Source organism: Myxococcus sp. AB056 (assembly GCF_006547365.1).
In the GTDB taxonomy this organism is placed as follows: Bacteria; Myxococcota; Myxococcia; order Myxococcales; family Myxococcaceae; genus Myxococcus; species Myxococcus virescens.
The window spans coordinates 1-114,675 of sequence record NZ_VHLB01000009.1; the positions used below are offsets into that span (position 1 = coordinate 1).

The window sequence follows — 114,675 nt, forward strand, 5'->3', positions numbered from 1 at the left end:
AAGCTGGACAACCCGCCCGCCGCCGCCAGCGGCCCCACGGGGACGCCGCCGCCCAAGCCGCCCTCCGGCCCGCCGCCCAAGCCGGCGCCGAAGAACCCGGGGTTCATCACCGCCACCATCGACGGCAAGGAAGTCGTGGTGAAGCCGGGGACGAACATGATCGAGGCGGCCAAGGCGGTCGGCTCGGACATCCCCTACTACTGCTACCACCCGCGCCTCTCCATCGCGGCCAACTGCCGCATCTGCCTCATCGAGGCGTCCAACGCGCCCAAGATGGTGCCCGCGTGCCAGACGCCCATGGCCGAAGGCCAGGTCGTCAAGACGACCACGCCCAAGGTGAAGGAGCAGCAGCGCGCGGTGATGGAGTTCCTGCTGCTGAACCACCCGGTCGACTGCTCCATCTGCGACCAGGCCGGTGAGTGCAAGCTGCAGGACTACTACATGAAGTACGACTACCGGCCCTCGCGCCTGGAGGGCACCAAGGCCCTCAAGAACAAGCGCAAGGTGCTGGGGCCCCGCGTCGTCATCGACCAGGAGCGCTGCATCATGTGCACCCGCTGCGTGCGCGTGATGAACGAAGTGGCCAAGGAGCCGCAGCTGGGCGTGTTCGGCCGCGGCAGCCACGAGCGCATCGACGTGTTCCCGGGCAGCGAGCTGAACAGCAACTACTCGCTCAACACCGTGGACGTGTGCCCGGTGGGCGCGCTGCTCAGCCGCGACTTCCGCTTCAAGGCGCGCGCGTGGTTCCTGTCCGCCACCCCGTCGGTGTGCACCGGCTGCTCGCGCGGCTGCACCACCTACGTGGACTGGATGTCGCAGGACTCGTACCGCTACCGCCCGCGGGAGAACGAGGCCATCAACAAGAGCTGGATGTGCGACGAGGGCCGGCTCACCTACAAGTACCTGAACTTGGGCCGCGTGCTCCAGGCGCAGGTGGGCCGCCGCGCCAACCGCGCCGGCGAGGCGGTGCCCGTCACCACGCGCAAGGAAGCGGTCCAGGCCGCGGCCAAGGCGCTGCGCTCGGTGCAGGGCAGCAAGCAGCTGGCGGTGCTGGCCTCGCCCCTGGCCTCCAACGAGGACCTGCTGGCCGGGCTGAACTTCGCCAAGAGCACGCTGGGCGTGTCCACCGTGTACGTGGGCGGCCGTCCTTCGGGCTCCGCCGACCACTTCCTGATGACGGCCGACAAGAACCCCAACCGCAAGGGCCTGGAGCTCATCGCGAAGGGGCTGGGCCTCAAGCTGGAGACCTTCGACGCGCTCACCACCGCGCTGACGGCGGGAACGGTGAAGGCGCTCTACGCCATCGGCACCGAGGTGCCGGGCAACGTGGACGCCTTCGCGGAGGCCGCGGGTCAGCTGGACGTGTTCGTGGCGCAGGCCTTCACCGAGTCCGCCATCACCGCGCAGGCCACGGTGCTGCTGCCGGCCTCCGTCCCCGTCGAGGACGAGGGCTCGTTCGTGCAGCAGGACGGCATCATCCAGCGCTTCCGCAAGGCGTACCCGCCCAAGGGCGACGTCGTCCCGGGCTGGGAGTGGGTCAGGGAGCTGACGCGCGAGCTGGGTGGCGAGTCCACCTGGAAGCGCGCCGTCGACGTGTGGCGCGAGCTGGCTGGCAAGGTGGCCGAGTTCGCGGAGTTCAACTGGGAGAAGGCGTCTCCGGCGGACCGGGAGAAGCCGGGCATCAATCCGCTGCCGGCAGGTGCCGACGGTCGCCCCGCGGGGTACCGTGAGTTCGGCACGCCTCGGGTGAGGGGTATCTAGTCATGAGCCGCGTACTGACGATTCTCGTCGCCATGTTCACCATCGTCTTCCTGATGGCGGGTGGCATGGCGTCGGCCTACCTCGTGGGTGGCCTGGTGGAGGAGCACTGGTTCACTGGCGCGAGCCGGCTGACCAACGTGCTGTTCCTCGTCCTCATCTTCGTGATGGTCATCGCCACGCTGCTGACCATGGCGGAGCGCAAGTGGAGCGCGTTCATCCAGGACCGCATGGGTCCCAACCGCGCTCGCATCGCCCTGCCCGGCCTGAAGAACCGCTCGCTGGGCGGCCTTCCGCACATCCTCACGGACGTGCTGAAGATGCTGACCAAGGAAGACCTGATTCCGGCCGCCGCGAACCGGTTCATGTTCAACCTGGGCCCCATCCTGGCCTTCGCGCCCACCTTCGCCCTGTTCGCCGTGGTGCCCGCCGGTCCGTCCGTGCAGGTGTTCGGCCACAACGTGGACATGGTGGTGGCCACGCCGGACTTCGGCGCCCTCTACGTGCTCGCCATCGCCTCGCTGGCCGTCTACGGCACCGCGCTGGCCGGCTGGGCCTCCAACAACAAGTTCGGATTGCTGGGCGGCGTGCGCGCCACCTCGCAGATGATCGCCTACGAGGTCGCGCTCGGCCTGTCCCTGGTCGGCATCTTCCTCACGTTCTCCTCGGTGCAGTTCCCGGCCATCATCGGTGACATCGGCAACGCGCTCACCGGCGGCACCGGCCAGGGCCGCTACCTGTGGCGCACGGACGGCGCCTTCGACCTGGGGCTGCCCGCGTGGGGCATCTTCATCCAGCCGCTGGGCTTCCTGCTCTTCTTCGCCGCGTCCTTCGCGGAGACCAAGCGCGCCCCGTTCGACCTGCCGGAAGGCGAGTCGGAGATCATCGGCTACTTCGTTGAGTACTCCGGCATGAAGTTCGGCCTCTTCATGATCTCCGAGTTCGTGGAGGTCGTGGTGCTGGCCGGCGTGACGACGGCGTTCTTCTTCGGCGGCTACCACCTGCCCTTCGGCAATGAGTGGCTGGCCAACCTGCCCATCATGCAGGAGCACGGCTGGCTGCTGGGCACCATCCTGGGCACGGTGTTCTGGCTGAAGGTGCTGTTCCTCATCTGGGTGCAGCTGCTCATCCGCTGGACGTTCCCCCGCTTCCGCTACGACCAGATTCAGTCGCTGGGCTGGAAGATCCTCCTCCCCCTCGGCCTGGTGAACGTGTTCGTGACCGGTGCGCTGGTCCTCTGGGATCCGTCCCTGCGGGCGCTCGCGGTCCTCGGCATCGCGGAGATTGGTATCCTGGTGGTGTTGACCACGACGACGAAGGTCCCCGCGGGCGGTGCGCACGGGGCGCACGCCGGCCATGGTCACGACCACGGACATGGCCACGCCCACGGTGGGCACGGTGCCCATGACCTGCCGGCGCACGCCCACGGCGCGGCCCCGGTCTCCACCCACTAGGCCGCCCCTTTCGGCCCCAGCATCCGGGAATCGAGAACCATCATGGCCTACAAGGTAAGCAAGGACCCTCGCACGGATATCCGCGAGCGGACCTATGTGCCCAACCTGCTCCGCGGCCTGGGCATCACCGCGAAGCACTTCTTCCGCAACCTCTTCGGGACGCGCGACACCAACACGCAGGTGGTGGACCGCACCGGCGCCAGCCTGATGACGACGGTGGCGTACCCCGAGGAGAAGCCCATCTACCCCGAGGGCTACCGCGGCCTGCACCGGCTGGTTCCGCGCGAGGACGGCAAGCCGCGCTGCGTGGCTTGCTACATGTGCGCAACCATCTGCCCGGCGCAGTGCATCTACATCGAGGCGGGCGAGTACGAGGACGAAGCCTCGGACTCCGAGGACCGCGTCATCGAGAAGTACCCCACCCAGTTCGTCATCGACGAGCTGCGGTGCATCGTGTGCGGCCTCTGCGTGGATGCGTGCCCCAAGGACGCCATCCGCATGGACACCTACATGCACACCCCGCCCGAGTACACGCGGCAGAACTTCGTCTACGACATCCCGAAGCTGCTCAAGGGCGCGCCCGTGTCCCACCCGTCGGACCCGTGGAACAAGCGCGAGGGCTCCGAGGAGCCGCACCACGTCCACAAGGAAGCGCACACGCGCATCGGTGAGGGCCTGGTGGAGCTGAAGCTGCCGCACGGAGAGCACGGCGGCCACGGCAAGGCGCTGCCCGCGGGGGCCCAGGCGGGCCACCAGGCCGTCGTCACGCAGCAGGGCCCCATCCAGGTGACGAAGTTCATCAAGTGAATCCAGATTCCCAGTGAGGCCGTAAGCGGCCTCACCAGGACTCCCGGCCCGCCCTCCCGCGTTGAAGCGGAAGGCGGGCCGGCGCTTTTTCAGGGGGCTGGTGGTGAAGCTGAACCTCTTCAATACGCTTGATGGCGGCCTCCAGGAGACGCCGCCGTGAAGCGCTACCGCTTGTCGGTGTGCAAGGGCTCCAGCTGCAAGGCGGGCGGCGCGGACGCCGTCTACGCCGAGGCCCGGGACGCCCTCTCCGGCCAGGGGCTGGTGCCGCGCTGTGAGCTGTACCGCGGCGGCTGCTACGGCTTCTGCCACATGGGGCCCAACGTCGTCGTCCGTGAGGACACCGGCCGCAAGAGAGACCCGCTCTCTCCCGAGGACTACCAGCTCATGGGCTGGCCGGGAGAGGTGTACTACTCGGCGATGACGGCGGAGAAGATGCGCCGCGTGGTGACGGAGCACATCGCGAAGGACGCCCCGGTGAAGGAGCTCTTCGGCCAGCCGGACTCGGACGACGGCGAGGAATGACTCACGCCGCCGCGGCGGTGGGCTCGCCCTCCTCCATGCCGTGCACGCCGTCCCAGTCCGCGGGCGGCGGCGTGACGAGGAAGCGGGCGCAGCGGCCGGCGTAGAGCGCGGCGACGGTGTCCTGGTACGCGTGTGACGCGCGCTCGAAGAGGGCATGCGCCTCCGCGAAGCGGCGCTGGTGGTAGGCGGTGAGGGCCTGCTCGTGGAGCGCGAGCTGCTCCTGCATGCGGGGCGTGATTTCTCCGCGGCGCGCCACCAGCTCATGCACGCGCACCGGCTGCGGCCGGCCCTTGAAGCGCACCAGGTCCACCACGCGGAAGACGTAGCTGCCGCTGGCGAGCTGCGCGGTGGTGTCTCCGGCCAGCACGTAGGTGCCGTACACCTTGTTGATGGCCTCTAGCCGCGAGGCCAGCCCCACCGCGTCTCCGAGCACGGTGTAGTTGGACTTCATCTCGCTGCCCAGGTCGCCCACCACCAGCTCCCCGGTGTCCACGGCCGCGCGGAAGCTGAGGCGGTGGCCGTACTTCTTCTCCCAGACGGACTGACGCTCGGTCAGCACCTCCCGCATCTTCAGCGCCGCCTCGCAGGCCAGGTGCGCGTGGCGGTCCGTGCGCACCGGCGCGCCCCAGAAGGCCAGCACCGAGTCGCCGATGTACTTGTCCACCTGCCCCGCCGTGGACCGCACCACCGCGGAAATCTCCGTGAGGTACGCGTTGAAGAGGCCCACCAGTTGCTCGGGCGGCATGCTCTCCGACAGCCGCGTGAAGCCTTCGATGTCACAGACGTACACGGACATCTTCCGGCGCTCGGGGCGCATCAGGCTCAAGTCCCGCGCCACCAGGCGGGCCACGTCCGGGCTGACGTAGCGGCCGAGCGCGTTGTGCACGAAGTCGCGAATCTGCCGCTCCGTCCCGTAGGCATAGCGGAGGGTGGCGACGAAGGCGCCCACCATGGCCAGCAGCGGCCCGGCCATGGCCACCCACAGCCGCTGTTCGACGAAGACGTACGCGGCTCCGAAGGCGTAGCCCGCGCCCGCCGCCACCAGGAAGCCCACGTAGAGCACGGCGCCGCGCACCGAGCGCAGCAGGAAGCTGAGCGACAGCGCCAGGAAGGCGCCGAGGAAGGCCAGCCCCACCGTGAGGAGCAGGTCCAAATCCGGCGCCGCGCGGGTGATGCCCTCCGAACGGAGGATGTTGGCCAGCGCCTGCCCCAGAATCGCGCCCCCCGGCGTCTCCGGCCCCAGGGGCGTGGAACGCAGGTGCGCGGACTCGCCGGCGGTCCGCGTGAGGACGACGGTGCGGCCTTCCAGGTCATTCTCGAAGCGCGCGGGGCGCTCGTCCGCCACGTCGAAGACGTTGAGGAGCACGTTCCACGCGCGGATGGAGCGCGCCAGCGAGCCGCGTGAGCCCCGGCCCGCGTTGGGCGCATCCCAGCGCAGCAGGCTCAGGCCCGAGGTGCTCATCGGGAACGCGTACTGGTCCCCCACGTGCAGCTTGCCGTCCGCGTAGCGGAGCGAGCGCGTACCGGCGAGCCGCATGGCCGCGGCCAGGGGCAGCGACGGCAGGATATGGCGCTTGCCGCGCACGGTGTAGCTCATGAGGTGTGCCACGGCGCGCACGCGCCCGTCCCGGCCCGCCACGAGCGTGGACGCACCGAACCCCACGCTGCCGCTCAGCAGCGGCACCACGGGGTGCTGAACCTGGCGCAGCTCGATGAGGTTCGCCGCGTCCAGTCCCTCCACCTGCACCTCCGCCAGCGCGACGAAGAGCTCCGTGGGGCCCACGCGGTAGCTGTCATCCGCGGCGCGGCGCTCCTCGAGGACATGCGCGGTGGCGCCCAGGCGCGAGCCCAGCGCCCTGCCGTCCGCTGCGTCCATGGCGCCGCCCCAGACCTCCACCTGGCTGCCCGCGGGGATGATGAAGGCGGGACGCTGCGCCGCGAGCACGGCCTGCGCGCGCAGGGAGGCCGCCTCGGACGCGTCATAGACGCCCAGCTTCACGCGGTACGGCCACAGGCGGTTGGCGGGGGGCAGCACCCGGGGCCCCTGCGCTTCCCAGGTGAACGACAGCAGCGCCCGGCCCGGGTCTTTCGCCAACTGCGCGGCGAAGGCCGCGTCGTCGCAGGAGAGCGACGAGGCCGACGCGGATGAGGCCTCGGCACAGGCGTTGGGGCTCAGGTCCGTGAAGGGCAGGTCCACGAGCACCAGCAGCGCTCCCTCCTGGACCAGCCGGCGCACCATGCGGCCCACGAGCTGGCGCGGCCAGGGCTGCGTGGCGACGCCAGGGCGCACATCCTGGCGGGCCTCGGCCAGCGTCTCGTCGTCGATGGCGATGACGACGGCCTCGTCGGGACGCTCGGAGCGTTCGCCCAGCTCCCGCACGCGCCAGTCGTAGGTGACACGCTCCCAGCCTTCCAGCCAGGCCTGCGCGGCATCCACCGCCGCGGAGGGAACCCAGGCCGACGGCGGGTCCTTGGGCGGCACGAAGCCTGTGGGGCGCAGGTACACGAGCAGCCCCAGCACGCCTCCGAAGAGGAGGGCCATCAACAGGGAGACGCCAAGCCGCTTCAGGAAGCGCCGGCCTGCGGAGTGAACGCGGTGACCTTGCACGGGTGGTCCGGAGGATACTCCGAGATGGGCCCGCGCGAGGGCGTCGTTGCGGGGGTGCCTGCTATGCTCGTGCTCCCATGAAACGCACCCTGGTGTCCGCGGCGCTCGCCGCCTCCTCCCTCGCCTTCCTGGCTTGCGACCTGGATCAGCTCACCGCCGACCACGTCATGGTCGGCACGCTGCTCTCCACCCCGGAGGTGGAGGTCTCCGCTTCCGCCTTGGCCGGCTATGACGCGGGCACCTTCAGCCCGGACGGTGGCGACGTGCTCGCCCTGCCCGCGCAGACGGCCGCCATCGTCTTCTTTGGCAGCAAGACGGGTGAGAACTCGCAGCCCTCCGGCCTGGCGGGGGCCGACATCACGGTGCAGCCGGTGGGTGGCGAGGCCACGGCGCTCGCGGACGAGGGCTCCGGCAACTACCGCCGCACCAGCGTGGGCGCCTCCGACTTCACCTACCAGCCCGGCGCCACCTACCAGTTCATCGCGAACCGGGGTGGCACGCGCTACGTGGGCCAGGTGGACGACGCGCCGATGAAGGAGACCATCGCCGCGCTGCACCCGCCCGAAGGCTTCCTGCGCATCGACGCGAGCACGCCCCTGTCCTTCGACCGGCCGGCGCCCCCGGCGAATACGGACCGCACGCTCGGCTTCGTCACCGTGGTGCCCCTGAGCGCCGAGGGCGCGCAGGGCGAGCCGACGTACACCAACCTGCCCTCCACGCCGGTCCAGTTCCTCCAACTGGTGGGCCTGCCGGGCCCGTACCGCGAGGCCCGCGTGACGATTCCGGGCACCGCCTTCCCCCAGCGCGAGCAGACCTACCTGGTCATCTTCCACGCCGTGCGAATGGGCGGCGCCGAATCCGGCAACCTGTTCCTCGGCAGCGCGCTGCTGGCGGGCACCGCCGAGGTGGGCGTGGTGCGCACGCGCTAGGACAGCCCCAACGGCGCGAAGTGCGTCAGCCCACTTCGATGTCCAGCCCGATGCGCCCTTCCAGCTTGAGGCGCAGCAGGTGCCCCGCGAAGCGCTCCGACTCCTCGCGGGAGAGGACGTTGCGGAAGGCCGTCCCGTCCGCGACCTCCACCTCCAGCACCACGCCCCGCTGAAGCAACCGGAAGAAGTCCTCGCCTCCCGAAGGGCGCGGAACGAACACGGGGAGGAAGCCCTTCAGCGGCACCACCTCCCCTGCCCCCCGCACGCGCGACTCCAACCCCACCGCGTCCGGACGCACTTCGTCCGCGGCCACGCCCGCGTCGGCATAGAGCGGCGCGGGCGGCAGCGACACGTCCTCGGTCGCGTCATCCAGCAGGAAGCCGTACCGGGACGGAATCCTGGCCGCGAACAGGAAGCACAGCAGCACGGGCGTGTCTCCGGACACGCGCTCCAGATGGAGAATCGCGCGCTCCGTCCCCACACGGCGCAGCAGCAACGTCAGGGATGGGCGGCTCGCGCTCAGGTAGCGCTGGACGCGGTCCTTGAGCGTGGCCCGAATCTCCGCGAAGGCCTCGGCATGCTTCGCCTCGCTCTCCGCCTCTCGCCGGGCAAGCGCGTCGCGGGCCTGCGTCAGCTTGTCCTCCGCGTCCCGCAGGAAGTCCCCTGAAGCGGCGGGCGGAGTCACCAGCGCGGGCTCGGCGCCCGACGCAGGTGTCAGCCCCGCGGCGCGCACCGCGCCCAGCAGGAACGAGCCCTGCTGCTCCAGCCGCTCGCGCTCCTCACGGAAGCGCAGGCGCGACGCCGCGTGCTCCACCTGGAGCTCCAGCCACGCCTCATACCCGGACTCCAGCGTCTCCAGCGCGCGCAGCCGCGCCAGCGCCGCGTCCGGGCTCACGCCCTCGCTGGCCCCGGCGTGCTTCACCATCCCACCCTGCGTCGTCTCGCTCACGGCCGTGGACTCTAACCGGCTCCAAACGGGAAGGCCCCCACCCGCGGCCGTTGCCGGCGCGAATGGAGGCCCCTGGCCCCGTCCGGGGCCGCGCGCGGCGGGTGCCGCGAATCAGGCGGTGCGAGACACGGTGCCCTGCGGGCCCGTCTGCGCCGCGCCCTCGGAGGAGCGGCCGACCGCGTTGGACAGGTACTCCTGGCCGCTGTGCAGGCGCTGACGGAGGTCATCGCGCAGCTGGTTGCCCGGCTTGGGCGCCAGCAGCAGGCCCAGGCCCGCGCCCACGAGGATGCCCGCGGCGAAGGCGCCCACGACGGGCAGGAGCGTGTCCACCGTGTCCCGACGCGTCTCCAGGCCCACCAGGTGCAGCAGGTCGTCCTTGTCCAGCTTCTTGAGGTTGTTGAAGTTCACCATTTGAGACTCCGGGGGTTGTGGGGTGGAGGAAAGCCCGGCCTCAGTACGTCGGCGGGCGAGGAGTGCCTGCGGAAGTGGCGTTCGCGGAGGCGGAGCCCTGCGGGCCCGGACCAGCCATACCACGTCCAGTCTGATAGCCCTGGAAGGCCGCTTCCGCCATGCCCAACAGCTCATCCTTGACCAGTGGCAGCGCCGCGAGGCGCACGCCGAGCCGGAGGATGCGCGCCGTCAGCGGCGTGAAGAGCCCGCCGCCCAGCAGATAGCCGACGCCCACGGCGGCCGCCATCATCCCGTACGGGTTGCGCTCCACGCGCCCCCGCAGGTCCAGCGTCTGCCCCAAGTCCGTCACCGCGCCGCGCGCGTCGGACCAGAGCTGCTGCGCGTCGCTGCCAATGTGGTCCACTCGCTGCCCGAAGCCGCCGCCCTGCGGGTCCTGCGGCATGCCATTGCCCGATGCACCTGGAAACGTCGTCATGCGTTCACCCTCTCGTGTGGTTCCAGCGCGCGTCTTCAGCGGCGCGAGGCAATGCGGCCGACGAGGAAACCCACGGCCACGGCGCCCAGCAGGCACGTGCCGGGATTGGCGCGGATGAAGCTCACCACGCGGTTGTTCAGGTCCACGATGTTCTGACGGGCCTCGTCAATCTGCGGCACCACGCGGTCCTGAAGCTCACGCGCCTTGTCGGCCATCTGCTGCGGATTCATCTCCATCGAAGCCATCTCCTCAATTGGGGGTACTACGGCAGTCGTCAGTCGCGCGAGCCCAACCAGAAGCCCACCACGAACGCCGCGCCTACACACGCGTAGGGATTGCGGCTCACCCACTGGCGCCAGTCGGCGGCCACGGCCACTTCTTCGCGAAGGGCACTCACGGACGTGGCCAGCTCGGCGCGCGTGCGCTCGATTTCGGCACGCAGGTCCGCGCTGCTGCGGGGGCTGTAGGCCTTGGGCTGTCCATTGCTACCGGCCATGCGGGGGCTCCTTGAAGATTTCACGGTTCGTGCCCTGGAGCGCATTCACGGAGGCGCTGGGGGCGGCGTTGGTGAGCGCGGCCATGCTGAGCGAGAGCTCCTGCGACGTATCGTCCATCATCCGGCGCGCCTTCAGGCGGTTCACCGCCCACATCGCGCCGCCCGCGCCTCCCACCAGATTCAGCAGGCCGATTCCAGCCAGCGCTCCAGCCCATCCCAACCACGTGGACAGCCACGCCGCCAGCGCCGCGCACACGAAGCCATAGCCCACGAGGATGAAGGGCACGAAGGCGACAATCATCGCCACGTCCAAGCCCGTGGCCTTGACGTCCTCGGCCAGCTCCATGCGCGCCAGCTGCAGGTGCTGCGTCACCAGCCGGCTGAAGCCGTCGGCCATGCGCCCGACGAGCGCGGAAATCCCGCGCTCTGCCTGTTCACTTCCCACGTGCATGCGCTCTCCGGCCGACGCATACGGCCTCTCAGGTGCGGGCCAACCTAGGCATGCACCTGTTCCGCGACAACCGCGTCACGGAGTTTTTGTCCGGCGCACGCAAGCGTCGGCCAGTGAACGCGCGCGCCGGCCCATCCGGCCACTCTACCCGATGAGCTGCACAGGAGGAGAGATGGAAGGCTCCACGGCGATGGGGGCCTCGAAGCGCAGCACGAGGGGCAGGTGATCAGACGCCACCCGGCTCAACGCCGTCCGATGAGGGTGAATGGACAGCGGGCGCACGCCCGCGTCCACGAAGATGCGGTCCAGCCGCAGCAGGGGCAGGCGCGTGGGATACGTGCGAGCGGGCGCGCCAAGCTCCAGCGCCGCGTCGTGGATGGCCTGGCGCACCAGCGAGGGCACCGGGCCATTGCCCCAGTAGTTGAAATCTCCACACACCACCAACGGGGCTTTCCGCGCGGCATCGCGGAGGATGTCCGAGGACAACAGCAGCGCCTCCTGCCTGCGCCGCTCGCCCAGGCGCAGGCCCAGGTGGAGGGAGAAGACGTGGAGCTGCAGCCCTCCCCCGATGTCCAGGTCGCAGCGCAGCGCGCCGCGAGGCTCGCGGCGGCCCACGCTCAAGTCGTAGTTCTTCGACTTGACGATGGGCAGCCGCGACAGGATGGCGTTGCCGTAGCGCCGGCCGTTGCGCACGACATTGGGACCAAAGGCCATGTGCAGCCCGAGCATGTCCGCCAGATGTTCGGGCTGGTCCTCCCGAGGCGTCACCGCGCGAAAGTCGCCGACCTCCTGGAGAGCGACGATGTCCGCGTCCACTTCGCGGAGCACCGCGCCCACGCGGCCCAGGTCGAAGCGGCCGTCCGTTCCGATACCACTGTGGATGTTGTACGAAACGAGCCTCAGCTCCACGCGCGTCGCTCATCCAATCAGGACAGAGGAAGGATGCGGCCCGCTGCCATGCGGACGACCGTGACGGGCAGCAGGATGAGCCGGGACACGGCCTTGACGGCGTCGCCCAGGCCGCCCCGCAGGGCCTGGAGCTGGTGCTCCGCCTCCTCGCGAATCTCCGGCAGCCGCCCGCGCGGCGGCTGCTCGCGCGTGGGTGGCAGCGCGCCAATCGGCGCCGTTCCTCCCACGACGGTCGCGGAGGTCGTGCGCGCCTTGCCCTTCGACGTGCCACGTGCCGCCTTGAATTCCGGGCCGTGGGAGAACTTGGCGTCGGGCTCGGGCCGCGCCAATTCCTCCAACTCCGCCTCCATCTGATGCGCGATGTAGAGTTCTTCCGTCTCCGCGAAGCGCTTGCCGTAGTGAACGCCCTCGTGGCTCTCCATGGCCTCGGGATGCGCCTTGGAATGAGCCAGCCGCGCCTTGTCCTGCCGACGCAGGCTTCGCTTCGGCGCCGGCAGCGTCTTCGGAACCTGGTAGTGGTCAAAGCTATAGGGACGAGGCATCCGCGAATCTCCCAATCAACGAGTCCGTTCAGAAGCTAGGAAGCCCCCAGTCCCCCGGGTACGCCTTGACGGAATGCGCCCTGGTGGCCCGCCTGCCCTGCAGCCAGGCAGGCGGTACGCGGACAAGATGCGTCGTCCAAGTACCGACAACCTCTGGCGTCGGCTCCGCGCAGAGGAGGCGTGCGGCCATCGTCCCACCCAGGCGACGAGCCGAGCGCTTTCGAGGGACGGAGCAGGCGTCCGGCGGCTCCACACCACACTCCGGGAAGAGTTGCGCGCGACGTGGTGTAAAAACGGCCCATGCCTTCGCATGCACCCGGCCGGAAGTATTCCAAGTCCCCGTTCCTGCTACTCGCCCTGCTCGCCCTTGGAGCGAAGGCCGGTGCGACCGAAACCGCGTCGGTCCCCGTGCGCACATCCAGCGAGGACGCTTCCCTGGAGGCCCCTCCCCAGCTGACGCTGCAGCCTGCCGCAGCCAAGCCGGGAGACCCGGTGTTGGTGGCGGTAAGCGGCATGACGGCGCCTCCCACCGGCACGCTCGCAGGACGCGCGCTGCGCTTCTTCCCCTGGGGTGATGGCTATCTGGCCGTCGCCGGCCTGCCAGTGGAGCTGACGCCCGGCGCGGCGCAGGTGAAGGCCACGGGCCCCGTCACGCCGGGCGCGCCGCAGGTGGAGCTGACAGGCACCCTGGACGTCGTGGAGCCCGGCTACCCGTCTCGCGAGCTGCGCGTGGCCGGCAAGTACGTGAAGCCGCCCGCGTCGGTGCGCAAGCGCATGGCCGCGGACCGCCGCGCCTTCGCTGAAGCCTTCGCCCAGGACTTCAGCGCGCCGCACTTCGCGCAGAACTTCGCGTGGCCGAGGGCGGACCGCATCACCGCGCCCTTCGGCGACCGCCGCACCTTCAACGGAAAGGTGTCCAGTCAGCATTTCGGCGTGGACATCGACGGGGACCCGGGCACGCCCGTGCAGGCCGCCAACGACGGCACGGTGGTGATGGCGCGCGACAACTACGCGGCGGGCAACACCGTGCTGGTGCACCACGGCGCGGGGCTCTACACGGCGTACTTCCACCTGTCCCGCATCGACGTGAAGCCGGGCACCCAGGTGAAGCAAGGCCAGCTGTTGGGCAAGGTGGGCAGCACCGGCCGCGTCACCGGCCCGCACCTGCACTGGGGCGTGAAGGTGGACGGGCTGTGGGTGGACGGAGAGCGCCTGCTGAAGCTGGACTTCTTCCCGCACCTGCCGCCCAGCGTCGCCCGGGGCGGCAACGCCGAGCTGGGCACGCCGTAACCGGCGTCAGCGATCGTTCCACTTCGGGGGACGCTTCTCCAGGAACGCGGAGATGCCCTCCCCCGCGTCGTCCGCCAGCACGTTCAGCGACAGCTGCGAGGCCAGGTACTCCAGCGCGGCGGGCAGCGGCAGGTCCTCGGCGGTGAAGAAGGCACGGCGCCCCAACGCCAGCACCGCCTGGCTCTTTCCCGCCAGCTTTCCCGCGAGCGTGCCCACCGCGGCGTCCAGCTCCGCGGCCGGCACCACGCGGTTGAGCAGCCCCAACGTCAGCGCCTCGCGCGCGGGCAGCCGGTCTCCGGTGAGCACCAGCTCCAGCGCACGCTTGCGGCCCAGGTGACGCTGGAGCAGCGCCATCATCATCATCGGGAAGAGGCCCACGTCGATTTCGGGCGTGCCCAGGTCCGCGCCCTCCACGGCGACGGCCAGGTCACACGCGAGCACCAGCCCCAGGCCACCCGCCAGCGCGTGCCCGTTGACGCGCGCCACGGTGGGCTTGCGCAGCTCCTGGAAGCGCGCCAGCAGCCGCCCATAGGAACGGCGGCCCTCGTGCGTGGACAGGAAGCCCTCGTCACCGGCCATGGTTCCCAGGTCCCCGCCCGCGCAGAAGACCTTCTCACCGGCGCCCGTCAGCACCACCACGCGCACCGAGGTGTCGGATTCGGCCCGCTCCAGCGCGGCCATCAGCTCGCGCACCACTTCGGGGGACAAGGCGTTGCGGGCCTTGGGCCGGTCAATGGTCAGGAGCGCTTGGGCGCCTTGGACTTCGTAGCGGACTTCTCCGGCTTCCATTCGGACACCTCCGCTGCCTGGGCACCCGTGAGGACGCCGTAAAGGAAGGAGTCGGCAATCTGCGACTTCGCCCGCTCCAACGCGTCGGGGTCGCGCGCGTCGGCCAGCCCCACGACGAAGGCGGTGAGCGCCATTTCGATGTTGCCGAAGAGGAGCGCGGAGGCCAGGTGCGGGTCCAGCCCCGGCCGCAGCTCACCCCGCTCCTCCGCGGCGTTGAAGAGCGCCGAACTGAGCCGGATGGCATCCACGAAGGCCGTCTGCCGGTTGATGCGCGAGCCCGCCGGGCTGCGCGCAATCTCCAGGATGAGCACCTTCACCGCGCGCGGGTCCACGCGGTAGGCCTCGAAGGCTACCTCGACGATGCCGCGGACCTTCTCCGCCAGCGGGCCTTCGCCCTCCACCACCGCGCGCACGCGCGTGACGAAGCCGCTCCAGCCGGTGTCGAACACCGTCTCGAGCAGCTCATCCTTGTTCTTGAAGTAGTGGTAGACGAGCCCGTACGCGACGCCGGCCTCCTTCGCCACGTCCGCGATGCGGCAGCCGTGGTAGCCCTTGCGCGCGAACACGTCGATGGCCGCGCGGAGGATGGTGCGGCGGCGCTCGCTTTCGCGCGTGCCACTCTCCGCCGCCGGCTTGCTCTGCTGACCCACGGTTGTCCTCCACCGGCGGGTGATTCGCCAGTCAACCAGCGGAGAACCTACGGAGGGCGGGCCCTGGGGTCAATGCCTTCGTGGGCCCGCCCGGCGAAACGACGGAGACTACTCCACGGTGCCCCGGACAACGGGTCCCTGGACGATGGCCTCGTGGCCCTCGAGCTGTGCCGCCGTGTACTTGCAGATGGGCGTCACCCTCCAATCAACCGGGGGGTTGAAGGGCGGCGGCGGCGGGCCCTCGGCGGGCGGCTCGTGCGCATCGCTGACCAGGTACGTCTCGAAGTTGAAGGACGGGTAGGTCAGCGCGATGCCCGTGTTGGCCGGGGACACCGTGACGGGGCCGGACGCGCCGCCACTGCAACCGTCATTGCCGCTGTTCTGGGCCATGCGGTTGTACCAGGGGTCGGAGACGATGAACGAAATCGAGATGCCACCGAAGTGGCTGATGAGCGGCGGCGGCGCGTTGGGCAGCGGGTCGAGCTGCCGCTGCGTCTGGTCCTTGTCCAGCGCGTGGGGCATGCCCGTCCAGAGGATGCGCTCCTGCACCCAGATGAGCGTGCTGGCGTCGTGCTGGCCATTCTTGCCCGTCCAGCGACCGTCGCCGTTGGTGTCCACGTAGCGCTCGCCCGGGTCCCACGTGCCGTTGTCGTTGTTGTCGACGAAGGGCTCGGTCAGGTCCTCGAACGGCTCGCCCGTGTCCCAGACGCCGTTGTTGTTGAGGTCGTCGAAGGCCTCCTCACCGCTGGTGATGGCGATCAGCGAGACCAGGTTGTCACGCGGGTTGAGGACGATGCCGGGGCGGATGGGGTCCGGACGGCGCGGCTCCGGACGGTCCTGCTGGGGCTGCGCGGCGTTGCCGTAGGCGGCAATGGGGTTCTCGTCCCAGAGGAAGGGGTGCATCCACAGCGGCGCCAGGTACTCGCCCGTGTGGGTCGCGTCCTTCAGCGGGTTCCACGTGAAGATGCCCGGCTCCACGTCCTGCGGCAGCGGCAGGGACGTCTTGTAGAGGACCTCCGCGTTGCCCACCACGTCGGTGACGGACACGGCGCTGGGACCGATGGTGCCCGCCTCCGTGAGGAAGGACACCTGGGCGCCCACCACGCCGTCACCGTTGCGATCGCCCACGTGGGCGATGCACCGGACCTTCACACCCGCGATGAGGGCGCGCGTCTCGTCCCAGGCGCCAACGGCGTGGTGCAGACCGGAGCCGTCACCCGAGAACGAACCGCACTGGAAGGTGAACTGACGCGAGTTCGAGTTGGTGCCCGCGAAGCTGACCACCGGCGAGACGGCCCGCTTCATCTCGGCACCCGTGCCGGCGGTGGCGATGACCACGGCGGAGGCCACCCGGCCGCCGCGCGCCGTCATCTGCACGGACACGATGCCGTCACCCGTGTTGGTGACACCCTCGGTGGGCGACAGCTCGACGCCCGGAACGGGGGACTCCAGCGTGAAGGACACCGGCGTACCCGCCTGCGGCTGGCCTCGGGAGTCCACCGCGCGGAAGCGCAGCGTGGTGATTTCTCCCAGTCGCGGCTGAGCCGGAGACTGGTCCACGAATTCAAGTGTGGCGGGGGCCGACGGCGAGCATGCAACAAACAGCAGGCTCGCGAAGGCCACCCACGGGGCCAGACCCGGACGCATCAGTGGAGACTCCTTGAAGGCGATGAAGGAAGCGGGCTGTACGCGAGCAGCGCACAGCGCATCTTCCGCATCTTCCCGGGCCACCTACCGTCCAGTCAAGGACAGGACAGGTGGACCGGCGCCCTCTTGCGTCCAGGGCCTGGAATCCCAGGGGGCAACGTCAGGCGGCGGTGCCGCTGAACATCACCCGGGCCACGCCCAGCAGACGGTCCACGTCCCGGGCGGTGAGGCCACGGGCGCGCGCGAAGTCAGACAGGGGCCGCAGGAGGTCCTCCGTCTGAGCAAGGGTCTGCTCCGTTCCCGTGAAGAGCTCGCCCAGGCTCACGCCCAGGGCGTTGGCCAGGGCCGCCAGCGTCTCCACATGGGGGACACGCTCGCCACGCTCGATCATGGAAAGGAACGACACGCTGATCTGCGCCCGCTCCGCGAGCTCTTCCTGCGTCCAGCGCTCCGGCCGCTGTGTCCGAAGCTCGCGGATGCGCTGCCCAATTCGTTTTCCGAGGTCCGACACGAAGTACTTCTCCTGGCTGTTTCGGGGTTAGAGGAACCACCACCCACCGCTGGTGATTCCTAGCCTCCGGAACCAAAGGATCCGAAATCCGCCACGATGAGGTTGATGCCGGAGAATTCCAGCCCCAGCTCTCGCCGCAGCGTCACCACCCCCTCTACCCGCCAGCAGTCGCATGCAGGCCCATACGAGAGGCCGAATGTCTGCTGAGCAAGAGGGCGATTTTCTTGAGTTACTAGATCCTGGTAAAGCGGTTGCACAATTGCTTCGTACCGCACTCCCAGCCCAAATCCGAGCTTCAAACGCGTACCCGCGATGAGGGCCTGAGCCCGTTCGGCCGGAGGGAAGCCGGGCTCTACTCGGGATAGTCCGCCTACCAAGGTATCCAACGAGCGGCGGAGCACATCGGGCCCCACGGAACGGGGATCCGCGCCGCGGTTGAGCGCATCTCCCCCGGTCCACAGCAGGTCATCGAAGCGCGCGTACACGGCGTGCCCCTTGCCGTTGTCGACATTCACCTCCGCGGAGAGCCCGGAGATGCGGCCCGCGTTGGGGTCGTAGCGAACGGTGCCCGCGGCCGTGAAGATTCCGGCGGTGGCGCTGAGGCGGGCGAAGGTGTCGCGCAGCACGGGCCCCGGGTCGTCCACCTTCCCCGCCGCGGGAACGTGTCGGGTGAGGTCGAAGCCCTGTCCGATGCGCAGGCGCAGCGGTTCGCGGATGTCGTTACCGCGCTTGAAGCGCAGTGTCTGGTCCACGGCGAGCACCGCGTGGAGGAAGCCCCGAGTGCGGCCGTCACTCTGGAATGGCACCGCGGCATCCACTTCGTCATAGGGGCGGGCCAGGTCCTCCCCGGAGGCCCCGGCCGAGGGAAGACGGCCCCACCCGCCCGGCACGTAGCGCAGCTCCAGCGAGGGGGTGATGGCATGGCGGAAGCTCGTCTCACGTCCCTCGAAGACGCGCGCCACCTGGCTTTCGAGCAGCAACCCGGCGATGGGGTAACCCCTCTGCCACGTCCGGCCCGACACCTCGCCCAGCCACACGTCCTGACGCATCCCCAGCGAGGGCGACACGCGCATCAGACTGCCCAGACCGAAGGACGTCGACAGGCGGGGGAAGAAGTCCACGCGGTCGCGGGCTTCGCGGTCGTTCGAATTGAAGATGCCGTCGGACTGCGTGGTGTCCGCGGGAAACGGCCACCCGGCAGAGCCGAACGGGACATGGAACCCGTCGGCCCGGAAGATGCCGTCGATGCCCTCGTCGCCGTACCCGCCTCGCAGGGGCGCGAGCCGCAGATACTGCACCGACAGGCCCCCCATGATTCCGCCCAGCACGGGCCGCTCCGGCAGGGCCAGGGTGATGGCCGGCAAGCGCTGGAACGTGGTGGGGCCCTTCAGGTCCGGACGCGAAGGGTCCGTGGCCGCCGGGATGCGGTTGTCCTGGAAGAAGCGGTACCCCCACCTGATGTCCTGGCGCAGCGCCACGTCGAGCCCCGCATAGAGGTCGTCCTGGCGCTGGAACACCGTGCCCGTGCTGCGCAGGTAGGTGAACTCGCGGGTGACGAGGTCCGCCGTGAGGTCGCGGGTGTAGTTGCCGTCCGAGACGAACGAAGCGTCGACGCGGTTGTGCCACCCTCCCCCCATGTCCTGGGTGTGTTGCCACGACGCCTCACCCCGGAGTCCTCGGCGCTCGTCGACGAACTCAGGCGAGGCGACTCCGCCCTCCGTTCGCCGGTAGAACACGAAGCTGCGCGGATCCCGGATGGGCCTGAGGTCGTAGAGGAACCCCAGCGTCGCCCGTCCCCGGGTCCGTTCGCTGGGCGCATAACGGAACTCGGTGAGCAGGCGCGGCCCCTTCACGCCCAGGTAGCGCGGCTCCCGGACCTGCTCGGTGGCGCCGGGAACGGTATGCAGTTCGTAGCCGCCGCTGAAGTACCCCGGCGTGAGCGTCACGTCGTAGCTCTGCCCCAACGTGATGAAGAGGGGCTGCTCCAGGGAGAAGCCATTGAGCGAGGAGAAGGTGGGCTTGGGCAGCAGCAGGCCGGTGCGCCGCTGAGACAGCGGCATGTAGAGCCACGGCAGCGCGAACACGGGCACGGACTTCACGTACACCACGGGCAGCGTCATCGTGGCGCGCTCGCCCAGGACGACGGTGGCCGACGAGGCCTCCATTCGCCAGCCGGGCTCGCCCGGGCTGCAATTGCACGGCGTGAAGGCCAGGTCCTCCACGAGGAAGGTGTTCTCCCCCGTCCGGCGGATGCGCGAGCCGCTCATGAGGAGGGGCGTCTCCCCCATGGCCCGCAGCTCCTGGGGCGTCTTCGCCGTGAACAGGGCCTCCTGGGTGACGCCCTGCTTCTGCATGAAGAGGCCGCCCTCGAGGTTCGCCTCGTAGGTGCGCACATCCATCTTCGCGGTGTCGGCGACCGCGGCCAGGCCACTGGGGCCCACGAACATCACGCTGCCCGAGGCGGTGACGAGCTGGTTCACCTCGTCGTACGTCACCTCGTCGGCGCGAAGCTGCATCGTCTCCGTGCGCAGCACGGCGTTGCCGCGCGCGGTGACGACCTTCGTGTCCGCTTCGTAGACGACCAGGTCCGCAGCCAGCTCCGCCGTCTCACCGTTGGGCAAAGCCAACGGGGTGGCGAGTGGCACCTGCGAGGTGGACACCAGCAGCGCAGCGGCGAGCGGAACGAGGAAGCTCATTCAGGGGTGCAGGGTATGCCGCGCCCAGGCCGAGCGGCCCGCCCTTTTCACCGGCCTGTGCGCTGGAAGTCCAATGAAATGACGTTGCCCTCCTGGCGGGCCTGGAACGGCGCGGACTGCCGGAGCTGGATGGTGATGAGCACATCCCGCCCGGACGCGCTCGGGTCCACCCGGAGCACCGGCGTCGCGAAGTAGGACGTGTCCAGTGGCAGCGTGTTGTTGCTGGCGTCCACGCGGGTGTTCTCCAGCTCCAGCACCACGGTGCGGCCCCGCTCCGACACGGAGTAGCTGACCGGCTCGTTGGTGCGGATGAACACGCGCGAGGCCCCCGACTGCTGCTGGAAACCCACCAGCGTCAGCGTCTTGCGACGCGAGGACACCGCGGCCACCGAGCCGGAGCTGCTCGGCCGGGAGGGCGCCACCGCCTGATTCTGGCGGCTCTCCCGAGACGCACGAGCCTCGGCCTGACGCTGACGGCGCTCCTCGGCGGCGGCCTCCTGCTGGGCCCGGCGCTCCTCCGCCGCGGCCTGCGCGGCGGCACGACGCTCCTCGGCGGCGGACTGCTGAGCGGCCTTCCGCTGCTCGGCCTCGGCCCGGGCCGCGGCCTTGCGCCGCTCCTGCTCCTCGGCGGCGGCCTGCTGCTGGGTCCGGCGCTCGTCGGCGGCGGCCTGCGCGGACGCGCGCGCGGCCTCCTCCTGGCGACGCCTCTCCTCCGCCGCGGCCTGCGCGGACGCCTTCGCCGACTCTTCCTGGCGCCGCTTCTCGTCGGCGGCGGCCTGCGCCGAGGCACGCGAAGCCTCCTCCTGGCGCTTGCGCTCCGCCTCGGCCCGAGCCTGCTCCTCCTGCTGGCGCTGAGCGGCGGCCCGAGCCTCGTCCTGACGCCTCGCCTCGGCCTCCGCGTCACGTTTCGCGGCGGCGGCGGCTTCTGCGGAAGCCCTCTCCTGGGCCTCACGCTCGGCGCGCGCCGCGGCGGCGGCATCCGCGGCGGCCTTCTCCTGGGCCTGACGCTCCGCCGCGGCGGCAGCGGCGGCCTCCGCGGCGCTGCTTCCCGCCTGGGGCTGCTCGGTGCCCGGCGCCTGCGCCACGGCTTGACCTCCGCCGCCCGCGACGCGAACGACGAGCTGGTTGCCCTGGGCCTGGATGTCCGCCTCCGCCTCGCGCTCATAGCCGATGAGCACTCGCGCGATGGATGACGCCTCGGAGCCATAGCTGGCGGTGCGGATGGCCGTCACCGTGCCATTGCCCACCTCGATCTCCTCGGGCACGTCGGAGAAGACGGCCTCGGAGATGTCGATGACAAGCCGCGGCGGGTCCGTCATGGTGAACGTGGTGAAGTTGGCCTTCTGCGAGCCGGAGATGGTCACCGTCCCACCGTTCACCTGCACCGCGGTGATGGTGTTCAGGTTCGTGGCCGGCGCCTGCGCGAGCGCCACGAAGGGCACGAGCACCACACCGAGCAGCCACGCGGCAAACGGCTTCATCGACCACACCCCTTCACGTTGACAGAAGAGCGTAGAGGCTATCACGCACCAGCGTGCCTCCAACTTTCCGTCCAGACGCGTCTAGCGGAGCCGCGGAAGGCTCGGCGAGCGATACCGGTGGGTCCGCGCGTACTCGATGAGGTTCTTGATGTCGTAGCAGATCTGCCGGATGTCATGCCCCATCGTCAGCTCGATGTGGCTATTGCCCTTCACCGGACGCCAGAGCAGATACTCACTCTTGGCGGCGCGATACACGCTGCGCGTCGACTCAAGCGAGGCCAGTGGGTCCAGGTCCCCGAAGATGATGGCCATGGGCACCTCGATGCGACCGAAGCCCCGCTTGAAGTCGAAGCCGGTGCGGTAGCAGACCATCTCTCCCCGGCGAATCCACCGCGCGAACTGCTCTAGCACCCGGCGCGGCTCCCGCTCTCCCCCTTCGCGAAGCAACCAGCGGATGTCATCCGCGCTCACCCGCTCCGGATTGATGAGACGGTTCAATCGCGTGGTGAGTTGTTGATACAGCGGCGAGTCCTCAGCCTTCGCGAGCTGGCGCTCCAGCGACTTGAGGATGATGTCCACCGGCACCGCGTCGAAGCGCAGCGTCCGCCGCGCGCGGGGTGACAGCCGGCGTCCCAGGCCCTTGTTCAACACGCCCACGCCCCGCGCGAGCAGCGAGCGCCCTGCCCCCTCCACCTTGCTGCCCACGTTGAGGCTGGCGAGCGTCAGGTCGATCATCCCGGCCAGCATGGGCGCGCCGTGCGCCAGCAGACGCAGCAGCATGAAGCCGCGTCCCAGGTCCGCCGGGGAGCCGATGGTGATGAGGCCTTCGAAGTCATTGTGGATGCCGGCGTAGCCGTAGCCCAGCATCCCGCCCATGGAGTGGCCGCAGTAGAAGATGCGCTCGCGCCGGGTGATGCGCTTCACGCCGGAGACGGCCGCTGGCAGGTCGTAGAGGAAGTAGCTGTCGATATCCCAGCCGTAGTCGAGGTCCGGCGGCAGGGGGCGCTTGAAGCGCTCGGCGCGCTCCCTCTGGAACGCGATGGAGCTCTTGCCGTGGCCACGCAGCTCCAGGATGTGGATGTCCACCCCGAAGAAGAGCAGGTTCTTGACGAACTGCCCGCTGGTCCAGGTGTGCCGGTTCTGTGAGAAACCGTGCACCAGCAGCAGGGGCTCACCAAACAACGGTTGCGGAAAAGGCTGCTTCACAGGACGGTAGCGGGTGATGACCAGCGACCAGCCGTCCGCCGTCTCCACGACGTACTTCGTCTTCGAGTAAAGCGCCCTGAAATCGACTTCGTCGATGGAGGGGATGGGTGGCCCCGATGTCGCGGCGGCTCTCCAGTCCGGCAGGCGCATGTCTTGAATCTACGGCGGCTGATGCATCGCGCCAAGGTTTCGATACATGCGAGCCTTCATCATCCCGACAAGGAACAGTGAACCTGTACAAAGGACGAGGTCGTTCGCGGCCGCCCGCTTGCGCGCCGCGGCAAGGGCCGCGTCCGCATCCGGCCAGGCAGTCACGTCCGCGCACAACGCGCGCGCCTCTGCCAGGTAGGCCTCGGGAGCCAGCGAGCGAGGCGTCTCCAAAGGCGTGAGCTGCACCGAGGCACACTCGGGCAAAAGCGCTCGCATCATCGGCCCCCGGTCCTTGTCCCCTACCACGCCGAAGACGAGGTGGAGGCGACGCCCCGGGTAGAGGTCCTTCAGCGACGCGAGCAGCACCTCCACGCCCGCCGGGTTGTGTGCGCCGTCCAGCAGGAGGATGGGCTGCTGCCCCACCTCCTCCAGGCGCCCTGGCCAGCACGCCGACGCCAGGCCCGCACGCGCGGCCTCGGGTGGCACGGTGACGCGGCGCTCCTGCAAGGCCTCCAGGCAGGCGAGCGCCACCGCCGCGTTCTGCCGCTGATGAGGCCCCCGCAGCGCGACGGACAGCCCATCCAGGGACCAGGTCGCCCCGCGGTACGACAGGCCGCCATCTGGCTGACGCTCGCCCGTGAAGTCACGCCCCTCCAGCCGCACCGGGGCCCCGACTTGCTCGGCCTTGCGGAGGATGGCTTCCAAGGCCTCCGGGGCCTGCCGCGCGACGACACACGGCACGCCCGGCTTGAGGATGCCCGCCTTCTCGCCCGCGATGGCCGCCAGCGTGTCGCCCAAGTACTCCATGTGGTCGAAGGACACGGGGGTAATCGCCGTCACCACCGGGCTGGCGGCGGTGGTGGCGTCCAGCCGGCCGCCCAGGCCCGTCTCCAGCACGGCCACATCCACGCGCACCTGGGCGAAGTGCCACAGGGCGACGATGGTGCCGAACTCGAAGTAGGTCATGGGAGAGGACACGGCGCTGGGGTAGCGCTCCAACACCTCCAGGATGCGCAGGCCGAAGTCCGCGTCGGAGATGTCCTCGCTGTCCACGCGGATGCGCTCGTTGACGCGCACCAGGTGCGGAGACGTGTAGAGCCCCACGCGGTGCCCGGCGGCGTGAAGCGACGCCGCCGTCATGGCACAGGTGCTGCCCTTCCCGTTCGTCCCGGCGACGTGGAGCGCCGGATACCGCCGCTCCGGGTGGCCCAACGCGGCCAGGGCCTCCTGCACGCGCTCCAACCCCAGCTTGATGCCAGAGGGGTTGAGCTTCGTGAAGAAGGCCAGCGCCTCCTCCGGTGTCCGAGGCGCGCTCAGCCCAGCAGCCCCAGGATCTGGCCCAGCTTCGCGCGCAGGTCCTTGCGGTGGACGATGGCGTCGATCATCCCATGGTCCAGCAGGAACTCGGAGCGCTGGAAGCCCTCCGGCAGCTTCTGGCGGATGGTCTGCTCGATGACGCGCGGACCGGCGAACCCGATGAGGGCCTTGGGCTCGGCGAGGATGACGTCGCCCAGCCACGAGAAGGACGCAGCGACGCCGCCAGTGGTGGGGTTGAGCAGCACGGAGATGTACGGCCGCGTGCCGGTGCGGAAGCGGGCGATGGCCGCCGACGTCTTGGCCATCTGCATGAGGGAGAAGATGCCCTCCTGCATGCGCGCGCCGCCCGACGCGGAGAAGACGATGGCGGAGCACTTCAGCTCGTGCGCGCGCTCGAAGACGCGGGCCACCTTCTCGCCCACGACAGAGCCCATGGAGCCGCCCATGAACTCGAAGACGAAGCAGCCCACCGACACCTGGTGGCCCTGGATGCGGCCCACGCCGGAGATGAAGGCATCCGGCTCGCCCAGGTTCTTCCGGGTGGACTTCAGGCGGTCCTTGTACTTCTTCGAGTCACTGAACCCGAGCGGGTCCTGCGGCTCCAGCTCCTTGTCGAACTCCTCGAAGCTGTCGGGGTCCAGCAGCGCCGCCAGCCGCGCGCGAGCCGCCCAGTAGTGGTGGTGCTCGCAGTGCGGACACACCATCCAGTTCTTCTCCAACTCCTGGCGGTAGATGATTTCGTCGCACGTCTCGCACTTCGCCCACAGACCCTCCATGCGGGACGGGCGGGGCTCGGCTTGCGGTTCGGTGTCGACGGCGATGCGCGGCTTCTTCGAGAACCAGGCCATGGGGTGGGCGGGGTTAATCCGGCCGCATTCGGCCGTCAACCCTTCCGTATGGCGCGACGCGTCTACAGCTCGAAGGTATCGCCCAGCTCCAGCACTTCCACCGGCAGCTCGGCCAGCTCCTTCTTGAGCTGCGACACGAAGGCGGGCTTGAGGTGATACAGCAGCACCGAGGCGCCGTTGCGCTCGAACTTCTGGAGTTCCAGGCTCAGCGTGTGCGGCGTGAGGTGGCCGGAGATGTCGGCCAGCGACTGGAGCTTGTTGGGAAAGGACGTCTCCAGCAGCAGCGCCTTGAGGTTCTTCGTCTCGTTCAGCGCCTTCCACAGCTTGTCCGTGGGGCCGGTGTCTCCGCTCATCGCCAGGGCGCTCTTGCCGTTGGAGATGATGAAGCCGCACGACTCCACGGGGTGGCTCACCGGCACGCTCCGCACGGTGTAGGGGCCCACCTGGAAGCTGCTGCCAGCCCGGAACGTCTTGATCTGCAGCACGGGCTTGCGCTTCGTCGGGATGCGGGTGAAGTCCGGCCAGAGCGCGTTGTTGAACATGTTGTCGCGCAGGGCCCGGGCGCACTCGCGCGAGGCGTAGATGGTGACCGGGGTGTCGCGCCGGCCGATGACCAGGTCCGCCATCAGCGGCAGGTCCTTCACATGGTCGAAGTGGCTGTGCCCCACCAGGACGTGGTCCACGCGGCACAGCTCATCCAGCGACAGCGTCCCCGTGAGCGCCCCCGCATCGAGCGCCAGCACGTCATCGACGAGGAAGCAGGTGCTCTTGCAGTTGGGTAGCTCGCCGCCGTGGCAGCCGAGGACTCGCAGCTTCACGCTAGAGGTCTCCGAACTTCCACTTCATCTCCAGGTATTGGAGGAAGTCGTGCAGCCTGGCCGTGTCCGGCACGGTCATCCGGTCCCCGTTCCGCTCGACCAGACCGGAACGCTCCAGCCGGTCCACCACGGCGCGGACCGCGGGCTCGCCCACACCAATCTGGCGCGGCAGTTCCCGCACTGAGAAGTCGATCTCCACACCCTCGTCCAGCGGACGGCCCCGGCTCTGGCAGGCCTGGATGATCTGGTGCACCACCCGGCTGGCCGGGTCGTTGTGCAGCAGGTTCTCGATCTGGGCGTCCGCCTCGGAGAGGCGTTCGGCCAGCTTCTTGATCATCCGGACGGCGATCTCCGCATTGCCGCGGATCATCCCCTCGAACGTCTTGGGGTCGATGACCAGCAGCCTCGCGTCCTCGTTGACCGTGGCCGAGGCATTGCGCGGCTTGTTGGAGATGATGGCCATCTCCCCGAAGAACTCACCGGGGCCCAGGACGGCGAGAACCTTCTCGACGTCACGGACCCGCTTGGAGATGGCCACCCGTCCTGCCTGGATGACGAACATCTCCTTGCCGGCTTCTCCCTCGCGGAAGAGCTCGGTGCCCTGGGGGAACTCCTTGCCGAAACGTTGAAAGAGGGTTTCCTCGGCGCCCATCCTGCAAAGGAGTCAATCAGCCCACACTCGCCCGGTCAAATTCCCTTTTCTGTGCGCGCCGGTGGGACAGCCGACACGCCACGCGAGACACCGGCGCGGGGGCCGGGTAGAAGGCCGCCCGTGGGAACGACCTACAAGCAGTCCGGAGTAGACATCGAGGCCGGCGACGCGTTCGTCGAGCGCATCAAGCCCCATGCCGCGCGCACCATGCGCCCTGAAGTCATGGGCGGAGTGGGCGGATTCGGCGGTCTGTTCGCCCTGCCACCAGGCAAGTACCAGCAGCCGGTGCTGGTGGCCGGCACGGACGGCGTGGGCACCAAGCTGAAGGTGGCCTTCGCCGCTGGACGCCATGGGACGGTGGGCATCGACCTGGTGGCCATGTCGGTGAACGACATCCTCACCTGCGGCGCCGAGCCCCTCTTCTTCCTCGACTATTTCGCCACCGGGCGCCTGGAGGTCGACGACGCCGCCGAGGTGGTGAAGGGCATCGCCCTGGGCTGCGAGCAGGCCGGGTGCGCGCTGCTGGGCGGCGAGACGGCGGAGATGCCGGGCTTCTACGCGCGCGGCGAATACGACCTCGCGGGCTTCTGCGTGGGCGTGGTGGAGCGCGCGGCCATCATCGACGGCAAGAGCGTGAAGCCGGGTGACGCGCTCATCGGACTCCCCTCCTCTGGCCTGCACAGCAACGGCTATTCGCTGGCGCGCAAGGTGCTGCTGGACGACGGAAAGCTGGCCCTGGACGCGACGCCCGAGGGCCTGGACCGGCCGCTCGTGGACGCGCTGCTGGAGCCCACGCGCATCTACGTGAAGGACGTGCTGGCGCTGCTCCAGGCGGTGAAGGTGAAGGGCCTGGCGCACATCACCGGCAGCGGCATTCCGGGCAACCTGCCCCGCTGCCTGCCGGACGGCACGCGCGCGGTGCTGAGTGAGAAGACCTGGCCCAAGCCGCCCATCTTCGACCTCATCGCGAAGCTGGGGAGCGTGGCCCGCGACGAGATGTTCAACACGTTCAACATGGGCCTGGGGCTCATCCTCGTCGTGGCGAAGGAAGACGTCGCCCAGGCGCTGAGCGTGCTGAGCGGCCGGGGCGTGCAGGCCTTCGAGGTCGGCCGCGTGGAAGCAGGCCAGGGTGAGGCCACGGCGGTCATCGACCCATGAGCGGCCAGCGGGTCCGCCTGGGCGTGCTCGTGTCCGGCAGCGGGAGCAATCTCCAGGCGCTGCTGGACGCCTGTGCGCGCGAGGACTTTCCCGCCGAGGTCGCCTGTGTGGTGTCCAACGTCTCCACCGCGTTCGCGCTGGAGCGGGCGCGCAAGGCGGGCGTGACGGCCAAGGTGGTGGACCACAAGGCCCACGCGACGAAGGCGGACTTCGAGAAGGCCCTGCTGGACACGCTGCGCGCGGCGAACGTGGAGTGGGTGTGCCTGGCGGGGTTCATGCGCCTGTTGAGCGCGGACTTCCTGGGCCACTACGCCGGGCGGGTGCTGAACATCCACCCGTCGCTGCTGCCCGCCTTCCCGGGCCTGCATGCGCAGCGACAGGCGCTGGAGCGAGGCGTGAAGGTGGCCGGGTGCACGGTGCACTTCGTGGACGCGGGCACCGACACGGGGCCCATCATCGCGCAGGTGGCCGTGCCGGTACTGCCGGATGACGACGAGAAGACCCTGAGCTCACGAATCCTCGCGGAGGAGCACCGGCTCTACCCGCTGGCAGTGCAGCTCGCCGTGACGGGCAAGGTGACGCTGGACGCTGCCCGCACGCGCGTGGAGGCGCGGGCCACGGTGGGCGAGCTGGCGCTTCGGAATCCTGGCGCGACGGTCGACCCGGCGTGAGCGGAACGAAGACGTTCGACCCGGAGCCGGAGTTCCCCAGCGCCGCATCAGGGGATGACGGCGACGTTCAGCCACTGGAGGCCGCTTTGGTGCCGACCAACGACGGGGTGATCGCCGGCGAGCAGCAGCCCACCGGGCTACTGGGCGGACTTGCGTCCCCACGAGACGAGCAAGGCTCAACCGCCCTGCCCTCGCAGGCCGAACGAATCACCGCGCTCCAGGAAGCTCGCGTGGTGCTGGTCAGTGCCTGCCTCCTGGGCGAGGCGTGTCGGTACGACGGCCGCTCCCAACGCTCCGAGCGCGTCCTCGCGGCGCTGGCGGACAAGGACGTCATCCCCGTGTGCCCGGAAGTGGCCTCGGGCTTGCCCGTGCCGCGCCCTCCCGTCGACCTGCGAGGAGGCACGGGTGTGGACGTCTGGGCTGGGCGCGCAGTCGCAGTGGAGCGCGCCGCGGGCACCGACCGGACGGAGTCCTTCCAACAGGGCGCCCGGCTCGCGCTCGAAGCGGCACAACGCTTCGGCGCGACGGTGGCGCTGCTGAAGGAGAAGAGCCCGTCGTGCGGCAGCCAGCGAGTCTACGAGTCCGGCCAGCTCCGCGCGGGCGAAGGCATCACCACGGCGCTACTCCGCGCGAAAGGCGTCACCGTCCTCAGCGACGAGGACCTCTAGCAACAGTCCCTACCCGCGCGCTGGCACCTTCCACGTGTCGTGAGGCAGCGGCGCGAAGAGCGCCTCCACCATGTCTTCGGTGACTTCCGCCAGCGTGGAGGGCCGCCAGTGCGGCTTGTTGTCCTTGTCCACGAGCACCGCGCGGATGCCCTCACGGAAGTCCGGCCGCGCCGTCATCGACTGGCTGAGCCGGTACTCCACGTTGGCCATCTCGTCGTAGTCGCGGGTGCGCCCCATCCGGAGCTGGCGCAACGTCACCTTCAAGCTGGCCGGGCACCTGTGAAGCAACGTGGCCCACGTCTCCTGGGCCCACGGCGTGCCCTCCAGCTCCAGCGCCTGCTGGATGTCGTCCACGCGCTCGGCCGCGAAGCACCGGTCGATGGCGGCGCGCTGCACCCCGAGTGGCGACGTGCCCGCGTCCGCGTGGAAGCCGGCCAGCACCGTGTCCACCACCGTGCTCGCCGCGCCGGTGCCCCAGGGCGCACCCACCAACGCGTCCAGTACCGCCTCCAGCCGCGCGGACTCCACGTGGTGCGTGGCGTAGCCCAACCACATCGCGTCCGCCGCGCCGCACCGGGCCCCCGTGAGGCCCAGGTACGTGCCCGACTCACCCGGGAAGCGCGGCAGGAACCAGCCGCCGCCCACATCCGGGAAGAGCCCGATGGCCGTCTCCGGCATGGCCAGCACCAGCTTCTCGGTGACGACCCGGTGGGTGCCGTGAATCGACAGGCCCAGCCCGCCGCCCATGCAGACCCCGTCCACCAGCGCGATGAACGGCTTGCCGAAATAGTGGATGCGGTGGTTCAGCCCGTACTCGGCGCGGAAGAACGCGCGCGACAGCCGCTCCTTCTCGTCGACGGACGCGTCCCCCACCGACAGCGCCACCGCGCGTACGTCTCCGCCCGCGCAGAAGGCTCGGCCGCCCGCCCCCCGGATGACCACGGCCTGGATGGACGGGTCCGCCGCCCAGGCGTCGAGCGCCGGGTGCAGCTTGCGGCACATGCCCAGGGTCAGCGCGTTCAGGGCCTTGGGCCGGTTCAGGGTCACCACGCCTACCGCACCACGCGTCTCGAGCAGAAGGTCGTCCGTCATGGCGCCGGGGATATCAGGCGAGCAGCCCCTTGGGTGGATTCATTGGTCCACCGCGGGGACAGACGCGCTATGGGGAACGCATGACCTCCGCACTGGCGCCCCTGCGTGCCGTCGTCTTCGACATGGACGGCACCCTCGTCGACAACATGCAGTTCCACAACGAGGCCTGGGTCTCGTTCGCCCAGAAGCTGGGCTTGCCGCTGACCGCGAACGACTTCCAGAGCCGCTTCGCCGGCAGGAAGAACGAGGAGATCATCCCCGAGCTGCTCGGCCGCCCGGTGGCCCCGGATGAAGTGGAGCGCATCGCCGAGGAGAAGGAGAACCACTACCGAACCCTGTACCGGCCGCACCTGAAGCTGCACCGGGGCGCGGCGGCCTTCATCCAGCGCTTGAAGGAGGCCCACGTCCCGGCGGCCATCGCCACCGCGGCGCCCCAGGGCAACCGCGAGCTGGTGCTGGACGGGCTCGGCCTCCGTCCCCTCTTCGCGAGCATCGTCGGTGCCGAACAGGTGACGCGCGGCAAGCCCGCCCCGGACATCTTCCTGGCCGCCGCCAAGGCGCTGGGCGTGGCCCCCACCGAGTGCCTCGCCTTCGAGGACGCCGTCCTGGGCATCATGTCCGCCCGCGAAGCCGGCATGACGGTGGTGGGATTGACCACCGCCGCGCCGGAAGCCGACCTCCGCAAGGCCGGCGCGCACTGGGTGGTCCAGGACTTCACCCAGCTGCCCCCTGCGCTGGAGCAGCGCCTCTTCAGCGCCCAGGCCCGCTGATCCGCCCTCCGCGGGCGCGCCGTGGTGAAAAGGGCGCCAGCGGCGAGCACGTTGTGTAGTGTTGCCCGCCTCATGGCGACGTCCTCTGCCAAGCTCAAGCTTCCCGCCGGGCCGTCCCGGCATGTCTACGACGTCATCGTGCTCGGCAGTCAGCTGGGCGGTGCGCTCGCGGCGGCCCTCCTGGCGAAGCGCAACCACCGCGTCCTGCTGGTGGAGCACGACGGCATGGGGCCCGGTTACGAGCACGGCGGCTATGTGCTCCCCTATGCCCCCTTCGTCGCTCCGCCGCTCAAGGCCATGCCCGCGGTGGAGGAGGCCCTCACGGAGCTGGGCCTCAACGCCAACGTCCAGCGCACGCTGCGGCCCCACGCGCCGGAGCTGCAGCTCCTCATGCCTCGCAGCCGCCTGGACCTCCATGGCGATGCCGCCCGCCGCAAGGCCGAGGTGACGCGCGAGCTGGGCGAGGAAGGCGAATCCCTCTTGGGCGCCCTGGCCGGCGCCGCCGCGCAGCACGAAGCCAGTGATGCCTTCTTCAAGGCGGGCCCCGCCCTGCCACCGGACGGCTTCTTCGAGGGCTGGGGCCTGAAGAAGCTCATCCGGGCCCATCCCGGCCTGGAGACGCCGCCCCGGCTCACGGGAGACAGCGCTTCGGTGTCCCTGGTGCGGGGGCTGCTGCCCTTCGTCACCCACCTGGACCGTCCGGAGGCGCCCTTGGCGCTGACTCGGGCCATGTCCCAGGTGCTGTCGGCGCCTTCCTACTTCCCCGGAGGCCATGAGGGCCTGCGCGAGCTGCTCGCCCGCCGCGTGGCGGAGCTGGGCGGAGACGTGCTCGGGCGCGACAACCCGACGGGCTTCATCGTGGAGGAGCTGGCCTTCGACGGCAGCAAGTTCGCGGGCATGAAGCTGATGCGCTCGGACACCATGTACCGCGCGTCCTGCCTAGTGGCGGCCACGGACGCGGGCGCGCTGCGGCGGCTGGTGACGGACAAGAAGCACCACCGCGGCCTGCTGGAGCACCTGGACCAGTCCAACACCAAGGCCCTGCTCTTCACCGTGAACTGGGTGGTGCCGGAGTCGGCGCTGCCCCGCGGCCTGGGCGAACTGGCCCTGCTGGACACGGGGGACGCGGAGCTGGGGCCCGTGCTGATCCAGGTCCACCCCGCGCGCGCGGCCCCGGCGCACGGCGGCAAGGAGGCCAAGGCGACGGAAGGGCTGCGCGTGGTGTGCGCGGGCGCCTTCGTCCCGGCCTCGGCGCGAGATCTGGGCGAGGAGCACCTCCAGGGCCTGGCGACGCGCATCGACGAGCACCTGGACGCGCTGATGCCCTTCACCGCCCAGCACCGCGTGCTGCGCTCGGCCCCCTACCTGGACGCCGGCGGAGTCCGTGGCAGCCGGCTGATGCCGCACCCCTTGTTCAGCTTCGAGTCGGAAGCCGTCCTGGGCGTCACGGGTTTGACTCAGCGCACGCCGGCCAAGAACATCTTGCTCGCCAACCGCGAAGTCCTCCCCGGGTTGGGGCTGGAAGGCGAGCTGCTCGCGGGCATCCGGGCCGCGCGGCTGGTGCAGGATATGTTGAAGAAGAAGGATCCGCTCAAGGGTTGATCCTGGATCTAAGGCTGGATTTCCAGGCCGTTATCTGGCAGGTTCCGCCGCTCTTATAATCGGCAGGCGTCCAACGCCCCAGTTTTCAAGGAGTTAGAGGTCATGGCGTGGAAGTGTGACTTGTGTGGCAAGCGTCCGCTGGTGGGTAACAACGTCAGCCACGCGAACAACAAGACCAAGAAGCGGACCCTGCCGAATCTCCAGAAGATCCGGGCCAGCGTTCAGGGCAGCACCCAGCGCGTTCTCGCGTGCACCCGCTGCATCAAGGCGGGCAAGGTGACGAAGGCCGCTTGAGGTCCTCTCGCTCGAGGGAGGGCATGACGCGCGTCTCACCACCGCGACTGCCCCCCACGAGCGGTTTCATTCCGTGTGGACGCCGCATCCCTGCTTGGTTTTCGAGCAGCGCGGTGGTTCGCCGGTGGCATGACGTATTGGCCGCCATTCGTGCGGTTCGTGCCGTATTCCTCTCCAGGGAAGCGGTGTGAGCCGTCGCGGATGCCTTGCGGGCACGCATCCTGGCGAGCCTGCCTTGAGCCCGTGGCCTCACCCCCAGCGCTGAACCTCGCGGACCTGGGGTGAATGTCTCGCCGTCAACTGGCGCGAGGTGTCCAGTCGTTCTAGGTAAGCTGACACCGTGAGCAGCGTCAATCTGATGGCCCGTGAAGTGGCCGCGAAAATCGTTTTCTACGGACCGGGCCTTTCCGGGAAGACGACCTCGCTGAGGAAGATCTACGAGACTGTCCGCCCCGCACACCGCGGCGAGATGATGTCCATCGCCACGGAGGGGGACCGGACGCTCTTCTTCGACTTCCTTCCCGTGAAGGTGGAGCGCGTGGGCGACTGCTCCGTGCGACTGGCGCTCTACACCGTGCCGGGCCAGGTCTTCTACAACGCCACCCGCAAGCTGGTGCTCCAGGGCGCCGACGGCGTGGTCTTCGTGGCGGACTCGCAGCCGGAGGCCATGGACGCCAACCGCGAGTCCCTGGCCAACCTGGAGGAGAACCTCTTCGAGCACGGCACCCGCCTGGACCGCTTCCCCCTGGTGATGCAGTGGAACAAGCGGGACCTGGACGGCGTGCTGCCGGTGGAGGTGCTCCGCAAGGAACTCAACCCCCGAGGCGTCCCGGAGCTGGAGACGTCCGCCGCCAATGGCCGCGGGGTGCTCGACACGCTCAAGGCCATCACCCGGCTGGTCATCAAGGACCTGCGCGCCAAGCGCATCGTCCCGCCGCCCCGCCCCACCGCGAGCGCACAGCCCGCGGGGCTGGAGGCCCAGCTCACCCAGCACCTGCAGCACCGGCAGCAGCCCGGCGCCGCCGCGTCCCAAGCGGTGCAGGGTGGCGGCCCGGTGCCTCGCGTGGCCCCGGTGGCCGTCATGCCGCCTCCGCGCGTGGAGCCGACGCCCATCCCCGCGCCCCAGCCCGGACCGAAGCTGCTGGGCGCCGCCAGCGCCCTGGCGCCGGGCGACATGTTCGACCATGCCCGCGCCGCCGAGGCCGCGTTCATGACGGGGGACTACGCCACCTGCGTCACCGCCTGCACCGACGCCATCCGGCGCGCGCTGGCCTTCGCGGGCGAGGGCTCCCTGGGACAGCAGGCCTTCCTGCTCCGCGTAGACGGCGCCGACCTGCTCCGGCTCCAGGGGCTGGCCACGCAGCAGCACCTGCGCGTGGATGACGCCGCCTTCTCCCTGTACGTGATGATGCAGGTCTTCATCCGCCTCAACGCGGTGGGCCTGCCCAACGGGGAGTAAGTAGCCTCCGCCCCGCTCAGCGCGGGAAGACGAGCTGCAGCAGCCCCATGCGCTGCAGCTTCGCCAGCGTCTTCAGCGTCTCCAGCTCTCGCGCTGGACTGGCCAGCACCAGCGTGGACACGTCCCAGGTGCCATTCACCAGCCCGGCAATCTGCCGCTCCTCGGGCTTGAGCAGCGCCTGCCCCTGCGGGTCGTGAATCATGAGGGGCACCATCAGGGGCGGCATGTCCGAATAGAGCGCCGCCACGTGCTCGCGCTGCACCAGCCGGGCGAATTCGCGCACGCGCCGGTCCGCCGGGTCGCTGGCCAACAAGGACGCGCAGACAATGCCCGCGGCGTCGTACTGGCCCTCGCGCATCAGCACCGCGCCCTTCTCCAGCATCTCCGCCACCGGATCCGCCTCCACCTGCGGCGCCCCGTCCACCTCCACCAGCTTCGACCGCAGCAGTTCGTGCACGCGCCGGGTCACCGAGGAGCGGGACACGCCCATGGACAGGCGCAGCCGTCCCAGGTTCTGCGGCGACGTGCACAGCCCCAGGATGATCCGGTGCATCAGGGGCTGGCTCGGGCTCGGCGGCGCCAGCGCGCGCACGCTGAGCGCGTCGATGGGCAGCGCCTTGTCCACGTCGGGCTGCTCATCCACCCACCGGAGCGACTCGAAGAGCAGCTCGCGGATGCCCATGTCGGACGGCACCCAGTCCTCACCGGAGCGGTCCGCGTCCTCCGTCCAGTGGAAGGTGCCGCGGCCGGCGATGGTCAGGTCCGTCATCGCGGCGAACAGCTCCTCACGGCCCAGGTCCCGAATCCACCGCGCCTGGATGCCGTGGATGTCGAACGCGGCGTCCACGTCCGGCGTGCGCGCCAGCTCGTCGAAGCCAGCCAGCACCTTCGTCCCCGACGCCAGCTTGGACAGCGTGAGCAGCCGCGCCACGCGTCCGCGCAGTCCTTCGGCCGCGGTGGCACCCACCTGGCCAGAGAGAAGGAAGAGCTTGCGCTCGCCGGCTTCCCAGGAGAGCTGGAGCGTCCCCGTCTTGCGGGAGCTGTCCAGCCATTGAAGGAACTCGGGAAGCGGATAACTGAAGAGGTCGCCGTGGAGGGCCATGCGTGTCGGATTCGAGGATACAGTCCCCAGCCGTGCGCGTCGCGCTCCTGTTCATCGATGGTGTGGGGATTGGCCGGAAGGACCCGGCCGTGAATCCGCTCGCCCACCGGGAACACCTGCTATCCCACTTCGAGGACGCCCCCAGCCCGCCCCTCCCCTACGGAGGCCGCTGCATCCCCACGGACACCACCTTCGGCGTCCCCGGCCGGCCCCAGTCCGCGTCCAATCAGACGGCCATCCTGACGGGAGACCCGGCCCCCGCGCTGCTGGGCCGCCACGTCCTCGGCTACCCCAACGCGCCGCTGCGGGGGTTGATGGCGGACCGCTCCATCATCCGGCGGCTGGGCGCGGCGGGCCGCACCGCCACCTTCGCCAACGCCTATCCCGCCCCCTATCTGGACGCGCTGGAGGTCCCCCGCCGGCCCAGCACCTCCCCGCCGGAGCTCGTCCTGTCCCCGGAGTCGCGCCGCAAGGTGAAGCCCTCCGCCTCCAAGCTGGCCTTCGCCGCGGGGGGCATCCCCCTGCGGACGCTCGATGACGCCCGCGCCGGGGACGGGCTCACCCACGACATCACCGGCGCCAGCGCCCGTGCCTACGGACTGCCCGCGCCGGAGCGCACGCCCGAGGAAGCCGCCGCCGTGTTCTGGGACATTGCGTCAGCCGCGGACTTCACCTTCTTCGAGCACTACCTGGCGGACGAGGCCGGTCACGCCCAGGACTGGACGGCCGCCCTGGCCGCGCTGGACGCGTTCGACGCCTTCACCCGCGCGTTGGTGGCCACGCGCCCCGCCGACGCCCGGGTGCTCGTCTGCAGCGACCACGGCAACGTGGAAGACCTCTCCACGCGGGGACACACGCTTCACCCCGTGCCCGTGCTCTACTTCGGCCCACCCGCGCCCGAGGTGGAGTCCTTCTCCACCGTGGCCGATGTCGGACGCGCGGTGGTTCGCTGGTTGGGTGCGGAGTGAGTCAGGAGTCACCAGCAACGAAGGGCCGTCGCGGCAGTCCCGGCTGGGCAGCGGTGCTGCTCGGCGTGAGTCTGCTCACCGGCTGCTACGCATCCCAGAGCGCCCGCGTGCTCGTCGGCAAGGGCACCGGCGCCGGCATTGACGTCGAATACCAACCGCGCGACACCGAAGCGGCCGTGCAGGTGAAGCTCGCCGTCGAACGCGCCATTCCCCGTCTCCAGCGCTGGGGCACCTTCGACGACCCCGTCACCATCGTCGTGCACCCCAACCACGCGGCGCTGGAGCGCGCCGCCAACCGCCCGGGGCATGACTTCCTCCGCGCCTGGGCGCGCTACGAGCAAATCGAGCTGCAGAGCCCTCGAACCTGGACGGCCCGAGGCGCCAGCCAGGGCCAGGTGGACGAACTGCTGCTGCACGAGCTCACCCACAGCCTCATGTACCAGGTGGCCTCGGACCGGCTCGGCTGGACACGCAAGCGGATTCCCCTGTGGTTCCGCGAAGGCATGGCCTCCTACACCGCCGAACAGGGCTACCGCGTCTCCAGCCTGGACGACCTGGAGCACTACTGGCGCCAGCACCCCAACGCCGACCCCTTGTCGCAAGCCGACGCGCTCTACCAGTCCGAGAGCGGCGTCGTGTATGGCGCCGCCCACCACGCCTTCACCTTCCTGGCGCGCCGCTATGGCGAGGACACCATCCGGAACGTACTGCGCGGCATGAGCCAGGGCCCGGACTTCGACAGCGCCTTCCAGCGTGCCGTGGGCGTCACCCAGGAGAGCTTCCTCCAGGACTTCCGCCGGTACGTGCGCCTGCGCGGCTTCAAGGGCGCCAGGCAGCTCCACCCGGCGCGCCCCCGGCCTGCGAGCCCCATGCCTGTCGCGCCCTCACCTACCCCTCAGTAAGGCGCGACTGGGGCACGGAGCGTGGCTACGGCTTCGCCGCCGGGGACTCCAGCGCCGCCGGGCTGGTGAGAATCGGCGGGCGGTCCTTCCCCTCCATGGTGCGCTGGAGCTCCAGTTCCTGCAGCAGCATGGCCGGCGCCACGGTGGACACCGGGACGTTGCCACTCTCCGCGCCGCAGAAGCCGTTGAAGACGCCGGGCTTCTGCCCCGAGGCGAGGATGCGGTTCACCGCCGACAGCGGCGTGCCCACGATTTCCACGCCGCGCACCAGCGTCTCCTTCCCCGTCTTCACATCCACCCGGTACACCATGCGCGGCACGCCCTTGAAGGCCTGGTAGCCGTAGCCAGACGTGTTGGTGTTGCCCCCGGTGATGTCGCGGATGATGAGGCCAAACGGCTTGCCCTGACGCTTCGCCTCGGCAATCAGACGCTTTTTCAGCTCCGCGTCGCTCACGCCGTTCGTGCTCTCCACCATCAGGTTCGCCATGCGCGCCACCGGCTTCAGGTTGCCCTGGCTGCGGCCGTGGCCGTTCGACTGGAGGAAGCCTTCCACCGGCCTGCGCCCCTGGAGGTAGTTGCGCAGCACGCCCTTCTCCACCAGCGTCACCCGCTGGCCGCGCACGCCCTCCTCGTCGAAGAGGTAGTAGCCGTTGAGCGGCTCGTTCTGGAGCACGCGCCGCGTCGGGTCGTCGTGGATGGAGATGAACGACGGCAGCACCTGCTTGCCCACCTGGCCCTTGAACGTCTTGCCCTCGTTGTCACCTTCCTGCCGGTCTCCCTCCAGCCGGTGCCCCACCGCTTCGTGGAAGAGCACCCCGGCCGCTTCCGGAGCGAGGATGGCGGGCCCCGTGTACGGGTCGATGGCGGGCGCCGCGCGCAGGGCCAGCAGCTCCTGGATGACGTCATCCGCCGCCTTGTTCAGGCGCGCCACGTCCGGCAGCCCCGCTTCGGTGGGCACATAGAAGTTGCGCGAGTTGTCCAGCAGTTGCCCGTCTGGCGCCCGGGTGACGGCGGAGACATGCAGGCCATACAGCGTCTCCTCGGTGATGATGCGGCTGCCTTCCGAGGACACGAACAGCCGCGTCACCTTGTCCTTGGTGACGCGCACCTCCGAGTCGAACAGCTCCGGGTGCGCGTTGAAGCGCGCCGACACGTCGCGGGCCACCTTCACCCAGCGCTCGCGGTCGAACGGAGCCTCCACCGGCGGCTCCACGTGCTTCACCGGCTTCTCGCGCGTGAAGGACGGCGGACGCTTCGGGTCCTCCACCGCGTAGACGTTCTCGCCCTTCTTCTTCAGGTACTGGAACAGCGCGGACTTGTACTTCTCATCGGTGATGAGCCACAACGAGGTGCGCAGCGCCAACGGCGAGTCGTCCAGCGGCCCTTCCTTGCGCGACACGTAGCTGGTGCCCTTGGTTGAAAAGCTGAACTCCAGCCCCTCCGCCACCGAGCTGTCGAAGTCGTAATCACCGACGCGCACGTCCACGTACAGCTTCCGCTCACGGTAGCCGTCGTCCATGAACAGCGCCCCATAGCGCGCGGAGATCGCGTGCTGCTCGTAGTCCTTGAGCTGGTAGCTCATGAAATACGGGGGTTCGTGGTTCTGCATCTTCAGCTGCTGGTGGTTGCGCGCCAGCTCAGCGGACATCGCCTCGAGCAGCTTCACGCGCGCATCCGGCACGGGCGCCGCCGCCGTCAGCAGCGCCGAGAGTGCCAGCAGGGGCAACACGGTTCGAAGGAGGGATTGCACGGCCCCGACACTAGCCCATCCCTTCCACGATACGAGCAGCTCCACGCTCACGGATGCCGCGAAGGCGGAATCCGTGAACGAGGGGCCCCCCGCACGGAGGGTCGGTTTCCGAGCGGGCGGCGAATGACTGTCAGGCCTTCGTCACTTTCTCACGACCCTTGCTGACACCCTTGGTGGCATTGCGCGTGTCGACGACGACCTTCGCGCGGTCCACCAACATGGCGTAGTCGATGTCCGAGTGGTCCGTGAGGATGAGGACCGCGTCGTACTGGCCCAGCGTCTCCGGCTTCAGCGGCACGGACTTCATCTCCATGTTGAAGCCGTGGCCCTTGTGCAGCTCGGGGACGTACGGGTCGTGGTACGACAGCTCCGCGCCCTTCTCCGCCAGCAGCGTCATGACGCGCAGCGACGGACTCTCACGCATGTCGTCGATGTCCTTCTTGTACGCCGCCCCCAGGCAGAGGACCTTCGCGCCGTTGAGCGTCTGCTTGTTCTTGTTCAGCGCCTCCATCGTGCGCTGCACCACGTAGTACGGCATCTGCCAGTTCACCTCGCCGGCCAGCTCGATGAACTTGGTGTGGAACTCGTACTCGCGCGCCTTCCACGTCAGGTAGAACGGGTCGATGGGGATGCAGTGCCCACCGAGGCCCGGGCCCGGGTAGAAGGGCATGTAGCCGAAGGGCTTGGTGCTCGCGGCCTGGATGGCCTCCCACACGTCCACGCCCATGCGGTCGCAGAGCATCTTCATCTCGTTGACCATGGCGATGTTGACGCAGCGGAAGATGTTCTCCAGCAGCTTGGTCAGCTCCGCCACGCGGGTGGAGGACACCGGCACCACTTCCTTCAGCGCGCTGCCGTAGAGGGCCGCGGCCATCTCGGAGCACTCGGGCGAGTAGCCACCGACAATCTTCGGAATCGTCTTGGTGTTGAAGCTCTTGTTGCCCGGGTCCTCGCGCTCGGGGCTGAAGGCCAGGTAGAAGTCCTTGCCTGCCTTGAGGCCGTTCTTCTCCAGCAGCGGCTTGAGCACCTCCTCCGTCGTCCCCGGGTACGTGGTGGACTCCAGGATGAAGAGCTGTCCAGGACGCACGTGCGGCGCGAGCGCCTCACCCGTCTGGATGATGTAGCTCATGTCCGGCTCACGCGACGCGGTGAGCGGCGTGGGCACGCAGATGATGACGCAGTCCATGTCCTTCGCCTTGGCGAAGTCCGTGGTGGCCTTCAGCTTGCCCGACTTGCTCAGCTCCGCCAGCGGAGCGCCGGGGATGTGCTTGATGTAGCTCTCCCCCTTCTCGATTTTGTCGATCTTCCGCTTGTCGACGTCGAGCCCCATGACGGGGAAGCCCGCCTCCGCGAACGCCATCCCCAGCGGAAGACCGACATAGCCAAGCCCGACCACACCCACCCTCGCGTCCCGCTTCTTGATGCGATCCAGAAGCGGGCTGCTCACCATCACCCTCATCGTCCTCACCTCTCCTGATGCGACGTGCCGTTAAGACGGTCACGCCCCGACCCGACACTCAGCGGAAAACGACCACCCACCTCAACCACGCCGGAGGCGTCACCTGCCCCCGGAACTCCACCGCCAGCGACGGCACCACCCGCCCGTACCCTGGCGAATACTTCGACGGCACCAACCGCGCCGTCAGTCCCTTCTCCAGCACCACCCAGGCGAGCGGGGCCCCTTCCGGCCCCAGCTCCACCACGAGCGGCTCGAACGACACCGGCTCCTCCATCACACGACCCGCGCGTGACAGGACCTGCACCTGAGGCGACACCACTCGCGCCTGTTCATCTGGCAGATGGAATCTGCCCACCACGTCATGCCGGCCCGTGCCCACGAAGCGGTCACGTCCGGCCAGAGCGCGCTCGCCCCGGTCCAGCCGGAACGTGCGCTCGATTCCCACCGGCGCGGGCAGCCGGCGGTAGCCGTCATGCCGCACCAACAGCCTGTCCACTGACTTCCCCGGCAGGAAGGCCACCACCCGCGCCCGAGCCTCCTCCGGCAGCGCGAACAACCGCGCCTCATCCAGGGGCGCCTGCTCCGCGCCATCCACCTGCACCGTGTTGTGCGCGGCCGTTCCGCGGAACCAGTTCCGCAACGCGGGCTCTCGCGTATAGGTGCCGGTGCCCGGATCCACGATGACGGGACGCCCGTCGACGTGGAGTTCGAAAGAGAGTTTGTCGTTGTGGCTGTGCCCCCCGACACCGCCTTGTCCCTGCTTGCCGGCGCTGACAGTGATGACGACACCCGCGCCGCGCAAGATGTGAAAACCACCCTCCGGAAAGCTCACCGACACGGGCGCTGGCGCGGGCGCGAGCGCGGCGAAACGCGCCTGCCCGGCGCGGCCCAGCAGCCACGCGGCCTCGTCCACGAACTCGCCGCCGCCCAGGCCCGCATCGCCGAAGAGCGCCGCGCCCAGGCCCACCAGATAGCCGTGCGCGTTGTCCTCGCGATCGCGCAGCGGGAAGACGCGGCCGGAATCATTGTCGCCAATCTGTGGCGCCAAGCCCTGCTCGGAACACCACGCGCGCACGGCGTGGAACATGCGACGCAGCCGGGACTCGTACTTGGGCCCCAGTGGCACACCCGCGCCGCGCGCGGCGAGGTACGCCAGCGTGAACAGCTCCACCGACAGGCGATGATAGGGAATGGAGCCCTCGAAGGACGTGCCCTCGAGGTGCACCTGCTTCTCCATCTGTTCGCGCACCCCCCCCACCGCCAGCGACACCTGCTGCGACGCGCCCGGCAGCTCCGGGAAGAGCAGGCCCACCACCAACAGGCCCACGTAGTTGGAGACCAGGTGGTTGTTGGGCACCGCGCCGCGGTCCTCCAGGTGGGCCTCCACCCAGGCGGTGTGCTCGGCCAGCGCGCTCAGCACCGGCACCAGGAAGTCCGGCCGGGTCACCGCGGGCGCGGTGGAGAACATGGCCAGCGCCTGCGCCAGGTTCGCGGCGCGCAGCGCCACCTCCATGGGGCACGTCCAGTGCACGCCCTGCCCCACGGGGTTCGCCTGGAGGAAGTCCAACACCTGCGCCACGAAGGCATCCGCCAGCCGCGCGCGCACGTCAGCGGCCGTCTCCACCCAGTAGCCCTGGCCCAGCGCCACGACGCTGTCGAGCCGCCCCATCACCCACGGGTACTTCGGGTCGCTCCCCGCCACGGCGAGCGACAGGCGCTCCACGGGCTCCACCGGATAGCGGTGACCACTCACCGGATCCAGGGACCAGTCCACGGGACGGCCCTCGCCGAAAACCACCGGGGTGCCGAAGACGTCCCACTCCTGGCGAAGCGCGGCCTGGGCACGGGCCCGCGCGCGCTCCAGGCCGCCGGGCACCGAGGCGAGCGCCTCCAGCACCGACGCGCGCTGAGAGACTTCACACCAGATGCGTGAGCTGCGCTGGCCCAGCGCCAGCTCCACCAGCTCCACGCCATCCGTCGCGCCGTAGCACTCGAGGAGCTGCACCTCGTCCGCGCGCTCGCGCCGACGATAGAGTGCCTGCCGCGCCACACCTTGGACACGCCGCACAGCGCTGCGCGCCAGTCCGCCTGGTGCAAGTCGAGCGATCGCCGCGTAGTAATCGAGAGTCCCCATTCGCCCCTTCCGCCACCCGTGACGGATGCCGTTAGCAAGTGCCTGGCCAGGAGCTGTTTCTTAGGAGTTGAGCGGGGTTGCGCGGCGCCTCCGTACCCCCTGACGGTAAAAAGTGGGGGGCTCACACGCCCTGAAGGGAAAAGGATTTCCGATTCGCGGGCGTCCGGCGCCCTCCCTGGGCAGTGTTGCGGCGCGTGCGTGGCGTGCCCATACCTTCCCGCGTGCTGGCAGGTGCTTGGACGGGGTGGCGCATCGGCAGCGAGTCCGATGCAGGGGTGGAACAGGCGCTCGTGGAGGTTGCCGAGCGTGCCTTCCGCTGTGGTGCTCGTGCGGGATTGGAGTCCCTGGTACGCGAGGCCCAGCGGATGACGGGGGCTTCCGGAGCGGCTTTCTATGACGGACGCGTCTGTGTCGCGGCGACAGGGGTCGTCACGGCCACGCGCGCCCGGGGAAGGATGCGTCGTCGGCCGGCCCTGGTGGTGTGGCCCGAACGGCCCACCGACCGGGATGCGCGGGTGCTCGCGCGAATGTCGGCGTTCGGCGCCGTGCTGCTCGCGGCGCATGCCCGGGAGTCGGACGCGGCGGCGCGGCACGTGCAACTGCTGAAGACGCAGCGGCGATTGGAACGGCGGGTGGTGAACCAGGAGCACCGGCGCTCCCGGGCGTCACACGACCTCAGGACACCATTGATGGTCATCAAGGGATACGTGGACATGATGCTGAAGGGAACGGCGGGCGGGCTGACGGCCCCCATCCAGCGCTACCTGGAGCGGCTGCGCCGCTCGGCGGACGACCAGAGCGCCATCATCGAGCGCCGGCTGGCGAAGGTGCAGGACGAGGGCGTGGAGGACCTGCGCCCCCTGCTGCGCACGGCCTTCATCCCCGCCGCGCGCGGCCCGCGCGTCGTGGACACGACGATGACGCTCCCGGACCGGCCGGTGGCCATTCCGGGCTCCCGCGATGACGTGGAGCTGCTGGTGCGCGCGCTGGCCCGCGCGGTGGCGGCGTCGGGCGCGCCCACGGCGGTGCGCGTGGAAGCCGTGGGGGACGCGGGCGCGTGGCAGCTGCGCGTCAACATCCGCGGCGGCAAGGCGCTGCCGGAGAAGACTGTCACGCTGCTGCGGCACCTGACGCAGCGGCTGCGCGGTGGCCTCTCGTTGCCGGAGGAGACCGGCAACGGCTGGGTGGTCCACCTGCCGGTGGATGACACCGTGCCCGTGGCGCCTCGCGACGCGTGAGGCGCGGCGCCGTCAGGACACGGGCAGCAGCTGGCGCACCAGCTCCAGCAGGCGGCCTCGCTCCACCTCGCGCTTGACGAGGTACCCGTCCGCGCCCGCCTCCAGACCGGCGGCGCGGTCCTCGGGACTGTCGAGCGACGTCACCAGGATGATGGGCGTGCGGTGCAGCTGCGGGTGCGACTTGATTCGCCGCGCCAGCCCCACGCCGTCCAGCCGGGGCATCTGCCAGTCGCTGACCACCAGTTGGCAGGGCGTGCGCTCCAGGATGCCCCACGCCTCTTCACCGTCCGCCGCCGTCACCACCGGGTAGCCGGCAATCTCCAGCAGCGACTTCATGGCGAAGCGCGTGGTGAGCGCGTCGTCACACACGAGGATGCGAGGCCGCGCCGTCTCGCGAGCCACCGAGCGCGTCTCTGGCCGCGCCGCGCGCACCAGCTCCGCCGCGTTGAGCACCGGCACCACGCGGCCGTCGTCCAGCACCGCCGCGCCCGCCAGGTGCCGCACGCCCTTGAGGTGGCGCCCCAGCGAGCGGACGACAATCTCCTGCTGCCCCACCACCTCGTCGATGGCGAACAGCACCTTGTCCTCGCCCACCGTCAGCAGCGCGGCGGCCTGCACGTTCCCGGAGTCCAGCGCCAACGGCAGCCGGGGCAGGCCAATGGCCTCCGCCAGCGGCAGGAACGTGAGCTGCTCCCCATCCAGCCGCGCCACCACACGGCCCGCCACGGTGCCCACGTCGTCCGGGTTCAGCCGGAGGATGCGATTCACGCTGTCGGAGGGAATGGCGGACACCGTGGTGCCCGTGCGCACGAGCAACCCCAACGCCGCGGCCAGCGTCAGCGGCAGGTCCACGGTGAAGCGCGTGCCCCGGCCCGCCGTGAAGGCCACGTCCACCGAGCCCTGGAGCCGTTGCGCCGTCGCCTGCACCACATCCAGGCCCACGCCCCGCCCGGACGTCGCGGACACCTGCTCCCGCGTGGAGAAGCCTGGCTGGAAGATGAGCCGCGCCGCCTGCGCGTCCGACAGCTTCTCCGCCTCATCGGCCGGCAGCAGCCCCCGCCGCACCGCCGTGGCGCGCACCCGGCTGGGCGACAAGCCGGAGCCGTCATCCTCCACCACCACCGCGATGCGCGAACCCCGAGGCTCCACCCGAACCGTCAGGCGCCCCGCTTCGGGCTTGCCCGCGGCCCGCCGCTCCTCGGTGGACTCCAGGCCGTGGTCGATGGCGTTGCGCACCAAGTGCAGCAGCGGGTCCTTCAGCGCGTCGAGGATGCGCCGGTCCAACCGGACCTCGCCACCCGACAGTTCCAGCGTCACCTGCTTGTCCAGCCGCGCGGACGTCTCGCGCACGGTGCGCCGCAGCGGCTCCAGCACCTGCGAGGCCGGCACCATGCGCAGGTCGCGCAAATCATCGCGCGCCACCTGGGCCACCAGCGTGAGCTGCTCACCGTCGCGGTGCGACTCCTTCGTCAGCTCCAGGAGCTGCTTCTGCAGTCCGCGCATCTGCGTCACGCCCGCGCGGAGCGGCTCCAGCGCGGGACCGCCGCCCGCCATCGCGAGCTGCGACGACGCGCGCTCCAGGTGCATCAGCACCTCGCGCATGCCGTCCATCAACACGCGGTGCGCCGCGCCACGCCGCGTCTGCTGCGCGCGTCCGGCCAGGAGCAGCTCCACCTGAAGCGCGATGGACTCCAGCGTCTTCACCGACACTCGCACCGTCTGGTCCGCCGGTCCGCGGGACTCCGTCGTGGCCGCAGCCCCCGCGGGCCCCTGCGCCGCCGCGCCATCCACGGGCGCGGGAGACGGCGACGCGCGCAGCGAATGGACGGCGCGAGCCACCGCCCCTGCTCCACCCTCGGCCTCCAACGCCGTCCGCAGGTCCACCAGCGTGCCAGCCACGTCCGATGCGGCCAGCCCCGCGGAGTCACCGCCCGGCTCCATGCGCGTGAAGCCCAGCGCCGCGGCTTCCGCCAGCGTGGCCACTTTCTGCGCCCCGGCGGACTCGGCGGACGTCTTCAACGTGCGGGCCCGCTCCACCGCCGTGCGCACCACCGCCGCCCGGTCCGGCACATCCGGCGAGCACAGCGCGCTCAACCCCGCTTCGAGGAGGTCCAACACCTCCAGCCCCTGCGCGGCCGCGCCCGAGGCCGCCGTCTGGGGGATGGCCTCCGCGGACTCGTGGCCCAGGGCGGCCAGCAGCGAGGACAGTCCTTCCACCACGGGCGACTGGCCGGCGTCGCCACGGGCCATGGCGCCTTCGATGGCGGAGAGGCCGCGCAGCATGGCCTCCACCGTATCGCGGGGCAGCCGCTCCTCCTGATTGAAGGTGGCCAGCCCGTCCTCAATGGCGTGCACCACCTGCTCGATGTCGTCCAGGCCCAGGCTGGCCGCGGAGCCCTTGAGGCTGTGGACCAGCCGCTTGAGCGACGGGAGCAGGTCCGGCTCGCGCCCCTGCGCCGGGCCCTCCAGCCCCAACACCTTCGACCCGATGGCTTGAATCTGCTCGCGCGTCTCCGCGGAGAACACCGGCCAGATGCTGCGCAAGAGCTGAGGATCCATGGCGCGTGCCTACTCCCCTTCGGGCCGCGTGGCGGACGGGCCCCCGAGCTGCTCCAGGTCCAACACCGTCAGCCGGTCCGGCGTGAGGAACAAGAAGGGCCCGGGCGGAGGCTGGGACAGCTCCGCCTTCGGCAATTCCTTGCGTCCTTCGACGGACTCCGCCGCCAGCCCGAACCCCTCTTCACTGTCATCCGCCTCGACCACCACCACCTTGCTGAGGTCCGACATGCCGCCCCCCTCCAGCCCCAGGAGCTGGCGCAGGTCCAACACCGGCACCACGCGCGAGCGGCTCACCAGCGCCCCCAGCACGTGCCGGGGAGCACCGGGCAGCGAGGCGATGCCGCGCGCTTCAATCACGTGGTCCACGTGCTCGATTCGCACCGCATAGCGTTCGCCGCCCACCTGGAAGGCCAGCACGGAGAGCACCTCCTGGCGCTCCTCGTGGCGGGATTCGGCCAGGGCCCGGGCACGGGCGCTGAGCACCTCGCGACGCTTCTCGGGGCTCACCCCCTGCTTGCCGTCCAGCAGCGAGTGCGCCTCGGTGAGCTGGCGTCGCAGCCCGGTGTAATCAATCTTGGCATCGTCCTTCGACATGCGCTCAGTACCGGGTCGCGGGGAGCTTCAGGATGTCGCGCACCTTCGAACGAAGGTCGTCCACGGACACCGGCTTGTTGAGGAAGGCGCTGGCGCCCACCAGCTTGCCCTTCTGCCGGCTCGCGTCGTCCTTCAGCGACGTGAGCATCATGAAAGGGGTGTCGTGAAGTTGCCGGTCCGCACGGATCGCCGCGCACAGCGCGAAGCCGTCCATCTCCGGCATCTGCACATCGGAGATGATGAGGTCCGGCTTGAGTTCCCGCGCCTTGGTCAGTCCAATCGCGCCATTCGGAGCGTCGAAGAACTCCAACCCCCACCCCATCAGGTACACCTGAAGAAGGTTGGTGATGGTCTTCGTGTCTTCGACGATGAGCACCTTTGCGTTCATAACTGGTACCTACCCACCAGGTCCGAGAACCGTTTCGAGAGATTGGTCAGATTGCCTGACACCTGTTCGATGCGCCGGGTGCTCTCCACCGAGTCTCCCATGGCGGATGTCAGCTCGCCCATGGCCGTGGAAATCTGCTCCACGCCAATGGTCTGCTGACGCGTGTTGCCGGCAATCTGACGTGCCGCGCCCGACGACTCGCGGATGACCTCCGACAAGCCCAGGATGGTCGTCCCCGCTTCGCGAGCCAGCTCCATGGCCGCCTGCGCCCGGCGGCTGCCTTCCTCCGTGGCGCTGACGGCCTGCCTCGTCCCCTTCTGCACTTCGTTGAGCAGGCCGCGCACCTGCTCCGCGGCGATGCGGGACTGCTCCGCCAGCGTGCGCATCTCCGTGGCCACCACCGCGAAGCCCCGGCCATGCTCCCCGGCCTTGGCCGCTTCAATGGAGGCATTGAGCGCCAGCAGGTTGGACTGCTCGGCCACGTCCTTCACCGTGCCGATGATGTCGCCAATCTGCATCGTGCGCTCACTGAGGTCGGTGATGGACAGGGCAATGGCCTTCACCTGTTCGCCCAGCTTCTCCATGCCGGCGACGCTCTCACTGACGACCTGCTGCCCCTCCGCGCTGAGGGTTTCGGACTTCTGCGTCTGGGAGATGACCGAGTCCGCGTAGGCCGTGGCCTGCTTGGACGTCTGGGCAATCTCCGCCACCGTGGTGCTCGTCTCATTGATGGCGGAGGCCTGCTGGTGGGCCATGGCCGACTGCTGCGTGGAGGTGGCCAGCACGCCCGCCGCCTCGCGCTCCATCTCCGCCGCCGCGCCGCGCAGGTCCTGCAGCAGGTGGGAGAGCGCGTCCGTCATCACCGCGAAGCTGCGCGCCACGTCGCCAATCTCATCCGAGCCCTGGAGGTCCACCTGCTGGCGCAGGTCCCCCGCCGCGATGCCCGCCGCCGCGCGCGCCAGCCGCTCCAGCGGCACCACGAGCATCCCAGACACCAGCCATGCCGCCACCATGCAGGCCACCAGCACGAGCAGGCTGATGATGGCCGTGAAGCGCGTGGCCTCCCGCAGCGTCTGGCTCAGCCCCTCCTCGTGGAGCGCCAGCTGGAGGGTGCCCAGGTGCGCGGTGGAGCCGGCCGAGAGCACGGGCGTCGTCGTCTCCACCAGGCCCGTGCCCTTCACGGACCTGCGGCGGAGCACCGAGGCATCGCCTTCGACGGAGGCCGGAGCCTGCGCCTCGCCGACGTAGCGTTCCGCGGCGGCCTCGCCCAGGAGGACGCCGTCCGCGTCATGGACGCGGACATAGGCGACCTCGGGCCCCAGGCTCAGCGCGCCCTGCACCAACTCCTGCAGCCGCTCCGGGTCGCGCTTCGTGCTCAGCATGGGCGCCAGCGTCTTCGCCAGCTCCACACTCACCGAGTTGGCGCGACGGGACAGGTCGTTGCGAAGCGCGTCGCCCATCTGCATCCACGTCGTGGTGATGAGGATGACGGCCACCAGCCCCCCCGTCGCCCCGGTGAGCGCGAGGATTTTCATCCGCAGACTGAGCCTGGTCCCCGGCGCGCGGCCCGGCGGTGTCAGGTGCGTCCCTTTGACGTCCACGTTGCCTCCCACCTCGTGCGGAGCGCGCGCCTCTCAGCGCACTCCAAGCCAGCCAGCCTGCTCGACTGGCGCCAGGGCCTGCCTCAGGCCGCCGGCCGTCATCGTCTCCACCCCACGCAGCGGGTGTTCATCATCCAGTCCATCCAGCGCGCGCAGGGCGTTCTGCCGCGCACGCTCCGCGTCCTCCGGCCGATCCATGCGCCCATAGAGGGCCACCAGCGTGGCGTGCCCCAGCGCCAACCGGGGCTCCAGGTACAGCGCCTTGCGAACCGCATCCACGGCCCCGTTCAGGTCGCCACGAACCTCGGCCACCATGGAGAGCAGCAGGTACGCCTCGGGAACGAGCGCCTTCGCGGCCTCGCGCGCCAGCGCCTCCGCCTCCTCGAAGTGTCCCGCGCGCGCCGCGATGATGGCGCGCTCCAGGGTAGGAACCTCCTCGGCGGCGAGCGCATCCACGGCCACGGACCGCGGCACGGCCGGAGTGGCGGCGTCTGGCGTTGGCGCGGCCCACGCGGGGCGCGACGTCCCGGGCTCGCTCAGCGCTGGAGGCCCCTCCGCCCCGCGCGACGTCCCCGTCGCGGCGAAATCCCCTGCGGCGGACGAAGCAGAACGGAAAGACGCTCCCGCAGGACCCGACGCCGCGCGGCCGGACACCGGGCCGACACGGGAGTCCTCCAGGGACGTGCCGGACGTCAGAGGCCCTTCGCCTGTCGGTGGCTTTGCGCCCCATGCCGGCACGCGCGCGCGGCGCGCCCTTGAATCGTCCAGCGCCTGAGGCCACCCGGCTGGAGGCACCGGCGAGGCCACCTGATTGCGGCCCATCCCCAGGCGAGGAAGCCGCGCCTCCGGCGTCGCCGCGCGAGGCGCGCCCGGCGCGGGGACCCGAAGCGCCACGCTGCCCTCGGCGTCCACCGTCTCCAGCCCCAGGCCGTTGGTCAGCGGCACCTCCGCCGGAGAGACGAAGAGCAGCCCACCGGGGGCCAACGCGGAGATGAAGCGCTTCAGCACCTCCCGCGCGAGCTCCGTCGGGAAGTAGATGAGCACGTTTCGGCAGAAGATGGCGCCCAGGCCCATGAAGGGCGGCGGATCCACGGCCAGGTTGTGACGCCGGAACTCCACGGCGTGCCGGACCTGGGGGATGACGGCGTAGTCGTCGCCGTTGGCGACCAGGAAGCGCTTCTCCTGCTCCGGCTCGATGCGGCGCAGGGACCACGGGCCGTACACGCCCTCCCGCGCGCGCTGGAGCGCCCGGCCCGACACGTCCGTCGCCAGTACGCGGAAGCGGCCTTCGGGAAAGCCCTCCGCCATCAAGGCCATGGCGATGCTGTAGGGCTCCTCGCCGCTGGCGCAGCCCGCGCTCCACACCTGGAAGCACGGGGCCGGGTGCGCCTGTGCCAGACGCGCCAGGGTGCGCAGTTGCTCCGGGTGACGGAAGAAGTACGTCTCGCCAATGACGGCGTGCTCGATGAAGCACTCCACCGCCGCGGCCTCGCGCACCAGCAGCCTGCGCAGGAAGGCGTCGGGCTCCAAGGCTCGCGAACGCGCGGCCCGGCTCAGCGCCGTCTCCAGCGAGCGGCGCAGGCTGCGCGCCAACGTCACCCCACAGGCCGACTGGAGGACGTCCTCGACCCGGGCCAGCGTCGCGTCGTCGAGCACGCCCTCGCTCACGGCGCCTCCGGCCCCACGAGCACCGCGGCCGTCCGAAGCAACGGGCGCACGCCTTCGGGCGTCCGGCACAGCCCCGCCATCAGCCCGCTGGCATCCCACGGCAGCGGCGACGTCCCATCCGGCGTCCCGTCCACCAGCACCGGGGACTCCACCAGGTCGCGCACGCGGTCCACCAGCACGGCCACCGTCCGCGCACCGCCGCCGCAGACGACCAGGTGCGCATCCAGGGAGGCCTCTCGCTTCACCCCCAGGAGCGCCGCCAGGTCCACGACGACGGCCGGGCTGCCCCGGTAGACGAAGGTCCCCGCCACGTGCGCGGGCGCCCCGGGCAGCGGCTCCAGCTCCACCAGCCGCACCACCTCCTGCACCGTCTCCGCGTCCATCAGCGCGCTGGTCCCCGCCGCGTCCACCGCCAGGTACATCCCTGGAAGTCGCAGCTCGCCCGCCAGCGACGCCAGCTCCTGGCGCAGCTGGGCCTGCTCCTCCTCGAGCTGGCTCAGCCGCTCCTCGACAGAGAGACGGCGCGACTGCGCGACCACGGAATTGTCTGGTGTGTCTGCCATCAGGGGAACTCCCGCCTGTCACTGAAGCGCGGGATTGGAGCACGCTAGTCTGTCCGACAAAGAAGCGTCAATGCGGGCTAACCGGCATTCACTCTCACACGATCGGCGAGTGATGGCGGCAACGGAAGGCATCAGACGTGCTGGATCGGACAGCCTGCTGGTGCGTAGCGCTCGGCAGGTATGGTTTGATGAAGTGCGGCGACACTTCTGGAGAACCGATGTTGCTTGCAGTCTGGGGCTACGAATGATCAAGGGCGACTCGCCGAATCCCGAGGCACCCACTGGAACGGGCACGGATCCTCTCATCGGGCGGAATCTGAACGGCCGCTTCAGCATCCTGGAACCGTTGGGCATCGGGGGCATGGGCAAGGTCTACCGGGCCCTGCAGGCGCCGCTCGAGCGCGTGGTGGCGCTCAAGGTACTCAACCCCAGCTTCCCCAGCAGCCGGGACCCTGGCTTCCAGAAGCGCTTCCTGCGCGAGGCGTCGCTGACGTCCAAGCTGCGCCATCCCAACACCGTCACCGTCATCGACTACGGGCAGACGGACGACGGCATCTTCTACATCGCCATGGAGTACCTGGACGGCCGGACGCTGGCCCAGGTGCTGGGGCAGGTCGGCCCGCTGGCGTGGTCTCGCGCCATCGCCATCACCCAGCAGATCTGCCGCTCGCTGCGCGAGGCGCACAGCCAGGGCATCATCCACCGCGACCTGAAGCCGGCCAACATCATGCTCCTCAACGAGCAGGATCAGGACCTGGTCAAGGTGCTGGACTTCGGCCTGGTGAAGTCGGTGGCGGCGCCCCAGGAGGGGCAGCTCTCTCCTGAAATCACCCAGAACGGCACGTTCCTGGGCTCGCCGCAGTACATGGCGCCCGAGCAGGCGCGCAACGCCACCGACGCACGCAGCGACGTGTACTCGCTGGGCATCGTGCTCTTCCAGATGCTGATGGGGCGTCCGCCGTTCATCGCGCGCGACCACATCGAGCTCATCTTCGCCCACTACAAGGAAGCCCCACCCACCTTCCAGCAGGTGCGGCCGGACCTCCACATCCCGCCGGAAATCGAGGCGGTGGTCCGCCGCTGCCTGGAGAAGGACCCGGCGCGGCGCTACCAGACGATGGACGAGCTGCTGGAGGGCCTGCGCGAAGCGAGCATGGCCGCGGGCGGCAACAGCGGCATCTTCAAGCGGCCCGGCGGCGCGACGACGACGGGCCCCTACCCGTCCCCCGCGCTGTTCTCCAACGTGGGCAACAACACCGAATCCGGCGACACGCTGGCGGTGGACATCAGCGTGGAGGTGCCCCGAGACGTCAAGCGCGCCCGGCAGCGCACGCTGCTCACGGGTGGCGTGGGGGGCCTCGTGTTGGCGGGCCTCATCGCGGGCGGCGCGGTGTTCTTCATGTCGAACAAGGATGCGGCACCACCGGCCCCCGCGCCCCAGGCGGAGGCCCCGGCGCCTGTCGCCGCCGCACCCGCCGTGGAGCCGGCCGCCGAACCCGCTGCCGCCGCGAACACGGGCAAGGTCCGCTTCAAGCTGATGAGCCAGCCCTCCGGCGCCCGCGTCTTCTACCGGGGCAAGGAGCGAGGCGTCACGCCCTTCACCCTGGAGATTCCGTCGGGACAGGATGGCTCCGTCACGGTGGAGCTGACCTTCGCGATGGAGGGCTACCAGATGGAGACCGTCGTCACGGGCGGTACCGGCGAGGTGGTGCTGTCGCAGAAGCTGCAGAAGCGCCGGGGCGGCGCGGGCGGCAGCCGGCACGTCGAGGTGGCCTCCGTGAGCGCGGATGAGACGGCGGAGGAAGTCGAGCCGGTGGCCACGCCGGGCGGCATGTCCGCGCCGGTGATGCTCGCCCCCACGGCCTCGCCCGCCACGGAGCTCCCTGTCGCGGCGGCCGTCGGTGGCGCCACGGCCGCGGCAGCCGACGCGGCTCCGGCCAAGGGCTCGGCGACCGGGCTCGCGCTGCCGGTCCTCCCCACCGCGGCGGTGGCCTCCGCGCGGGGCGACGTGCTCCCCTACAACGAGGACATGCCTCGCCCGGAGATGGTGGACCAGGGCAAGGACATCATCTACACGCGCGAAGCGATGGCCGCGAAGTCGAGCGGCGTGATGATTGTCCGTTGCACCATCACCCAGAAGGGCCGCGTGGAGAAGTGCCGGACCATCAAGTCCGTGGCCCACATGGAGCGCGCGGTGCTCGATGCCCTCACGTCCCGGACCTACAAGCCCATCGTCTACAAGGGCTACCCGGTGAACGTGGACTACACCTTCAGCATGCGCCTGGTGGCACCGCGCCGCTGAGGTTGCATCGCTGACCGCCCCCGCCGGACCCAGCGCGCATCAGGGTCCGGTGGAGGGCACCACGGGAGGCGCGGGAGGAACGGCCGGCACATCACCGCCGGGCGGCACGCCCCAGTCGACCACCGGCCAGCCCCGCTTCCGGGCGTGGCGCCGCAGCCGGTGGTCCGGGTGGACGGCCACGGGCCGCCCCACCACCTCCATCACCGACAGGTCCGAATACGAATCGGTGTAGAAGGCGCATGCCGACAGTTCCACGCCCGCCTCGCGCACATAGGCCTCGGCACAGACGCGCTTGCCCTCGCCGAAGCAGATGGTGCCCAGGGCGCGTCCGGTGTGGAGGCCCGCGCCATCGACCTCGAAGCGGTTGCACAGCACCGCGTCCAGTCCCAGCTCCCGCGCCACCAGCTCCGACAGGTAGCCCGTGGACGACGTCAGCAGGACGAGCCGCTCCCCGGCGCGCCGGTGCGCGTCCAGCACGGCCCAGGCCCCGGGCCGATAGAGCGGCCGCACCTGCTCCGCGTAGAACACGGCGGTGCGCTCCTGGAGCGGCTGCGCGGGCGTACCGGCGAGCTGGGCAATCGCGCGCGCGACGGCGTCCTGCATGGACACGAAGCCCAGGTGGTAGCGCGCAATCCAGAGGCTGGCGCGCAGCGCCTGGAAGCGGGAGATGTGCCCCAGCTCGAGCTCGCGGCGAATCCACAGCGAGCCCGAGTTGGCGGCGATGAGCGTCTTGTCCAGGTCAAAGAATGCGACGGCCACGCCAGGACCTCTAACCCCGCCGGAGGGTCGCCGCAGCGCGGACCGTACGCCGCCGCACACGCGCCAGGACGAGCGCGGCCAGCCCCAGCGCCACCGGTCCCGGCGCCGCCGCGCAGCCGCTGCCCCGGCCGTCCGCCTTCAACGCAAACCCCGCCCCCTCCCGCACGAAGCACTGGGTGGGCGGCAGGTGACGCGGGTAGATGTCACAGAACCCGGCGGCCGACCCCGAGTCGATGACGCGCTTGCGCGTTTCCCCCGGCGGCGCGGTGGCCTCCATGGTGGCGCCCGGGACGAAGACATGGTCCAGCCCCACCACGTGGCCAATCTCGTGCGTCATGGTGTTCTGGATGTCCGTGGCCACACAGTCCACCGAGGGCTCGCCTTCACACACCGGTGAGTCCACCGTGGTGAAGAGGAAGCCGTAGCCCTGTGCCGGCTGGGACGCGTTCAGCTCGATGTCCGAGTCCAACACCCGCCCGTCCCGATAGGAGAACGTGGACGTGGTGAGGCCAATGGTCCCAGGCGGATGCTCCCAGCACTGGTAGACGTTGCCGCACGTCTCTTCGGTCCAGCACGCATCATCCGCCGGGGCAACCTCGTGGCACGACGTCTCCCGGAACGTGATGATGTTGTAGTTGTCCCGGGGACGCGTCTCGTCGTAGCCCACGGCGATGGGCGCTCGCCAGTCCTCGCCCCGGGTGAACCGGTAGTCGCTGCACCCGTCGGAGATGTTCCGCCACGAGTCGAAGGACGCCTCGATGGCCGCCACCTCGGAGTCTCCAGGCGTGCGCGCGCTGCCCGCCGCATCCAGGTGGTAGACGTACTCACGCACCGGCCACACCAGGCACAGCGGGTGCCTGGGCACCACGGTGCGGCGGTAGGACGGCTCCTCCTCCATCTGCGCTTGAGCGGAGGTGGCCAGGCACGCGGCCGCGAGCGCCAGCGCCTTCCTCACTGGACCGCCTCCTCGCGACGGCGGCGGCGCGCCAGCCACAGCGACCAGACGGCCACCAGCGATAGCGCCCCACCCGGCCCCGCCGCGGAGCAACCTCCAGCCTTGGGCCCCAGTTCGATGGACGTCACCGGGTGGAGGCACGACTGGCTGGCCTGCCCCTGGGGGTAGGCGTCACAGACGAAGCCGCGCGAGCCCGAGTCCACCACGCGCTTGGACACCTCTCCCGGCGGCGCGCTGGGATTCATGGTGGAGCCGGTGGCGCGCGTGTGGTCCAGACCGATGAGGTGGCCGACCTCGTGCGTGGCGGTGTTCTGCACGTCGGTGGCCACGCACTGGGTCGTCACCGGCGGGAAGCACGTGCCGCCGTTCGCCGTCGTGAAGGAGAAGCGCGCCGCGTTGAAGGAGATGTCCGAGTCGTAGATGATGCCCGAGCGCTCGTCGTACGTGGTGAGGGTGATGGCGATGGTGTTGTCGTCGTCATCCCAGCAGTCATGCGTGTTGGCACACGTGTCGTCGGCCCAGCACGCATCGCTCGCGGGCACCACGGAGTTGCAGTCCCGGGTCCGGAACAGCACCAGGTTGGTATTGGTTCCCTGGCGCCGGTAGCCCACCTGGCGTTCGTCCACGCGCGGGCCTTCCACCAGCGTGAGGTTGCCGCACTCGGCGAAGATGTTCTGCCAGCTCTGGAAGGAGGCGCGAATCGCGTCGAACTCGGAGTCACCCGCCGTGTCCGGGTTGCCGTAGGTGCTCTGGTTCCAGACGACGCGATTGGACGTCCAGTAGAGGCACTGCGTGCCCGTGTCACCCGCATCGACACGGCTGCGGACGTAGGGGTCCACCTGGCCCAGGGTCAGGGCCAGCATCAGGGGCGCAAGCGGCATCACGGCGTCTGCTCCCCTAGGGCTTCACGGATGGCGGCCTTCAGCTCCGCCAACGTCATGGACTGGAGCGCGGACGCGGCCGGCTTTCGGGTGACGGGGTCCAACAGCTGCGACTCGGTGGGCTCCGGGACGGCCAGCGCCGTCTTTCCCTCGCGCTTCACCTGGAACTTGCCCTGCGCCATGTCGGAGACGCGGAAGGCACGGGGGCCGCGCTTCTGCAGGAAGACCACCACCTCCTCGCCCGGCGTGAAGGACGCCAGGCCGTGCACCACTTGGCCAATGTCCCCCATGCGGCCCCCGGGCTGGGTGACGAGCACCGTGCTCCCAGGCTGGCCCTTGAGCGACTCCGTCACCTGGATTTCGACGTCGGTGAGGATGCGCATCTTGTCGCCGCTCCAGCGGCTCTCCACGCGCCGGACGACCCCGTGGACCACGGTGTCCGCGCCTACCGCGAGCCCGGACAGGTCCACGCGGAGCTGGGTGGTGGCGGTCGCGGGCACGCCCACCAGGAGGACAGCCAGGAGCAACGTGCGAACTACCTGACGAATCGACATACGAGTTCTCCCTGGCCATCCAACTTACTCCAGGAATGCCCCTCCGCGTTGACCCTCCATCCTCGCCCTGCTAATCCGCGCGCCCGTATGCCTCCTGCCCTTCGCGTCCGCTTCGCTCCCTCGCCTACCGGCTACCTTCACATTGGCGGTGCCCGTACGGCGCTGATGAACTTTCTCCAGGCGCGGCGCCAGGGCGGCACCTTCGTCCTTCGCATGGAGGACACGGACCAGGGCCGCTCCACCCCGGAGTCGGTGCAGGCCATCCTGGACGGACTGAACTGGCTGGGCATCGACTGGGATGAGGGCCCCGGTAAGGAAGGCCCCTACGCCCCCTACTTCCAGATGCAGCGGCTGGACACCTACCGCAAGCACGCCGACCAGCTCATCGCGGAGGGCAAGGCCTACCGGTGCTACTGCACGAAGGAGGAGCTCGACGCGCAGCGGCAGGTGGCGGAGAAGGCGGGCGGCGCGTTCAAGTACCCGGGCACCTGCCGCGAGCGGACCGAGCCCCCCGCCGGCCGCAACGCCGCGGACGCCGTCATCCGCTTCAAGATGCCCGCGGGCGACGGTTCCGTGTCCTTCACCGACAAGGCGCTGGGCACCATCACCAAGACGCACAGCGACCTGGATGACTGGGTCATGATGCGGGCGGACGGCATCCCCGTGTACAACTTCGGGTGTGTCATTGATGACCACCTGATGGACATCACCCTGGTCGCGCGCGGCCAGGAGCACGTCAACTCCACCTTCCCGCAGCTCATGCTGTACCAGGCGCTGGGGTGGACGCCGCCCGACTTCGCCCACCTGCCGCTCATCCTGGGCCCGGACCGCGAGAAGCTGTCCAAGCGCAAGCACCCGGAAGCGGACGTGATGGTGCACAAGCGCAACGGCGTCATGCCGGAGGCGCTGCTCAACTTCATCATCCGCCTGGGCTGGAGCCACGGCAACGACGAGGTCATCAGCCGCGAGCAGATGCTCGAGTGGTTCGACTTCAGCGACGTGGGCACCACCTCCGGCGTGTGGAACCCGGAGAAGCTGCTGTGGCTCAACCAGCAGTGGATGAAGCAGCTGCCGGTGGAGACCGTGGTGGAGCGGCTGCTCCCCTTCCTGGAGGCGAAGGGCATCCAGGCGAAGGGCGACCCGCGGCTGGAGACGCTGGTGCGCACGCTGCGCGAGCGCTCCAACACCTTGGAAGACATCGCCACCACCGCGGCCAACGTCTACTTCCGCTCCGGCATCACCCTGGACGAGAAGGCCGCCACCAAGCACCTCTCCGGAGAGTCCCTCAACCTGCTGCGCAAGGTGCGCGAGACGCTCGCCGCGCTGCCGGAGTGGTCGGTGGAGGCGCTGGACGGCGTGGTGAAGCAGGTGAGCGAGGCCTCCAGCGTCGGCATGGGCAAGGTGGCGCAGCCCATCCGCGTGGCACTCACCGGCAACACCACCAGCCCGGGCATCGGCGAGACGCTGGTGCTGGTAGGCCGCGACGAATCCCTGCTGCGCATCGACGCGGCGCTGACGCGCGGTTGAGCCATCAGGCGCAGGTAGCGGTGGACGTCAGCAGCGCAGGCCCCTATCTTTCGGACCCATGATGCGTGCCCTTGACAGCCTGAAACGCGGTTTCTATAAGGCGCGCCCGCTCGGAGCGGCGCTGGTGGCGCTCTGGGCGGTTTCAGCGGGCGCCGAAGTCGTCAATGGCGCGCAGTTGCCGGATGGGTCCAAGCGGGTCGGTGAGAATCGCTACCGGTCGCCCAGGGATTTCGATGGCACGCTGGAGTACTACCGCGCGGTCTACTCGACGAGCGGTTACCCTCGCCGGCAGATCGTGAACCAGCCGGGCGTCAAGGCGGTTCACATCAGCAACCCCTCGGGGAAGAACTTCGCGGGGCTGAACATTTACGAGGCGAACGACGAAGTTCGCATCTACATCGTCCCGACCCAGCAGGCAGCCAGGCCCGCCAAGAAGCCGGAGACGACGAAGAGCAGGAAGAAGTAAACGCCGCACCGAAGTTGTTGCAGTCCCGAAGTGGTATTGGTAGAGAAGCGCCGCGGTCGAGCAGGTCCTTGGGGAATCGTCTAACGGCAGGACAGCAGACTCTGACTCTGCTTATCTAGGTTCGAATCCTAGTTCCCCAGCTCGTAGTCCCGCAGTTGCAGTGCTCGTTGGTCCGAAGCAACCTGAGCAGGACGAAACAAAAGGGTTGACGAGGGCAGACGAAAAAAGGTAGAAATCGCGGGCAGTTAGCAGCGGTTGAAACAAGTATCGGCCCTGTCGTCTAGCGGTTAGGACGGAGCCCTCTCACGGCTCAAACTCGGGTTCGAATCCCGGCAGGGTCACACTGAGACGCCCACCTTCTGAAAAGAAGGTGGGCGTTTCGCTTTGCGGGCCAGTTGCTGGTGGCGCGAGATGGCGCTCCGCGGGGCCCGGCGCCTCTTTCGAGGCGCGGCCCGCGCGTTCCTGCTCACGATTCTGCGGGGTACTTCAGGGCAACGGCGCGGCGATGCTCTGCCGGAAGGCGGCGAGCGCCGCGGCGAGCCGATCTTGCGCCCGCTGCACGCCCCGGCGCAGCAGCAACATGCGCACCTTCTCCGGCAGCGCGACGGCACCCTGGCTGGTGCCGAAGCCCACCAGGTCCATGCGCAGCGTAATCGCCTCCAGCAAATCCCCCAGGTCTGCCTGGGGACTGGCGAGCAGCAGCACGTCGGGCGGCCTGCGCTGGAGGCGCTCGGCCAGCGTGCGCCACTGAGGGTCGCCCGTCTCCACGATGACGACGTCCACGCGCTCCAGTTCGGGGGCGTAGGGCGGCAACTCCACCGCCTCGAAGCCAGCGTCCTGAAGAACGGTGACGGTATTCGCGCTGCCCACGACGGCCACGCGGCCATTGAGGCCCAGGCGCACCGCTTCCTCGTAGGCTCGCAGCTCCGCCTCCAGGGCTTCGTAGGCGAGCTCCGGCGCGTCCTGTCCGGAGGCCAGGAGGGCCGCGGCCTCGCGGGCCACTTCCCGGGCCTGCTCCCGCACGAGCAGGCCCGCCGTCCGGCGCTCCAGGGCGGCGCGCACCTTGGCGCGCAGCACCCGCAGGTCGTCAAAAGGCTTGAGGATGTAGTCACTCGCGCCCGCGGCGAAGGCGGCGACGACGCTTTCGGAGCTGGCGTAGCCGGTAATCATCACCGCTTCCAGGGACGGCTGGAGACGGCGCGCCTCGGCGATGAGCTCCACGCCGCCCATGCCGGGCAGGTTCTTGTCCGTCACCAGGACGTCGAAGCGCTGCTCGGCCAGCAGCGGGAGGGCTTCCTCCGCGCTCGCGGCCAGCGTCACCACCAGGTCGGCATCTCGCTCCAGAAGGCGGGCGCAGATATCCAGCACGACGGGCTCGTCATCCACCACCAGCACCGTCGAGGCGAGCGTCCCCCCTTCCCCTCCTTCACCCTCACCGGTTTCGAACGGGAACTCCATGGCCGCGGAGATTCGCACAGCTCACTTCCAACTACGAAGCCCGCATTTGAGGCCCGCTATGCTGAAGGTGTGGCGAGCTTTCAAGACGCATTGCAGGGCAACCGGGTCCCCGGGCGGCTGGGCGACGTGCGGCTGCGTTATGACGGCGGCCGGCTGGTGGGCGAATCCCTACCGCCGCCCTGGGAGCGGCGTGCCCTGCCTGGACTGCTCATCGGCGTAGGACTGGGGTGCGCGGTGGGCGCCGCCGTCCTGGTAGGCGTCCGGGACGGAACGACGGCGGCCTTCGCCCTGGGCCTGCTCGCGGCGGCCCTGGTGGGTCTGTCCCTCAAGTTGGAGTCCCGGCTGGGCCGCCGGCGCTTCGTCCTGCACTTCCGCACCGAGTCCTTGCGGTTGGAGCAACTGGCCTGGTCACCGGGTGCGACCCGCGCGGCGGTGGTGCCCTTCGACGCGGTGCGGGCCGTCCACATGGTGGAGCGCCCCGGTCCCCGTTACGCGCTGGTGGTGGAGTACGCGCCAGAGAATGCGGAGGGCCCGCTGCGCCGCGCGGTGCTGGTGGAGGCCATCCGCGCCTCTGAGACGCAGACGCTGCACCGCGTGTGGCGCATGCTCAGCAACGCCTTCGGACTCAGGGGAGCGGGGCTCGCCGGAGGGTGATTTCGATTTCGGTGCCCTCCCCTGGCGTGGAGGACAACCGGAGGCTGCCGCCGAACTGAGTGACGAGCTCCCGGCAGATGGACAGGCCCAGTCCGGTTCCCACGCCCACGGGCTTGGTGGTGAACATGGGCTGGAAGACGCGCTCCTGCAGCTCCATGGAAATGCCGCAGCCGTTGTCCGCCACCGTGAGCACCACGTCCTCGGGAGTCGTCGTCCACCGGACCTCGATGCGCCCGGGACGTCCCGTGGTGCCCATGGCCTGCGCCGCGTTGACGATGAGGTTGAGCAGCACCTGGCACAGCTTCACCGGGCCGAAGGTGACGCGCACGGGCTCGCCGTTGCTCGTCAGCCGCGCCCGCTCCCGCACCTCGGCGCGCGCCAGCTTCACCGCGAAGGACACCACTTCCGCGACGTCCGCCGTGGCCTCCAGGTCCTCACCGCGGGCCTGGGCTCGCAGCCCCAGCGCCACCTGCCGCAGGTGCTCGGCACCGTCCGCCAGGTCCTTGATGAGGGCGGGCAGGTCCTCCACCGTCTCCGCCACGGCGGCGTCGGGGTCCGTCTGCAGGTGCCGCGACACGTACTGGATGACGCTGCCCAGGTCGCGCTGCAGCGACGCCACGTTCTGCGACAGGTAGCCCACCGGCCCCATCAGCTCGTGCGCGATGCCCGCCGTCACCTGTCCCAGGGTGGCCAGACGCTCGGACTTCATCATGCGCCCTTCCACCTCGCGGATACGCAGCTCCAGCCGGGCAATCTTGAGCGCGTCGTCGAGTGCGGCCTGGAGCTCCGTCCGGTCCCACGGCTTGACGAAGTAGCGCGTCACCTGGCCGCGGTTGACGGCGTCGATGACGGCCTGCATGTCCGCGTAGGCCGTGACGAGCATGCGCTTGGCGTCCGGAGCAATCGTGCGCGCCCGCTCCAGCAGTTCCACGCCCGTCATGCCCGGCATCCGCTGGTCGGAGAGGATGACGCCAATCTCGCCCCTGCGCTGCTCCAGGAGCGCCAACGCCTCGCTGGGCGAGGAGCTGCGGAAGATGCGAAAGCGCTGCCCGAAGTTCGCGTCGAAGACCCGGAGGTTCAGCGCGTCATCGTCGACGTAGAGGACCGCGGGGAGTTCAGACGGGTTCATGACGCTCCTCCTGGCCAGCGTCCCATGAAGGGGGCCAGGCTGGTAGGGCCTAGGATAGCGCCTCACCCCCTTCGCGATCTGCTGGGTACCGCGCGCACCACCAGGATAGGGCAAACGCCTGACGCGTCGCGCCTTCCGGAGAAGCCCTCTCCGTCCAGGGGTCGTGTCAGCGCGAAGAAGCCGACTGTTGCGGAACCGTGGCCTCCAGGTCGCCTTCCAGCGCCCGGGCCACCGCGTCCACGGAGCCGAAGCTGGCCCGGGGAAGCGACCCCAGGAGCGAGAGCACCAGGGCCGGGGCCTCGTTCTCACGGGCCACCCAGGTCAACTGCCGCGCGGACAGCGGAAAGACGGCGCCGTCGAGCGCCTTGTGCAGCGATTCCGCCAGCGGCAGCGGCGGGCCTACGCGCGACTCCAACTCCGACACACCCTGGGCAAGCCGTTCGCGTGTCATGTCGTCGTTCATTGGACGCAAGTTAAGCAGCGAACGCCCACGGCCGCCGACCTTTTTTCGCGCTCGTGGAGCAGGCAGGGGGACGGGCCGTGCAACCCGCTTGTGGGTGGTCAGCGCGCGGCACACGTCCCACCGTTACCGCCACGAAGTGTGCCGGATGGCACCTGATTGGGAGGACACACCATGGCGGACAACAAGGGTAAATCCGAGGAGACGAAGCACAACGCAGCCGGAGACAACGGCTATGCGGAGCGCATCGAGCATGTGGAGGGCACGCACCCAGAGCCCTGGCCGGGCATCCGCGGTCGCTCGGACGATGAGGAGAATGAGCTGCCGACCGGAACGTCACGCGAGCGTCAGGCAAGCGTGACGCAGACTCAGCGCAAGCTGGAGCAGGAGGCGCACGGCCGCAAGGAGCCGACGCGCAAGTAACAAGGGTCCGTCCGGGCCCTGCCCCGCCCTCGCGCGCCCCAGGACGGGCACGCGGAGCGGGGCAACCGGACGGCCTAGAACAGCAGCCGCGTGGGGTGCTCGAGCAGCCCGCGCAGCTCGCGCAGGAACTCGGCACCAATGGCACCGTCGATGACGCGGTGATCGCACGACAGCGTCGCCGTCATCATCTTCCGGACCGCCAGCTGACCATCGCGCACCACCGCCTTCTCGGAGACGGCACCCACCGCGAGGATGGAGGCCTGCGGCGGGTTGATGACGGCGACGAACTGGTCGATGCCGTACATGCCCAGGTTGCTGACGGTGATGGAGCCGCCGGTGTACTCCTCCGGCTTGAGGGCACGCTTGCGAGCGCGCTCGGCCAGCTCACGCACGCCCGACGCGATGGCCTGCAGGCCCTTCTGGTCCGCATCCCGGAGGATGGGCGTGATGAGGCCTTCCTCCAGCGCCACCGCGATGCCCACGTCCACACTGTGGAACTGGACGACCTTGTCGCCCTGCAGCGAGACGTTGATCTTCGGGTAGCGGCGCACCGCCATGGCCACGGCCTTCACGATGAGGTCGTTGACGGAGACCTTGAGGTCCATCGCCTTCGCCTCTTCGCGCACCTTCGACGCCGCCTCCATGTCCACCTCGATGGTGAGGTAGAAGTGAGGCACGCCAGGCTTCACCTCCGTCATCCGCTGCGCGATGACCTTGCGCATGGACGTGAGGGGGACCACGGTCGGCTCGGGACGCACGCCCAGAGCGGGCTGCGCGGCCGGGGCCTTCTTCGCGACAGGAACCGCCGCCGGTCCACGCGCGAGCGCCTCCTCGATGTCGCGCTTCACCACGCGGCCAGACGGACCGGAGCCACTCACCTGGGTGAGGTCCAGACCCTTCTCGCGCGCGATTCTCTTCGCCACGGGGCTGGCGCGGAGACGCCGGCCACCCACCTGGACCGGAGCCGCCGCGGGCTTCGCCGCCGCCGGCTTCTCAGGAGCCGGAGCAGGCGCCTGGGGCTTCGCCGCCGGAGCGGCCGGGGCCGCCTTGGCGCCCTTCACGGTGAGGTACGCGATGGGCGCACCCACCTTCGCCATCTGGTTCTCTCCGACGACGATCTCCGCCAGGGTGCCGTTGTCGTAGGCCTCGATTTCGAGGTTGGACTTGTCCGTCTCCACCTCGGCCACGGCATCGCCGGAGGACACCTTGTCCCCCTGCTTCTTGAGCCACTTGACGATCTTCCCCTCCGTCATCGTCGGGGACAGGCTCGGCATCTGGATGGCGATGCGGTTGTCGCCGCCGCCCGACGGTGCGGGCTTCGCGGCGGCCTGCGGCGCGGGGGCCGCGGGCGCTGGCTGGGGCTTCTGCGCAGGAGGCGCGGCGGCGGGCGCGGCCTGCTTGCCGGCCTCCACCTTCTCACCCTTCGCACCGATATAGGCGATGGGCGCGCCCACCTTGGCCATCTCGCCCTCGCCAACGAGCACCTGCAGCAGGTACCCGTCGTCGTAGGCCTCGATTTCGAGGTTGGACTTGTCCGTCTCCACCTCGGCCACGGCATCGCCGGAGGACACCTTGTCCCCTTGCTTCTTGAGCCACTTGACGATCTTCCCCTCCGTCATCGTCGGGGACAGGCTCGGCATCTGGATGGGAATGGCCATACGCGTTCAAGCTCCCTCGCGGTACAGCACCTTCTTCACCGCGGCGATGATCTTCGGTGCGTCCGGCTGGGTCGCGTTCTCCAGGTTCGCTGCATAGGACATGTTGACGTCCAGGCCCGTGACGCGCTCCACCGGCGCGTCCAGGTCGTCGAACGCCTTCGACTGGATGATATCCACCACGGACGCGCCCACGCCGGCGAGCGCCCAGCCCTCCTCCACGATGACGGCGCGGTTCGTCTTGCGCACGCTCGCCAGGATGGCCTCCTCATCCAGGGGCCGCAGCGTGCGCAGGTCCAGGACCTCCGCGCTGATGCCCTCCTTCGCCAACTCCTCGGCCGCCTGCATGCAGAAGTAATACATGCGGCTCCAGGTGATGATGGTGACGTCGGAGCCCTCGCGCTTCACGTCCGCCTTGCCGAGCGGCACGACGTGCTCGCCTTCCGGCACCTCACCCTTGATGGCGTAGAGCCGCTCGCCCTCGAACATGAGCACCGGGTTCTCGTCCCGGATGGCAGCCTTGAGCATGCCCTTGGCATCCGCGGGCGTGGCGGGCGCAATCACCTTCAGGCCCGGGAAGTGCGCGTAGTTGGCCTCCAGCGCCTGGCTGTGCTGGCTGGACAACCGGCCGCCAGCGCCGCCCGGACCGCGGAACACGATGGGGCAGCGCAGCTGGCCACCGGACATGTGCCGCAGCTTGGCCGCGTTGTTGACGATCTGGTCCATCGCGAGAATCGCGAAGTTCCAGGTCATCATCTCCACCACGGGGCGCAAACCCACCATGGCCGCACCCACGCTCAGGCCGGTGAAGCCCAGCTCGGCGATGGGCGCGTCGATGATGCGCGCGCTCCCGAACTTGTCCAGCAGTCCCTGCGACACCTTGAAGGCGCCGTTGTAACGGCCCACTTCCTCGCCAATCAGATAGACGTTGGCGTCGCGTTCCATTTCCTCGGCGAGCGCTTGGTTCAGCGCCTCGCGGTACATCAACTCGGGCATCGTCGGCTCCGACTCGAACTCGAAAAAGGGTTGGTAGACAGGTCAGCGCGCGCCTAGCGGATGAGGCCCGCCTTCTTGTCGGCCGCCTCGGCCTGCTCGCGCGGCTCCAGGTCCCACGTCACCTTCAGCTCCTGGCCACTGGGGTACGTCGGCCAGTTCACCTTCTTCCCCAGCACGCGCTCGCGGGGGCGCACGTCCTCCTCGCCCTCCTCCACGATGGTGTCGCGCCACAGTTCGTCCAGGCTGGGCTCGGGCGACTCGTCGGCGAACTTCACCGCCTGGTCCACCTGCGCATTGACCTCCGCTTCGATGGACTCGAAGACGTCGTCCTGGGCCAGCCCCTGCTTCAGGATGTAGGCGCGCAGCTTCGGAATCGGGTCGCCCTTGCGCTCGTCCTCCACCTCCTGCTTGGTGCGGTAGGTGGCGGGGTCGGCCATCGAGTGGCCGCGGAAGCGGTACGTGTTGGCCTCCAGCAGCACGGGGCCCTTGCCGGCGCGGCAGTACTCGGCGGCGTCCTTGACAGCCTCGTACATGGCCAGCACGTCCATGCCATCCACCGGCTCGCCGCGCATGTCGTAGGCGCTGGCGCGCTTGTAGATCTCCGGCACCGCCGCGATGCGGGAAATGGCCGTGCCCATCCCGTAACGGTTGTTCTCGCAGATGTAGATGACAGGGAGCTTCCACTTGGACGCCATGTTGAACGTCTCGTGGAGGGCGCCCTGGCTGGCCGCGGCGTCGCCGAAGTAGCAGACGGTGACGCGGTCCTCGTTGCGATAACGGCTCGCGAAGGCCATGCCCGCCGCCAGGGGAATCTGGCCGCCGACGATGCCGTAGCCGCCGTAGAAGTGATGCTCGATGTCGAAGATGTGCATCGAGCCGCCCTTGCCCTTGCTGTAGCCGGTGTCCCGGCCCATCAGCTCGGCCATGACCATGCCCGCGTCGCTGCCACGGGCCAGCGGCTGGCCGTGGTCACGATACGCACTGAGCATGTAGTCATCCGGTCGCAGGGCCTCCACCGGTCCCACCGCCACGGCCTCCTGGCCGATGTAGAGGTGGCAGAAACCGGCAATCTTCCCCAGCGTGTACTGCTGACCCGCGCGCTCCTCGAAGCGACGGATGAGGTACATCTTCCGGTACATGTCCAACAGCAGTTCTTTTGAGTACGGGCTGGCCACTGCGGAATGCCTCCATGCTGGCCGCCCACGGAACTCCCGGGGCGGCAAACGCCGAGCGACTCAATAGCCGCGCGGCAGTGGGACTTCAAAGCCTTTCAAGCCCCGTCCACGCCAGGTCTATTTCAGGCGCGGTGCGTCAGGAACCCAGCGCGAAGTGCGGGACGGAAATGACGCCATCCAGCAACTCCACCGGTCGGCCCGAATGGTCCGTGGCCAGGTGAATGACGGTGGCTTCTGGAAACTTCCGCCGGTAGTCGTTCGCGTGCGTGGGCTCATTGTCAAACGCAGCCACCACGCTCCCCAGGCGGCCCAGCCGCGCGTGCGCCTCCCGCTTGAAGGCGTCGTCGTCCTCAGCCAGCGTGGGCTTCATCACGAGGAGCACCCGGTCGTCATCTGGCAGCACCAGGCCGTGACGGCGCATGCAGGAGACGGAGCCTTCCCGCATGGCCTCATGGCGGCCCGTGACGTAGACGAGCCTCGCGCCGGTGGCCACCACCTCGTGGGTGAAGCTGGCCGCGCCGTCGATGGCCTCGTCGTCCACGCAGTAGTCGCTGGTGAAGAAGCGCTCGGCCCAGAAGCGGCGGGCTTCGGCGAAGTGGGACTCCACCAGGGCTTCCTCGAGGCCGCAGGCGCGCATGGCCTCCTTCATGTCCCAGCCCGTCACCCAGTGGCGCGGCTCGCAAGCGGCCAGCACGGCCAGCGAGCGGGCGACACCATACTCCCGGAGGATGCGAGCCTGCCGGGGCCGGTTGTCGAACAGGGTGGAGTCCAAGTCGAACGCCAGCACGGCGGAGGAGCCCAGGGAGCGGGCGCGCTCCAGGATGGAGCGCAGGGTGTCACGCCAGTCGTCGCGAATACGCTTCTTGAAGTCGTCGTAAGCCATGTGCGCCGGGGAGATTACCCTCGCGCGCGCCAGGGCGCCGCCGAAACATCCACCAGGGGCGTCGTGCGCCCCCTCCCTGCCTGGAGCGTCGGGCCTGCCTCAGGCCGCGGACTTCCACCCCGAACGGCTGGGCGGCATTCCTGGGCCGGGGTCCGTGAAGCGCTGCATGCGCTGGATGCCGTTGCGGTCCAGCACCAGCCTCACGAACTGGACGGAGTCCTGGCTGCGGTCCTTCTCCTCCTCCACCACCGTGAAGCGGAACACCATGTCCACCGGGTAGCGCTTGGTACCGCGGATGTGGCCCACGGACAGGTCCGCCAGGTCCACGTACTCCAACGCCAGCTCCGGCTCGTCCATGTCGCGCAGGAAGCGCTCCACGTTGAGGCGGAGGATGTCCGTCACGCCTGTCAGGCCGCGCTGCGTGCGCGGCAGGTGCCGGGCATCCAGGACAATCTGCTTCTGGTAGCGGATGACCGTCTCCGACAGCTCGCCCTGCGTCGCGGTGAGGAAGTCATCCCGCTGGCGCAGCGCCGCCACCGTGTCCGGAACCTTCAGCGAGGGCCCGTAGTCCACCCGCTCCTCACACGCGCCAATGACGCGCCCGGTGACGGGGTCCACCAGGTCCGTGGTCCGGTCCGCCAGGTGCATGGCCGCCACCCGGCTGAGCATCCGGCGCAGGCCCTCCTTGATGCGGTCCTTCACCATGTACCCCACCACGAGGATGAGGAAGAAGTTGAGGCTGGCCTGCGCGTAGCGCTCTTGCGCCCAGAAGGCCACCGCGGTGGCGACCGTCATCGCGATGCCCGCGGCCAGCGCGAAGAGCATCTCCTCCCAACCCTGCCGCTTCTGCCGCCGCTTCGACGACAGGAACAGCACGTTCATACAGAACTTCTTCAGGAAGCCCAGCCGGAGGATGTACTCCTCGTTGTCCCCCGTGGGGCTGAGCACGCTGCGCAGCCGGTGCTCCTTGCGGTACGCCTCCTCCCGCAGCACCGCCTCCATCAGCCCCTTGCGCAGCCCATGCCACGGCTCGCCGCGGGGCAGCGACTTCATGTCCGCCACCGAGCGCCGGAAGCCGCCCTCCACCAGCAGGCTGACGTATTCGTCCACCAGCCGCAGCGACGCCCGCGAGCGCTCCTGCAGGTGCAGCTCCCCCACCGCGCGCAGCCACACGCGGAAGCGCGCCAGCACCTGCGTCACACCCGCCTGCATGGCCAGGATCTCGGACTCCAGCACCGCGCACGCGTCCGTGTTCAGCGCCGCGGGGCCCTCGCACCGCGACTCCACCCCGGTGGCGAAGCGGCGCAGCGCACCGCGCAGCACGCAGGACAGGAGCTTGGCCTGGTACACGACGTCCTTCTCGGACCCCATCCCCGTGCGCAGCCACGCCTCCAGGCGCACCAGCGGCGAGGTGTCCGAGCTCAGCAGCTCGTTCACCGCCATCACCGGCGTCTTGAAGCGCACGTAGTTGTGGATGTCCGCGTAGAAGTCCGCCCGCGGGTACGTCTCCGCGTCGATGTTCAGGCTCCCCGGCAGGAAGAGATACGCCTCGACGAGGTAGCGCGTCTCATCCGCCCCGGAGGGCTGATACTCGAGCTTGATCTCAAACTGCTTCCGGTCGTGGACCTCGAAGCGGCTCTGCAGGGGTGCGGGTGACTGGGACACGTGTGGAGTCTACGCTACATCCCTGTCACGCGGGAGTGACCCCAACGTCACACATCGTTGGGGCCACACGGATATTACCCGCCAGTGCCGGTCCGATTCGCTGGCGCCGCCGGGGGCACCGGCAGCGTGGCCGGCACGGGCGTGGACTTCGGCTGGGGCCGGGCGTTCCACACCTGGGTGGCCAGCAGCAGTCCGAGGAAGGACAGCGGCAGCATGGCGTAGGGCCAGTTGCCCCAGTTGGCGGCGGTCTTCGCTTCGTCACCCATCGGCAGGATGGAACCCAGCAGGATGGACTGCAGCGCGGTGCCCGCGTACACGGCGCCGTCGATGATGCCAACCGCGAGGCCGGCGTTCTTCTTCCCGCCGAAGTCCATGCTGGCCGTGCCGGACAGCATGCCGTGCACGCCGATGACACACAGGGACATGAAGATGACCGTCCAGCCCAGGGCCACGCTCTCCAGGACGAACACGGAGATGACGGCGCCCACCGACATGCCGGCGTAGAGCACGGCGGACACGGGGCCGCGGCGCGAGTCGAACACGCGGTCGCTGATGACGCCGGCGAACATGCCGCCGGTGATGCCCGCCACGCACAGCAGCATGCCCCAGTTGGCGGCGACGAACGTTTCGCCAAGGCCCGTCGCCTTCGCGAACTTGGGGTACCACTGCATGATGGCGTTGCGCATGAAGCCGCTGCAGAACTCGATGCAGAGGATGATGATGATGGCGCGGTTGGTCAGCATGCGCTTCAGCACACCCGCCACCCCCAACTGAGGCCCGGTCTCTCCGGAGGACGCGTCCGCGGTGTCGAAGTCCGGATGGCCCGCGTGGCTGGGCGTGTCGCGGATGACGAAGTAGTCCACCACCAGGAACACGGCGAGGATGGCCGCGGGTACGAAGAACGCCCAGTACGTGGGCGCCGCCTTCACGATGAGCCGGCTCCAGTCGTAGGCGAAGTAGACGCCCAGCGAGATGAGGATGCCGAACACGCCGCCCAGCAGGCCGCGCTCGCGCACGTGGAACCAAGCCGCGTTCACCTTGACGATGGAGACCGCGCCGAAGCTCTGGAAGTACATGTTGACGGCGTAGAGGAACGACAGCGTCGCCACCAAGCCGCCCGGCGGCGCCCAGTTGTGCGTCAGCACCGCGTACACCACGCCGCCCATGGCCACGTTCGCCACCGCCGAACCCGCGGCCGACATCAGGATGGTCTTCCGGCCACCCAGCCTGTCCGTCAGCGGGCCGTTGAGGAGGAAGGCCACGCCGTAGACGGCGGTGCCCCACGCGAAGATGGTGCCGAAGTCCGCGTTGGAGGTGCGGTCCCCCATGGCGCTGGTGGCCACGTTGAGGTTGTAGCGCCCCATGTAGAGGAACGCGTACGTCATGCCCAACGGGAACCAGTTGAAGAACCGACGGCGCTTGAATGCCTCCGAGTGCCCCAGCTCCACCTTGGGCAGGCGCGCGAGGACGAGGCCGATGGCCCCCAGGAGGATGAGGATGGGCAGGAACTGGGCCAGCCAGGGGGGCAGCGACGACATGCAGCGACCTCTGCGGTGGATTGCGGAACGCCGCGCACCCTACCCCGGCACGCGGCCGTGCGAAAACAATGCACGCCCTTCAGGGCTGCAGGGCAAGCAGCCGCGTCAACGCGACTTCCGTCTTCGCATCCGGGATGTCACCGCGCCGGCACGCGTCCAACACGTCCTGGATGGGACGCCAGTGCAGCTGCGTGCCCTCCTCTAGAGGCGAACCATCCCCTTCGGGCTCCTCGGCTGACAGGTCCGTGACGTCCACCGCGGCGGGAAACACCTTTTCGGACAGGATGCCCGGCGCCAGGAAGAAGGCGCCGCCCAACAGCCGGATGTCCTCCGGCTTCACGTCGAACCCGGCCTCCTCATGCACCTCTGCCGCGGCGCGGCGACGCAGGCCTTCCTCGCCCTTGTCCTCCGGTTCCAGCAGTCCCGCGACGATTTCTTCCACGCGCAAGTAGCCAGACGCAGGGTCTGGAACGGTCATCGCGTCCCGGCTGTCCTTCCGGAAATACGCCGCGGGCCGGAGGTTCATCCGCGTCAGGACCTCCATGCCTGACGCACCGCGGCGATAGACGAGCACCGCCACCGCGTCCAACCGGGGCCTGTCCACCACGTCCACGCGGTATACGGGAGAGGAAGAACCGTCCGCGCGCCGGTTGCGGCAGCGCAGCCGCCGAACCCTGAGAAAGCCCTCGTCGCATCTCGCGGTAGACGAGAAATCCTCGATGATCTCGATGTCAGTCACACTGGAATGACGCTGCCGCATGTCCGCCTGCTCTCCTGTGGAGTAGGAACGCCGATGGCAGGAACCTGGCCCGCCATGGTGGCGTTGCTTGCCCGACAAAGCTTGATCCCGTACCTTGCGCCCGCTTTACCGCTGTCTCCCTCCCGAAACACGGAATTCTCTTGATGCGTCGCCTCCTGCTCGGCCTCTGCTGCGCCCTGGCATCTGCTTCGTGCATGCCGGTGCTGGAAGGCCAGGACTACAACCTCGAGGGGCAGGAGGTGCGTCTGACGCTCCTTCATACCTCGGACATCCATTCGCGCCTCATCCCCTATGACTTCACGCCGTTGAAGACGGACGTGGACCTGGGGACCATCCCGGAAGCGGGTCCCTTCGGCGGCGCTACGCGCATGGGGGCGTTGCTCAAGCGCGAGCGCTCCCAGGGCGAGCGTGTGCTGCACGTGGACTCGGGCGACTGCTTCCAGGGCGCGCCCATCTTCAACCTCAACACCGGCGAGGTGGAGTTCAAGTTCCTCTCCGAAGCGCGGCTCGACGCGGCCGTCGTGGGCAACCACGAGTTCGACGCGGGCCTCCTCAACTTCACCCAGATGGCGCAGCAGCACGCGACGTTCCCGCTGCTGGCGGCCAACTACTTCTGGGATGACTGGCGGGCGAACGGCAACCACCAGACGGCCCTGGAAGTGGAGCCGTACACCATCCGCAACGTGAAGGGCCTCCGGGTGGCCATCATCGGCATGGCCAACATCTCCTCGCTCAACTCCATCGTCGAAGGTGGCAACAGCCTCCAGGTGACGCCGCTGGAGCAGAACGAGGTGGCGCGCGCCTACGTGGACCTGCTGCGCCCCGTCACCGACCTCATCGTGCTGGTCAGCCACCTGGGGCTCCATGAGGACCAGGACGTCATCCAGGGCTACGAGGCCTATTACGAGTACTCCCGCGCCAAGGCCTACGTGCAGCGCCAGAAGGACCCCTGGCAGGTGCTGGAGTGGTTCGGCCCCGAAGGGGACGACAAGTCCGTGGTGCGCGTGCGCATCCCCGGCGTGGTGGGCGTGGACGCGGTGATGGGTGGCCACCTGCACGTCGTGCTCAACCCGCCGCAGCTGCTCACCGACCCCGCGGGCCGCAAGGTGGTGCTCGCGCACTCTGGCGCGTTCGCCAAGTACGTGGGCCGGCTGGAGCTGGTGGTGAAGATGCCCGAGGTGCTCGGCACCGGTGAGGGCGGCGAAATCGTCAGCCAGGACTACCGCGTGTTCCCCATGGACGCCCTGTGGTGCGACGACGCCATGCGCCGCTTCCGCCACGACAGCAGCGTGTTCTGGGAGGAGGGCCAGTTCCTCCGCGACGAGCGCGTCCGTCAGGCCATCCAGGCGTGCAAGAACCAGGAGGACCGGATGACCACGCATCTGCTCCAGCCGTACATCCTGGGCATGGACTTCAACTTCCAGCTGACGTCCATCTTCTCCTACGCGCCGCGCGACGTGCAGCGCCGCAACAACTCCACGGGTGGTGACTCGCCGCTGGGCAACATCGCCGCGGACTCCATGCGCAAGCGCCGCCGCGTCGAGGCGGAAATGGCGCTCACCAACTCGCTGGGCATCCGCGACAACCTCTACGCGGGCGTGGTGAGCCAGGAGTCGATGTTCAACGTGTTCCCGTTCGAGAACACCATCAACATCATGTACCTCTCCGGCAAGGAGATGCAGGAGATGTTCGACTTCGTCACCGAGCGCTCCGCGGAGCGCGGCTGCGTCAGCCAGGCGCAGATCTCCGGCGCCCGCTTCACCATGGACTGCGCCCAGGTGCAGGTGAACGACCTGCAGACCCCCTGCAACCCGGAGCTCAACGGCACGGACTGCCCCAACCAGGACCGTCAGGGTCATGCGCCGTGGCAGTGCTTGGTGGACCAGAGCAGCGATGCCAGCGTGGGCCGCTGCTACGCGCACCCGGGCACCAACATCCAGATCAACGGCAAGCCGCTGGACATCACCGGCACGTACAAGATCGCCGTCAACGACTACATCGCCAAGGGTGGCTCGGGCTTCAACGTCCTCAAGCGCAACACCACCCGCATCGAGACGGGCATCTCGCTGCGCGACTCGCTCATCGGCTACATGCAGGGCTTCTGCACCTGCGAGGACATCCTCGCGGGCCGCGAGACGTCCAAGTCGGGCCACTACTGCGGCAACCTCGTCAACGGCCGCTGGACGGTGAACGAACAGGTGGTGGGCTCCTGCCGCGCCGCCGCCGACTTCAAGGCCGCGCTGGACAAGCAGGTGGGCAGCTGCGCCTGCAAGGAGCTGCTGTCGCTCCCCTCGGACGCCGCGGATCGCTGCGGCGTGCCGGGCCTGACGGCCGAGGACATCCAGAGCCAGTGCAACGTGCCGGAGGGTCCGTACACAGGCCGCTGCAGCTGCCGGGATGTGCTGGCGGGCAACAACCCCATCTGCGGCACGGTGACGAACCAGCTGCGGAACTTCTGTGAGAACCCCACCTCCGTGTCCATCGCGGACGCGGTTGAGGATTCCCGTATCGGCCGGAGGGTGAAGTAAATGAAGCGCCTGCTCTTCCTGTCGGCCCTGGCGGCGGCCGGCTGTTACACCCAGGACACGCCTCAGCCTGATGGCGTCGCCTCGTTCCGCGTCAACCTCACGGGCATCTACACCGGCGGCACGCGTACCCCGCTGCCGGTGGTGAATGAGTGCGCCACCGCGCACGGCGGCCAGGACAAGGTGCCGCTGGAGGTTCGCGGCACGGCGGACTGCCGGCTGACCATGCCCCGGACTCCGGTGGACTTCGACGTGGAGATCCTCGCCCTGGACGCGAAGGGCCAGCCCATGGAGTCGTTCAACGGGCCGGTGTCCTTCCGCACGGTGCCGGGCAACCTGATGGGCGAGTACCGCTACCGCTGGACCCAGCTCACCAACGGCCGGGGAACCGGCACGGTGCGCTCCGGCCAGCTCTACGGCGACGCCCACGTCTGGGTGCAGGACGAGCCGCCCCAGGTGGATTACGCCGACGGGCAGGTCATCCCCGGCGAGCTGCCCCAGGAGCCGGCGACGCGCACGAACGCCACCGGCCTGTCGCGGATGATGAAGTTCGAGGAGCCGACCATCTCCACGGTCCAGGTTCCGCAGAACAGCGATCAGCTCACCGCGTACGCCGGGACGTACATGCGCATCGGGCGCAACCCGGAGGCCGGCCCGCCGCTGCTGCAGAACTGCGCCGAGGGCGACCCGAACGACAAGCAGCCGGTGACGCTGCTGGTGACGGGCACGGACCCGGGCGGCTTCTTCGTCACGGACATGACGGCCTGCCGCGTGGGCGAGAACAGCGTGCCGGGCGCCAACATCCAGACGGGTGAGCCGGACGGCTACTATCCCGGCCGCTTCAACTCGCTCTACGTCTACAACTACTCCTTCCCCGAAGGGCTGGACCCGGGCGACCTGCTGTGGTCGGTGTCCGGCTCCGTGCAGGAGTTCACCGCCACCACGCAGCTCACCTTCCCCGCGTGGACGGTGCGCGAGCGCGTCCGGCTGCTGCCCCAGACGGAGTGGGACAAGTATCTGAAGTTGTCGCCGCCGGTGGAGATCAACGGCCGACTGTGCGGCTACAGCGGCTCGCTCTACATGACGGACCCGCTGTGTGGTTACAGCTACGGCAACTACAAGATGGAGAGCCTGGAGTCGTCACTGGTGAAGCTCAGCCGGGTGAAGTTCCCGCGCGTCTTCCACAACTGTGACGCCAACGGCAACGGCACCGTCCCCTTCTTCTGCCCCAACACCCGCGCGGGGACGTGGGGAAGCTGCGGCACGGACAACCCGAACGATCCGGACATCGCCGAGCGGCAGTGCAACATCGACTGCACCATGGGCATTGGCCAGTTCGCGGGGGTCCACTGCGCCGAGCGCAACACGTACAACGGCTTCGGCCAGTTCGTCGTGGAGATGAACCCCACCGGCGCCGCCTCGGCGGGCCTGGACGAATCCGTCCCCGGGCGCATCCAGACGTTCACCGCCTCCGTCAACACGGACCCCACCATCGTCAACTGGGCCCAGTCGGACACGTTCAGCAGGGATCAGCGCGTCAACGTGTCCTGCGACAAGGCGGCCAACGTGCGCTTCGGCGCCAACGGCACGCCGGTGGCGCTGGCGGCCCAGACTCCGCTGCAGCACACCATGGCCGCGGGTGAGGGCATCGTGTACGCCTCCGTCCAGAACCGCGAGGACGGCACCATCACCTGCAAGGTGGCGGCGGACGCGCGCACGCGCATCAACCTGGTCACCAAGGACGCGGTGCCGGACCTGGTCCCCGACTGCCGCGAGGATGACCCGAACGCGGAGGCGGCCCAGCAGTGCCGCAATCTGCATGCGGCCACCTTCGACGTCGTGGGCCACCTGCGGCAGGTGAGCGCCGCCCGCCCCCGGTGGAACGTGCTGCCTCGCGACGTGGACGACATCTGCTGCTACCCCGGCCCGGGCATGGAGTGCCCGCGACCGATCCGGCCTTGCGTCAATCCGTAGTCTTCTGATGATTCTCGCGACCCGGTGACGGGAAGCAGGGAGGAGCGGTCCCTTGGGCCGCTCCGTGGAGAGGGACATTGAAAACGCTGCAGAAGCTGGCCCTGACCGGCCTGATTTCCCTGAGTGCGCCCGCGTGGGCCAGTGACTTCGTGGACACCCGTCTGTCGTTCGTCTTCGCGGACGACAACGTGCTCGCGGGCTCTGGTGAGACGACGCCGAACAGCCCCGATGCACGGTTCGGCGCCGGCAACCAGAACACGCAGTTCTACGACAACTTCAACACCCGGTTCTCCGGCTTCGAGTCCCTGTCGAACGTGGTGCTCTACAAGCGGGCACCGGCCTTCTTCGAGGGTTTGACGACCGAAGCGGCGCTGACGCTGCTGGTGCTCGAGCGGCCCTCGGGCGGCGTCGACATCCGCGACAACTCCAGCTACATCCGCCTCAACTACCAGCCGCCGGGCTGGAGCGAGAAGGAAGGCATCTCGCTCGTCGGCTTCCCGGTGTCCGCGGACCGTTTCCGTCTGGGCTATGCGTACCGCATCTCCTGGGGTGGCAGCGGCGTGTTCACCACCCGCGCCGCCACCAACGGCGTGCCCGGTGGCAAGCTGCAGATCACCCGCGACAACTGGTACGCGTACGTCGGCGGCAAGACGGCGCTCATGCAGAACGAGCTCATCCGCGAGGAAGAGACCAAGTACGGCCTCATGGCCGGCGCGGGCTGGGACATCCTGGAGACGCTGCGCGTCGAGGCGGGCGGCGGCTACTTCCAGAAGGGCCTGGTGCCCGGCCTGGCGACGCTCGGCGTGGAAGCGCCGGTGAACGCCGCGGGCGTGTCCGGACAAATCGTCTACCACGTGGGTGTGCCCGTCGGCACCAGCGTGGACTTCCGGCTCTACAAGAACGACCCGGACATCTATCAGCGCTTCTTCGCGCCGGAGCAGTACCCGGGCGGCCTGTCGTACACCGTGTCGCTGGAAGGCAGCTACCTGTCGCAGACGCTGGAGAAGCCCAACGACTTCGGCGCCACCAAGCCGCAGGGCGCCACCGCCGTGGCCCTCCAGGCGCGCGCGAAGTACGACCTGCTCCGCGTCAGCCTCCTCGGCCTGTACCGCAGCCTGTCCTTCATCCAGTTCGAGGTGCCGGGCTTCCCGCCGTTCCAGGACTTCCCGGAGGGCACGGAGCTGAAGCCGGAGATGTTCCTCGCGGTGGGCGCTGACTACCACCTGCCGAAGCTGCACTTCACGCCGGGCTTCATCATCGGTGTGCAGCAGCCGGCCTCGTTCCGCAGCCCCACGCCGGTGCTGGGCGGCAACAACCCGCCGGAGAACCTCATCGGCACGCGCACCGTCGTGGTGCGTGACGTGAACCAGCTCAGCATCCTTCCGGAGACGTGCGGCCGCGGCGGTGCGGCGTGCAAGGCGGAGCCCATCTACTCCGCGAAGGCCACGTTCCGCTGGGACCTGTCCGACTCCGTCGCCGCCGTCGGCGAGGTCTACTACACGTACGACACCAACCGGACCACGTTCCGGGACGACGTGACGGGTGTGGCGCAGCCGAGCTTCGAGCGTCCGCACGCGCTGGGCTTCAACACGATGCTCCAGGCGCGCTTCTAGTCCACCGCCCTGCCCCACCGGGGCAGCCGGAAGGGCTTCGCGGCCCGGCCTCTCCTCGTGGGGGGCCGGGCCGTCGTGCGTCAGACGGTCGTCATCCGCACCACCTCGTCGAAGGCGGTGAAGCCCTGGGCCAGTTTGCGCACGGCGGCCTCGCGCAGCGTCCGCATGCCGGAGCGCCGGGCCGCGTCCACCATCTGCGAATAGGGGGCCTCGCGGGCGATGAGGTCTCTCAACTCACCCGCGCTGGTGACGATTTCGAAGACGCCCGTGCGGCCCACGAAGCCAGTGCCACGGCAACGCACGCACCCTGCCCCCTTGAGCAGGCGCACGCCACCGGGCAGCAGCGGCAGGGGCGCCTGGAGCGCGAGCAGCTCGTCCGGCGTCAGCGTCGTCTCCTGCGCGCAATGACTGCACACCCGGCGCAGCAGCCGCTGCGCCATGACGCCCAGGAGGCTCTGCGCCAGGAGGAAGGACGGCACGCCCAAATCCCGCATGCGCGCCACCGCGCCCAGCGCGTCGTTGGTGTGCAGTGTGGACAGCACCAGGTGGCCGGTGAGCGCGGATTGAATCGCGTTCTCCGCTGTCTCCGGGTCGCGAATCTCACCCACCATGATGACGTCCGGGTCCTGGCGGAGGATGTGGCGCAGCGCTCCGGCGAAGTCGAGCCCCACCTTGGGCTGCACCTGCACCTGGTTGAAGGCGTCCCACACCATTTCGATGGGGTCTTCGATGGTGGTGACGTTGACGTCCGGGCCCGCCAGCGCCTTGAGCGCGGAGTAGAGCGTCGTCGTCTTCCCGCTGCCCGTGGGGCCCGTGACGAGGATGAGCCCGTGTGGCTGGTCAATCCAGGACTCGAAGGCGCTCTTCTCGTCGGGCTCGAAGCCGAGCTGGGCGATGTCCTGCACCAGCGTCTCCGGGTCGAAGATACGGATGACCACCTTCTCACCGAACGCGGTGGGCAGCGTGGACACGCGGAGTTCGACCTCGCGGCCGTCGCGCTCCGTCTTGATGCGGCCGTCCTGCGGCTTGCGGCGCTCGGAGATGTCGATGCGCGCCAGCATCTTCACGCGCGAGACGATGGGCGGATGCACCGGCGCCGGCAGCGTGTGCACCGGATGCAACACGCCGTCGATGCGCAGACGCACCACGCTGGTGGTGCGCTTGGGTTCGATGTGGATGTCCGAGGCACGGTTGTCGAACGCGTAGCGCAGCAGGTAATCCACGGCCTGCACCACGGGCCGGTCCGACGCCTCCAACTCCTGGGTGCCGCTGAGCGAGACGAGCTGCTCGAAGTTGGCGACCTGCGCTCCGGCGGCGGCGCTGAAGTCGTCGGCGGCGCGCGCCAGCGTCTTCTTGAAGCCGTAGATGTCGCTGATGGACTTGAGGATGTCCGCCTTCGCGCTGAGGACGGGCTCCACCGGCAGCCCCGTCAGGCGGTGGAAGCTCTCGAAGAGCTCCCGGTCGAAAGGGTTGGCCACCGCCACCAGCAGCCGGCCCTGCGGGGTGCGCTCCAGGGGAAGCAGCACGTGCTTCTGCGCATAGGGCCTGGACACGGTGCGCGTAGCCAGCGCCATGTCGAGCTTGAGCGGGTCAATCTTCCGGTAGGCCATGCCGGCGGCGCGCGCGGCAGCCTCCGTGACGCGGTCCTCGTCCAGCACGCCTCGGCCGTTGGACAGCGGCACCTGGAACGCCGCCACGATTTCCACCGGAGATACGTCGTACCGGGCGGCCTCCTTGCTGCCGCCCGTGCCCCCCTGGTGCGCCTTGAGCACCCGGGCGCGCGCGGCGCCCTCGCGGGCCAGCACCTCCTGGGCCTGCTGGGGTTGCAGCAGCCCCTGGGCAACGAGCGCCTCCAGCACGAACAGCGTGGTGAAGTCATCCCGGCTCTTCGGAGCAGTGCCACCCACGCCGCTCACTGGCTGTACCAAGCGCGTCTCCTTTCACCCCGGGCGCCCGCCGGAGTGCGCCCCCGAAGCGTACCAGACGCATCCCGGCACACGGCCGTGCGCCGAGCGGAAAACACCCCCTGGCGCCCTCCGCTCCACCAGCCAGGCATGGAGCCGCTGTCAGGCACGTCGTGCGGCCGTGCGGGCACGGCGCCGCGCCACCGTCAGTGCACGGTGCTCGTCACCGCGAGCACGGCGGCATCCACCAGGGCCTCTGGCGTCGGCCGCTCCGCGACAGCCGCAGCGGGCACGCCCAGCCGCTCCAGGGCGGACGCCGTCGTCGGACCGATTGCCACCACCCGCGCGGTGGCCAGGCGCTCGCGTCCGGCCTCTTCCACGAAGGCCTCGGCCGTGCGCGGCGAAGCGAAGAGCACGACGTCCGGCGGTGAGGCATCCAGCAAGGCCAACGACTCCGGTGGCAGGGGCGCGGGCGTGGCGCGATACGCCGTCACCCGCGTCACCAGGAGGCCGTACTCTCTCAGCCCGTCTTCCAGCTCACGCCGGCCTTCCTCGGCGGCGGGAAGCAGGACTTCGTCACCCGGTTGCAGCGCATCCTTGATGAGGTTGAGCAGGGCCGCGCCCGTGCCCTCGGAAGGTTCGGCCACCACGTCCAGGCCGTAGCCCTCCGCGGCGCGCGTCGTGCGCGGCCCCACGGTGGCCACCTTCACCCGCTGTATCCGGTCCTGGGTGCCCGCCTCGCGCAGGGCCTCCATCAGCGCATCCACGCCGGTCGGGCTCGCGAACACCACCCAGGTGTAGCGCTGGATGTGCTCGGCCGCTGACGCGAGCGGACGTGGGTCCTCCGGAGGATGCAGTTCCAGAAGGGGCACGCTCAGCACTTCAGCGCCCTCATCCTCCAGGAGGAAGCACAACTCCTCGGCCCGCTCACGCGGGCGCGTCACCAAGACTCTCTTGCCTTCAAGTCGCCGTTCCACGTGAGCCGCAGTCTAGGACTCCCGCGCCTCGGAGCGGCGCGCGAAATCACGCAAGATGTCCGCCGCCCCACGAGACAGCAGGTCATCCGCCAGGGATTCACCCAGTGCATGGGCCTGCGACACGGGGCCGCGCACCTCGCCCCGCACCACGTGTGTGCCATCCGGACGGCCCACGAGTCCGCGCAGGAAGACGGTGTCGCCCGACACGATGGCATGTCCTGCCAGGGGCACGGTGCAGCCCCCCTCCAGCTTCGCCAGCAGCGCGCGCTCGGCAGTGACGGCGATGCGCGTGGTGGCGTGCTCCAGCGGCTCCAGCAGCGCGCGCACGCGCGCATCGTCCGTGCGGCACTGGATGGCCAGCACGCCCTGCCCCACCGCGGGCAGGCTCACCTCGGGCGGCAGCACCTGGGTGATGACGTCCTCCAGGCCCAGGCGCTTGAGTCCGGCGTAGGCCAGCAGCGCCCCCGCGAGCCCCTGCTCCCGCGTCCTCGCCAGGCGCGTCTGCACGTTGCCGCGCACGCTGACGATCTCCACGTCCGGCCGGCGCGAGCGCAGGATGCAGCTCCGGCGCAGCGACGACGTGCCCACGCGCGCGCCCTGCGGAAGCGTGTCCAACGTCAGCCCGCCCAGGCCACAGAAGACGTCGCGCGGATCCTCCCGCTCCGGCACCGCCGCGAGCGTCAGCCCTTCCGGGAACACGGACGTCATGTCCTTGAGGCTGTGCACGGCGATGTCCGCGCGGCCGTCGAGCAGCGCCTGTTCGATTTCCTTCACGAACAAGCCCTTGCCGCCCACCGCGGACAACGGCGCGGACAGGAAGCGGTCTCCCTCGGTGGTCATCTCCACCAGGGTCACTTCCAAACCGGGATGCCGCGAGGTCAGCAGCGCGCCCACGTGGCGCGCCTGCCAGAGCGCCAGGGGACTCTGCCGGGTGGCGATGCGCACGTGCGTCATCACTTGCCCCCCGTGGCGACCTGGACTGGCGCGGCCATGACGGAGGGCGCGGCGGCGGCGGTGCCGACCTCCTCCTCCAGCAGACCGAACAGCTCGGCGGCGGCACCCGCCAGGCGGTTGCCCTCCCCTTCCGGCCCCACGGCGCGCAGCCGCGCGGTGGGCTCATGCAGCAGCTTGTTGACGATGGCTCGGCCCATGGCCTCGATGCTCTTGCGTTGCTTGTCGTTGAGTCCGTCGCCCAGGGCGCCCAGCGTGCGCTCCACCTCGGAGCGAGCAATGGCTTCCGCGCGCTGACGCAGTCGCGCCAGCACCGGCGTGCCCTCACGCAGCGCACGCTCCTTGACGAAACGCGCTACTTCCTGCGCGACGAGCACGCCCGCCTTCTGCGCCTCTTCCGCGCGCGCCGCGGCGTTGTCCGCGACGAACTTCTGGATGTCGTCCACGTCGTATGCATGTACCCAGTCCAGCGTGCCCACCGCCGGATCGATATCGCGAGGCACCGCCAGGTCCACCATGAACAGCGGCCGCCCCCGGCGTCCGCGCCCCAGGGCGCCCACGTTGTCCCGCGTGAAGAGCGGCGCCTGCGACGCCGTGCTGCACACCACCACGTCCGCCGCGGCCACCAGACCGAGCAGCTCCTCGAAGGGCCGCGCCTGTCCGCCCACCTCCGCCGCCAGCGCCTCCGCGCGCGACAGGGTGCGGTTGGTGACGTAGAGCTTCGACGCACCGGCCTGCTTCAGGTGGCGCGCCGCCAGCTCGCCCATCTCCCCCGCGCCCACCACCAGCACCGTCTTGCCCGCGAGCCCGTCGAACACCTTGCTGGCCAGCTGCACCGCCGCCGCCGCCATGGACGTGGCCGCGCGGCCGATGGCCGTCTCCGTGCGCACGCGCTTGGCGCAGCTGAAGGCGGCCGCGCACGCGCGCATCATCTCACCGCGCACCGCGCCCGCGCCCTGGCCCCGCTCGAAGGCTTCCTTCACCTGGCCCAGAATCTGGGCCTCGCCCAGCACCATGGAGTCCAGGCTGCAGGCCACGCGGAACAGGTGCACCAGCGCCGCCTCGCCCTGGTGCTCGTAGAGGTGCTCCAGGGCTTCCACGCCGCCCAGCACCTGCAGCTCCGTCAACGCGCGCTGCCGCGCCATCGCCGCGTCCGGCGCGAACAGGTACACCTCCACGCGGTTGCAGGTGGATACCCAGAGGGCCTCCACGGGCGCCTGGGCCAGCCGCTGGAGCACGTCCACCTGACGCGACTCCGGCAAGGCCAGTCGCTCACGGACGGTGAGCGGCGCCGTCCGGTGGGACAGGCCAATGCAAATGAGCTCCATACTCAGGGCATCCTCATGGCCGCCGAGGGCGACGACACGTCATACGAGGACAGGAAGGACACCATGACCAGGCAGAACCCCGCCATGGTGAGGAAGGCCACCCGCCGCCCCCGCCAGCCCGCGACGGAACGCGCCACCAGCAGCGCGGCGAAAACCGCCCACGCAACGAGGGTGGCCAGCGTCTTCCCATCCACGGTCCAGGGGCCCGGCGCGGTGCCCACGAAGAAGGCCCCCGTGGCGAGCGTGATGGACAGCGCCAGGAAGCCCCACACCACCAGGCGCCGGTTCAGCGTGTCCAGGAACTCCAGGGAGGGCAGGCGGGAGAACAGCAACCCGAAGCGCTTCGCCTTCACCTGCCGCTCCATGAGCACGTACATGACGCCCACGCCCGCGGCGACCGCGAACGCGGCCAGCCCCATCAGCGCCAGGGTGATGTGCAGCGGCAACAGCGGCTGACGCACCCCGGGAGGCAGCGGCGCCTGCCCGCCCTGCATCAGCAGACCGGGCAGCAGCGCGGCCAGCGCCAGCGGCGTGAGAAAGGCGCCGATGACGGGCCGGCGGTAGCGCACATCCAGGAACAGGAAGATGACCAGCAGCAGGAAGGCCAGCGCGGAGAAGCCTTGCGCCAGGCCCACCGGCCGCCCGCTCTGCACCCCGAGCAACTCGAAGAGCGCCACGCCATGCAGCGCCAGTCCACCGCCCACCAGCACGCGCCCGGCCGTGGCCAGGGCCTCGGACTGGCGGACCAGGTAGGCCAGGTAGACGACAGCGGCGATGCCATACGCGTGGCAGGCGAGCGAGACGAGCGTGTGGCTCATAGGGGCAGGCTCATAACCACGGAAGACGGGCGAATCAGCCCATCTTGTTGAGGATGAAAGCAGCCAGAAGGTCTGCTTCAGAGTCCGGTTTCTTGTCCGCGCCCTCTGGCCTGGGCGCGCCGGCGGCGACCTCCGCTACATACCCTGGAACAACCTCATAGGCGTTGTCCCCCACCAGCACCGAGTCGGCCATCTGCTCGGCACCCAGTCGGGCAAGTTGCTCCTCGGTCTTCACCCGGGCCACCAACCCCTGGGTGTCTTCGCCCGACACGAGCTGGACGAAGTGGACCGCGGGCGTGAGGGGGAAGGCCACGCCGCCTTCTGCCATCACCACCAGCCGGCCTTCGCGCAGGTCTGCTTTGTCCGCCAGCGCCCACTCCTCGAGCTGGGTCTGGGGCAGGAAGAGCTTCGTCACGCCTTCCAGCTTACACCAGCCACCCCTCCCCCGGGGGAACGCTTGGGGGAAATGGTTGAAACAGGCGCCATCCATCCGCATCTGAGCCGCCAGATTGGCTGATGGCCGGCCGATCCTTGCAGGCCCACCGGACGCGTACTACACGCGGCGGAGGTGCCCGGACAGGCACGAGGAGACACCATGGCAGGCGCGGACGTGACGAACATCGGGGATGGCGACTTCAAGCAGCAGGTCCTGGACTCCCAGGAGCCCGTGCTGGTGGATTTCTGGGCGACGTGGTGCGCGCCGTGCCGCGCCATCGCGCCCTCCATCGAAGCGCTGGCCTCGCAGTACAAGGGGCAGGTGAAGTTCACCAAGCTCAACATCGATGAGAACCAGGACACGCCCCAGGAGTACGGCATCCGCTCCATCCCCACCCTGCTCCTGTTCAAGGGCGGCCGCGTGGTGGAGCAGATTGTCGGCGCGGTGCCCAAGGCCCGCATCGAAGACGCCGTGAAGAAGGCCCTGACGTAGACTTGCCGCTGCGGGGTCGGGCGCGCGAGAGAGCCCCTGCTGCTCTTCCGCGCACCACCCGCGGCCTCCTCCTGCCTCAGCTCAGCAACTCCACGCAGCGGCGGAGCACCTCCAACCGCGAGTAGCGCTTGTCGTTCCCTGGCACCACGTGCCACGGCGCGTCGGGGCGGTGCGTGCGGTCCAGCATCTCCTGGATGGCCGCTTCGTACTTCTTCCACTTCGCCCGGTTCCGCCAGTCCTCGGGCCCCAGCTTGTAGCGCTTGGCCGGGTCCGCCTCGCGCTCGCGAAACCGCTGCAACTGCGTCTTCTTGTCGATGTGGATGAAGAACTTCACCATCCGCACACCGTCCGCGGTGAGCATGTGTTCAAAAGCATTGATTTCATCGTAGGCGCGCCGCCATTCCGCCGGCTTCGCGAAGCCCTCGACCCGCTCCACCAGCACCCGGCCGTACCAGCTCCGGTCGAACATGCAGACCTCGCCCGCGCCCGGCGTCTTGCGCCAGAAGCGCCACAGGTAATGGTGTCTGCGCTCCTCTTCTGACGGCGAGGAGATGGGCCAGACCTTGTAACCACGCGGGTCCATCAGCGTAGTGAGCCTGCGAATGGCGCCGCCCTTGCCGGAGGCGTCCCAGCCCTCGAAGACGATGACGGCCTTCCGCCCCGCCAGGTAGTTCTGGATCTGCAGCTCGAAGACGCGCTCCTGGAGGGCTTTGAGCGTCTTCTCATATTTCGCGTGTTCACCCGCCGAGACAGACGGGTCGACCGCTGCGAGTGTCACAGTGCCATGAGGACATACGGGAAACACGTATCCATTTGCAGTCTTGTCATCAATTTTTTGAGATCGTTTACGAGTCAAGACAGACCCTCCAAGGTTGTATTGACAGCGATGACTTCAACCGCCAAATAGGCACATAGCAGTGTCTGTGTTGGCTGACTGTTTTCACTTGGAGTATTCATGGCACGTCCACGCAAAGAATTGTCCACCGTCCCGCTGACGCCGGCCATGGTGAACTGGGCCGAAGCCTTGGGAGACGCCATTGGACGCGGCATGCTGCGCGCGCTCAACGACGGGATGCCCAGGCTGGGCAGCACCTCGCCCAGCTCTACCGCGCTCACCGCGGGCCGGCGCCGCGGCCGTCCGCCGAAGGTGATGGCGGGCGCCAGCCTGGTTTCACTGGATCGCCGTTGCACCATGGAGGGCTGTACTCGCGAACAGCGCTCGAAGGGTCTGTGCTCCGCGCACTACCAGGCCGAACGCCGCCGCCAGATTTCGGGCAGCAAGTCGGCCTGAGTGCCTGCACACCGGACACCCGCCCACGGCCCTGGGCGATGACCGGTCCAACGCATCAGCCCTGCCAAGGGTCGGAAACGGACGACGTCGCCTTGAGCAACTCCCAGGCCGCCAGCACGTCCACCACGCGCTCCACTTCGTTGGGCAGGGAGCGAGCCCGCTGGGACTTGAGATAGTCCTCCGCGAAGGCCCTCAGCCGCATCCCCACGAAGAGCCGCGCCAGTGCCACCTCCGTCTGACCGCTGAAGTCGAGGAAGCGCACGCCAAAGCCGCTGCGGCCCTCCGGCCCGTTCCCCCGCTCCTCCCGCACGATTTCCGCGCGCGCCTGCACAGGCGCGGCGCCCGGCTCCAGCGCGAAGCGCACGCCCAGCACGGTGCCCAGCGGCAAGTAGAAGGTGCTCTCCAGGAACGCCCCGCTGACGCTGACGTTGACGGATACGAGGCTCGCCTCGAAGCGACGCTCGCCCGCCTCGTCATCCACCCACACCTCGAAGCGCGTGGCGAGCTGGGCGCGGGGGAAGTGACGGTGCTCCGCCTCGCCCTGGTTCATCTCAATCAACGGCGTGAAGGTCGCTCTCGGCTCGGGACTCACCGCCGCCACGTTGCCAGCAGGACGCGCCGGAACCACCGCGGGGCGGACCTCCTTCGCCAGCGCCGCGACCTGCGCTGGCGCTCGCGCGGGCGCGCGCACCGGCGCCTCCACCCGCGTGCTCCCGACTGCCTTCTGGCCACCCTTCCTCTGCATGATGCGTCCTCATCTGCCCGGGAGGGCTCGCCCTCCACGTGCGTTGGTGGGGTGATTCATACACCACCCCATGCCGCGCGCCGAGAAACGCTTGCGCCCGTCTCGCGAGGATAAATTCCGGAATTTCTCAGAACATGTGACGGCGCATGCTGATGTTCACCAGCAAGCCGATGCTGAGCATCACGGAAAGCAGGGATGAGCCGCCATAACTCATCAACGGCAGGGTGATTCCCGTCACCGGCAGCAGGCCAATCACCATGCCGATGTTCTCGAACACCTGCCAGAAGAGCATCGCCACGACGCCCACCGCGACGAAGGCGCCGAACCTGTCACGCGCGTTGAAACCCACGCCCAGGCCGAAGATGAAGATGGCGCCGTAGAGCACCAGCAGGACGATGCACATGACGAAGCCATGCTCCTCCGCCCACACGGAGAAGATGAAGTCGGTGTGCTGCTCGGGCAGGAAGCGCAGGCCCGTCTGGGTGCCCTCGCGCCAGCCCTTGCCGGACACGCCGCCGCTGCCCACCGCGATTTTCGACTGCGCCGCGTGATAGCCGCTGCCGCGCAGGTCCGCCTCGGGGTCCAGCCAGCCGGAGATACGCTGGCTCTGGTGCTTCTTCAGGTGGTGCCGGACGATGGTGGGCCGAGGCTCCGGCACGTCGCGGATGTAGTCATTCCAGATGACGATGCCCGCGGCGAACACGCCCGCCACCAGCGTGGCCACCAGGTACCAGCGCACCTTCCCGAAGAGGATGATGGTGAGCGACGACAGGCCAATCATCAGCGCGGTGCCCAGGTCCGGCTGCACCAGCACCAGCGCGAAGGGCACGAAGACGACGAGCACCGGCTTCCACAGGCGCGTCAGGCTGTAGGAGGGCGCATTGGGCTGGAAGTCGTCGTGATAGACCTTGGCCAGCATCAGCACGACGCCAATCTTCATGAACTCCGCGGGCTGCATGCGGAACGGGCCGATGACGAACCAGCTCTCCGCGCCCTTGGCCGTGTGGCCGAAGAAGCGCAACGCGATGAGCAGCAGGATGTTGCCCACGTAGATGGGCAGCGCCATGCGCTGAATCCACCGGTAGTCCACCAGGCACACCACCAGCACGGCGACCATGCTGATGCCCAGGTAGGCCATCTGCGAGCCCCAGACGGGCGAGTGCGGCGGCCGTGACGCCGAGGCGAGGTTCCAGATGCCCAGCCCGCACACCGCCAGCACGGAGAAGATGAGGCCCCAGGGGATGTGGGGCACCATCCGGCGCTCAATCCGCAGTTGCACGCGTGCGGTCCTCTTCATCGCCCGGAAGCCGGGCCGGTGGCCGTACCCTTCGCGTCAGCGCCGCCTCGTCGGCTGAGGGCGCGCGCGTCACGGAGGACGGCGTGTAGGGCTGGTTGGGACGCGGCGGCGGCGCCGTGGCGTCCTCCCTCTTCAAATCGAAGTACTTCTGGAACACCGCCATCGCGGTGGGCGCCGCGTCCGCACCGCCGCTGCCGCCGTGCTCGTTGAGCACGACGATGGCCAGCTCCGGCTTGTCCGCCGGCGCGAAGCCCGCGTACCAGGCGTGGTCGCGCTCGAAGTAGCTCATCTGGTGCTTCTTCAAGCGAATCGCCCCCAGGCGGGTCACCTGCGTGGTGCCCGTCTTGGACGCCACCAGGATGTCCTTGTCCCGCATGTGATTCATGCGCGCGCGGTAGGCGGTGCCGCCCGGCTCGTGCGCCACCACCACCAGGCTGTCCACCACCGCCTTGAGGTGCGCGGGCGACAGGTCCACCTTGCGCACCACCTCCGGCTGGAACGACTCGATGGTCTGCCCGTCCAGGTCCTCCAGACGGTTCACCATCTGCGGCTTGTAGAGGGTACCGCCGTTGGCGATGGCCGCGTACACCAGCGCGAGTTGGAGCGGCGTGACGTTGGTGTCGCCCTGACCAATGGAGCTGTTGAGCGCCATGCCCTTGGTGTAGCCGCCGGGCGACGCCTTGTCGTGGTAGGCGCTGGTCGGCATGATGCCTGGCACCTCCGCCACCACGTTGACGCCCGTGGGGCTGCCCAGGCCCAGGGCCTTGCCCATCTCTCCGATGGGGTCCAGGCCGATGGTGTCCGCCACCTTGTAGTACCAGGTGTCGCACGACGACTTCATGGCGGTGTATCCATTCATGAGCCCGTGCCCGGCATCCTTGTGGCAACGCCAGGTGCGCGCGCCCAGGCGGTAGCCACCGGGGCAGTTCACCACCGTCTCCGGACGGAAGGCGCCGGACTTGAACGCGGCCAGGGCGGTGACGACCTTGAAGGTGGAGCCCGGGCTGTAGTGCTCGGCGGCCACGCGGTTGATCATCGGGTCCAGCGGATCTCTCGACAGGAGCGCCATCTGCGCGGGCGTCACGCGGCCGGTGAGCAGGTTGGGGTCGAAGCCCGGGCGCGACACCAGCGCGCGGATGAAGCCCGTGTTGACGTCGATGGCGACCACCGCCCCCGCCACGCCGGGGAAGGCCCGCTCCGCCTCCTCCTGCAACCGCATGTCGATGGACAGCACCAGGTTGCTGCCCGGACGCGGCGACACCACGGCGTTTTCGCCCAGCTTGTCGTTCAGCTCTTCAATGGTCTGCCCGCGCGCGTTCACCACTTCCTTGCGCACGCCGTCGGTGCCGCGCAGGCGCTGCTCGAAGTAGCGCTCCAGCCCGCGCCGGCCAATGTAGTCCCCCAGGGCGTAGCGGGCGCCGTCGCCATTGAGGCGCTCCAGCTCCTCCTGGGTGATTTCATTCATGTAGCCCAGCACGTGCGACAGCACGGAGTTGGTGCGGTAGTGCCGGTGCGGCACGGGCGCCACCTCCACGCCGTCCAGGATGTCGCGGCGCGCGGCCAGCCGGTCGTACTCGTCGCGCGACAGGTCCACGCGCACCGGCACCGGCTGGAAGGGGGCGTTGCGCCGCCCCATGCGCACCATGTCCTCCACCTTCTTGCGCTGGTCCGGGTCCCACTGGAGCAGCTCCGCCAGGCGGGGGATGACCTGCTCGTAGCAGTCGGTGCAGAAGGCCGGGGTGATGAAGGCGTCGAAGGACGGACGGCTGTCCACCAGGATGGTGCCGCGCGCGTCCTTGATGACGCCGCGGTCGGCGCGCAGCCGCACCTGCTTGACGAAGTTGGCCACGCTCTTGGCGGCGTACTCCTCGCCCCGGGTGATTTGCAGGCGGTAGAGCTGGATGGAAATCAGCCCCAGGCCCGCCACCATGGCCAGGCCCAGCCACAGGAAGCGCCGCTTGAGCTCGCGCCCCGGCGTCGTGTTACCCAAGGTGGGTGGCGTCACCGCAGCAACCCCGCGGGCCGCTCCTGAGACGCCTCGAAGCGCCGCAGCAAGGGGTAGAGCGCCAGCGCCGCGAGGCCCGTGAGCGCCACCTGCAGCGGCATCTCCGCCAGCTGCGAGCCCGGACCGTCCTCCTTCACCGTCAGCCAGGTGAAGAAGGTGGCCAGCAGCGAATGGCCCACGTCCGCGCCCATGGCGAACAAGGCGAAGGCCAGCGGACCCCGGACCTCCACGAAGGTCGGCACCAGCCTTCCCACCAGGAAGATGAACACGGCCAGGAAGGTGTAGAGCCAGGTGGGCTGCCCGCTCATCAGGTCGAGCAGATACCCCACGGAGAAGGCGGAGAAGGTCCCTTCGAGCAGCGAGGCCCGCAGGGCCAGGAACGCCACCAACACCACGGTGACGTCAATCCGGCCGAGCTCCAGACCCGCCTGCTTCACCAGGACCGATTCCAGCGTGAGCAACGCCAGCGCCAGTGCGACGGACACCAGGAACTTCATTTCGACGCGCCCTCCGCGGCGCTGCCCGGCGCCATGGCGCTGTAGGGGCTGCCCACCACCAACACCTCTTCCAGCTTGCTCGTATCCACCGCCGGAACGATGTCCGCGCCCTGGAACATGCCGTGCTCCTTCTTCTCCAGGTTCGTCACGCGTCCCACCACCACGCCGGGCGGATAGATGCCGTCCGTACCCGCGGTGATGATGAGGTCACCGTCCTCCACATCCTCGGTGCGCAGCATGTTCTCCAACTTCAGGGGCCCGCCTCCCGTTCCCGCCGCCGTGCCCCGGGCCCGCGAGCGCTGCACACGCACCGCCACCCGGCTCTGCGGATCCGTCACCAGCGCCACATCCGCATACCCGCCCGTCGCCCGGATGACCTGTCCCACGATTCCATCCGGCGTCACCACGGACATGCCGCGAAACACACCCTGCTGCTCACCACTGCTGATGCGGACCGACAGCAGCTTCGCCACCGGATTGACGCCCACCACCCGCGCGGGGATTTCCGGCCCGGGCTCGGCCTCCGCGTAGTTGAGCAGCTTGCGCAGCCGCTCGTTCTCCATCCGCGATTCCCCCAGGGACTGCACCGCCGCGCGCAGCTGGAGGTTCTCCAAGCGCAATGCGTCATTCTCCTGCCGCACGCCTCGGAGGTCCAGGTAGTTCTGGACCCCGGCCACCCCACCCTCAATGACGGACGTCAGCCCCTGTTGCACGGGGGACGCCACGGCGATGATCGCCCGGTCGACGAAGTTGGGTTCCCTGCCCTTCCGGCCACCGAGCAGGAAGGCCACCAGCGGCGAAAGGAGCAGGAAGCCCACGATGAGGGGGCGGTAGTACCGCTTCAGGAGCGACCACACAGGCAGGAGTTTCCGGGGGTGTAATGGGGGAGCAGGGGCTGGCTAAGGGCTCTAAATCGCTTGCATTTTCCGGTGCGTTATCCTAGGCAGTCAAGGCCTGCATGGGGGGCGGTTCCTGGTCCACCACCCACCGGCCGGGCTACCAACAACACCGCGTCGCGAGTCCTTCCGCACGGCTTTTCTCGGCGCGTTTGCCCCAGAAGTGACGACAATGGACGGTCTGAATCCCCGGAAGGTTGCCTCGCTCCTGTTCATCATCGGCATCGCGGTGGTGTTCACGCTCCAGTTCGGCCCGGGCAGCTCTGGCTTCGGCGCCACGGGTGGGGCGACGGCGCCCGGTTCGGTGGCCTCGGTGAACGGCAAGGAAATCCCGCTGCGTGACTTCGCGGCGGCCTGGGCCCAGCAGATGAGCTTCCTGCGCTCGCAGGGCAGCCCGGTGCCCGAGTCGCTCGCCCGCCAGTTCGGCATGCATAACCAGGTGCTCGACCGGCTGGTGAACACGGAGCTGCTGGCCCAGGCGGCCGAGCGCCACGGCATCGCCGCGTCGGACGATGAGCTGCGCAAGCTCATCCACCAGAACACGGACTTCCAGAAGGATGGCCAGTTCGACTTCGAGCGCTACCAGCAGGTGCTGCGCGACTTCTACCGGAAGTCCCCGCAGGACTTCGAGGCGGAGCTGCGCCGGCAGCTGGCGGCCCAGAAGATGATGAACGTGGTGCGCGGCAACGCGGTGGTGTCGGACGACGAGGTCCGCGCCCGCTTCGAGAAGGAAGGCAACCAGGCGAAGGTCGTCTTCGCGCGCTTCCTGCCGGCCATGTACGCCGACAAGGTCCCCAACCCCACCGCGGCGCAGCTGGCCGAGTGGAAGAAGGCGCACGAGAAGGACATCAAGGAGTACTTCGAGGCCAACCGCTTCGTGTACCAGCAGCCGGAGCGCATCCGTGCGCGGCAGGTGCTGGTGAAGCTGTCCCCGGAGGCCACCGCCGACCAGAAGAAGGCGGCCCTGGAGAAGGCGCAGGCGCTGCGCAAGGAAATCGAGGGCGGCAAGGACTTCGCCCAGGTGGCGCGTGACAGCAGCGAGGACCCGGGCAGCAAGGCGCGCGGTGGCGACCTGGGCTGGGTGGAGCGCGGTAGCTGGGAACCGGCGCTGGCGGACGCGGCCTTCGCGCTGAAGCAGGGCGAGGTGACGCAGCCGGTGGAGACGAAGTTCGGCGTGCACCTGGTGAAGGTGGATGAGAAGCAGGCCGCCCAGGACAAGAAGCTCGAGGACGTCCAGGACGAGATTGCCACCACGCTCTACAAGCAGGACCGCGCCAAGCAGCAGGCCCGCGCCGAGGCGGAGAAGGCGCTGGCCTCCGTCAAGGCGGGCCAGGACCTGAAGACGCTCTTCCCGCCGGAGAAGGAGCAGCCCGCGCTGCTGCGCTTCGAGACGGAGACGCGCCCGGAGGCCGTGGAGACGGACAGCTTCACCGCCGAGGGTGAGGCGGTGCCGCACCTGGGCCCCGCGCCCGAACTGGTGAAGGCGGCCTTCGCCGTCAGCGCCCCGCAGCCGCTCGACAACGTGTTCCCCATGGGTGAGGGCTTCGTGGTGGCGCAGGTGGTGGAGCGCCAGAAGCCGGACGCCGAGGGCTTCGAGAAGCGCAAGGAGGAACTGCGCACCCAGGCCCGTCAGGCCAAGCAGATTGAGCTGACGGAGTCCTTCCTCAAGGCGCTGCGTGAGCAGGGCTCGGTGGTGACGAACACCGCCGCCATCGACTCCGTGGTGGGCACCGGGTGAGTCCCGGCGTCCAACCGTGACGCCCCCGAGGGCCGGGCCGAGGGAACTCCCCTCCCCGGCCCTCTCTCATTGCGGGCTTCGCGGCCAACAGGGCCGAAGCGCCAGCTACCGCTCCGGGAACTCGTGGGAGCCTGTGCCGCCGTTGGGAGCAATGGGCTCGGCGATGCAGAGCGCGTCCCGGCCCCGGGCCTTGGCCGCGTACATGGCGAAGTCCGCCGCGCGGATGAGGTCCAGCGCGGACGAGGCATGGTCCGGGTAGGTGGCCACGCCCACGCTGGCGGTGAGGCGCACGTCCAGGCCCTGCTCCAGGAGGAAGCCCCGCCCCCGAAAGGCCTCGCAGACGCGCTGGCCGATGACGGCCGCGCCCTCCGGGTCCGTCTCCACCAGCAACATGGCGAACTCGTCGCCGCCATAGCGGAAGACGGCGTCCAGGTTCTGCCGGCCCAGGGTAATCAGCAGGTCCCCCACTTCCTTCAGGGTGGCGCTGCCCACCAGGTGCCCGTGGGTGTCGTTGATGCTCTTGAAGTGGTCCAGGTCCAGGAAGACGAGCGACAGCGGGTGGCTGAAGCGCTCCGAGCGCTTCACCTCCTGGTCCAACAAGGCGCGCAGGTGCCGGGCGTTGTAGCAGCCGGTGTGCTCGTCCGTAATCGTCAACTCCTGCACCCGCCGGAAGTTGCGCGCGTTCTCAATCGCGATGGCCGCGTAGTCCGCGATGGCGGTGAGGATGGTGAGGTCCTCGTTGGTGAAGGGTGGGTCCATGGGCCCGTTCACCAGTTCGATGATGCCCAGGACCCGGCCCCGGGCCAGCAGCGGCACCGCGAGGATGGAGCGGGTGTGGAAGGCGGAGGCTTCATCGAAGCGTGGCGAGAAGCTGGGGTCCCCGCCCACGTCATGGACGAGCCGCGCCGCGCCGGACGTGAAGACGGCGCCGGCAATGCCCTCGCCCGGGTTGAGCTGGAGGCCCTTGAGCACGTCCGCGCCGTCACCCACCGCGATTTCGAAGTAGAGCTTTCCGGTGCGCTCGTCCTGGAGGATGAGCGACCAGTTGCGAGGCAGCAGCAGGCTGCTGACCTTCTGCATCACCAGCGCCAGCACCTCGCGGAGCTCAAGCGTGGACGTCAGGGCCTTCGCCATCTCATTGAAGGCGGCCAACTGCTCCACTGTCCGCTTCATGGCCGACAGGAGGTCCGCGGGATTCATCCGTAGAGTCCACTCCGGGGCACAAGTCTGGTAAGGCCGGACCGAGCCGTAACATGCACATGAACGCAGATCAAACGTTGCTCGTCCTGGCCTCGGCGTCGCCGCGACGCAGGGAACTTCTGGCACAGCTGGACATCCGTTTCACCGTTTCCGCGGCGGACATCGACGAAACGCCCCACGCCAATGAGGCGGCGGAGGCCTACGTCGGGCGGCTCGCCCGGGAGAAGGCCCGCGTGGTGGCTTCCCGCCACCCGGGCGCCTGGGTGCTGGCCGCCGACACCACCGTCGCCCTGGGCGCCGAGCTGCTGGGCAAGCCCCGGGACGCCGAGGAAGCCCAGGCCATGCTCACGCGCCTGTCCGGGCGGACGCATGACGTCTACACGGGCGTGGCCCTGGCCGGCCGGCATGAGGAGACGCTGGTGGTCCGCACCCGCGTCACCTTCCGGTCACTGAGCCCCGGGGAGATGTCCTGGTACGCGAACAGCGGCGAGCCCCTGGACAAGGCGGGTGCCTACGCCATCCAGGGCAAGGGCGGTTTCCTGGTGGCGGGTGTGGAGGGCAGCACGTCCAACGTCGTGGGCCTGCCGCTGGGCGAGACCGTGGCCCTGCTGGAGCGGGCCGGCCTCCCCTTGCCTTGGAGGGCCTCATGAGCGGAAGCGTCGCGGAGCGGCTGGCGTCGGTGCGGGAGCGGGTGGCGGCGGCCTGTGCCCGGGCGGGGCGGCCGGTGGAGTCGGTGACGCTGGTGGCGGTGTCCAAGCTGAAGCCCGCGGACCTCATCCGCGAGGCCTATGCCGCCGGTCAGCGCGACTTCGGGGAGAACTACGCGCAGGAACTGCGGGACAAGGCCGCGGAGCTGGAGGACCTGGAGGGCCTGCGCTGGCATGCCATTGGAGCGCTCCAGACGAACAAGGTGAAGTACGTGGCGCGGGCGGCTGGGGCCTTCCACGCCCTGGACCGTCTGGAGGTCGCCCGCGAGCTGTCGAAGCGCCGCGAGGGCGCCCCGCCCCTGCCCGTCTACGTCGAGGTCAACGTGGGTGGCGAGGCCACCAAGAGCGGCCTGGCGCCCGACGCGCTCGGCGTCTTCCTGGATGAGGTCCGCGCCCTGCCGGGCCTCCAGGCGGTGGGATTGATGGCGCTGCCGCCCCCCACGGAGGAAGAGGCCCGGGCCCGCGCGGACTTCCAGTCCCTGCGCGAGCTGGCCCGTGTGCACGGGCTGCCGGGCCTGTCCATGGGCACCACCCATGACTTCGAGTGGGCCATTGAAGAAGGCGCCACCGTCGTCCGGGTGGGCACCGCCATCTTCGGTGAGCGCGCGCTCAAATCTCCTTGAACTTCACCCGCCCCTCCGAGTTCACGCTGACCTTGAACTCGGAGCCGCAGTAGTTGCAGCGGACCTCGTCCCCCTGGGCGAGCGCATCATCCACGGGGTTGTTGGCGTTGCACGAAGGACAGTCGAAGTCCTTGTGCGCCTTGCCACCTCCGCGCGCGGATTCCTTCTCGTCATCGTCGAAGTCGAACGAACCGCCACCACCAGACATGTGCCCCTCCTGCGGGATGGCGCCCGACACCGCGGGCTGCCCCGCGCGGAGGCTACCAGCGGTGTCGTCGAGTGGACACGCCGCTGCGCGGCACTCCCGCCTGCCGAGCGAACAGGCCCCGGCCGGGAAGAGGCGTGCGGGAGCGTGACGTGGGAAAGTGTGCCTCCCCGTGAAGTGAGCGGCCACCATTTGAATGGCTGGTCAACAACCGCGTCAGTGGAAATGGGCGGTGGCGGGAATGGTTCCAAGCCGGGTCTGGCGCAGTGCGGCCAGGCTACCTAATTTCCAAGCGAGGGAGCTCACCCGATGCAAACGCAGTCCAAGTGGGGGTTCGCGGCGGCGCTCGCGGGGCTGGTCTGGTCGGCGACAGCCATGGCCCAGGAATCCGTGAACCCGGCGTTCGGGCCTGGGGAGCAGAGCTCCTACCGCGTCAGGTACCTGGGCATCACCGCGGGAACCGCGCAGGTGACGGTGGGTGCCCACATGAAGCAGTGGGGTCAGGACGTGTGGCCCATCGTCGCGGTGGCACGCTCCAACGACATGCTGGGCGTGTGGCCCATCAAGGACAAGTTCGTGTCCTACTGGCAGCCGGAGAGCCAGCGCGTGGTGGGCAGTGACTTGCACGCGGATGAGAACGGCTCACGCCGCCGGCAGCGCATCAAGATGGAGCCGGACGGCAAGACGGCCTTCGTGGTGAAGCAGAAGGAAGGCGAGTCCCCGCGCGAGTCCACCCGCGAGGTGACGGAGGGCACGCTGGATGTCACCGGTGCGACGTTCGCGTTGCGCAACCGGGAGCTGGTCGTGGGGCAGGAGTATGCCTATCCCGTCTTCACCGGAAGCAAGCAGTTCACCCTTCGCGCGAAGGTGGAAGGGCGTGAAGTCCTGGGCACGGCGCTGGGCGACAAAGAGGTCTTCAAGCTCAGCGTGAAGACGGAGTTCGGCGGCAACCTCGCCTCGAAGCGGGACATGTTCGTCTACTTCACCACGGACTCCAGCCACGTGCCGGTGCGGGTGGAGGCGGAGTTCGCGCTGGGCACCATCGTCGCGGAGATAACCGACTACAAGCCGGGCCGGAGCATGACGGTGGCCCGCGCCGAGAATGGCGGGTAGCTCCCGCCGGAGAGTGAAGGGGGCGGATGGGTGCAGGATGGGCGTGGGCGGTGGTGGCGGCGGCGATGTCCGCCACGCAGGAGCCTCAGGTGGTATCGCCCCTGGTCAAGGTCCGGCCGGGCGAAGCAGTGAAGGGACGCAAGGAGGCGCGTCTCAGCCTCGCGCGCGGTGAGTGTGAGGCCGTGCAGGTGGTGCTTCCCGGCCGGGTGGAGCGCCCCGCCGTGGAGTCGCTGACGTTGAAGGGCCCGGGCGCGGCGCTGAAAGCCCGCGTCTGGCGCGAGGCCTTCATCGACGTGAAGACGCCGTCCAACGGCCAGGGCCACAAGGGCCCATGGCCGGATGCGCTGGTTCCAGTGGATGCGCCGGGACATGACTCGAAGCTGCCCACCGTCTTCTACGTGGAGGTGTGCGCCCCGGAGAAGCAGAAGCCGGGGACGTACCGGGGACAGTTGCTGGTGAAGGCGGTTGACGCGAAGTTCCGGCCGGTGCCGTTGACCGCCGAGGTGCAGCCCTTCGCCCTTCCCGCCACGTCCTCACTGCCCAACAGCTTCGGGGTGTCGATGTACAGCATCGCCCGGGGCCACGGCGTGGCGCCGGAGTCGGCGGAGGCGCGCAAGCTGTTGCGTGACTACGGACGTGCGCTCCTGGAGCACCGGGTGAGTGCCCACGGCATGAGCATGACGCCACCTCCGGTGCGCTTCGAGAAGGGCCGCGCGGTGCTGGACTGGCGCGAGTACGACGCGGAGATGGCGCCCTTCCTGGACGGCAGCCTGCTGCCCTCCGGCGCCCGCTTCACCAGCACCGACGTGCGTGACAGCAAGCAGGCGAAGACGGACGCGGAGAAGACGGCGTACTACCGCGCCTTCGCCGAGCACTTCCGCGAGAAGGGCTGGCCCGCGCAGCTCTTCTTCTACGCCAAGGACGAACCCAAGCCCGAGGACGTGCCGCTGGTGAAGGCCCAGTCCACGCGGGTGCGCGCGGCGGGCGCGATTCCCGTGCTCGTCACCAGCCCGCTGGATGACGCGCTGAATGGCTCGGCGGACATCCTCACGCCCACGCTCAACTGCTTCTACCCGCGCCCCGGGCCGCAGACGTGCCGCAGCGTGGTGGAGGCGCGCGCGCTGCGCAAACGGCTGGCAGGAGACACCCGGGTGTGGTGGTACCAGAGCTGCAATTCGCACGGCTGCAACGGCGGCCCCCCGGCGGACAAGGCGGTGGACGCGGCCTACAGCGGCTGGGCTTCGTACATGGTGGACCACCCCGCCCCACTCAACCGGGCCATGGGCGTGCTCGCCTTCTCCGCCGGCGTGGACGGCGAGCTCTATTTCGACACCGTCTTCGCCTACAACACGAAGAAGGACCCCTGGAAGGACGTCTTCGAGTTCGGCGGCAACGGCGACGGCACCCTCTTCTATCCGGGGACACCGGCCAGGGTGGGTCCTTCTGGCCACCAGCCCATCCTCACGCTGCGGCTGAAGCACATTCGAGACGGACTGGAGGACTACGAGTACCTTCGGCTGCTCGCTGAGCTGGGTGACGCCGCCTTCGCCCGGACGGCCGCGCGCAAGTTGGCGCGCACCGGTTGGGACATCAACGCGGATGCGGGAGAATGGGAGGCGGTCCGCGAGGAAGTCACCGCCCGGCTCCGGAAGCGCTGGGCGGAGTCCGAATATGCGAAGCGCCCGGACCGTCAGACGCCGCAGAGCACCCCGTAGTCTCTGGAAGGAAAAGGATGAGCCCCCTGCGCACCCTCTTCGCGGCCCTGTTGTCACTGTCCAGCGTCAGCGCCTGGGCCCAGTTGCCGGACGCGGAGGCGGACGCGCCGGAGACTGAGAGCGCCAAGGTTGAGGAGCCCGAGGCGCCCCTCACCGTGGCGCCGTGCACCTCCGCGCTGCCGGCGCTGCGAACGCCCATGGCGTTCATGCCGGGTGAGGTGCTCGAGTTCGACCTCGACGCCATGGGCGCGCAGGCCGGCACCATGACGATGCGCGTCCACAAGCAGAAGGATGGGCATCTCCCCATCCAGGTGGAGGCGCAGACCAACACCTTCTTCTCCAAGGTGCGGCGCGTGCGCGGCAGTGCCACCGCGTACCTCCACCCTCGCACGCTGCGCCCCCATCGCTACGTCGAAGACACCATGGAGAACGAACAGCGCCGCAAGGTGAACGTCGCGTTCGGCCAGAAGGAGCGCACCGTCAAGGTCGACTACCAGTTCGGCCAGCGCCCCAAGGGGCAGTTCAACTACACCTTCGACAAGGACGGCCTGGATGTGGCCGGGGCCATCTACCTGCTACGCCAGCTGCCGCTCAAGGACGACCTCCAGGTGTGCTTCGACGTCTACGGCGTGCGCCGCATGTGGCGCATGCAGGGCGCGGTGGTGAAGCGCGAACAGGTGACGACGCCGCTGGGCCAATTCAATGCCTGGCACGTGACGGGCACCGCCGTGCGACTGGACCGGCCCAAGCAGAAGCGTGAAGTCCACGTCTGGATTTCAGACGACGCGCGCCGCCTGCCACTGGCCGCCGTGGGCACCATCGACCTGGGCGCCGTGCGCGCCACCCTCACCTCCGTGTCGCGTCCGGGTGAGAAACCGCAGAAGAGCGAAGGTCAGGAAACGATGAAGTGGTGAGCGGCTGACGCACCACTTCGTTGCGGCTGCACGACGTGGGCGTTGGGCTGGCGGATGGGCGTCCGGACGGAGCAGCGACGGGCACCGAGTGGCGCACCCCACCGCCGTGGGGCCTGGGGCTGACGCAGACGGTGCTTCCGGATGCGAGCTCTCTGCATGACGGGCGGGGCCCAGACCATGGAGGAAGCCATCCTCTGGCGCGGCGCGAAGCCAAGCCCGCGCGCGAGGGCTGAGGGGCCTCGGTCCGTGCCGCGCTGGTGACGTTCCTGGGTTCGCGCTGAAGGCCGGGGCGTCTCGGCGCGCCGGGCTTCGGCCCTGACTGGAAAATTGACGGAGTGCTACCTGCCTGTAGCGTCGAGGCCATGCCCCCTCCGGCCCTGACCCTCGTCGCCCCTACGCCGTCGCGCCGTGCAGACCCGGTCCGGGTGGCGGTGGAACAGCTCGCCCGCTCACTGCCTGCGCGCACTGACGCGGCTGTGCTCGTGGACCTGCTGGAGGATGACCTCCGTGAGGGACTGGACGCGCTCGGCGAGGTGGAGGCCCATTTCACGGACCTGCTCGACACGCTTCGCACGGAATCGGTGACACCGGCCGCCCTGGTGGAATCGGGCGATGACCTGCGCGTCCTTCAGCAGTTGGATTCACTCCACGACGCCGTCGTGCGGCTGCGCAAGCGCCTGTCCCAGGCCGCGAGCATGAATCGGCTGGCACATGCGCCGGTGCGCAGCCGCTGACACGCAGCTGTGAAGCCTCGTTCTTGCGCCTGCCCCAGCCGCAGGCAGTGTCAGCGCACGGCAGCGAACGCCGATGCACTGCCTCGCCAGTGCCCGTTGCAGGCCGAGAGCAGGCGACGGCCCGCGCCAATGCGCTACCGCTACCCGTCATCCCGGCGGCCTTGTCGTTACGAACCTCCACTCAAGGACCCGTCGCAGCAGGCGCGGCGGGCGCAGGAGCCGTCGTCGCGGGCCCCAACACGGGAGAAGGCGTCGCGGGCAGCGGGAGCGCTGGCGCGGCGTTGAGCGGCGCGGGCGTCCCCAGCAACGGCGCCGGAGTCCCGGCATTCAACGGCGCCGGCGTGCTCAGCAACCCTGGCGGCGGCGTGGCAGGATTCGAGTTGAGCGGAGGCTCGGTGGCGATGATTCCCGCGCTGGACTGCCCCGTGCCGACAAACGCATCGAACGAGCCCGGCGCCAGCGGCTGCACCGTGAACGAACCGAAGGTGGACGGAGTGGGCGGCGTCGCGAACGCCCCCGTCGTTCCTCTCCCGGGCGTCCCCGCCACCACGGTGGTCCCATCCAACGGCGTCGCCGGAAGCTGTCCCGAGTATGTCACGGGTGTGTTCGTCACCATCGGCACAGGCATGCCCCCACTGATGACCTCAGGCGTCACCGGCACCCCTGGCACCGTCGTGGTCTGCACGGGCGCAGTCGCCAGGCGCCCTGGAGCCGTCGCCGGCACCGTCACCCGCGTCACGGCCCCCGTATCCTGAAGCGCCCCAGCCGCCCCGCTGCCCCCCATGGCCGAAGGCGCGGGCGGAGGCGACGCGGTAACAGGCGCCCCTACCACGGCGGAGGGCGGTACCGGCGTCAGTGAGCGCCAGCTCAGCGGTGGATTGCCCGTGTTCTCCACGAAGGGCCGCGAACTCACCGCCGTGCCGCCCACGTCGATGGCTACGTCCTCGAACACGAACTGGATGAAGCCGCGCGGCTCGAGTTGCGGCGGGAGGTTCCACACCAGCACCACGAGCTCCGTGTCGTCGTAGCGAGCCTGCCGCAGCAGCCGGTGGGTGTCGTCATCCGCGTACGCGCCAGCGGCCAGCGCCGCCGCATGCACGAAGGCCGTGTCCGTCAGAAGCTGTCCGTTGCGCCAGACGCTACCCACACCCCAGACAGCCACCGCGGCATGGGTACGCGTCATCGCCGTCCAGCCCAGGCCACTGTCCCCATAGAGCGGGACGTTCAGCAACACGCCGCCGCCAATGGCATGTTGAGGCGCGCGAGGAGGCGGGCCCGAGCTCCCCTGCCCCTGCTCGGGCGGGAAACCAGGCCGCATCAGCTCTACCCGGTACTCCGTGGCCCCCAGGCGGAAGGACGCTTCCAGCGTCCCTTTGTCCCCAAAGGTGGCGCCCGGAAGGGATACGCGGTCCTCCACCGTCAGCGACGCGCTCCCCGTGCCGCTTTCAGCAAGGTCCGTGAAGGGAAGTGAGCCTTGGATGAAGAAGCCGTCTGGCTGCTCGGTCCTCGCGCTGGCCTCGCGGCCCTCGAACGTGAACCCGCCTGGCGCCGCGGCCAGCAAACCGGACAGAACGAACGTGGTGAAGGGTCCCGCCATCGACGCTGCCTCCTTGGTTTACAAGGTAGGCAGCGGAGCGGGGAACGGCATGCCCCACCCCTGCGAACTAGATGAGGCCGCGCGCCCTGCGGATCTGCTCGACCGTCTTGTTGTACTCGATGTCGAAGGCGCTGGTGCCCTCCTGCAGGTGCTTCAGGCGGGAACGGGCTTCCTTGTCGATTTCGTCGTCCACGTCGAGGTGACGCTTCATGACGGCGAAGATCTTCTGACGCAGCCCGTTATCCGCCGAGTACACCTCTTCGACGTTCCGGCTGATGAGCAGGAATTCAATCATCTGGTTGATGACGTACTCGATGCCCTCGTCGCCCATCTTGAAGCCGCGGACGTCCGCCATCTCGCGCTTCACCTGGTTGAACTTGGAATAGTCGTAGCCGCGACGCTCCAGCGCTTCACGCGTCGCCTGGTTCACACGCTCCTCGTTCGCAAGGTACTCACGCATGATGGCTGACAGGTCCATCTCGGCGTCGGCCACGCGCATCGGCTCCACCTCGATGTCCCCGTCCTGCATGAGCTGCTGAACGGCCTCGCGCGAGATGATCGGGATCACCTTCGGATACAGCCTCATGTCGGTCCCTCGCCCTCTGTGAAACGTGCTCGGAATCGTCAACCGCTATAGTTCAGCGCCGAGCCCAGTCGCAATGAAAAACCCCAGGAACGTCGCGCTTCCAGCGCACTTCCCATCAGGTCTGCAGCGGAAATTAATCACGCTGCCCCGGGTGGCGACCCTCCCTGCGTTTTTTCGTCGACGGGTTCGTGCGCGTCGTCAAGGGAAGCCTCCCGTACGGGATCTTCCGCATCCTCTTCTGGATGTCCGTGAAGGCCCGCATGGACGCGTTCCGCCATGGCCGGTCCGACGACCTCCGCGAGCTCTTCGATGGAGGCGTCCCCCACCCGCTTGAGCGAGCCGAAGTGCCGAAGCAGTTGCTTGCGCCGCGTCTCCCCCACGCCCGGGATGTCCTCCAGCGCCGAACGCACCCGGCTCTTGCGCAGCACCTGCTTCTGGAAGGTGATGGCGAAGCGGTGGGCCTCGTCCCGCATTCGCGTGAGCATGAACATCTCCGCCGAGTTCTGGGACAGGACGATGGGGTCCTTGCGCCCCACCACGAAGATGCGCTCGGGGCTCCGGGCGCTCTCCGCGTCGCGGTCGAACACCTCCAGGTCGCGGCTCTTGGCCAGACCCACCACGTCCACCGAATCCACGCCCACGTCCTTCATCGCCGCGTGCGCGCTGGCCAGTTGCCCCTTGCCTCCGTCGATGACGAGCAGGTCCGGCAGGTCATTGTCCTCCAGGCCCTTCTTCAGGCGGCGGGAGATGACCTCGTACATGCTGGCGAAGTCGTCCTGCTTCTCCAGCGTCTTGATTTTGTACTTCCGGTAGCGCGACTTGTCCGCGTCCCCGTCCGTCACCGCCACCTGCGACGCGACGATGGCCGAACCCTGGAAGTGCGAGATGTCGAAGCACTCCATCCTGCGTGGGAAGTTGCGCAGCCCCAGCCGCTGCTGGAGCCGGGACAGCACGGTGTCCGTTTCGTCCTTCGTGCGTCGGCGCTCCACGAAGGCCTGTTCAGCGTTCTTCGCCGCCATCTTCACCAGGTCCAGTTTCTCCCCGCGCTTGGGCACCAGGACGCGCACGCGCTCGCCCTTGCGCTCCGTGAGGAGTGCCTCGAGCCCCCCGGTGCCGTCCTCCAGCTCCAGCGGCAGCAGCACCTCCTCCGGCACGAAGCTGCCCTGGTCGTAGTAGAGGTTGACGAACGAGGCGATCAGCTCCTCGTCGGGGAACTCCTGGCTGCCGAAGGGGAAGGCCTGCCCGCCGTTGAGCCGGCCCTGCCGCACCCACAGGACGTAGAACAGGATGCGGTCCCCTTCCCGGTGGAAGGCGAAGACATCCTGGTCCTTGAAGTCGGTGGTGGCGACCTTCTGCCGCTCCAGGCTCCGCTCGATGGCGCTGAGCTGGTCTCGTATCCGCGCGGCCTCCTCGAACTTCAGCTCCTGCGCGGCGCGCTTCATGCGCAGGCGCAGGCCCTCCACCAGCTCCCCCGCCTTGCCCTCCAGGAACATCACCACCTCGTCCACGCTGCGGTGGTAGTCCTCCTGGGGCACCGGGTACACGCACGGGGCCGGGCAACGGCCAATCTGGTGCAACAAGCAGGGCCGCTTGCGGTTGGCCAGCACGTGGTCGGTGCACGTGCGCAGGCGGAAGAAGCGGTTGACCACCCGCAGCGTCTCGCGAATGGCCCCCGCGCTGGAGTACGGCCCGAAGTAGCGCGCGCCGTCGCGCTCGTACTTGCGCACCACTTCCAGGCGCGGATAGGGCTGGGTGCGGTCCAGGCGCAGGGAGATGAATTGCTTGTCGTCCTTGAGCAGGACGTTGAAGCGCGGCCGGTGCTTCTTGATGAGCTCGTTTTCGAGCAGCAGCGCTTCCTTCTCGTTGCTGACGAGCACCGTCTCCAGGTCACCCAGCAACTGGTCCAACAAGGACACGAAGACGCGCGTGTCGCCGGTGCGGTTGAAGTACGAGCGCACCCTGCTGCGCAGGTTGATGGCCTTGCCCACGTAGATGACCTGACCCCGGCGGTCCTTCATCAGGTACACGCCGGGCTCGGTGGGCAGTGCGTCCAGCTTCTCCAGGAGCTTCGCGTCCATGCCAGCCCCCGCCTACTTGCGGCTCCGGGCTCGCGCGGAGCGTCCTCCGCCCCCGCGTCCCTTGCCCTTCTTCGGGGCATCCGCTTCCGCCGCCTTCGCCGGGGCCCGCAGCAGCGAGCGCGACGCCGGCTTGAGCCCCAGGTCCATGTCCTTCAAGAGCTGCACGCGGTCCCGGTACTCGGCCGCCTTCTCGAACTGCATCTCGTCCGCGGCGGCGAGCATGTCCTTGGTGAATTCCTCGATGAGCCGCTTGATTTCCTTCGGCTGGAGGACGTCGTCCTCGCCTTCGGCCGCCATCGGCAGGGCGCCCACGTCACCCGCCTCGTAGGCCGCGTGCTCGGACAGGTCGGTGATGTTGCTCTTCACCGAACGCGGGGTGATGCCGTGCGCCTGGTTGTACGCGCGCTGGATGTCGCGGCGGCGCGTCGTCTCCTCCAGGGCCTTCTTCATGGAGTCGGTAACGTTGTCCGCGTACATGATGACGCGGCCGTTCACGTTACGGGCAGCGCGGCCAATCGTCTGGATGAGGGAGACGTGGCTGCGCAGGAAGCCTTCCTTGTCCGCGTCCAGGATGGCCACCAGGGACACCTCGGGGATGTCCAGGCCCTCGCGCAGCAGGTTGATGCCCACCAGGACGTCGAACTCGCCCTTGCGCAAGTCACGGATGATGGCCATGCGCTCAATCGCGTCGATGTCCGAGTGCAGGTAGCGCACGCGCACGCCGACATCGGAGAAGTACTCCGTGAGGTCTTCCGCCATGCGCTTGGTGAGCGTCGTCACCAGGACGCGCTCGCTGCGGGACACGCGCTGACGCACCTCCTCCAGCAGGTCGTCCACCTGATTGCCCACGGGGCGAATCTCCACCTCCGGGTCGGTCAGGCCCGTGGGGCGGATGATCTGCTCCACCACCACGCCCTGTGACTTCTGCAGCTCGTACTCCGCCGGCGTCGCGGACACGAAGATGGCCTGGGGCACCAGCTCCTCGAACTCACCGAACTTGAGCGGGCGGTTGTCCAGCGCGCTGGGCAGGCGGAAGCCGAAGCCCACCAGCGTCTCCTTGCGCGCGCGGTCGCCACGGTACATGGCGCCAATCTGCGGCACCGTCTGGTGGCTCTCGTCGAGCATCACCAGCAGGTTGCGCGGGAAGTAGTCGATGAGGCACGGCGGCGGCTCTCCCGCCGCGCGGCCGGAGAAGTGCCGGGAGTAGTTCTCGATGCCGCTGCAGTAGCCGACCTGCTCAATCATCTCCAGGTCGAACATGGCGCGCTGCTCCAGCCGCTGCGCCTCCAGCAGCTTGCCCTCGCGCTTGAAGGTCTGCAGTTGTTCGGACAGCTCGTCGCGGATGGTCTGAATCGCGCGCCGGCGCACGTCCTCCTCGGCCACGTAGTGGCTGGCGGGGAAGATGACGATTTTCTCCAGCGCGCCCAGCGTCACGCCGCGCAGCGGGTCGAACTCGGTGACGCGCTCCACCTCATCACCGAAGAAGCTGACACGTACGGCCCGCTCCTCCTCGTACGCGGGGAACACCTCGACGGTGTCGCCGCGCGCGCGGAAGGTGCCGCGGTGGAAGTCCAGGTCGTTGCGCTTGTACTGGGCCTCCACCAGCTTGCGCATGAAGGTGTCGCGGCCCATCTCCTCGCCCACCGTCGCGCGCACCGCCAGGTCCACGTAGCTGCGGGCCGCGCCCAGGCCGTAGATGCAGGACACGCTGGCGACGATGATGACGTCGTCCCGCGTGCGCAGCGAATGGGTGGCCGAGTGGCGCATCCGTTCGATGTTGTCGTTGATGGACGAGTCCTTCTCGATGAAGGTGTCCGTCGACGGAACGTAGGCCTCGGGCTGGTAGTAGTCGTAGTACGAGACGAAGTACTCGACGGCGTTGTGCGGAAAGAGCGCCTTGAATTCGCCGTAGAGCTGCGCGGCCAGCGTCTTGTTATGGGCCATCACCAGCGTGGGCCGCTGCACGTTGGCGATGACGTTCGCCATCGTGAACGTCTTGCCTGACCCGGTGACGCCCAGGAGCGTTTGGTAGCGGTCACCCCGCAGGACGCCCTGCGTGAGTTCGCCAATGGCCCTCGGCTGGTCGCCTCCGGGACGGTGTTCGCTGACGAGCTGAAAGTCCGACATACCCGCGAGACTTAACACCGCGCGGGTGGGAAGGCCGGATGTTCGTGACCGCGCTACTTCGAAGTGTCCTGCCGCTTCAACGCTTCCAGGGATTGCAGCCGGGCAGCCTCGAACTCGTCCCCCTTGTTCCAGCGCGGCAGCTCCGGTTGCCGGGCAACGTGGGCCCCCAGCAGGAAGAACAGGCGGATGTCCTCTACCGCGCCGGAAAAGTCCCAATCCGGACGCAGCTCGTCCGACGGCTGGTGGTAGTGCTTCGACTCCCAGACCTCCCGCTGCTGCTTGCCCCAGCCCTCCGGCTTGCCGATGAAGTCCATCCCACTGCCGAAGTACGCGGCGGGAATGCCCCGCTTGGCGAAGTTGAACTGGTCCGACCGGTAGAAGAAGCCACGGTCCGACAATTGGTCCGCCTTCACCACCCGGCCCTGCGTCTTCGCCAGGGCGACCAGCGTGGCATCCAGGTTGGACTTGCCCAGGCCGATGACGGTGAGGTCGCGGGTGCGGCCATGGATGTTGGCGCCGTCGATGTTGATGTTGGCGGCGACCCGGCCGTGGGGCACGGGCGGGTGCTCGGCCAGGTACTGCGAGCCCAGCAGCCCCTGCTCCTCGGCGGCCACGGCGGCGAAGAGGATGGAGCGGCGCGGCGCCTTGGGAAGGGCCTTGAACGCCTTGGCGATGTTGAGCATCGCCGACACACCAGACGCGTTGTCGAGCGCGCCGTTGTAGATGGTGTCCTCGCCCGGCTTGCCGCCTTCCTTGCGACCCAGGTGGTCATGGTGCGCGGTGTAGAGCACCACCTCCTGGGACAGCTTCGGGTCGCTTCCGGGCAGCAGCGCCAGCACGTTGGCGGTGGGACTGCGGCGCACCGTGTTGGTGAGGCGCGACGACACCGTCACTCCGAGTGGCACGGGCTGGAAGTCGCGCTTCTGCGCAGCGGCCCACAGCGCGCCCAGGTCCTTGCCCGCCAACTGCAACACCCGGCGCGTGGCCTGCTCGGTCGTCCAGGCCTTCACCTGGAGGCGGGGCACCTCCGCCGCGGGCAGCTCGAACTGCTCGCCCGTCCACGACGTCTGCACCACCTGCCACGGGTAGCCCGCGCTCGGCGTGGTGTGGATGATGATGGCGCCCGCCGCGCCCATCTTCGCGGCCTGCTCGTACTTGTAATCCCAGCGGCCGTACCAGAGCCGCGTCTTCCCCGCGAAGAGCTGCGGGTCATCCTCCGGGTCGCTGTTGAGGATGAGCAGCGTCTTGCCGCGCAGGTCCATCCCCTTGAAATCGTCCCACTGGTACTCGGGGGCCTGGATGCCGTAGCCCACGAAGACGAGCTCGGACGCCGCCAGCTTCGACTCGGGGGCCTGCACGCCGGACACGGCGATGAAGTCGTGGTGGAACTTCAGGTGCACCGCGCCCTGGGGCGACTGGAACGACAATTCCTCGGGGCTGCTGGTGACGCCCACCAGGTCAAAAGGCTGCAGGTACGAGCCGTCCGTGCCCAACGGCTGCAACCCGAGCGCCTCGAACTGCGAAGCGATGTACGCCTGCGCGAGCGCGTCCCCCCGTGTGCCGGGACCACGGCCCTCCAGCAGGTCATTCGCGAGGAAGCGCACGTGCGCGCGCAGCACCTCCGGAGCGATGACACCGGACGCGGACTTCTCCGCGGGCGTCGTCAACTGCACGCGCTGCGCGAGCGCCGGAGCGGAGCAGAGGGCGAGAAGCAGGGGCAGCGAGCGCATCATGGTGTCCCGAGCCCTAACACGAAGCCCGGGACACCCGAAGCACTGCATCAGCCCTGGAGCGGCGCCACCTTCCACGTCGTGCCAGCGGGCGTGTCCATGATTTCCACGCCCTTCTCCTTCAGCTCGCTTCGCACCCGGTCCGCGGCGGCGAAGTCTTTCGCCGCGCGGGCAGCGGTGCGCTCGCCCAGCAGGCGCTCGACCTCCGCCACGTCGATGCCCCGCTCGCGCACGGCGCGCTCGCGGCGGCGCAGCAGCCACGCATCGGGCGCGTCCTCGAAGAGGCCCAGGACGCCGGACACCCTGCGCACGTCCTCACGCAGCGCCTGCAGCGTGCGGCCCACCAGGGCCTTGTCCTTCACGGGCGGCTTGTCGGTCAGCTCGTTCATCATCCCGAAGAGGCCCGACAGCGCACCCAGGCCGCCCGCGGTATTGAAGTCGTCGTCCATGGCGGACTCGAACTCGGTGAAGAAGCGCTGCGGTTCGCCATGCAGGGGCCCCTTGCCGAAGTCCTTCCCCGAGATTCGCTCGTCCACCTTGCGGAGCGTCTCGTAGAAGTACTCCATGCGCGTCTCCGCATCCGCCAGCGCCTTGTCGGAGAACGACAGCGGGTGGCGGTAGTGCGTGGCGACGAAGAAGAAGCGCAGCGCTTCCGGGTCCACCTTGGTCAGCGCGTCGCGCAGGCGCACCACGTTGCCCAGCGACTTGGACATCTTCGCGCCTTCCAGGTCCAGGAAGCCGCAGTGCATCCAATACCGCGCGAACGTCACCCCGTTGGCGGACTCGCTCTGGGCGATTTCGTTCTCGTGGTGGGGGAAGATGAGGTCCAGCGCGCCGCCGTGGATGTCGAACGTCTCACCCAGGTACTTCGCGCTCATGGCGGAGCACTCGATGTGCCAGCCCGGACGGCCGGGACCCCAGGGGCTCTCCCATGCGGGCTCTCCCGGCTTGGCCGCCTTCCACAGGGCGAAGTCGAGCGGCTCGCGCTTCTGCTCACCCGGCTGCACGCGCTCGCCTACGCACAGCTCGTCCAGGTTGCGCTTGGACAGCTTCGCGTAGTCCGCGTCGCTGCTCACGGAGAAGTACACGTCGCCCTGGGAGGCGTACGCGTGGCCCTTGTCCACGAGCTTCTGGATGATGGCGATGATTTCGGGGAGGTGGTCGCTCACCCGCGGCGAGAAGTCCGGCTCCAGCAGGTGCAGCGCCCGGGTGTCCTCCCGGAAAATCTCCACGTAGCGTGCCGCCAGCTCCACGGGGGCCTCCCCCGTCTCCGCGGCCGCCTTGATGATTTTGTCGTCCACGTCCGTGAAGTTGCGGACGTACCGGACCTTCAGGCCCCGGTGACGGAGGTAACGGACCACCACGTCGAATGAGGTGAAGGTACGGGCATTCCCGATATGGATGTAGCTGTAGACGGTAGGACCACAAACGTAGACCCCCACCTCGCCAGGAATGGCGGGCTGCAGCAGCTCCTTCTGCATGGTCATCGTGTTGAAGAGCCGAATGGCGGGCGGGGTCACGTGCGGCAATCCTCTCGGGTCCATAGGCGTGGGTGCGTCCCGCACTCTAGAGTCTCGGGTCGCGGACAGGCCAGTATTCGCAAGGGGTTCGTCGCCGCCCCCAATCTGGGAGAATGGGCATCATGGCTCCACCGAACCCAAAGCGGCCCCCTCGGCCGCCCCGCCCGCCCGGTACGCAGGCGCCCCAGGATTCAGACGTGGAGCTGCCCTTCGATGACGACGAGGTGGATCCGCTCCAGGCTGACGACCCGCGTCCCCAGCGGGTGCCCCAGTTTCCCGCCGGCTCCCGCCGCAGCCGGCGCCAGGGCCCGGGAGGGCGCGCCAACAGCGACCGCGAGCTCGCCTCCCGCTTCGACACCGCGAATGAGTACTCGGACCCCGGGTACGCGCCTGCCTTCCTGTACGTCGAGCGAGGCCCCGGCGCCGGGCAGTTGGTGCCCGTCAAACAGGGGGCGCTGGTCATCGGGCGGTCCTCCTCGTCCGACCTCCGCCTGCAGCACCCGTCCATCAGCCGCCGGCATGCGCACCTGACCCGCCGCGGCGAGCGCTTCTTCCTGAAGGACCTCAGCAGCCAGAACGGCACCTTCCTCAACCGCCATCGCATCACCTCGGAGGTCGAGCTGATGCCGGGGGACGAGGTGTCCCTCGGCAATGCCCTGCTGCGCCTGCGCGGCCCCGGTGGAACCCCTGCCCTGGGTGTGCCCGCCGTCTCCCACGACGACAAGCCGCCTTCGCGCAGGGCCTTGAGCACGGTGGGTGTGGCCCTGGGCGCCGCGGCGCTGGGTTCGGGTGTGGCCGCGCTCATCGCGCTGCTTTCCATGCGGATGGCCGGCGGCACGGAGCACACCTCTCCCGCCCCGCCACCCGCGGCCCCCCAGAGTGCGGCCGCCGCTTCGCCGACCGTGGCCGTGTCGGGTGCGCCCACGCGGCTCGACATGGAAGTGCCCGCAGCCAGCAGCGCCGAGAAAACAGGCGACACGGCAACTGGAGTCGCGACGGCCATCACGGAGAATCCGCCTCCCGCCGCGGAGAACGCGCCCTTGACGCCCAAGGCCACGGGCATCAGCGCCCTGAACGTGGCGCGGGGCACCACGAAGCAGGTGCGTCCCGTGGCCGTGGCCCCCTCGAACAAGCGGGCGGCTGGGGCACGCGATTCGGCGGCGGCGCCATCCGACGCCCCCTCCGCGAAGGAGGCCGAGGTCCTGCGCCGCTACGAAGCGGGAGATTTGGCGGCGGCCCGGGACCTGGCCCAGGCGGAGAAGCTCACCGCGCTGCACGGGCAGCTCATCCGCTTCGAAACCGCCGAGGCGCAGGCGAAGAAGGCCCTGGCGCAGCGGGACTTCCCGGAGGCCATTGCCCAGCTGACGCTCGCCATTTCCGTGGACGATGCCCTGGCACATGGCTGGAGCAAACACGGGCCGCCCCTGCGCAAACAGTTGTCGCGACTCCATGTCCAGGTCGGCTCGGAGCATGCCGCCGCGGGCCGGATGAGCGAGGCGCGCGCCGCCTTCGAGCAGGCCCTGAAGCACGACACTGGCAACCGCGAGGCCCGCGAGCAACTCGGCCGGCTCACCGGCGCTTCAGCCCCCTGACCAGCAGCATCGCGTTGAGCACCACGAAGGTGACCAGCGCCAGGCACACGAGCAGCAACCCCCTGTCCGCGCCGGGCCGTTCGCCTTCGATGAGCAGCCACAACCGGCCGTCCCGCGGTTGGAGCTCGCCCATGCGCTCCATCAGGGTCAGCGCATCGCGGTAGCGAGGGGCATCCTCTTGCGCCAGCAGCCGTCCTCGCACGGCGAAGGGACGCTGGTCGGGCTGCGGCGGTGGACGACCATCCATCCACTGCTCCCCCGGGAGCGCTGGCCGGCGCACCACGAAGGGCGAGTCCCGTAGTCCCACGAGGACATACAGCGCGCCGTCCGCGCGCTCATAGGCGCCCCGGACCGTGGGCACGCCATGCACCTGGGCGTATCGGTTGGAAACGAGCGCCTCGAAACGGTACGCCCCTTCCGCCCCCAACGTCAGCGGCACGCTTGGGGACAGGAAATACGACAAGTCCTTCCACTGCATGCCGAGCAGCACCAGTCCCACGGCGATGGCCATGACCGCGGCCATGGGACGTACGCCCACGCGGCGGCGTGACAACCGGAACTCGAGCTCCGCGATGCGGCGCGCTCGCGCCTCTTCCGAGGGGGATTGCGGCAGCTGCTCACTCATGGGCGGGCATGATGTGGCGTGGAAATACGAAACCCCGAGCTCCCTGACTGGGGAACCCGGGGCGACGAGTCTTGGACGGCAGCTGGACGGCTCAGGCCAGATTGAAGATCTTCTTCAGGTCCGACTCGATTTCTTCCTCGGAGCAGTCCTTGGCCAGCGACAGCTCCTTGATGAGCAGCGAGCGCGCGGTATCCAGCATCTTCCGCTCGCCGAAGGAGAGGTCCTTGTCGCCCTTCAGGAGGTACAGGTCGCGGAGCACTTCGGCGATTTCGAACACCGAGCCCGTCTTGATCTTCTCCATGTACTCCCGGTAACGACGGTTCCACGTCGTGGAGTCAACGGAGATGTCCTTCTCCTTGAGGATGGAGTAGACCTGCTTGACGTCCTCCTCGCTGATGATCTCCCGGAGACCGACCGACCCGACCTTGTTGATCGGGATCATGATCCGCATTCCGTTCTCCAGGATGCGCAGCACGTAGAAGGACTGGCGCTGCCCGGCCACCTCGGTGTGTTCGATACCCATCACTTCACCGACGCCCTGGCCCGGGTAGACCGCCTTGTCACCAGTCTTGAAGCTGGTCTGCACTCACTGCCTCCTTGAAAGACTCGTTCCCGGCCTTTCAGCCGGGCACTACTACCACAAACCACATCCACGGGCAACGATAACGCCTTGACCACCCAGGATGCTCCCGACTACGTTGTCGGTTTCTACACGCGGTGTCGGCAGATGTGTGCACCAGCGTGACGGGCGGCGGGTGGGGGTTGGAAGGTGGAACGTCATGCTTGGCGCGACCTGGGCGCGCGTCCTCTCTTCTTTCCCGCCCTGAGCCTGTCACTCGGAGCCCTCTGCGCCCCGGTAACAAGCGCGTACGCCGAGCCATTTCTCGTTTGTGGGCTTTTACTGGGAGCGCTCGGGCTGACGCTTGCCCGGCTGCCTGGTGCGCACCTTGCCGTGCTGGCGTCGCTCTGGGCGGCGGGCGCGGGGCTGGCGCGCTGGGAATCCCAGGTGGATGTGCCGGCGGAGCTGACCCAAGGCAACACCATCATCATCGAGGGAGAAACGGAGCGGGTGGACCGCTTCGACGGGACGACGCGTGTCCGATTGGCCGTCGCGCGGGCGGGCGTCTCTCCCGGGCCGCTCGCCCCCGTACGGTTTCGGATGAACCTGTCGCTGCGCGGCGAGCCGCCACCGCTCCTGCCCGGGCAACGTGTCCGGGCCGAGACGAAGCTGCAGCCAGAGGCGCCCCCATCGAACCCGGGCGAAAAGGATTTCGGAGCAGCGCGACGGCGACAGGGCGTGGCCTTCACCGGAGGCATGGACGCGCGGCGCCTGATGGTGCTCTCCCCTGCCCCGGCGTGGCGGGTGTCATTGGAGGACACGCGCACACGGCTGGCGGCAGCGGTCCATGCGGTGTCGCCGTCGACGGATGCGGCGGCGCTCTTCCTCACCCTGGCGGCGGGGCAACGCGCGGCGCTGGATGATTCGTGGGAAGAGGCCTTCTCTCGCGCAGGACTGGCCCACGTGTTGAGTGTCAGCGGGCTGCACGTGGCTGCGTTGGCGCTGATGACGCTCGCGGTGCTGCGGCGGCTGGTGGTGCGCACCGGCGAGCGGTGGCGGATGCTGGATGCTCGGCGGGTGGCGGCCCCCGCGGCGGTGCCCTTCGTCTGGGCCTACGTCGTGTTCACCGACAACCAGCCGCCCGCGGTGCGCTCCGCGGTGATGGCCACGGTGGTGCTGCTGGGGCTGGCGCTGTGGCGACGCGCGGACGGGCTCAACGGACTGGCCGCCGCGGCCGTGGTGCTGGTGGCCTGGGCGCCCTCCAGCGTGGCTGACCTGTCGCTGCGGCTGTCGTTCCTCGCCGTACTGGGACTGGTGCTGCTGTCACCGCCGCTGCGGCAGGCGCTGCCCCTGGCCGAGCCCGACCCGTCCGAGCCCCACCGCGTCCGGCGCTGGTGGGGACAGGCTCAGGAGACGGTGGCGCAGACGCTGTGCGCGAGCGCGGCCGCGACGCTGTCGGGACTCCCCATCGTCGCGGCGACCTTCGGACGAGTGAGTATCGCGGGGCTCATCTCGAACGTGGTCGCCCTGCCCTTGTGCGGGCTGCTCACGGGCCTGGCCGCGGGTGGCGCCGCGCTCTTCGTCGTCGCCCCCGTGCTGGCGACGCCGGTGCTGTGGGCCGGCGCCTGGGCGTCCGAGCTGCTGCTGGTCATCACCCGGCTCTTCGCGGCGGCGCCGCTGGCCTCGGTCGAGGTGCCATCACTGGGCCTCCTGTCGGCGCTCTACGCGGCGGGGCTGCTGACGTGGGCGCTCGGCACGGGGCGCTGGCGGCTGGGCGGTTTGTTGGCTCCCGCGGCCGTCGTCGCCGCCATCCTGGCACCGGTGCTCACGCCGCAGCCCGGGCTGCGCGTCACCTTCCTCTACGTGGGTCAGGGCGACGGCGTGGTCGTCAGCTCCGGGGGTGAGCACATGCTCGTGGATGGCGGCGGCGTTCCAGGCGGCATGGACACCGCGGAACGCTTCATCCTCCCGTACCTGAAGCACGCGGGCATCTCCCGGCTGGACCTCGCCGTGCTGTCACATCCGCATCCCGACCATGCGCTCGGACTGGCCTCCGCGTTGAAGCAGATTCCCACCCAGCGACTGTGGATGCCCGCGGGCGACGGAGACGGTCCGCTCTCGCGGCAGGTGGTGGCCGCGGCGGGGACGGCGCTCGTGGAGGAAGTCGAGGTGGGCCATCCGCCCCTGCGCCTGGGCGAGGCGACCATCGAAGTGCTCGGCCCCCCAGAGTTGGAGGCACGCGACCTGCTGGAAGGCGCGAACGACCGAAGCGTGGTGCTCCTGGTGCGCCACGGCGACGTCACCGTGCTGCTCACGG

The 114,675-nt window shown here is 69.1% G+C and carries 102 protein-coding genes, 2 tRNA genes and 1 pseudogene (1 of these 105 only partly in view); 38 read left to right on the forward strand and 67 right to left on the reverse strand.

The window, feature by feature from the left end; translation table 11 throughout:
- The 4 genes from FMP39_RS05950 to FMP39_RS05965 form a co-directional block, all read left to right on the forward strand.
- Positions 1-1,761: 2Fe-2S iron-sulfur cluster-binding protein (locus tag FMP39_RS05950; protein ID WP_228557712.1), on the forward strand; the 1,761-nt coding region annotated here is incomplete at its 5' end.
- 2 nt (positions 1,762-1,763) lie between these two features.
- Positions 1,764-3,212: a complex I subunit 1 family protein gene (locus tag FMP39_RS05955; RefSeq protein WP_141589036.1), complete on the forward strand. Its 1,449-nt coding sequence runs from the start codon at positions 1,764-1,766 to the stop codon at positions 3,210-3,212.
- Positions 3,213-3,254: 42 nt separating this feature from the next.
- Positions 3,255-4,019 (forward strand): NADH-quinone oxidoreductase subunit I, encoded by a 765-nt coding sequence (locus FMP39_RS05960; RefSeq protein ID WP_090488990.1) that lies wholly within the window; start codon positions 3,255-3,257, stop codon positions 4,017-4,019.
- A gap of 156 nt (positions 4,020-4,175) precedes the next feature.
- Complete coding sequence (locus FMP39_RS05965; protein ID WP_141589037.1) at positions 4,176-4,541, forward strand: ferredoxin; 366 nt, start codon at positions 4,176-4,178, stop codon at positions 4,539-4,541.
- A gap of 1 nt (position 4,542) precedes the next feature.
- On the opposite strand, the gene FMP39_RS05970 is transcribed toward FMP39_RS05965, so the two are convergent.
- Positions 4,543-7,083, reverse strand: a complete 2,541-nt coding sequence (locus tag FMP39_RS05970) for an adenylate/guanylate cyclase domain-containing protein (protein WP_141589038.1) — start codon at positions 7,081-7,083, stop codon at positions 4,543-4,545.
- 143 nt (positions 7,084-7,226) lie between these two features.
- On the opposite strand from FMP39_RS05970, the gene FMP39_RS05975 reads away from it, so the two are divergent.
- Positions 7,227-8,078, forward strand: coding sequence for a hypothetical protein (locus tag FMP39_RS05975; protein WP_228557713.1), 852 nt, complete (start codon positions 7,227-7,229; stop codon positions 8,076-8,078).
- 25 nt (positions 8,079-8,103) lie between these two features.
- Here the strand turns inward: FMP39_RS05975 and FMP39_RS05980 are convergent, their stop codons facing one another.
- From FMP39_RS05980 to FMP39_RS06015, 8 genes are all read right to left on the reverse strand, one after another.
- Complete coding sequence (locus FMP39_RS05980) at positions 8,104-9,027, reverse strand: hypothetical protein (RefSeq protein WP_141589040.1); 924 nt, start codon at positions 9,025-9,027, stop codon at positions 8,104-8,106.
- Between the two features lie 111 nt (positions 9,028-9,138).
- A complete protein-coding gene (locus FMP39_RS05985; protein ID WP_090489000.1) occupies positions 9,139-9,438 on the reverse strand; it encodes a YtxH domain-containing protein in 300 nt (99 codons plus the stop codon).
- A 40-nt stretch (positions 9,439-9,478) separates the two neighbouring features.
- Positions 9,479-9,913: a hypothetical protein gene (locus tag FMP39_RS05990; protein WP_090489002.1), complete on the reverse strand. Its 435-nt coding sequence runs from the start codon at positions 9,911-9,913 to the stop codon at positions 9,479-9,481.
- Between the two features lie 35 nt (positions 9,914-9,948).
- Positions 9,949-10,149 (reverse strand): hypothetical protein, encoded by a 201-nt coding sequence (locus FMP39_RS05995; protein WP_090489004.1) that lies wholly within the window; start codon positions 10,147-10,149, stop codon positions 9,949-9,951.
- A 38-nt stretch (positions 10,150-10,187) separates the two neighbouring features.
- The gene (locus FMP39_RS06000) at positions 10,188-10,409 is read right to left on the reverse strand and encodes a DUF3618 domain-containing protein (RefSeq protein WP_090489005.1); all 222 of its coding nucleotides are present in this window, start codon (positions 10,407-10,409) and stop codon (positions 10,188-10,190) included.
- The gene (locus FMP39_RS06005) at positions 10,399-10,860 is read right to left on the reverse strand and encodes a phage holin family protein (RefSeq protein ID WP_011552783.1); all 462 of its coding nucleotides are present in this window, start codon (positions 10,858-10,860) and stop codon (positions 10,399-10,401) included. The genes FMP39_RS06000 and FMP39_RS06005 overlap by 11 nt, the downstream gene beginning before the upstream one ends.
- Before the next feature lie 144 nt (positions 10,861-11,004).
- Entirely contained in the window at positions 11,005-11,769 is a 765-nt protein-coding gene (locus FMP39_RS06010; protein ID WP_141589041.1) for an endonuclease/exonuclease/phosphatase family protein, read from the reverse strand.
- A 17-nt stretch (positions 11,770-11,786) separates the two neighbouring features.
- Positions 11,787-12,311 (reverse strand): hypothetical protein, encoded by a 525-nt coding sequence (locus tag FMP39_RS06015; RefSeq protein WP_194858260.1) that lies wholly within the window; start codon positions 12,309-12,311, stop codon positions 11,787-11,789.
- Positions 12,312-12,611: 300 nt separating this feature from the next.
- Here FMP39_RS06015 and FMP39_RS06020 point away from each other — a divergent pair, with 300 nt between their 5' ends.
- Positions 12,612-13,601 carry a M23 family metallopeptidase gene (locus tag FMP39_RS06020; protein WP_141589043.1) on the forward strand — a complete coding sequence of 330 codons (990 nt, stop codon included), beginning with the start codon at positions 12,612-12,614 and terminating at the stop codon, positions 13,599-13,601.
- A 6-nt stretch (positions 13,602-13,607) separates the two neighbouring features.
- Here the strand turns inward: FMP39_RS06020 and FMP39_RS06025 are convergent, their stop codons facing one another.
- The 11 genes from FMP39_RS06025 to FMP39_RS06075 all read right to left on the reverse strand — a co-directional run bounded on the left by FMP39_RS06025 (position 13,608) and on the right by FMP39_RS06075 (position 26,366).
- Complete coding sequence (locus FMP39_RS06025) at positions 13,608-14,390, reverse strand: enoyl-CoA hydratase/isomerase family protein (protein ID WP_141589044.1); 783 nt, start codon at positions 14,388-14,390, stop codon at positions 13,608-13,610.
- Positions 14,339-15,040 (reverse strand): TetR/AcrR family transcriptional regulator, encoded by a 702-nt coding sequence (locus FMP39_RS06030; protein ID WP_090489016.1) that lies wholly within the window; start codon positions 15,038-15,040, stop codon positions 14,339-14,341. Before FMP39_RS06030 ends, FMP39_RS06025 begins: the two co-directional genes overlap by 52 nt.
- Before the next feature lie 108 nt (positions 15,041-15,148).
- A complete protein-coding gene (locus FMP39_RS06035; protein WP_228557714.1) occupies positions 15,149-16,771 on the reverse strand; it encodes a hypothetical protein in 1,623 nt (540 codons plus the stop codon).
- A 76-nt stretch (positions 16,772-16,847) separates the two neighbouring features.
- The gene (locus FMP39_RS06040; RefSeq protein WP_002634858.1) at positions 16,848-17,198 is read right to left on the reverse strand and encodes a helix-turn-helix domain-containing protein; all 351 of its coding nucleotides are present in this window, start codon (positions 17,196-17,198) and stop codon (positions 16,848-16,850) included.
- A 59-nt stretch (positions 17,199-17,257) separates the two neighbouring features.
- Positions 17,258-19,894 carry an LPS-assembly protein LptD gene (locus FMP39_RS06045; RefSeq protein ID WP_141589046.1) on the reverse strand — a complete coding sequence of 879 codons (2,637 nt, stop codon included), beginning with the start codon at positions 19,892-19,894 and terminating at the stop codon, positions 17,258-17,260.
- Positions 19,895-19,941: 47 nt separating this feature from the next.
- Positions 19,942-21,438 (reverse strand): AMIN domain-containing protein, encoded by a 1,497-nt coding sequence (locus FMP39_RS06050; RefSeq protein ID WP_141589047.1) that lies wholly within the window; start codon positions 21,436-21,438, stop codon positions 19,942-19,944.
- Positions 21,439-21,456: 18 nt separating this feature from the next.
- Positions 21,457-22,731 carry an alpha/beta hydrolase gene (locus tag FMP39_RS06055; protein WP_141589048.1) on the reverse strand — a complete coding sequence of 425 codons (1,275 nt, stop codon included), beginning with the start codon at positions 22,729-22,731 and terminating at the stop codon, positions 21,457-21,459.
- 9 nt (positions 22,732-22,740) lie between these two features.
- Positions 22,741-23,973 carry a folylpolyglutamate synthase/dihydrofolate synthase family protein gene (locus FMP39_RS06060; protein WP_141589049.1) on the reverse strand — a complete coding sequence of 411 codons (1,233 nt, stop codon included), beginning with the start codon at positions 23,971-23,973 and terminating at the stop codon, positions 22,741-22,743.
- Positions 23,974-24,044: 71 nt separating this feature from the next.
- The gene (gene accD, locus FMP39_RS06065; RefSeq protein ID WP_090489023.1) at positions 24,045-24,896 is read right to left on the reverse strand and encodes an acetyl-CoA carboxylase, carboxyltransferase subunit beta; all 852 of its coding nucleotides are present in this window, start codon (positions 24,894-24,896) and stop codon (positions 24,045-24,047) included.
- A 62-nt stretch (positions 24,897-24,958) separates the two neighbouring features.
- Positions 24,959-25,714 carry an MBL fold metallo-hydrolase gene (locus tag FMP39_RS06070; RefSeq protein WP_011552771.1) on the reverse strand — a complete coding sequence of 252 codons (756 nt, stop codon included), beginning with the start codon at positions 25,712-25,714 and terminating at the stop codon, positions 24,959-24,961.
- Between the two features lies 1 nt (position 25,715).
- Entirely contained in the window at positions 25,716-26,366 is a 651-nt protein-coding gene (locus tag FMP39_RS06075) for a Crp/Fnr family transcriptional regulator (RefSeq protein ID WP_090489024.1), read from the reverse strand.
- Between the two features lie 120 nt (positions 26,367-26,486).
- Between FMP39_RS06075 and purM the strand changes: the two genes are divergently transcribed.
- From purM to FMP39_RS06090, 3 genes are read left to right on the forward strand one after another with little or no spacing between them, the layout of a single operon-like run.
- Positions 26,487-27,524, forward strand: a complete 1,038-nt coding sequence (gene purM, locus FMP39_RS06080) for a phosphoribosylformylglycinamidine cyclo-ligase (protein WP_141589050.1) — start codon at positions 26,487-26,489, stop codon at positions 27,522-27,524.
- The gene (gene purN / locus FMP39_RS06085; protein WP_141589051.1) at positions 27,521-28,195 is read left to right on the forward strand and encodes a phosphoribosylglycinamide formyltransferase; all 675 of its coding nucleotides are present in this window, start codon (positions 27,521-27,523) and stop codon (positions 28,193-28,195) included. Before purM ends, purN begins: the two co-directional genes overlap by 4 nt.
- Positions 28,192-28,863: a DUF523 domain-containing protein gene (locus FMP39_RS06090; protein ID WP_228557715.1), complete on the forward strand. Its 672-nt coding sequence runs from the start codon at positions 28,192-28,194 to the stop codon at positions 28,861-28,863. Before purN ends, FMP39_RS06090 begins: the two co-directional genes overlap by 4 nt.
- Before the next feature lie 9 nt (positions 28,864-28,872).
- Here the strand turns inward: FMP39_RS06090 and FMP39_RS06095 are convergent, their stop codons facing one another.
- Entirely contained in the window at positions 28,873-29,955 is a 1,083-nt protein-coding gene (locus tag FMP39_RS06095) for an enoyl-CoA hydratase/isomerase family protein (RefSeq protein WP_141589052.1), read from the reverse strand.
- Positions 29,956-30,035: 80 nt separating this feature from the next.
- Here FMP39_RS06095 and FMP39_RS06100 point away from each other — a divergent pair, with 80 nt between their 5' ends.
- The 4 genes from FMP39_RS06100 to FMP39_RS06115 all read left to right on the forward strand — a co-directional run bounded on the left by FMP39_RS06100 (position 30,036) and on the right by FMP39_RS06115 (position 34,080).
- On the forward strand, positions 30,036-30,725 hold the full coding sequence (locus FMP39_RS06100; RefSeq protein WP_141589053.1) for an HAD family phosphatase: 690 nt from the start codon (positions 30,036-30,038) through the stop codon (positions 30,723-30,725).
- Between the two features lie 72 nt (positions 30,726-30,797).
- Positions 30,798-32,327 (forward strand): NAD(P)-binding protein, encoded by a 1,530-nt coding sequence (locus FMP39_RS06105; RefSeq protein WP_141589054.1) that lies wholly within the window; start codon positions 30,798-30,800, stop codon positions 32,325-32,327.
- Between the two features lie 102 nt (positions 32,328-32,429).
- Positions 32,430-32,621, forward strand: coding sequence for a 50S ribosomal protein L28 (gene rpmB, locus FMP39_RS06110; RefSeq protein WP_011552763.1), 192 nt, complete (start codon positions 32,430-32,432; stop codon positions 32,619-32,621).
- A gap of 340 nt (positions 32,622-32,961) precedes the next feature.
- A complete protein-coding gene (locus FMP39_RS06115; protein WP_141589055.1) occupies positions 32,962-34,080 on the forward strand; it encodes an ATP/GTP-binding protein in 1,119 nt (372 codons plus the stop codon).
- Positions 34,081-34,096: 16 nt separating this feature from the next.
- Here the strand turns inward: FMP39_RS06115 and FMP39_RS06120 are convergent, their stop codons facing one another.
- Positions 34,097-35,182, reverse strand: coding sequence for a DUF4388 domain-containing protein (locus FMP39_RS06120; protein ID WP_011552761.1), 1,086 nt, complete (start codon positions 35,180-35,182; stop codon positions 34,097-34,099).
- Between the two features lie 32 nt (positions 35,183-35,214).
- Between FMP39_RS06120 and FMP39_RS06125 the strand changes: the two genes are divergently transcribed.
- Together FMP39_RS06125 and FMP39_RS06130 are read left to right on the forward strand one after the other, a co-directional pair.
- Positions 35,215-36,150 (forward strand): metalloenzyme, encoded by a 936-nt coding sequence (locus FMP39_RS06125; protein WP_141589056.1) that lies wholly within the window; start codon positions 35,215-35,217, stop codon positions 36,148-36,150.
- Positions 36,147-37,052, forward strand: a complete 906-nt coding sequence (locus tag FMP39_RS06130; RefSeq protein WP_141589057.1) for a hypothetical protein — start codon at positions 36,147-36,149, stop codon at positions 37,050-37,052. The genes FMP39_RS06125 and FMP39_RS06130 overlap by 4 nt, the downstream gene beginning before the upstream one ends.
- A gap of 25 nt (positions 37,053-37,077) precedes the next feature.
- Here the strand turns inward: FMP39_RS06130 and FMP39_RS06135 are convergent, their stop codons facing one another.
- From FMP39_RS06135 to FMP39_RS06145, 3 genes are all read right to left on the reverse strand, one after another.
- Positions 37,078-38,802, reverse strand: a complete 1,725-nt coding sequence (locus FMP39_RS06135; RefSeq protein ID WP_228557717.1) for a TldD/PmbA family protein — start codon at positions 38,800-38,802, stop codon at positions 37,078-37,080.
- Between the two features lie 130 nt (positions 38,803-38,932).
- Positions 38,933-40,252 (reverse strand): nucleotide sugar dehydrogenase, encoded by a 1,320-nt coding sequence (locus tag FMP39_RS06140; RefSeq protein WP_141589131.1) that lies wholly within the window; start codon positions 40,250-40,252, stop codon positions 38,933-38,935.
- A 67-nt stretch (positions 40,253-40,319) separates the two neighbouring features.
- Positions 40,320-42,311, reverse strand: coding sequence for an alginate lyase family protein (locus tag FMP39_RS06145; protein WP_141589132.1), 1,992 nt, complete (start codon positions 42,309-42,311; stop codon positions 40,320-40,322).
- Positions 42,312-42,616: 305 nt separating this feature from the next.
- Between FMP39_RS06145 and FMP39_RS06150 the strand changes: the two genes are divergently transcribed.
- Positions 42,617-43,633, forward strand: a complete 1,017-nt coding sequence (locus FMP39_RS06150) for a HAMP domain-containing sensor histidine kinase (RefSeq protein ID WP_228557718.1) — start codon at positions 42,617-42,619, stop codon at positions 43,631-43,633.
- A gap of 12 nt (positions 43,634-43,645) precedes the next feature.
- Here FMP39_RS06150 and FMP39_RS06155 read toward each other — a convergent pair whose 3' ends face one another.
- The 6 genes from FMP39_RS06155 to FMP39_RS06180 are packed head-to-tail and all read right to left on the reverse strand — an operon-like array spanning position 43,646 to position 51,006.
- The gene (locus FMP39_RS06155; protein ID WP_141589059.1) at positions 43,646-46,192 is read right to left on the reverse strand and encodes a response regulator; all 2,547 of its coding nucleotides are present in this window, start codon (positions 46,190-46,192) and stop codon (positions 43,646-43,648) included.
- A gap of 9 nt (positions 46,193-46,201) precedes the next feature.
- Positions 46,202-46,786: a chemotaxis protein CheW gene (locus tag FMP39_RS06160; protein ID WP_011552753.1), complete on the reverse strand. Its 585-nt coding sequence runs from the start codon at positions 46,784-46,786 to the stop codon at positions 46,202-46,204.
- Positions 46,787-46,790: 4 nt separating this feature from the next.
- Positions 46,791-47,174 (reverse strand): PleD family two-component system response regulator, encoded by a 384-nt coding sequence (locus FMP39_RS06165; protein WP_011552752.1) that lies wholly within the window; start codon positions 47,172-47,174, stop codon positions 46,791-46,793.
- Positions 47,171-48,787, reverse strand: coding sequence for a methyl-accepting chemotaxis protein (locus FMP39_RS06170; RefSeq protein ID WP_141589060.1), 1,617 nt, complete (start codon positions 48,785-48,787; stop codon positions 47,171-47,173). Before FMP39_RS06170 ends, FMP39_RS06165 begins: the two co-directional genes overlap by 4 nt.
- 21 nt (positions 48,788-48,808) lie before the next feature.
- Positions 48,809-50,443 (reverse strand): protein-glutamate O-methyltransferase CheR, encoded by a 1,635-nt coding sequence (locus FMP39_RS06175; protein ID WP_141589061.1) that lies wholly within the window; start codon positions 50,441-50,443, stop codon positions 48,809-48,811.
- A complete protein-coding gene (locus FMP39_RS06180) occupies positions 50,440-51,006 on the reverse strand; it encodes a chemotaxis protein CheW (RefSeq protein WP_141589062.1) in 567 nt (188 codons plus the stop codon). Before FMP39_RS06180 ends, FMP39_RS06175 begins: the two co-directional genes overlap by 4 nt.
- 244 nt (positions 51,007-51,250) lie before the next feature.
- On the opposite strand from FMP39_RS06180, the gene FMP39_RS06185 reads away from it, so the two are divergent.
- The gene (locus FMP39_RS06185) at positions 51,251-53,308 is read left to right on the forward strand and encodes a TonB family protein (protein WP_141589063.1); all 2,058 of its coding nucleotides are present in this window, start codon (positions 51,251-51,253) and stop codon (positions 53,306-53,308) included.
- Positions 53,309-53,347: 39 nt separating this feature from the next.
- On the opposite strand, the gene FMP39_RS06190 is transcribed toward FMP39_RS06185, so the two are convergent.
- The 4 genes from FMP39_RS06190 to FMP39_RS06205 are packed head-to-tail and all read right to left on the reverse strand — an operon-like array spanning position 53,348 to position 56,457.
- A complete protein-coding gene (locus FMP39_RS06190) occupies positions 53,348-54,067 on the reverse strand; it encodes an HAD family phosphatase (protein ID WP_141589064.1) in 720 nt (239 codons plus the stop codon).
- Between the two features lie 10 nt (positions 54,068-54,077).
- On the reverse strand, positions 54,078-55,061 hold the full coding sequence (locus FMP39_RS06195; protein ID WP_141589065.1) for a myxosortase-dependent metalloprotease, MXAN_2677/MXAN_2678 family: 984 nt from the start codon (positions 55,059-55,061) through the stop codon (positions 54,078-54,080).
- Positions 55,019-55,906, reverse strand: a complete 888-nt coding sequence (locus FMP39_RS06200; RefSeq protein ID WP_141589066.1) for a myxosortase-dependent metalloprotease, MXAN_2677/MXAN_2678 family — start codon at positions 55,904-55,906, stop codon at positions 55,019-55,021. Before FMP39_RS06200 ends, FMP39_RS06195 begins: the two co-directional genes overlap by 43 nt.
- The gene (locus FMP39_RS06205) at positions 55,903-56,457 is read right to left on the reverse strand and encodes a hypothetical protein (protein ID WP_141589067.1); all 555 of its coding nucleotides are present in this window, start codon (positions 56,455-56,457) and stop codon (positions 55,903-55,905) included. Before FMP39_RS06205 ends, FMP39_RS06200 begins: the two co-directional genes overlap by 4 nt.
- 87 nt (positions 56,458-56,544) lie before the next feature.
- Here FMP39_RS06205 and gltX point away from each other — a divergent pair, with 87 nt between their 5' ends.
- The 4 genes from gltX to FMP39_RS06225 all read left to right on the forward strand — a co-directional run bounded on the left by gltX (position 56,545) and on the right by FMP39_RS06225 (position 58,791).
- Positions 56,545-57,984, forward strand: coding sequence for a glutamate--tRNA ligase (gene gltX / locus FMP39_RS06210; RefSeq protein WP_141589068.1), 1,440 nt, complete (start codon positions 56,545-56,547; stop codon positions 57,982-57,984).
- Between the two features lie 58 nt (positions 57,985-58,042).
- Complete coding sequence (locus tag FMP39_RS06215) at positions 58,043-58,450, forward strand: hypothetical protein (RefSeq protein WP_141589069.1); 408 nt, start codon at positions 58,043-58,045, stop codon at positions 58,448-58,450.
- Positions 58,451-58,519: 69 nt separating this feature from the next.
- Positions 58,520-58,590 (forward strand) — tRNA-Gln (locus FMP39_RS06220).
- Between the two features lie 129 nt (positions 58,591-58,719).
- Positions 58,720-58,791 (forward strand) — tRNA-Glu (locus tag FMP39_RS06225).
- 145 nt (positions 58,792-58,936) lie between these two features.
- Here FMP39_RS06225 and FMP39_RS06230 read toward each other — a convergent pair.
- Positions 58,937-59,926 carry a response regulator gene (locus FMP39_RS06230; RefSeq protein ID WP_141589070.1) on the reverse strand — a complete coding sequence of 330 codons (990 nt, stop codon included), beginning with the start codon at positions 59,924-59,926 and terminating at the stop codon, positions 58,937-58,939.
- A 51-nt stretch (positions 59,927-59,977) separates the two neighbouring features.
- On the opposite strand from FMP39_RS06230, the gene FMP39_RS06235 reads away from it, so the two are divergent.
- Complete coding sequence (locus FMP39_RS06235) at positions 59,978-60,562, forward strand: hypothetical protein (protein WP_141589071.1); 585 nt, start codon at positions 59,978-59,980, stop codon at positions 60,560-60,562.
- On the opposite strand, the gene FMP39_RS06240 is transcribed toward FMP39_RS06235, so the two are convergent.
- Together FMP39_RS06240 and FMP39_RS06245 are read right to left on the reverse strand one after the other, a co-directional pair.
- Positions 60,534-61,691, reverse strand: coding sequence for a sensor histidine kinase (locus tag FMP39_RS06240; protein WP_141589072.1), 1,158 nt, complete (start codon positions 61,689-61,691; stop codon positions 60,534-60,536). The genes FMP39_RS06235 and FMP39_RS06240 overlap by 29 nt on opposite strands.
- 166 nt (positions 61,692-61,857) lie before the next feature.
- A complete protein-coding gene (locus tag FMP39_RS06245; protein WP_026113961.1) occupies positions 61,858-62,154 on the reverse strand; it encodes a DUF2795 domain-containing protein in 297 nt (98 codons plus the stop codon).
- A gap of 171 nt (positions 62,155-62,325) precedes the next feature.
- On the opposite strand from FMP39_RS06245, the gene FMP39_RS06250 reads away from it, so the two are divergent.
- Positions 62,326-62,574: a hypothetical protein gene (locus FMP39_RS06250; protein ID WP_090489079.1), complete on the forward strand. Its 249-nt coding sequence runs from the start codon at positions 62,326-62,328 to the stop codon at positions 62,572-62,574.
- Between the two features lie 74 nt (positions 62,575-62,648).
- On the opposite strand, the gene FMP39_RS06255 is transcribed toward FMP39_RS06250, so the two are convergent.
- The 7 genes from FMP39_RS06255 to FMP39_RS06285 all read right to left on the reverse strand — a co-directional run bounded on the left by FMP39_RS06255 (position 62,649) and on the right by FMP39_RS06285 (position 71,246).
- Positions 62,649-64,232: a pyruvate dehydrogenase complex dihydrolipoamide acetyltransferase gene (locus FMP39_RS06255; RefSeq protein ID WP_141589073.1), complete on the reverse strand. Its 1,584-nt coding sequence runs from the start codon at positions 64,230-64,232 to the stop codon at positions 62,649-62,651.
- Between the two features lie 6 nt (positions 64,233-64,238).
- Positions 64,239-65,225 carry a pyruvate dehydrogenase complex E1 component subunit beta gene (locus FMP39_RS06260; protein ID WP_141589074.1) on the reverse strand — a complete coding sequence of 329 codons (987 nt, stop codon included), beginning with the start codon at positions 65,223-65,225 and terminating at the stop codon, positions 64,239-64,241.
- Positions 65,226-65,278: 53 nt separating this feature from the next.
- Positions 65,279-66,400: a pyruvate dehydrogenase (acetyl-transferring) E1 component subunit alpha gene (pdhA, locus tag FMP39_RS06265; protein ID WP_186817707.1), complete on the reverse strand. Its 1,122-nt coding sequence runs from the start codon at positions 66,398-66,400 to the stop codon at positions 65,279-65,281.
- A 136-nt stretch (positions 66,401-66,536) separates the two neighbouring features.
- Positions 66,537-67,283 (reverse strand): hypothetical protein, encoded by a 747-nt coding sequence (locus FMP39_RS06270; protein WP_141589075.1) that lies wholly within the window; start codon positions 67,281-67,283, stop codon positions 66,537-66,539.
- A gap of 99 nt (positions 67,284-67,382) precedes the next feature.
- Positions 67,383-68,948, reverse strand: coding sequence for a hypothetical protein (locus tag FMP39_RS06275; protein ID WP_141589076.1), 1,566 nt, complete (start codon positions 68,946-68,948; stop codon positions 67,383-67,385).
- 74 nt (positions 68,949-69,022) lie between these two features.
- A complete protein-coding gene (locus tag FMP39_RS06280; RefSeq protein ID WP_141589077.1) occupies positions 69,023-70,486 on the reverse strand; it encodes an MFS transporter in 1,464 nt (487 codons plus the stop codon).
- 79 nt (positions 70,487-70,565) lie between these two features.
- Positions 70,566-71,246, reverse strand: a complete 681-nt coding sequence (locus FMP39_RS06285; protein ID WP_141589078.1) for an NUDIX hydrolase — start codon at positions 71,244-71,246, stop codon at positions 70,566-70,568.
- A 143-nt stretch (positions 71,247-71,389) separates the two neighbouring features.
- On the opposite strand from FMP39_RS06285, the gene FMP39_RS06290 reads away from it, so the two are divergent.
- From FMP39_RS06290 to FMP39_RS06300, 3 genes are all read left to right on the forward strand, one after another.
- Complete coding sequence (locus FMP39_RS06290; RefSeq protein ID WP_141589079.1) at positions 71,390-73,774, forward strand: bifunctional UDP-sugar hydrolase/5'-nucleotidase; 2,385 nt, start codon at positions 71,390-71,392, stop codon at positions 73,772-73,774.
- Positions 73,775-75,745: a hypothetical protein gene (locus tag FMP39_RS06295; RefSeq protein ID WP_141589080.1), complete on the forward strand. Its 1,971-nt coding sequence runs from the start codon at positions 73,775-73,777 to the stop codon at positions 75,743-75,745.
- Positions 75,746-75,822: 77 nt separating this feature from the next.
- A complete protein-coding gene (locus tag FMP39_RS06300) occupies positions 75,823-77,358 on the forward strand; it encodes a hypothetical protein (RefSeq protein ID WP_011552729.1) in 1,536 nt (511 codons plus the stop codon).
- An 80-nt stretch (positions 77,359-77,438) separates the two neighbouring features.
- Here FMP39_RS06300 and FMP39_RS06305 read toward each other — a convergent pair whose 3' ends face one another.
- The 6 genes from FMP39_RS06305 to FMP39_RS06330 form a co-directional block, all read right to left on the reverse strand.
- Entirely contained in the window at positions 77,439-79,286 is a 1,848-nt protein-coding gene (locus FMP39_RS06305) for a GspE/PulE family protein (protein ID WP_141589081.1), read from the reverse strand.
- A 182-nt stretch (positions 79,287-79,468) separates the two neighbouring features.
- Positions 79,469-80,239: a uroporphyrinogen-III synthase gene (locus FMP39_RS06310; protein WP_141589082.1), complete on the reverse strand. Its 771-nt coding sequence runs from the start codon at positions 80,237-80,239 to the stop codon at positions 79,469-79,471.
- A 12-nt stretch (positions 80,240-80,251) separates the two neighbouring features.
- Complete coding sequence (gene hemC / locus FMP39_RS06315) at positions 80,252-81,196, reverse strand: hydroxymethylbilane synthase (protein WP_141589083.1); 945 nt, start codon at positions 81,194-81,196, stop codon at positions 80,252-80,254.
- Positions 81,193-82,518: a glutamyl-tRNA reductase gene (gene hemA, locus FMP39_RS06320; RefSeq protein ID WP_141589084.1), complete on the reverse strand. Its 1,326-nt coding sequence runs from the start codon at positions 82,516-82,518 to the stop codon at positions 81,193-81,195. The genes hemC and hemA overlap by 4 nt, the downstream gene beginning before the upstream one ends.
- A 2-nt stretch (positions 82,519-82,520) precedes the next feature.
- A complete protein-coding gene (locus tag FMP39_RS06325; RefSeq protein WP_141589085.1) occupies positions 82,521-83,336 on the reverse strand; it encodes an inner membrane protein YpjD in 816 nt (271 codons plus the stop codon).
- 34 nt (positions 83,337-83,370) lie between these two features.
- Positions 83,371-83,832 carry a hypothetical protein gene (locus tag FMP39_RS06330; RefSeq protein ID WP_090489132.1) on the reverse strand — a complete coding sequence of 154 codons (462 nt, stop codon included), beginning with the start codon at positions 83,830-83,832 and terminating at the stop codon, positions 83,371-83,373.
- 99 nt (positions 83,833-83,931) lie between these two features.
- Here FMP39_RS06330 and trxA point away from each other — a divergent pair, with 99 nt between their 5' ends.
- The gene (gene trxA, locus FMP39_RS06335) at positions 83,932-84,264 is read left to right on the forward strand and encodes a thioredoxin (RefSeq protein WP_090489134.1); all 333 of its coding nucleotides are present in this window, start codon (positions 83,932-83,934) and stop codon (positions 84,262-84,264) included.
- Between the two features lie 76 nt (positions 84,265-84,340).
- Here trxA and FMP39_RS06340 read toward each other — a convergent pair whose 3' ends face one another.
- Complete coding sequence (locus FMP39_RS06340; protein ID WP_228557719.1) at positions 84,341-85,042, reverse strand: polyphosphate kinase 2 family protein; 702 nt, start codon at positions 85,040-85,042, stop codon at positions 84,341-84,343.
- 177 nt (positions 85,043-85,219) lie between these two features.
- Between FMP39_RS06340 and FMP39_RS06345 the strand changes: the two genes are divergently transcribed.
- Positions 85,220-85,555 carry a hypothetical protein gene (locus tag FMP39_RS06345; protein WP_090489138.1) on the forward strand — a complete coding sequence of 112 codons (336 nt, stop codon included), beginning with the start codon at positions 85,220-85,222 and terminating at the stop codon, positions 85,553-85,555.
- Between the two features lie 55 nt (positions 85,556-85,610).
- Here FMP39_RS06345 and FMP39_RS06350 read toward each other — a convergent pair whose 3' ends face one another.
- The 5 genes from FMP39_RS06350 to mreC form a co-directional block, all read right to left on the reverse strand.
- Entirely contained in the window at positions 85,611-86,300 is a 690-nt protein-coding gene (locus tag FMP39_RS06350) for a PilZ domain-containing protein (RefSeq protein ID WP_141589087.1), read from the reverse strand.
- 127 nt (positions 86,301-86,427) lie between these two features.
- Positions 86,428-87,555, reverse strand: a complete 1,128-nt coding sequence (gene rodA / locus FMP39_RS06355; RefSeq protein ID WP_141589134.1) for a rod shape-determining protein RodA — start codon at positions 87,553-87,555, stop codon at positions 86,428-86,430.
- A gap of 7 nt (positions 87,556-87,562) precedes the next feature.
- Positions 87,563-89,602, reverse strand: coding sequence for a penicillin-binding protein 2 (gene mrdA / locus FMP39_RS06360; RefSeq protein WP_141589088.1), 2,040 nt, complete (start codon positions 89,600-89,602; stop codon positions 87,563-87,565).
- Positions 89,599-90,099: a hypothetical protein gene (locus tag FMP39_RS06365; protein WP_090489146.1), complete on the reverse strand. Its 501-nt coding sequence runs from the start codon at positions 90,097-90,099 to the stop codon at positions 89,599-89,601. Before FMP39_RS06365 ends, mrdA begins: the two co-directional genes overlap by 4 nt.
- Positions 90,096-90,956 (reverse strand): rod shape-determining protein MreC, encoded by an 861-nt coding sequence (gene mreC, locus FMP39_RS06370; protein ID WP_011552715.1) that lies wholly within the window; start codon positions 90,954-90,956, stop codon positions 90,096-90,098. Before mreC ends, FMP39_RS06365 begins: the two co-directional genes overlap by 4 nt.
- Before the next feature lie 211 nt (positions 90,957-91,167).
- On the opposite strand from mreC, the gene FMP39_RS06375 reads away from it, so the two are divergent.
- Positions 91,168-92,733, forward strand: coding sequence for a peptidylprolyl isomerase (locus tag FMP39_RS06375; RefSeq protein WP_194858261.1), 1,566 nt, complete (start codon positions 91,168-91,170; stop codon positions 92,731-92,733).
- 105 nt (positions 92,734-92,838) lie between these two features.
- Here the strand turns inward: FMP39_RS06375 and FMP39_RS06380 are convergent, their stop codons facing one another.
- Positions 92,839-93,933 carry a sensor domain-containing diguanylate cyclase gene (locus FMP39_RS06380; protein ID WP_141589090.1) on the reverse strand — a complete coding sequence of 365 codons (1,095 nt, stop codon included), beginning with the start codon at positions 93,931-93,933 and terminating at the stop codon, positions 92,839-92,841.
- A 53-nt stretch (positions 93,934-93,986) separates the two neighbouring features.
- Here FMP39_RS06380 and FMP39_RS06385 point away from each other — a divergent pair, with 53 nt between their 5' ends.
- The gene (locus FMP39_RS06385) at positions 93,987-94,583 is read left to right on the forward strand and encodes a nucleoside triphosphate pyrophosphatase (protein WP_141589091.1); all 597 of its coding nucleotides are present in this window, start codon (positions 93,987-93,989) and stop codon (positions 94,581-94,583) included.
- A complete protein-coding gene (locus FMP39_RS06390) occupies positions 94,580-95,263 on the forward strand; it encodes a YggS family pyridoxal phosphate-dependent enzyme (protein WP_141589092.1) in 684 nt (227 codons plus the stop codon). Before FMP39_RS06385 ends, FMP39_RS06390 begins: the two co-directional genes overlap by 4 nt.
- Here the strand turns inward: FMP39_RS06390 and FMP39_RS06395 are convergent.
- Complete coding sequence (locus FMP39_RS06395; protein ID WP_090489156.1) at positions 95,250-95,471, reverse strand: hypothetical protein; 222 nt, start codon at positions 95,469-95,471, stop codon at positions 95,250-95,252. The two genes, FMP39_RS06390 and FMP39_RS06395, sit on opposite strands and share 14 nt — an antisense overlap.
- A gap of 306 nt (positions 95,472-95,777) precedes the next feature.
- On the opposite strand from FMP39_RS06395, the gene FMP39_RS06400 reads away from it, so the two are divergent.
- The 5 genes and pseudogenes from FMP39_RS06400 (at position 95,778) to FMP39_RS06420 (ending at position 99,944) form a co-directional block, all read left to right on the forward strand.
- Positions 95,778-96,581, forward strand: coding sequence for a DUF3108 domain-containing protein (locus tag FMP39_RS06400; RefSeq protein ID WP_141589093.1), 804 nt, complete (start codon positions 95,778-95,780; stop codon positions 96,579-96,581).
- Positions 96,582-96,607: 26 nt separating this feature from the next.
- Positions 96,608-98,296 carry a DUF4091 domain-containing protein gene (locus FMP39_RS06405; protein ID WP_141589094.1) on the forward strand — a complete coding sequence of 563 codons (1,689 nt, stop codon included), beginning with the start codon at positions 96,608-96,610 and terminating at the stop codon, positions 98,294-98,296.
- 17 nt (positions 98,297-98,313) lie between these two features.
- Positions 98,314-99,210: a DUF3108 domain-containing protein gene (locus FMP39_RS06410; protein ID WP_141589095.1), complete on the forward strand. Its 897-nt coding sequence runs from the start codon at positions 98,314-98,316 to the stop codon at positions 99,208-99,210.
- Between the two features lie 14 nt (positions 99,211-99,224).
- Positions 99,225-99,377 (forward strand): annotated as a pseudogene (locus FMP39_RS37815) (di-heme oxidoredictase family protein); the annotation flags it as partial.
- A 195-nt stretch (positions 99,378-99,572) separates the two neighbouring features.
- Positions 99,573-99,944 (forward strand): hypothetical protein, encoded by a 372-nt coding sequence (locus tag FMP39_RS06420; protein ID WP_194858262.1) that lies wholly within the window; start codon positions 99,573-99,575, stop codon positions 99,942-99,944.
- A 181-nt stretch (positions 99,945-100,125) separates the two neighbouring features.
- Here FMP39_RS06420 and FMP39_RS06425 read toward each other — a convergent pair whose 3' ends face one another.
- The 6 genes from FMP39_RS06425 to cysS form a co-directional block, all read right to left on the reverse strand.
- Positions 100,126-101,541: a hypothetical protein gene (locus tag FMP39_RS06425; RefSeq protein ID WP_141589097.1), complete on the reverse strand. Its 1,416-nt coding sequence runs from the start codon at positions 101,539-101,541 to the stop codon at positions 100,126-100,128.
- 67 nt (positions 101,542-101,608) lie between these two features.
- A complete protein-coding gene (locus FMP39_RS06430) occupies positions 101,609-102,127 on the reverse strand; it encodes a DUF507 family protein (RefSeq protein WP_011552704.1) in 519 nt (172 codons plus the stop codon).
- A 137-nt stretch (positions 102,128-102,264) separates the two neighbouring features.
- Positions 102,265-104,205, reverse strand: coding sequence for an excinuclease ABC subunit UvrC (gene uvrC / locus FMP39_RS06435; RefSeq protein ID WP_141589098.1), 1,941 nt, complete (start codon positions 104,203-104,205; stop codon positions 102,265-102,267).
- A gap of 12 nt (positions 104,206-104,217) precedes the next feature.
- The gene (gene uvrB / locus FMP39_RS06440) at positions 104,218-106,332 is read right to left on the reverse strand and encodes an excinuclease ABC subunit UvrB (protein WP_141589099.1); all 2,115 of its coding nucleotides are present in this window, start codon (positions 106,330-106,332) and stop codon (positions 104,218-104,220) included.
- Between the two features lie 53 nt (positions 106,333-106,385).
- Positions 106,386-108,113 (reverse strand): M28 family metallopeptidase, encoded by a 1,728-nt coding sequence (locus tag FMP39_RS06445; protein ID WP_141589135.1) that lies wholly within the window; start codon positions 108,111-108,113, stop codon positions 106,386-106,388.
- On the reverse strand, positions 108,113-109,606 hold the full coding sequence (gene cysS / locus FMP39_RS06450; protein WP_194858263.1) for a cysteine--tRNA ligase: 1,494 nt from the start codon (positions 109,604-109,606) through the stop codon (positions 108,113-108,115). The genes FMP39_RS06445 and cysS overlap by 1 nt, the downstream gene beginning before the upstream one ends.
- Before the next feature lie 98 nt (positions 109,607-109,704).
- Between cysS and FMP39_RS06455 the strand changes: the two genes are divergently transcribed.
- Positions 109,705-111,174, forward strand: a complete 1,470-nt coding sequence (locus FMP39_RS06455) for an FHA domain-containing protein (protein ID WP_228557720.1) — start codon at positions 109,705-109,707, stop codon at positions 111,172-111,174.
- Here FMP39_RS06455 and FMP39_RS06460 read toward each other — a convergent pair.
- Positions 111,152-111,799: a hypothetical protein gene (locus FMP39_RS06460; protein ID WP_141589102.1), complete on the reverse strand. Its 648-nt coding sequence runs from the start codon at positions 111,797-111,799 to the stop codon at positions 111,152-111,154. The two genes, FMP39_RS06455 and FMP39_RS06460, sit on opposite strands and share 23 nt — an antisense overlap.
- Before the next feature lie 91 nt (positions 111,800-111,890).
- The gene (locus FMP39_RS06465; protein ID WP_013939202.1) at positions 111,891-112,385 is read right to left on the reverse strand and encodes a CarD family transcriptional regulator; all 495 of its coding nucleotides are present in this window, start codon (positions 112,383-112,385) and stop codon (positions 111,891-111,893) included.
- Between the two features lie 183 nt (positions 112,386-112,568).
- Between FMP39_RS06465 and FMP39_RS06470 the strand changes: the two genes are divergently transcribed.
- Positions 112,569-114,675, forward strand: the 5' portion of a protein-coding gene (locus tag FMP39_RS06470) for a DNA internalization-related competence protein ComEC/Rec2 (protein WP_141589103.1). Its footprint extends 362 nt past the window's final position; only the first 2,107 of its 2,469 coding nucleotides appear in the window; the start codon lies at positions 112,569-112,571; its stop codon lies off the right edge, out of view.

Coding starts and splice junctions, on each gene's coding strand:
- FMP39_RS05955 (WP_141589036.1), top strand. CDS start 1,764: ATGAGCCGCGTACTGACGATTCTCGTCGCCATGTTCACCATCGTCTTC.
- FMP39_RS05960 (WP_090488990.1), top strand. CDS start 3,255: ATGGCCTACAAGGTAAGCAAGGACCCTCGCACGGATATCCGCGAGCGG.
- FMP39_RS05970 (WP_141589038.1), bottom strand. CDS start 7,083: ATGGCCCTCCTCTTCGGAGGCGTGCTGGGGCTGCTCGTGTACCTGCGC.
- FMP39_RS05975 (WP_228557713.1), top strand. CDS start 7,227: ATGAAACGCACCCTGGTGTCCGCGGCGCTCGCCGCCTCCTCCCTCGCC.
- FMP39_RS05985 (WP_090489000.1), bottom strand. CDS start 9,438: ATGGTGAACTTCAACAACCTCAAGAAGCTGGACAAGGACGACCTGCTG.
- FMP39_RS05990 (WP_090489002.1), bottom strand. CDS start 9,913: ATGACGACGTTTCCAGGTGCATCGGGCAATGGCATGCCGCAGGACCCG.
- FMP39_RS05995 (WP_090489004.1), bottom strand. CDS start 10,149: ATGGAGATGAATCCGCAGCAGATGGCCGACAAGGCGCGTGAGCTTCAG.
- FMP39_RS06000 (WP_090489005.1), bottom strand. CDS start 10,409: ATGGCCGGTAGCAATGGACAGCCCAAGGCCTACAGCCCCCGCAGCAGC.
- FMP39_RS06005 (WP_011552783.1), bottom strand. CDS start 10,860: ATGCACGTGGGAAGTGAACAGGCAGAGCGCGGGATTTCCGCGCTCGTC.
- FMP39_RS06015 (WP_194858260.1), bottom strand. CDS start 12,311: ATGCCTCGTCCCTATAGCTTTGACCACTACCAGGTTCCGAAGACGCTG.
- FMP39_RS06020 (WP_141589043.1), top strand. CDS start 12,612: ATGCCTTCGCATGCACCCGGCCGGAAGTATTCCAAGTCCCCGTTCCTG.
- FMP39_RS06025 (WP_141589044.1), bottom strand. CDS start 14,390: ATGGAAGCCGGAGAAGTCCGCTACGAAGTCCAAGGCGCCCAAGCGCTC.
- FMP39_RS06045 (WP_141589046.1), bottom strand. CDS start 19,894: ATGAGCTTCCTCGTTCCGCTCGCCGCTGCGCTGCTGGTGTCCACCTCG.
- FMP39_RS06055 (WP_141589048.1), bottom strand. CDS start 22,731: ATGCGCCTGCCGGACTGGAGAGCCGCCGCGACATCGGGGCCACCCATC.
- accD (WP_090489023.1), bottom strand. CDS start 24,896: ATGGCCTGGTTCTCGAAGAAGCCGCGCATCGCCGTCGACACCGAACCG.
- FMP39_RS06075 (WP_090489024.1), bottom strand. CDS start 26,366: ATGGGCGCCGAGGAAACCCTCTTTCAACGTTTCGGCAAGGAGTTCCCC.
- purN (WP_141589051.1), top strand. CDS start 27,521: ATGAGCGGCCAGCGGGTCCGCCTGGGCGTGCTCGTGTCCGGCAGCGGG.
- FMP39_RS06095 (WP_141589052.1), bottom strand. CDS start 29,955: ATGACGGACGACCTTCTGCTCGAGACGCGTGGTGCGGTAGGCGTGGTG.
- FMP39_RS06100 (WP_141589053.1), top strand. CDS start 30,036: ATGACCTCCGCACTGGCGCCCCTGCGTGCCGTCGTCTTCGACATGGAC.
- FMP39_RS06105 (WP_141589054.1), top strand. CDS start 30,798: ATGGCGACGTCCTCTGCCAAGCTCAAGCTTCCCGCCGGGCCGTCCCGG.
- rpmB (WP_011552763.1), top strand. CDS start 32,430: ATGGCGTGGAAGTGTGACTTGTGTGGCAAGCGTCCGCTGGTGGGTAAC.
- FMP39_RS06120 (WP_011552761.1), bottom strand. CDS start 35,182: ATGGCCCTCCACGGCGACCTCTTCAGTTATCCGCTTCCCGAGTTCCTT.
- FMP39_RS06140 (WP_141589131.1), bottom strand. CDS start 40,252: ATGGTGAGCAGCCCGCTTCTGGATCGCATCAAGAAGCGGGACGCGAGG.
- FMP39_RS06155 (WP_141589059.1), bottom strand. CDS start 46,192: ATGGATCCTCAGCTCTTGCGCAGCATCTGGCCGGTGTTCTCCGCGGAG.
- FMP39_RS06160 (WP_011552753.1), bottom strand. CDS start 46,786: ATGTCGAAGGACGATGCCAAGATTGATTACACCGGGCTGCGACGCCAG.
- FMP39_RS06165 (WP_011552752.1), bottom strand. CDS start 47,174: ATGAACGCAAAGGTGCTCATCGTCGAAGACACGAAGACCATCACCAAC.
- FMP39_RS06180 (WP_141589062.1), bottom strand. CDS start 51,006: ATGGCAGACACACCAGACAATTCCGTGGTCGCGCAGTCGCGCCGTCTC.
- FMP39_RS06185 (WP_141589063.1), top strand. CDS start 51,251: ATGATCAAGGGCGACTCGCCGAATCCCGAGGCACCCACTGGAACGGGC.
- FMP39_RS06205 (WP_141589067.1), bottom strand. CDS start 56,457: ATGTCGATTCGTCAGGTAGTTCGCACGTTGCTCCTGGCTGTCCTCCTG.
- gltX (WP_141589068.1), top strand. CDS start 56,545: ATGCCTCCTGCCCTTCGCGTCCGCTTCGCTCCCTCGCCTACCGGCTAC.
- FMP39_RS06215 (WP_141589069.1), top strand. CDS start 58,043: ATGATGCGTGCCCTTGACAGCCTGAAACGCGGTTTCTATAAGGCGCGC.
- FMP39_RS06240 (WP_141589072.1), bottom strand. CDS start 61,691: ATGAACCCGTCTGAACTCCCCGCGGTCCTCTACGTCGACGATGACGCG.
- FMP39_RS06245 (WP_026113961.1), bottom strand. CDS start 62,154: ATGAACGACGACATGACACGCGAACGGCTTGCCCAGGGTGTGTCGGAG.
- FMP39_RS06250 (WP_090489079.1), top strand. CDS start 62,326: ATGGCGGACAACAAGGGTAAATCCGAGGAGACGAAGCACAACGCAGCC.
- FMP39_RS06255 (WP_141589073.1), bottom strand. CDS start 64,232: ATGGCCATTCCCATCCAGATGCCGAGCCTGTCCCCGACGATGACGGAG.
- FMP39_RS06260 (WP_141589074.1), bottom strand. CDS start 65,225: ATGCCCGAGTTGATGTACCGCGAGGCGCTGAACCAAGCGCTCGCCGAG.
- FMP39_RS06270 (WP_141589075.1), bottom strand. CDS start 67,283: ATGGCTTACGACGACTTCAAGAAGCGTATTCGCGACGACTGGCGTGAC.
- FMP39_RS06280 (WP_141589077.1), bottom strand. CDS start 70,486: ATGTCGTCGCTGCCCCCCTGGCTGGCCCAGTTCCTGCCCATCCTCATC.
- FMP39_RS06285 (WP_141589078.1), bottom strand. CDS start 71,246: ATGCGGCAGCGTCATTCCAGTGTGACTGACATCGAGATCATCGAGGAT.
- FMP39_RS06290 (WP_141589079.1), top strand. CDS start 71,390: ATGCGTCGCCTCCTGCTCGGCCTCTGCTGCGCCCTGGCATCTGCTTCG.
- FMP39_RS06295 (WP_141589080.1), top strand. CDS start 73,775: ATGAAGCGCCTGCTCTTCCTGTCGGCCCTGGCGGCGGCCGGCTGTTAC.
- hemA (WP_141589084.1), bottom strand. CDS start 82,518: ATGGAGCTCATTTGCATTGGCCTGTCCCACCGGACGGCGCCGCTCACC.
- FMP39_RS06325 (WP_141589085.1), bottom strand. CDS start 83,336: ATGAGCCACACGCTCGTCTCGCTCGCCTGCCACGCGTATGGCATCGCC.
- FMP39_RS06330 (WP_090489132.1), bottom strand. CDS start 83,832: ATGCGGATGGATGGCGCCTGTTTCAACCATTTCCCCCAAGCGTTCCCC.
- trxA (WP_090489134.1), top strand. CDS start 83,932: ATGGCAGGCGCGGACGTGACGAACATCGGGGATGGCGACTTCAAGCAG.
- FMP39_RS06345 (WP_090489138.1), top strand. CDS start 85,220: ATGGCACGTCCACGCAAAGAATTGTCCACCGTCCCGCTGACGCCGGCC.
- FMP39_RS06350 (WP_141589087.1), bottom strand. CDS start 86,300: ATGCAGAGGAAGGGTGGCCAGAAGGCAGTCGGGAGCACGCGGGTGGAG.
- rodA (WP_141589134.1), bottom strand. CDS start 87,555: ATGGTGCCCCACATCCCCTGGGGCCTCATCTTCTCCGTGCTGGCGGTG.
- FMP39_RS06365 (WP_090489146.1), bottom strand. CDS start 90,099: ATGAAGTTCCTGGTGTCCGTCGCACTGGCGCTGGCGTTGCTCACGCTG.
- FMP39_RS06375 (WP_194858261.1), top strand. CDS start 91,168: ATGGACGGTCTGAATCCCCGGAAGGTTGCCTCGCTCCTGTTCATCATC.
- FMP39_RS06380 (WP_141589090.1), bottom strand. CDS start 93,933: ATGAATCCCGCGGACCTCCTGTCGGCCATGAAGCGGACAGTGGAGCAG.
- FMP39_RS06385 (WP_141589091.1), top strand. CDS start 93,987: ATGCACATGAACGCAGATCAAACGTTGCTCGTCCTGGCCTCGGCGTCG.
- FMP39_RS06390 (WP_141589092.1), top strand. CDS start 94,580: ATGAGCGGAAGCGTCGCGGAGCGGCTGGCGTCGGTGCGGGAGCGGGTG.
- FMP39_RS06395 (WP_090489156.1), bottom strand. CDS start 95,471: ATGTCTGGTGGTGGCGGTTCGTTCGACTTCGACGATGACGAGAAGGAA.
- FMP39_RS06400 (WP_141589093.1), top strand. CDS start 95,778: ATGCAAACGCAGTCCAAGTGGGGGTTCGCGGCGGCGCTCGCGGGGCTG.
- FMP39_RS06405 (WP_141589094.1), top strand. CDS start 96,608: ATGGGTGCAGGATGGGCGTGGGCGGTGGTGGCGGCGGCGATGTCCGCC.
- FMP39_RS06410 (WP_141589095.1), top strand. CDS start 98,314: ATGAGCCCCCTGCGCACCCTCTTCGCGGCCCTGTTGTCACTGTCCAGC.
- FMP39_RS06420 (WP_194858262.1), top strand. CDS start 99,573: ATGCCCCCTCCGGCCCTGACCCTCGTCGCCCCTACGCCGTCGCGCCGT.
- FMP39_RS06425 (WP_141589097.1), bottom strand. CDS start 101,541: ATGGCGGGACCCTTCACCACGTTCGTTCTGTCCGGTTTGCTGGCCGCG.
- FMP39_RS06430 (WP_011552704.1), bottom strand. CDS start 102,127: ATGAGGCTGTATCCGAAGGTGATCCCGATCATCTCGCGCGAGGCCGTT.
- uvrC (WP_141589098.1), bottom strand. CDS start 104,205: ATGGACGCGAAGCTCCTGGAGAAGCTGGACGCACTGCCCACCGAGCCC.
- uvrB (WP_141589099.1), bottom strand. CDS start 106,332: ATGTCGGACTTTCAGCTCGTCAGCGAACACCGTCCCGGAGGCGACCAG.
- FMP39_RS06445 (WP_141589135.1), bottom strand. CDS start 108,113: ATGCAGTGCTTCGGGTGTCCCGGGCTTCGTGTTAGGGCTCGGGACACC.
- cysS (WP_194858263.1), bottom strand. CDS start 109,606: ATGGACCCGAGAGGATTGCCGCACGTGACCCCGCCCGCCATTCGGCTC.
- FMP39_RS06455 (WP_228557720.1), top strand. CDS start 109,705: ATGGCTCCACCGAACCCAAAGCGGCCCCCTCGGCCGCCCCGCCCGCCC.
- FMP39_RS06460 (WP_141589102.1), bottom strand. CDS start 111,799: ATGAGTGAGCAGCTGCCGCAATCCCCCTCGGAAGAGGCGCGAGCGCGC.